The organism is Gilliamella sp. LMG 34360, from assembly GCF_984568995.1.
The window spans coordinates 2,422,204-2,537,546 of the sequence record NZ_OZ474900.1; the positions used below are offsets into that span (position 1 = coordinate 2,422,204).

A 115,343-nucleotide genomic window follows, 5' to 3' on the forward strand; every position below is an offset into this window, starting at 1 on the left:
ACCTTCACGGCCAAACACGGTTACAGATCCCTTAATTTCCGCGCCGCCGTCATCTTTTAAGAACATATATGCTGGAACAGCCATTGTTTTACTCCTTTTTTGTTTTAGTTAAATCCCTTAGTTTTCTTGTGTCAAAAAACAATTTGACATTTGAGGAACTAAGCTTATTTCCACACGTCGATTTTTGGCACGATTCTCTGCAGTATCGTTATCAACCAACGGTTTTTTTGAGCCATACCCTTGTATGGCAAAACAGGTTTCAGGCATATCACTTGTTTTCATGAACCAATTTCTAACTGAAATAGCACGATCTAAAGACAATTGTATATTTTTGTCCTCACTACCTGTGGAATCAGTATGTCCGCCAATTAAGATGAGCCACCCTGTTTCCTGATTACTTTTTATTTGTTTTTGCATTTCAACTAAAGCATTGATCAGTATTTTGGTCGAATCTGGTTTCAAATTTGATTGACCTGTTTCAAATAATGATAAGCTATCTAAACGTATTACCACTGGTATTACCACTTGAGGTGGTTCTATCACTTCTGGTGGTTTCGCAACATATTTACTAATGGCAATATTTAACGGTTCTATGAGTTGTTGCCCATGGTATAACCCTACACCTAAGCGTACAGGTTCACCTTGTGAAAAATACTTATTCAACATTATTCTATCGTTTTTCAAAATTTCTAATGCGTTAAGTTTCTCATCATAATTATCCATAGCAATGGAATTATAAAAATCAATATCGCTTTCAACTTGCTTAGCAAGTTTTATATTATTTTTAAATGATGCTCCTAAACATCCCATAGTAAATAAGGACGTTATAACAAGTAATCCACAGATCATTGAGCTAATAGGTGAAAACGGATATGCAATAGGCATAAACTTTACTAAATCATCTGGAGGACTAACGTTTTCTTGTATTTTTCGAGTATTAGGGAGTCTCATAGTTGTAAGACTTTCCCATTTATTTTGTATTATATTATTAGTAGTAGCCTCTTGATTAACAGGATAAATAGCTGCAGCAGCTGGCATACATTTTGCTATAGGTTGTTTAGGATCCACTAATGTTGATAAAACAACCTGTTCAATCCAATCTTTAGTTTCATTTAAAAAAGCTTGAAGACTTAAACGACGTTCTCTTTCTTTAGGTGAAATTTTAATATCATTCACCCAATTATTTAATGGAGATAAATAACGATCAAGCAAGTTTAATTTTTGATTTTTAAGTTGAAACCATTGAACAGGAATAGATTCAAATTCATCATAAATTAAATCATTAAATCCAATATGTACCGATATGTAAACAGGTAACGAATATTTAGCAATTTTGCTTGTATCAACCCAAGATTGACGAAAAGCTTGCAATTTTGCAATAAAAATCCCTTGTTTATCTTCGATTTCTGGTGTCAAAGCTAAAAAAATACCTACCCTGCCAATCATATCAGGCCATTTAGCTATTAACGAATCATAGACTATTGGCAAGTGTGAATATTCATCAACATAGATCCAAACGGCTTCAGAAGAAACTAAAATATTCGATTGGGCTAAAGATAAATCATCAGGGAAAAAATCTTTTGCACCACTGCCTGTCACTAATAAAATAGGTAGACGATAACGCTGTTTTGCAGGTAGCAAATCAAGTTTCTCAGTTAAAAAAGCAATATTAGTCGTCGATGAAGCAAGTACTTTTCGATAGTGCTTCATACGCCATAATATGCCTGTGGTTATCACTACCACTAAAACTGATCCTATAATTTGCCATCCCATTGTTATTGGCAAAAAGACAAATAACAATAATAGGCTTAAGATAGCTGCATAAATAATCTGAATACGCTTAGGATAATCGCTCATAAGACCTCTTTTTAACCAATAAGCGAGTCAATTAAATTATCAAGTTGATTATTCAAGATAAAGTATAGTGCAATCACGCAAATAAAAGACAATGCTGTTAAAGATAAAAGTAGAGTCTTTCGTCCCCAAAAACGATGATCCTGAGCTTGTTCAATAATAGGATGATTTTGTTCTGGTTCTGATTCACGCAATGCTTCTCGAAGTGCTAATATAAGATGCTCCCTTTCCATTTGAGCTTTTCCTAAATAACATCCTTGAAAACCTAGCCCTAATACTCTATCAAAACAACTTAGAACAATTTCTTCTTTTTTATCATCTTTTAAACGACCGCGAATTTTTTCAAATAAGTCATAACCTGCATTATTGGTATTAAAATAGATGACTTGGAGCGGTTCACCAAGCCACTCATCATAGCCTTGATCGCTAGGATTATCTTTTTGATAAAGCAAAACTGTTTCATCTAATAAGGCACATAATGCATAACTAATATCATCTATAACATCTTGTTTATATTGTGCATTGTATAAAGCATCACGAACATTCTTGATCTGTTCTTTACAATGTTCATATAGTTTATGTCCTGAAGGAATTTTTGCTTTTGCCTTTAGTTCTACAACTACTAATATTGAGTCACGCAATAATTCATCGATAATAATTTTTTTTGGTTCTGTATTCATTACCTTAACCCTATGATCGCAGTACTGCGAAAAGTTCTAATGAAATATCTGGCATTGCCCTTGGAACATAAAATTCACAGCATCTGGCAAGCAACATATTTTTTGCTGCACTATGAGACAAATCCAGAGCAAAATATTGATTCTCTAAACGTAATGGTATTGCTGCTGGTACATGATTTAATGCTTTGATCGGTATACCTGAAAGTGCTGAATGTATAATTTGTCTAACATCATCTGGCGCCCCTGCTTTACACAGTATTGGAAATTGTGAAAGTAATTGATGGCCAGGCATACTAGAACGAACTGAAAGATAAAAATCTGCATCCTCAACAAGTCGTGAATCATTCAAACGACCTGTCCATAAAGTATCTTGATCATGAACCAAATCAATTTTAATAACGCGTGAAGGTAAGCTTTCTTCTAATAAATTACGCACTAACTCAAAAAGCGGAGGGAAAACCTCATTAAGTTTATCATGCTGATAAGCAGGAATATCATTAACACTATTTACTAATGAAAAAGTCAACAAAGAACCTGTAAACGCAGTTAAAGTTTGATAAAGACGTTCAGGATGAATTGTTGGATTATCACGTAAAAATTTAAGCTGAGGTTCAAATGAACTCAATGCATTAAGGAGCCAAAATAGAGAAACATCCGCAGTTGCAAATTCAGCAATTTGTTGATTACGCTCATGGCGCATACCAAGTAAATGCTGGCGTTTTGCTTGTATCTGGATACATAAAAGATCTAGCTCTTTCAGTAATGATCCGCTTTGTGTCAAAAGATTCAATATTGGCGGAATGTATTGAAGATCTAAAATAAATCGACCATTAAGATCACGTTTTAGACGAGCAACTGGACAGGTTATATAATCACTATTATCTTCAAAATCAAATAAAAAGGTCAACGCATATCGTTCAACAGCAATTGTTTCAGAGTTTTGACCAAAAAGATCAGGTACTTCAACCCACTCTTTTCGATAACGAAGTGGTCTTTCTAGACGTTGATTATCTTGTAGACAATTTCCACCATTAGCATTTAATAATGGAATTCCGATTAAAACAGTGACTTCATTGAGTTCAACTGGAATATCATTGTTCAACATTCTTGCTTCTGGTAAATTATCAGCAATATCAGTATCAACAACTACACCATCATTAAACCGAATGCTGATCGATTCTGCTTTAAGGCGATCTATTGAAAGCGATTGTGTATCAATATTTATTTTTTCAACTCCCCACGGATTAGCTACTAACATAGCCATTAAGTTTTGTGATGAGTATTGCCGCCATAATTCTTGTTGTTGGAATTGCTGAGGCGTCAAAAAGACGCCCTCATTCCATAAAGGACGAAAAATTTTCATTTACCCTGAGACTCCAGTTTTTTCCTATAAAATCGATATTAATTTTTAGCTTTTGGCATTTGTGAAACCATTGATAAATTAATATCCATCCCTTCTATCTGGAAGTGAGGAACTAAGAATGTCTTAACACGGAAAAAGCCAGGATTATCTTCAATGTCTTCAACAATTACTTTTGCTTCACGTAATGGGTGTGATGCTTGAACTTCATCACTTGGATCGGTCATTTCTGTAACAAGATTACTAATCCATCTGTTGAGTTCAAGTTCAAGTACTCGGCGATCTTTAGTTGCACCAATATTTTCACGTTGAATAACTTTAAGATAATGAGCTATACGTGATAATAAGAAAATATACGGTAAACGAGAATTAATTCGACTATTTGCAGTTGCTTCTTTAGTATCGTAAAGCGTTGGTTTCTGTGTTGAATTAGCAGAAAAGAAACATGCATAATCTCTATTTTTATAGAAAGATAATGGTATAAAACCTAAATTAGCAAATTCAAACTCACGAGTTTCTGGAATAAGAACTTCAGTTGGAATTTTAACTTGATTACCAGTTCCTAAATCATAAAGATGAATTGGTAGATCTTCAACTAAGCCACCAGCTTGTGGACCGCGAATTTGAACACACCAGCCATTACGGACAAAGCTTTGTGCCATATTTGCAGCAAAAGCATAAGATGCATTAGCCCAAAGGTAACGATCATGATCAAGACCTTTAACATCTTCAACATAGTTAAAACTACGAACAGGAACAGTATCAGGTCCATATGGTAAACGTGCTAATACTCGAGGTAAAGTTAACCCAACATAACGTGAGTCATCCGTTTCACGGAAACTATTCCATTTTGTATATTCTGCACGATCAAAGTAGTTTCCAATATCTTTGATTGCCGCAACTTCTTCCATTGTCTCTTTACCGAAAAATTTTGGTCCAGCAGAGCCAACAAATGGCATATGCGCTGAGGCAGCAACCTTAGAAATATTACGTAATAAAGCGATATCTTGTGAACTACGATCAAATTCATAATTTGAAATGGTCACACCAATTGGTTCACCACCTGGTGTATCATATTCCTGAATATAAGTGTGTCTGTAAAAACCTGATTGGGAAATTTCCGGTGCATCTTCAAAATCTTGACGAAGATCTTCTTTAGATATATCTAGCAATTCAATTTTTACATTTTGACGGAAATCGGTACGATCAACTAAAAATTTTAGACCACGCCACGTTGATTCAATTTCTTGAAAGGTTTTATCATGCATCACAACATCAAGTTGGCGACTTATTTTTTGGTCTATTTGGCTGATATGATAATCAAGTAAATGCTTATCTAACTTTTCGATTTTTTGAGAGGAACCTTGTATTAACTGAAGCAGTATATTAACAGCCATTGTAACACGTTCATCTTGAGAAGTTTCAAACAAAACCTCATTGTCTTCATATTTATCAATATCACTTACTTTTTTAATTGTATTTAAATTTATTTTATCAAATAAAGATTGGTAAACACTTCCTGTTTCTTGTGTAACTGTCTCTACAGTAGCTTTATTCTCTTGCTTTTGTTCCATTGTTGTTCTCTCGTAATACTTATCTTTAAGACACTAAATTGTCATTAATTTTTTGAACTAATTCTTATAAAAAACTATTTCGTACTTTCAGATACAATTGCTTCTAATTCAGCTCGTAGCTCATCAGACAATTGTTCATCCTTAACGATTTTTTCAAGTTCATAACGAAATGTTGCGTTATCGAGCAGATTAGATTTTAAATCTCTTAGTAAATTGCGCATTGCAAGCAAAGAGCGTAACTGAGGGATTTTCTTAGCGACTTGTTCTGGAGAGAAATCATTCATTGATTCAAAAGAGAGATCGACATTGACATCACTACCATCATCAGCAAGCGTATTAGGAACGGTAATTGTTGCTTCAGGTTTAAAGTCTTTTAATACTGCATCAAAATTATTCTTGTTGATAGAAACTTTTTCTTTTTCTGAAAGAGTACGTTTATCTTTACCACGACCATAATCACCAACAGATAAAATTTTTAACGGTAATTCAACTTTCTTTTTAGCCCCACCGGTATGAAGATCTAGTTGAATATTAACACGCGCAGCAGGTACTTCATTTTGATAACTATTAGACATTTTAATTCCTTAATTTCCCTATTTTTTATAAATCTTAGAGGCGAGATCAATTATTGATTCGTTTCTGCCTGGAATTTACACTAATTAAAATCAATTTACAAGCTTCATTAATAATTTTATTTAATTTTTTTTTTAAAAAAAAGTTCTTATATCCATTAAATAAAATTAGAAATTAAGGAACTTACTGTAAATATTAAGTTTTTTTTTAATAAATTCTAAGAAAATTTATTTATAAATAAATAATTTTCACATGAAAAAAATTCAATCAAACATTCAATCAATAATGGCACATCTTAAAAAATGACCATTTTATGTAATAACCTAATAATTTGTATACATTTTTTGATAAATATAAATTTTGCGACAATAAGTATAAAAATTAGAAAAGCTTATTAGTAATATTGCTTTCAATTTTCAAATTTATTTATTTGGACTAATGAGAACATTTTTCAATTTAACTACTACTTTTAACAAAAGTAATTTTATTTTTTCTGAATGGTTAATATTTATCCAATAATTTGTTAAGGTTGGCGATACTGTACTTTTAACTATCTTATATATTATAAATAATAAATGCAGTCATTATTATTTTATTAATAAATGAGGTTGCATGTATTGTCATATAATTAAGTAGTTATTAAATATAAATGTTTTTATATTGGTTAATAGTTAATATTTTCACGTATGCTTTTCTATAATATCTATCATTCATATAGATGGAACAATCTACTTTTAATTCAAATTTTATATACAATAAGTTATCTTTAAAAATTAAATCGTTCAATTTTACAAATTTTAGAAAAAAAGTTTGACTTTTATCTATTAGGTGATAATAATTCTCATTAGCATTTAAATTAATGAAATTTTAATAACAAATTAAACGCCCAAAGAATTATCAGTAAAACGGATTTTACTTTTTTAAATCATCAAAACTCTCACTGATTTTCTATAATTTGCTTCAATTTGATTATATATTAAACAAAAGGAGTCGCTAATGAAGTTTAATTATTTTAAACGGCGCAAAACCCTACTATCAGTAATACTATCATCTTTGCTCGTTCTTACAGGTATGTCCGAGTCATCAGCAGCAGAAAAAAAATTTAAAGTTGTTACCACATTTACCGTTATCCAAGATATTGCCCAAAACGTTGCGGGAGATGCTGCAACTGTTGAATCAATTACTAAAGTAGGAGCCGAAATACACGAATATGATCCGACTCCTCAAGATATTACTAAAGTGCTTTCAGCCGATCTAGTTTTATGGAATGGACTTAATTTGGAACTTTGGTTTAAACGTTTTTTTGAAGATATTAAAGATGTTCCATCAGTTATAGTGACAGAAGGCATCGAACCGATGCCAATCCAAGAAGGTAGTTATAAAGGGAATCCAAATCCTCATGCATGGATGTCACCGACACTTGCTTTAACTTATATTGAGAACATTCGTGCAGCCTTTGTTAAGTATGATCCTAAAAATGCCATTATCTATAATAAAAATGCTCAGGATTATGTTGCTAAAATCAAAGCTCTTGATACCCCACTGCGTGAGCGTTTGGCTAAAATTCCAGAAGCACAACGTTGGTTAGTGACAAGTGAGGGTGCATTCAGCTATCTAGCTCGTGATTATAATTTAAAAGAAGCCTACTTATGGCCAATCAATGCTGAACAACAAGGTACACCAAAGCAGGTTAAAAATCTTATTGATTTAGTCAGAGCGAATAAAATTCCTGTTGTTTTTAGTGAAAGTACAATTTCTGATAAACCTGCAAAGCAAGTTAGCAAAGAAACGGGCGCTAAATACGGTGGTGTGCTTTATGTTGATTCGCTTTCAACAAAAGACGGTCCTGTTCCAACCTATATCGATCTTTTAAAAGTCACGGTTGAAACCATAGCTAAAGGATTTGAGAAATAATGACACAAATATGCTTAAATGTTAATGATATCACGGTAACATACAATAATGGTCATACTGCAATTCATGATGCTAGTTTTCGCCTTAATGGCGGTACGATTTGTGCACTTGTTGGAGTGAATGGTAGTGGAAAATCCACTTTGTTTAAAAGTATTATGGGCATGATTCGTCCAACCCGTGGGCAAGTAACATTTAATGATATTTCAGTTGCTCAAGCATTAAAGCAAAACATCATAGCTTATGTTCCACAAACGGAAGAGGTTGATTGGGATTTTCCTGTTTTAGTATCAGACGTCGTTATGATGGGACGTTATGGTCATATGTCGTTTTTTCGTATCCCAAGTAAAGAAGATAAAAAACAAGTTGATATTGCACTTGAACGCGTAAATATGCTGGATTTTAAGCACCGCCAAATAGGTGAGTTATCGGGAGGGCAAAAAAAGCGTGTTTTTTTAGCTAGAGCTTTAGCGCAGCAAGGTAAAGTATTGTTACTAGATGAACCCTTTACAGGAGTTGATGTAAAAACTGAAAATGCCATTATTGATTTATTAAAAGCTCTGCGAAAAGAAAATCATCTTATTTTAGTTTCTACCCATAATTTAGGTAGTGTGCCAGAATTTTGTGACCAAGTCGTATTAATTAATCAAACAGTCTTAGCTTTTGGGCCTACCGAAACTACCTTTACCCCTCAAAATTTGATGACGACTTTTGGTGGTGCATTGCGCTATCTGAGTTTGTCTGGCGAAAAATTACATCAAGACGAAGATCCCCGTAAAGTATCGATCTTAACTGACGATGAACGTGCGGCTATTTTTTATGGTGAAGGTAAAGATGATTCCCCACACCAAGATTTGTTGGTTGATGCCCAGTCAGATCAACCAAAAGGATGACAATAATGGAATTCTTACTTGAGCCATTTACCTATGATTTTATGCTGAAAGCTATTTGGGTGAGTAGCATTGTTGGCGCTGCTTGTGCTTTTTTATCAGCCTTTCTAATGTTGAAAGGTTGGTCATTAATGGGGGATGCATTGTCACATTCGGTTGTCCCAGGCGTAGCGGGGGCTTATGCGCTTGGTTTACCTTATTCGGTCGGAGCTTTTTTTACGGGATTACTTGCAGCGTTATCTATAACTATCATTCGTGCCATTACACGCTTAAAAGAAGATGCCATTATCGGTTTTATTTTCTCGACTTTTTTTGCAATTGGATTATTAATTATTTCGCTAAATCCCACCTCTGTTAATGCGCAAACTATTATTTTTGGGAATATTTTAGGCATTGATGATAGTGATATGTGGCAGGTACAAATCATTATTTTGATTTCTTTGGTTTTGTTACTCCTTTTTTGGAAAGATCTGTTAGTTGTATTTTTTGATGAAATCCATGCACGATCAATTGGTCTAAAGCCTTTGCATTTAAAAATTCTTTTTTTCACTATTTTGAGTGCTTGTACTGTCGCAGCTCTACAAACAGTTGGTGCTATTTTGGTTATTGCTATGGTTGTCACTCCCGGAGCAACCGCTTATTTGCTAACAAATCGATTTTCAAGGCTGTTAATTATTTCCGTGGTAATTGGCGCATCGTCCAGTGCGATTGGTGCTTGGTTTAGTTACTTTTTGAATGGTGAAACTGGTGGCGTTATTGTTACACTGCAAACATTGATTTTTATTGTGGTCTTTTTGTTTGCACCAAAACAAGGTTTAATCTCAAACCGTTTACGAATAAGACAAAGCCGATTAAATAACGGGGCAAATATATGACAGATTTATTGGAATATCTTTATTATCCTTTTACTCTGCCTCTTATGCAACGTGCCATTATTGCGGCACTAGCCACGGGTATTGTTTGTGCTCTCCTATCATGCTTTTTAGTATTAAAAGGCTGGTCATTAATGGGAGATGCCATATCACATGCAGTATTACCGGGCATTGTACTTGCGTATTTAGCAGGGATTCCGATTATCATAGGTGCATTTGCCTCAGGATTATTGTGCTCGGTTGCCACGGGTTATATTAAAGAAAATAGCCGAATAAAAGAAGATACAGTAATGGGAATTGTGTTTTCGGGAATGTTTGCGTTTGGTTTAGTACTGTTTTCAAAAGTAGATACATCACAACATTTAAATCATATCCTATTTGGTAGCGTGCTAGGCACGAGTTATGCTGAGTTAGAACAGATTATGTTAATTGCAGGGATAGTATCAGCAATAGTAATCGTCAAGCGTCGTGATTTACTGTTATATTGTTTCGATCCGATTCAAGCCAAAGTGGTAGGTTTACCGGTAAAATTATTACATTATGGATTACTTTGTGTTTTAGCTTTAACTATCGTCAGTTCTTTAAAAACAGCTGGCGTGATTTTGGTTATTGCAATGCTGATAGCACCGGGCATTATTGCATTTTCGTTAACTAAACGTTTTGAAAGGATGCTATTGATAGCAGTAATTGTTTCGATATTTTCAACTGTTATTGGAACACTAATTAGCTTCTATTTAGATGCATCGACCAGTGCATGTATTGTAATTTTGCAAGCCATTATCTTTTTAGGCGTGCAGATTTACCAATTTATAGTAAGGCAAAGTGTTAGGAATTAATGAGAAATGTTAGGTATAAGCGTGAGTATAAATTTACCCACGCTTATTGCGGTGATTGGCTATAATTATTCATCATCCATATATTTGCTGGAATCGGCATAATTATCAAATCGAGAAAAGTGGCCTTGGAACTTTAACCGAACTTTACCAATTGGACCGTTTCTCTGTTTACCTAATATAATTTCAGCAATCCCTTTATGTTCAGATGCCTCATTATAAACTTCATCACGATAAATAAACATAATGACGTCAGCATCTTGTTCAATAGAGCCCGATTCACGTAAATCTGAATTCACTGGACGTTTATCCGCTCGTTGTTCTAAACTACGGTTTAGCTGTGATAGAGCTACTACCGGAATTTGTAACTCTTTTGCTAACGCTTTTAATGAACGTGAAATTTCGGCAATTTCGAGAGTTCGGTTTTCAGAAATATTTGGCACACGCATCAACTGTAAGTAATCAACCATGATCATACTTAAACCTTTATGTTCACGATAAATACGTCTAGCCCGTGATCGCAGTTCCATTGGCGTTAAACCTGCAGAATCATCAATATAAATATTTTTCTTTTCAAGTAATAATCCCATCGTACTGGAAATTCTTGCCCAATCATCGTCTTGCAATTGTCCTGTTCGAATGCGTGTTTGATCAACACGCGATAACGAGGCAAGCATACGCATCATAATTTGCTCTGATGGCATCTCTAAACTAAATATTAGTACGGGTTTTTCTTGCGTCATTGCTGCGTTTTCACATAAATTCATTGCAAATGTGGTTTTACCCATTGATGGTCTTGCAGCAATAATAATTAAATCTGAACGTTGTAAACCAGCCGTTTTTTTATCTAAATCAATATAACCCGTTGAAACGCCCGTCACCCCGTCATGTGGACGTTGGAACAGTTCTTCAATTTTAGCAACCGTTGCTTCAAGCACTTCAGTGATACTTTTTGGACCTTCGCCCTGTTTGGTTCGACTTTCAGCAATTTGAAAGATTTTACTTTCTGCTAAATCTAATATTTCGTTACTATCTCGACCTTCTGTGGCATAACAGTTATCAGCGATTTCATTTGAAGCGCTAATTAATTCACGCAAAATTGCCTGCTGTCGAATAATCTCACTATAAGCAACCACATTAATCGCACTTGGCGTGTTTTTAGAAAGCTCAGCTAAGTATGCAAATCCACCCACATCAGTTAATAGATCTTTGCTCTCTAAGCTTTCTGATAAAGTGATTAAATCAATCGGTGTACCTTTGCTAATCAGCGAATGCATTTCTGAAAAAATCAGTTGATGATGGCGCGAATAAAAATCACGATCCATAATCATTTCAGCAACGGTATCCCAACGTTGATTATCAAGCATCAAACTACCAAGTACAGCTTGTTCTGCCTCAATTGAATGCGGAGGCATCTTGATATTATGTAGATTTGATTTTTTCGACTCTTGATTTCTAGAATCTCTGTTTAAGCTTGTTTCATCTGTATTCATTACGTTCATCTTTTTTTAAACTAATTTATCGTTAAGTTTATTCACTTACGCTAAAAATAATGGCCCTAATGCAAGATTAGGTATTTGATACTCATCCGGATAATCCACTTGAACTAAATATAATCCTTCAGGTTTAGCGGTTGCTGCCGCTTGAGTCCTGTCTTTTACTTGTAGAAGTTCATTAATCCATAATGGCGGTTTATTGCCTACGCCAACTTCAAGTAAACTACCTACTATATTGCGAACCATATGGTGAACAAATGCATTAGCTTTAATATCAACGATGATATATTCGCCCTGCCTTGTTACTTCAATATGATGAATATTACGCCAAGGTGTTCGTGATTGACATTGTGCCGCTCTAAATGATGAAAAATCATTTTCACCTAATAGATACTGTGCGGCTTGATGCATCAATGCCTCATTCAAAGGCAAATAATAGTGTGAAACACCTTTGGCCAAAATTGCTGGACGATAACGGTTATTATAAATGACATAACGGTAACGTCGAGCTGTTGCACTAAACCGGGCATGAAAGCTATCATCGACCACTTGCGACCAACGCACGGCAATATTTATCGGTAAATGTGCATTGACCCCCATTGTCCAAGCAGTTTGAGATCGTATAGCTTGGGTTTCAAAATGCACAACTTGTCCTGTTGCGTGCACGCCCGCATCGGTTCGACCTGCACAAAATAGGTTTATTGGCTCATTGGCGACAGTCGATAATGCTGATTCTAATCTTGCTTGGATAGAATCAACTGATTGCTGACGTTGCCAACCAAAATAGCCACTACCATCGTACTCAATACCTAAAGCGATTTTAGAGGTAGTCATTAATTAGGATCTCAAGCGTCTCTATCAACATTAATGCACCTAAATAGCGAACATTGTCAGCTACTGACCAAAATTGAATTTGTTCATAATGCCCATAACTATGCCGTAAATTAGACAATTTTATTGTCAATTGAGATTCTGATTCGGCGCTAACCTCCGTAACTGGTGTTGGTAAGTTACCTTCTAGTACCTCAACACCATATTCACCAAATCGCGCCATATCTAATTCAATAGGTAAACTACTCGATACATTTATTGCTTGTGAAAGCCCATAAAATACTGGCACCACAACAGATTCAATCGAAACAGGTAAATCGTAATTATTAAGAACTTTGCGAATTTGGTTAATCTGTGATTTTTCACCTAAAGACGCATCATCACGTTCATGTGATATTGGTAATAAATTAAAAGCCAATTGTTTATCAAACAGTTCATTATCAACTGGCATACCATTAAGTAGACGTGCACTTTGTCCAGCTAGTTCATCAACACCTGGCTTACCGTAGAGCGATGCAGGAATGAAACTGGTTGCATGTAAATTGGTTAATAGTTCAGTATCTGTTAGCGATGCCACACAACGCAATAACTGACATACCGTCGCACTTGCCACTGCAACAATATTATCATTACGATATTCAGTTAACACATTGTTGTTAACTTTGGGCACAATTAATGGAATATGATCTTGAGTAGCAAAATAACCACTGGCATCAATAACAACGCAACCAGAATCGGTCGCTATTTGCGCATATTTTTCACTCGTTTTTGCACCAGCAACAAAAAAGGCAAAATGGCACTGACTCCAATCCATTTGTGCACTATCAATAACCGTTAAGTTTTTACCCGCAAAGCGCACAATTTCGCCAGCACTATTATCACTTCCAACTAAATAAAGATTTTCAATCTGAAAATTATGTTTTTGCGCACTATCAGTTTGTGCTTCGTCTGTTTGAACACAATGTTCTTGTAACAATTCAACTAGCGCAGAACCTACTTGTCCTGTCGCACCAACAATCGCAATATTCCATGCAGACATATTTAATAACCCAAATAAAAAAAGTTTAGTAGTAATTATATCACTATATCGTAATTATAGCGGAAAAAGATATTTCGCATGCGATTGGCATTTGTTCTTTTTACCATTATTCATATAAAAGGAGTTGATTAGACTAGGTTTTTAAAAAAACTTAACGTCAGTTTTTAATAATTTTTTTATGACTCTAATAAATTTTTTGGAACATTGATCGACAAAAATAATCTTTCTCAGTTACTAATTAAATAAACATCGTAAAATTAAAACGATTATAAAACAAATTTAGAAACATCTATCATGGCAAAAAAAACATTATCAACCATTGCTAAACAAGCCAATTTATCCATTGCTTCCGTGTCGAGAGTTTTAAAAAAACCACATTTAACCTCACCTATGACACAATCTAAAGTTCATCAAGCCATTGAGGAGCTCAACATTGATATTCATAATAATTTTAAACCACATAATGATCATAATGGCAGTAATAAAATACTAGTGTTGGACAATCAATTTATCACAAGAACATTAATTAACTACGGTTTGGAGGAAACGTTAACTCAAACTGGTTTTGCAATTTTTTACTTTCGCTTCCCCTATCAAACAAAAAAAGACATCCATTATTTAATCAAATATATTAGTCAAAATTCCTTTGCTGGTATTTTAGTTATTAATGATGCGCCTTATTTGCAAGAACTTGAGCATTTTAAAAAAGCTTTACCGCCTATTGTGTTAGTTAATCATTTTTCCTTAAACTTTATATGTGTTCATTTTGATCATTTAGTGATTGGACATCAAATAACCCAATATTTGCTGAATAATTCTCACTCAAAAATTGCAGTTCTATTTAATGATAACAATAAAATCAGTTCAACACTTTTTTTACAAGGCTACAAACAAGCTTTACTAAGAGCTAATATTAGCATTAACAAAGACTATCTTATCGAAGATTGCTTTACCTATGAACATGGCAGAGCGGCGATTAAACAATTAATAAATAGTAACAATCCCCCTACCGCTATTATCTGTTGTGATAATGTTAATCTAAATTATTTAGATGAAAGATTACAAAACTATCAATCTTTTTCAACAAATTATAGTGTCATCTTAGGCGCATTACATCAAGCAAAGGAGAGTGAAATTCAGCTGCCTCAACCGATTACGATAACTTATCTTAGCCACTCAACAGATAGGCAATATAATGAATTAGATAAGCTAAGTCGAATTAATAAACCCATGTATAAAATGGGTCAAGAAGCCGCAACTTTGCTTTGCCAATATATAAGAAATGAATTAGCTACAACTAAACGCTACCATATTATTGAAACAGAGACATTTTTTTATTAAAAATAGTAAATTATTCTGTGTTAACTTAACTCAATTTAGCCAATTCATTCACTTAAACATGATTAAATATTATGAAGTTGATATTAATCGTTTTGGCGATAATTTATTAAACAGTTGTATTCCCGCTCCAATAAATTGTTCATCTTGATAGATTCTTACCAATGTTTCAACTGCTTTACTAGTATCAAGTTCAATCGTTCGACCCAATAAAATATCATCACCTTGAGCATGTGTCAGTATTACTTTAGGCCAATCTTGTAATGGACTATCTACGGGCATCAAAAGTTGATCTTTATCGTTCATCTCTTCTAATGTTTCTAACGTGACCATATTTTCAATAGGATAGTTGGATACTTGCAAACGTCTTAAATAAATAACGTGTGCACCACAACCAAGTCGTTCACCCAGATCATCAACAATTGTGCGGATATAAGTTCCTTTAGAACAATGTATCTCTAACGTCAATTCGTTTTTTTCAACATCAAATTGAATAAATTGATTTTTATAAACAGTGATAGGTCTAGCTTCGCGATCAATTACAATACCTTGACGAGCATACTCATAAAGTGGCTTACCTTGATATTTTAACGCTGAAAACATCGTTGGCACTTGTAAAATATCACCACGAAAATGTGTTAAAGCTTCATTGATTTGCGATTCAGTTACCTCAACTGGTTTGGTACTAACTATTTGACCATCAGCATCAGAAGTATCAGTTCGTTCACCAAGTTTAGCAATGACACGATAACACTTATCAGAATCTAACAAATATTGAGAAAATTTGGTCGCTTCACCAAAGCAAATTGGTAACATGCCCGTTGCTAATGGATCAAGCGCTCCGGTATGCCCTGCTTTTTTCGCATTAAACAATCTCTTTACTTTTTGCAACGCATCGTTTGACGTCAAGCCTTGTGGTTTATCTAGCAATAAAACGCCGTGAAGATCACGGCGAGTTTTTTTTATATTCATCATCTTTTATACTGAAACGTATAGTTAACCTGAAACTTTTTTACAAAAAATTAGAAGTTATTTGTAAAGTTAATCTTTATGACGCTCGTTATCTTGCTTAATAACATTCGTTACTAAATTAGACATTTGCATACCTTTTACCAGAGATTCATCGTAAAAGAATTTAATCTCAGGAATAATACGTAAGCTCATGGCTTTACCAATTAAAGTACGAATGTAGCCTTTCGCATCGTTAAGCACTTTTAAACCCTGCTCGATAACTTTTGGATCTTCATCATTTAAAAAAGTTACAAAAACTTTAGCGTATGAAAGATCACGTGAAATATCTACGCCAGAAACCGTTACCATACCTAAACGAGGATCTTTGATTTCTCGTTGCAAGATGATTGCAATTTCTTTTTGTAATTCATGTCCGACTCGAGATGAACGATTAAATGCTTTTGCCATATCTATTTTCCTTTAAATATAAATAAGCAAGGCTTAAACCTTGCTTATAAAAGACAGCGTAATGACTAAATCGTACGTTTGATTTCGATAGTTTCAAACACTTCAATAGTATCGCCAACGCGAACATCATTATAGTTACGTACACCAATACCACATTCCATACCATTACGAACTTCGTTGACGTCATCTTTAAAGCGACGTAATGATTCAAGTTCGCCTTCATAGATAACCACGTTATCACGTAATACACGGATTGGATTATGACGTTTCACTACACCTTCCGTTACCATACAGCCAGCAATCGCACCAAATTTTGGTGATTTAAAGACATCACGTACTTCGGCAAGACCAATGATCTCTTGTTTGTACTCAGGTGCAAGCATACCGCTCATTGCTTGTTTAACTTCATCAATAAGATCATAAATCACTGAATAGTAGCGTAGATCTAAGTTTTCGGTTTCAACAACTTTACGCGCAGATGCATCAGCACGTACGTTAAAGCCTAAAATAATTGCATTAGATGCCGCAGCAAGAGAAGCGTCAGTTTCAGTGATACCACCTACACCTGAACCAATAATTTTAACTTTAACTTCATCGGTTGATAGTTTAAGTAATGAATCGGAAATTGCTTCAACCGAACCTTGAACATCTGCTTTTAACACGATATTGAGTTCAGATACATCACCTTCGGTCATGTTGGTGAACATGTTTTCAAGTTTCGCTTTTTGCTGGCGAGCTAATTTCACATCTCGGAACTTACCTTGTCGATAAAGCGCAACTTCACGAGCTTTCTTCTCATCACGTACAACAGTTGCTTCATCACCCGCTGATGGCACACCAGATAGACCAAGAATCTCAACTGGGATAGATGGACCAGCTTCAGTCACTTCTTTACCTAATTCATTGCGCATTGCACGAATTCGACCATACTCAAATCCACAAAGTACAATATCGCCTTTACGTAATGTACCTGATTGAACCAGTACGGTAGCAACAGAACCACGACCTTTATCAAGGAATGATTCAATAACAACACCACTTGCCATTCCAGTTTCGTAAGCAGTTAATTCAAGTACTTCAGCTTGTAATAAGATCGCTTCAAGTAGTTGGTCGATACCCGTACCTGCTTTAGCTGAAACATGAACAAACTGAGTATCACCGCCCCAATCTTCTGACATAACGCCATATTGAGCCAATTCACCTTTTACACGCTCAGGATCGGCTTCTGGTTTATCAATTTTATTTACAGCAACAACAATTGGCACATTTGCAGCTTTAGCATGCTGAATAGCTTCAATTGTTTGTGGCATCACACCGTCATCAGCAGCAACAACAAGTACCACGATATCGGTCGCTTTCGCACCACGAGCACGCATTGAAGTAAATGCCGCATGGCCTGGAGTATCTAAGAAAGTGATCTCACCATTTGCAGTTTTAACATGATAAGCACCGATATGCTGAGTAATACCACCCGCTTCACCTGATGCTACTTTCGCTTTACGAATATAATCAAGTAACGATGTTTTACCATGGTCAACGTGTCCCATAATGGTTACAACAGGTGCACGTGCAACTTTTTCTGCACCAGTATCACGATCGCTCATAAGTGATTCTTCAAGCTCGTTTTCACGACGAAGTACCACTTTATGTCCCATTTCTTCAGCAACAAGCTGTGCTGTTTCTTGATCGATTACTTGGTTGATGGTTGCCATTGCGCCCATTTTCATCATGGTTTTAATGACTTCTGAGCCTTTAACAGCCATTTTATTGGCTAATTCAGCAACAGTAATTGTTTCACCAATCACAACATCACGGTTAACCGCTTGTACTGGTTTATTAAAGCTTTGTTGCAATGCGCTTTTACCTTTCTTTTTATGACCACTTCGGGTAACAGCTCGCGCTTCTTCACGTTCAGCTTTACCTTCAGAAAGTTTGCTACCTTTTTTCTGCTTAGTTTGTTTACCGTTGCGGCCACGCCCACGAGCGCTTTCTACTTCACGATCGGTATCGTCTTCAGCTGCTCTTGCATATTTAGAAGTAGTAACATGATAATCATCATCATCTGAATTATCAGTCTCATCCGTATCACTGTATTGTTCTGCTAATTTACGTGCTTCTTCAGCCATACGTTTAGCATCTTCTTCAAGTTTACGACGATTTTCTTCTTCTGCTTTTCGTTTAATTTCGTTAGCTTCGGCTTCTAAACGAGCCTTCTCTTCTTGTGCTTTTTTCACTTTAGGATCCACAGGGTGCGCTTGTTCGGTTTTTGCTACTTGCTTAGCTTTTTCTTCTTCAGCCTGAGCTTGTGCTTGAGCCTGAGCCTGAATTTCGGCTTGTTTTTTAGCTTCTTCTTCACGTTTTTTGGCTTCTTCTGCAGCTGCTAATCGCTCTTTTTCTTCCGCTTCTTGGCGGGCTTTCAATTCAGCTTCTTGCTTAATTTTTTCGGCTTCAAGACGAGCTTTCTCTTGTTCTGCTACAAGTTCAGCCGGATCGCGCTTGACAAAAGTTCGTTTTTTACGAACTTCTACTTTAATTTCTTTGCTTTTACCACCAGCACTTGACACATTTAAAGTTGAATGTGTTTTACGTTGCAGCGTTAATTTAGTCGGACCTTGCTGAGGATTTAAATGCGCAAGCAAAGCTTCTTTTTCCTTTTGTGTAACAGTATCAGATGCTGTTTTTTTCATACCTGCATCGGCAAACTGTTGCAAAAGTGTTTGCACTGGAGTATTTATTTCCTGAGCCAGTGTTTCGATTGATACTTTGGTCATGTATAACTTTCCCTCAATTATTCATTTGCAAACCAACAAATATTACGTGCAGCCATAATAAAATCGCCAGCTTGTTTGCTTGTTAAACCTTCAATGTCGGCTAGATCGTCAGTACCTTGTTCAGCTAAATCTTCCAAAGTAGTTACGTCATGTTGTGCTAATTGATAGGCCAATTCTTGTGTCATACCTGCCAAATCTAATAAATCTTGAGCAGGTCTTTTGTCACCACTCGTCGCTAATGCCATTGTGGTTAATGCATCCTTTGCTCGACTTCTTAATGCTTCAACAAGTTCTTCATTAAGTTCTTCAATTTCAAGTAATTCATCAACAGGTACATAAGCAAGTTCTTCCAATGAAGTAAAGCCTTCTTCAACTAATAGTTGTGCAAGATCTTCTTCAATATCTAAATGCTTCATGAAATTACTAATTGAAGCAAAAGATTCTGCATGATGTTTTTCTTGTAAATCTTCGGTACTCATAACATTTAATGTCCAGCCCGTAAGCTGTGATGCTAAACGAATATTTTGCCCATTTCGACCAATTGCCTGTGGCAACGTATCGGCATTAACGGCGACATCCATAGTATGTTTATCTTCATCAACAACGATTGACACCACATCTGCAGGCGCCATAGCGTTAATTACGTATTGTGCTGGGTTATCATCCCATAAAACAATATCGATTCGCTCACCACCAAATTCATTTGATACCGCTTGAACACGTGCACCACGCATACCAACACAAGCACCGACTGGATCAATACGACGGTCATTGCTGCTAACTGCAATTTTGGCACGCGATCCTGGATCACGAGCAACACCTTTAATATCAATCATCTCTTCACCAATTTCTGGCACTTCGATACGGAATAATTCTTCCATCATCTCAGGATTAGAACGACTGATACAAAGTTGTGCTGGTTTGTTATCTTGTTCAACAAGATATAAAATACCACGAACACGGTCACCAATACGAAAGTTTTCACGTGGTAACATGTCATGACGTAACATCATTGCATCGGCATTATTACCTAAATCAAGAATTACACTATCACGGTTAGTTTTCTTGACAATACCCGTTACGATTTCACCAATGCGATTTCTGAACATGTCAATTACCATGGCTCGCTCAGCTTCACGTACTTTTTGTACAATAACTTGTTTCGCTGTTTGGGTAGTAATACGGTCAAATGCTACTGATTCAATCTGTTCTTGAACATAATCACCGAGTTGTACTGATGGATCTTCGTATTGTGCTGCTTCTAATGTTATTTCTTTCGTTGGTTGAGAGACATCACTCACAACATGCCAACGACGGAATGTGTCATAATCGCCTGTTTTATGGTCGATTTTTACAATAACGTCAATATCCACATTCTGTTTCTTTTTAGTGGCTGTTGCTAATGCTGTTTCTAGCGCTTCAAAAATTTTGTCACGCGTTAGTGCTTTTTCATTTGATACTGCTTCAACAACAGCTAAAATTTCTTTATTCATCCTTTACACCCGTACTCTATTTAAGGTTAAAATTAGGTACTATGTTTGCTTTCTGTATATTACTAAAAGCAAACACTTCATCATTATCTTCCACCGTTAATGTAATCATGTCATTATCAATGGATTTTATCCTACCTTTCCACTTGCGACGATTTGCAACAGGAATGCGTAAACTAATAGTGACTTCTTCACCAATAAATCGTTGATAATGTTCAAGCGTAAACAGAGGTCTATCCATACCTGGCGATGAAACTTCAAGGTTATAGGCGTCTTTGATAGGGTCTTCAACATCAAGTACTGCGCTAATTTGTCGGCTAACATCAGCACAATCATCAACAGTTATACCATTTTCATTATCAATATAGACTCTAAGTACAGGATAACGACCACGAATGTATTCAACGCCAACTAACTCAAAACCAAGTGCATTTACTGGTTCTTGAATGATATCAGTTAATTGCTGTTCTATATTAGCCAAACAAACCTCCACTGCAGAAAATAAAAAAGGGCATAAAGCCCAACATTCTTTTTAAACTTACGCTTAAAATCACAACACGAAAAAAAACCTCGACATGCGAGGCTACATTTAAAAAACCAATTATAATGAAGCCACTTGAGTTGAACTTTCATGCAATAAAAAGAGTTGATTGATTTATGAATGAAAATTTAAGTGGTTGCGGGGGCTGGATTTGAACCAACGACCTTCGGGTTATGAGCCCGACGAGCTACCAAGCTGCTCCACCCCGCGATAGATGACTGAGAATTATACTTCTTTTTGGATAAAATGCAACTTAAAATCACGCTCGTTTTATCAATTATGCTTAAAGTTTTTAAAAATAACACACTTTAACTTTGCTTGTGTATTCAGGTAAATTAAGCATAATTGGTTACCTAATATTGGTATAAAAATCCATATTTCAAGTTCATTATACCAATGTTAGTTCTTTAAATAAGATTACTTGCTTGTCGCCTGTTTCATCGCTTTAACAAAGCTCGCTAATTCACTCAGCATTTTATCTGTGTTATCCAGATTATGCTCAATAATTTTAACTGTAGCCGAACCCGCAATAGCCCCAGCAGCACCCGATTTAATGGCTTCACTGACTTGAAACGGTTCAGAAATACCAAATCCTTGAATCGCTGGCGGAGCACCATATTCATGCAATTTATCTAGTAAATGGGTTAAAGGCTTATTAGCGCGATTTTCAGTACCTGTTACGCCTGCACGCGAAACCAAATAAGTATAGCCTTTACCTTGTTTAGCAATATTCTTTATCACTTCATCATCTGCATTAGGCGGACAAATAAATATTGGGTCAATTCCATGTTTTTCAGCAGTATCGGTAAATTCTGGCGCATATTCCACAGGTAAATCAGCAATTAATACTGAATCGACGCCCGCTTTGGCACATTTAGCATAGAAGTTATCAATACCATTTTTGAACACCAAATTAGCATAAATTAGCAAACCTATTGGGATATCAGCATTTTGCTTTCTTATTTTACTTAAAATTTCAAATGATTTTTCAACGCTAATGCCACCTTTAAAAGCACGGATATTGGCATTTTGAATGGTTGGACCATCAGCCATTGGATCTGAAAATGGGATACCTAATTCTAAGGCGTCAGCACCTGCATCAATCAAGGTTTGGATAATTTTTAGCGAAAGGTCAGGTGTTGGATCGCCAACCGGTACAAAAGGAACAAATGCACCACGTTTTTCCGCTGCTAAAGTTGCAAACAGTTTTTGATAACGGCTCATTGTATTTCTCCTTTTGCTTTTAAAACATCATAAACAGTAAATATATCTTTATCACCACGACCAGATAAGTTAACAATTAATAGTTGTTCTTTGTCTGGGTTTTCTTTAATCATTTTCATCGCATAGGCTAATGCATGTGATGATTCAAGTGCGGGGATAATTCCTTCATGACGGGATAACTCTTTAAACGCATCAAGTGCTTCATCGTCAGTAATCGAAACGTATTGCGCTCGGCCAATGCTATCTAAATAAGCATGTTGTGGACCCACTGCTGGAAAATCAAGTCCTGCCGAAATTGAATAAGACTCTTCAATTTGCCCTTCGTCAGTCTGCATCATTGGAGTTTTCATTCCAAAATAGATGCCTAGTTTACCATGTTTTAATGAAGCCCCATGCTCGCCACTTTCAATACCATGTCCGCCGGGTTCAACACCAATTAATTTAACGGATTTATCATCAATAAAGTTAGCAAACATACCAATTGCGTTAGATCCTCCACCAACACAAGCAATGACAGCATCAGGCAGACGGCCTTCACGCTCTAAAATTTGCTGTTTAGCTTCACGGCTGATCATTTGTTGAAATTCACGCACAATAGTTGGGAAAGGATGGGGTCCCGCTGCTGTACCAAGCATATAGTGAGCGTGTTCATAACTACCAGACCAATCGCGTAGCGCTTCATTACAGGCATCTTTCAACGTTGCAGAACCTGTTTCAACCGGGATCACTGTTGCGCCCATAAGCCGCATTCTAAAGACATTAGGTGCTTGACGTTGAACATCTTTAGCGCCCATATAAATTCGGCATTTTAAGCCTAATAGAGCACAAGCTAAAGCGGAAGCAACACCATGCTGCCCTGCTCCAGTTTCGGCAATAATTTCAGTTTTACCCATGCGTTTAGCCAGTAAAGCTTGACCTAATACTTGATTGGTCTTGTGTGCCCCACCATGCACTAAATCTTCTCGTTTTAAATAAAGTTTCGTTTTAGTTCCTGCCGTTAGATTTTTACATAATGTCAGCGCGGTTGGTCGACCAGCATAATTAACTAATAGATCATTAAACTCTTTTTGGAAATCTGGATCATGTATCGCGGATAAAAAAGCTTGCTCAAGTTGTTCTAGTACAGGCATTAATATTTGGGGGACATATTGCCCACCAAATTCACCAAAATAAGGATTTAATTTAGACATAACCATTCCTTTTTATAATTAAAAATTAAATTTGTTCAAATACTGCGTTGATTTTCTGTTTATCTTTGATACCAGGTGCCTGTTCAACCCCTGAATTGAGATCAACCCCGAGTACACTGGTTGCAATAGCTAACTTAATATTTTCTGGATTGATGCCTCCAGCTAAAATCACATTACTTAACTCATGATTATCAAGTAATGACCAATCAAAACTTTTACCCGTTCCCCCCGCACCATTGTCAAATATATAACGTGAAACTAATGGATTATGATGCTCTGGGACTGTGCCATCAATACTTAATGCTTTCCAAATTTGGCAGGTTAAAGGTAACTTTTCGCGTAAAGCTTGTATGTAGTTAGCATCTTCTTTACCATGCAATTGCACTGCATAAAGAGATAACTGCTCAGCAATTTGACATACTTCATCAATGTCTTGGTTTTTAAAAACGCCCACCCAATTAAGAGGTGCTGCCGACATTACGCTACGGGCAATATTTGGTTGAATATAACGCGGTGAACTGCTGACAAAAATCAACCCGCCATATACTGCTCCAGCTTGGTAAACATTGACCGCATCTTCGGCACGAGTTAACCCACAAACTTTATTTTCGCCCAACACGACTTTGCGAATGGCTAAATCTAAATTAGGCTCTGACATCAACGCGCTGCCAATTAAAAAGCCTTTAGCATACTGGCGCAGATCCTTTACTTGACTATGGGTATAAATTCCTGACTCGCTAATCACAATACGATCATCAGGGATCGTTTTCGATAAATCTTTAACTCGGTTTAAATCAACGGTTAGATCGCGCAAATTACGATTATTAATACCTATGACTTTCGCCCCTAATTTAATTGCCCTTTCTACTTCACTTTCAGTACTCGCTTCGGTTAAAACGCCCATATTAAGTCGATGAGCAACCTCACTTAACTGTTGATACTCATCATCTGTCACGACTGATAGCATTAATAAAATGGCATCAGCTTGGTAATAACGAGCCAAATAGATCTGGTATTCATCAATAATAAAATCTTTACAAAGTACCGGTTGTGTCACCTCATTACGTACAATTGTCAAAAATTCAAAGCGACCTTGAAAATATTTTTCATCGGTCAAAACCGAAATAGCCGATGCATAATTTTTATAAATTTTAGCAATATTGGCGGGATCAAAATCCTCACGAATTAATCCTTTAGATGGCGAAGCCTTTTTACACTCTAAAATAAACGCCGTTTTAGCTTGATTTAAAGCTTGATAAAAATCACGATCACTGGGTTTCACCTCCGATTTAAAAATTGCAAGTGGCGTAGCTGCTTGCTGCTGAGATAACCAAATCTGCTTATCATGAATGATCTTTTTTAATACTGTTGCCATTTCAACATTTTTGGCTAATGCTGCAATTACCATATTCTTCTCCATCTATTATCTTGCTGCTAACTTTTGCAATAACTCGTAAGATTTACCGCTATGCATCATATCGATCGCGCGTTTAGCATTCTGTTTAAGGTCAGCTTGACCAAACAAACTCATCAACATCGCCACATTGACAGCAATTGCTGCTTCGTGAGCAGGTTTACCATGACCTTGTAAAATCGCAATTAACATATCACGATTCATCTCTGGTGTACCGCCCTCAATATCTTTTAGTGTATAGGTTGGTAAACCAAAATCTTCTGGCGTTAAAGTAAAATAACGAATTTCGCCGTTTTTAACTTCCCCTACTTGAGTAGCACCATGAATCGCTACCTCGTCCATACCCGCCCCATGTACCACATAAGCATGAGTATAGTTAAGCATTTTTAATGTTTCTGCAATAGGTTGGATTAAATCAGGATGATAAACCCCTAATAAAATACGTTTAGGGCGAGACGGATTAATTAATGGTCCTAATACATTAAAAATAGTACGTGTTTTTAACTGTTGTCGTACTGGTGCTGCATGACGGAACCCAGAATGATACTGCTGGGCAAACAAGAAGCAAACACCTAGTTCATCTAGAGCTTTACGTGATGCTTCGGCTGGCATATTTAATTTAATGCCTAAAGCAGATAACACATCAGAAGATCCCGATTTGCTCGATACACCGCGATTACCATGTTTTGCCACTTTATAACCCAATGCAGCGGCTACAAAGGCACTGGCAGTTGAAATATTAATACTGTTCGTACCATCTCCACCCGTACCGACTATATCGGTAAAATCATAATCTGGTATATCAAAACTATCGGCATTTTCAAGCAAAGCCTGCGCTGCACCTGCAATTTCATCTGGTTTTTCGCCACGCACTTTCATACTGATGATAGCCGTTGCTAATACCGTTGGTTCAATTTTACCTTGAATGATGAGGTTGAAAAGTATTTTGCTTTCTTCCTGCGCAATTGTTTGGCCTAAATACAATTTATTTAATATTGGTTGAATATTGTATTCTTGCTTATCAACAATTGCTTTTTGCTGATTAGGCTCGGCTCTTTTTTGTGGTGAATTAAGTGCCCAAGCTATGGTTTGCTCTAATAGTTTTACACCTTGAATGGTTAAAATCGATTCCGGATGAAACTGAAAACCACAAACTCGATCTTCATCATTGCGTACAGCCATTACAATATTGTTGCAAAGAGCATTGATCGTGAGCGTTTTGGGAATATTCTCACCTTTTAAAGAGTGATAACGAGCGACTGGCAATGGATTAGGCAATCCTGCAAACATCGCTTGCTCATCATGCTCAATAAGCGATGCCTTACCATGTAAAATATCACCCGCTGGCACAATACTGCCACCATAGGATTCAACAATAGCTTGATGCCCAAGGCAAATACCAATGATCGGTAATTTACCTTTTAACCGTTTTAACAGTTCAGGCATAGAGCCCGCTTCGCTCGGTGCGCCAGGACCTGGAGATAACATCAAAATAGGATTTTGCATTTGTGATAATTTTTCGATAATCACATCGGCAGGAATCGTATTACGATAAACAGTCACACAATGTTTGCTATTACGTAATTGATCAACCAAGTTATAAGTAAATGAATCAATATTATCAATAAATAAGATATTAGCCATTAGAATACACCTTCTACATTATGTGCTGCCATAATTGCCCTAACTACTGCGCGAGCTTTATTACGTGACTCGTCTGATTCGGACTGAGGATCCGAATCCAACACCACTCCCCCACCCGCTTGCACCGTGGCTATGCCATCTTCAACATAAGCACTGCGAATCACAATACAGGTATCAAGATCACCATTTGCGGTAAAATAACCTACTGCTCCGCCATAACTACCACGTTTCACTTTTTCGGATTCAGCAATTAATTGCATTGCACGCACTTTTGGTGCGCCAGTTAATGTGCCCATATTCATCGTGGCTTTATAAGCATGTAATGCATCTAAATCCTGCCGTAACTGCCCCACAACTCGCGAAACCAAATGCATCACAAACGAATAACGATCGACTTTCAACAACTCTTTGGTATAACGTGTACCCGGCTCACAAATACGGGCTAAATCATTGCGGGCTAAATCAACCAGCATTAGGTGCTCGGCCAACTCTTTTTTATCGGTTCGCATCTCAAGTTCTAAACGACTGTCTAAATCATGGTCAATATCGCCATTCGCGGTCAGACCACGTGGGCGTGTGCCAGCAATAGGGTAGATTTCAACTTGATTGGTAGCCTTAGTATATTTAAGTGCACTTTCAGGAGAAGCACCAAATAACACAAAATCTTTATCTTGCATATAAAACATATAAGGACTTGGATTATTGGTTTTTAGTACTTGATAAGCTGATAACGGTTTGGGGCAAGGCAATGTAAAACGTCTTGATGGTACTGCCTGAAAAATCTCGCCTTGCTGAATGGCATCTTGCATTTTTTTTACGATGGTATTGAAATCATCATCGCTCTTATTGCAACTTACATCGATTTTGGCAAGCGATTGGCTATCAATTGGCTTCATCGGTTTGCTTAACGTTGTTTGCAGCTCATCTAACCTATGTATTAATCGTTCAATTTCTTTAGTGTTAGACGTAAATGCGGTTGCTTTTAAAATGGATAGATGATCTTTATGATTTATTTCTAATAGTGTTTCAGCTAAATAAAAACAGAAGTCTTGGCAACGCTGTTCAGAAGATAAAATTGGTAGATTTTCAAATCCCGCGACCAGATCATAACAAAATAATCCGCCAATAAAAACCGCATCTGGACTGGAATTTTCTGGCACATTAACGACTGTTAACAAGGTTCTTAATGCATCAAATACCGACAAAGATTTCAAACGTGAATCCTCATCTTGCAGATGATCAATGTCAGGAAAAACTAACGTTAATGTTTGCGCATTAGCGAATGTTTTAACTACTTTATCGTCAACGGCTTGTTGCAACAAAGGTAATAGTTTTTCACCATTGGTTGTTAACGCTTCAATAGTGACTTTGGTATTCAGCGCTGAAATGCGCAAAGCACTATCAACAATCATCACACTTTTAATGCCTTGCTTATTATCAATTTCAGCCGATTCAAGCAGCAATGTCGCAGGTCGACTATCACACAATTGATAAAACACCTGAGTCGGATCTTGATAATAACCGATGGTTTTGGTTATTTGAGTTAATGTTGGCTTATTCATTGTTGACTCTCTATGTTTAAATTTTTATTCAGACTAATTCTTTTAATATCCTGAAACTAAAAAACCCGCACTAAGCGGGTTTTGCGAAAAAGACCATCCATCATCACATTACCCGCAAAATGAACCACACCACCAACCAAAGTAAGTGAATGGACGAGTAATAAGATGTAAAGATTGTATTTTCATAATGTTATTGGTATAAAATAAATTTTGTACTATTAAACTAGTTCAATGATGCAATGTCAAGTGAATATTTCATGTTCGATGAATAAAAATTAATTTTTATAAAATAAAAAAGCGCGTTGATTAATACGCGCTTTTTATTATTAACGTAATGGCATTTCTGATTGAACTACTTTAATCGGTTTGCTTCTGGTTTTAGATTGAGAAGTTCTCACATGGTTTGTGATCCACAATTTATGGTGAGGTTGACATTGAGGACCTAAATAGATCTTTTCAAGATAATCTTCTATTTTGCCATAATTAACAAATAGACTATTTGCATATGCATAATCTTTCGGTGCTTGTATTAACTCATCAGCAATATTGGTAATATAAAACATCCGACATTCATCTTCATCCTCAAAGGCGGCATGCTTGACTAAGCATGAGATAGGCATCAATGCTAAAGCAATCAATTGATCCAAATTAGTTATTTTTTCGATTATCTCTTTTTGCTTAGGTTCTTCAGGATTTTTCAAAGAATGAATAATTTCTTCAATTTGCTGTAATTTTTTTCTAACTGTATTTATTTTTGCTTCTTCATTTAGCGAGTCTAAATAATTATTCCACTTAGCATCAATATTTTCAGCAGAATCACTTTGATGTTCTAAATAAAAGGAGTACTTGTTACGTTTAGCAATACTAATGTAACCATTTTTTGGATCAAAATAGAGACAACGGAATAATGGCAAAGAACCAACAGAAGATGTAATATTTTTTTCAGTAACAATTTCAGAGTTTTTTAGGTCTGAATTTTCGTTTAAATTATTCTCGGTTTTATCGTTCTTATGATTCAAATTATCATTTGAATTATCTAATCCCATAGTTGCCACTACGCTTTTAGCTGAATCATTTATTGGTAAACCTAAAGCAGTATTATTGAACAAATGATTAATACTCTCAGGATTAATACTTCTATTAATATCATCACCAAAAAACTTTTTATTAAAAACCAAACTAACACTTGAACCGACAATATTGTTTTCATTACCATAAAGCCTGAATTGATTTAATGAATTATGATTAAATGAAAAACTAGATAAAAAAGTTTTGATTTCATTATCTTTTTCAGTCTTAACACCTAACGAGTCAGTTAAAACTTTGTTTTCAGTTGGATCATTCATAAAATCCACCACATTTAAACGAAAATCACTTGGTTTATTTTTATTTTTTAAAAGGTTAAATAACACTTCTGGTTTTGTATAATGAGCCACTTGCCGTTCAAATATTAGTCCATCATTATTTTCAGATTCATTTAAATTAAACTCTACAAGTAGTTCTTTTTGTATGTGAAGTGTTAATTCTCTAATATCACAAATTTTAGCAACAAGATTATCCCTTTGTTTTTTTTCAAATATTGATGAATCTTTATTGCTAATCACAGATAACATCATTTGAGCAACAATATAAATTCCAAAAATATCATCATAATAAACCACATTTTGATAATACTCTTCCGCTGATTTTAATTTAACTTTTGTTTTGTTAAAGAAAACATTATCACCTAATATCCATTGTACATAAGAATATATTATTGGATTATTTTGCTTTCCAATATTCAAATAACAGCGTTCGGCCTTCTCAATATTATGTTGATTTTGGTAAATATCACCTAAATAAAATTGTGCAAATTCATATATCCCTGGATTATCCTCCTTTTCAACATTAAAATAAAAATATTCAGCTAGTTCAATATTTTGTTTATTTTGATAAATAACACCTAAATTAAATTGTGCCACAGCATATGCCACTGAATTATCTTGCTTTTCAATACTTGAATAATATTCTTCCGCCCGATTATAATTATTATATTCATATTGGTAAATAATCCCTAAATATAATTGTGCTTGAGCATATGCCTTTGGATTGTCTTTCTTTTTAACATTTATATAATATTGTTCAGCTTTCTCAATATTATTTTTTTCATTCTGGCAAATAATACCTAGATTCAATTGTGCTTGAGCATATGCCTCTGGATTATCTTGCTTTTCAACATTTATATAACATTGTTCAGCCTTCTCAATGTTATTGTTTTCATTCTGGCAAATAATACCTAGATTCAATTGTGCTTGAGCATATGCCTCTGGATTATCATCCTTTTTAACCTTTAAATAATAGTGCTCAGCCTGCTTAATGTTATGTTTTTCTTTTCGGTAAATATCACCTAATTTACATTGTGCTTGAGCATATAACTTAGGATTATCTTGCTTTTTAACATTTAAATAACATTGTTCAGCCATCTCAATGTTATACTTTACTGTTTGGTAGATAACACCTAATTTACATTGTGCTTGAGCATATACCTTAGGATTATCTTCCTTTTTAACATTTAAATAACATTGTTCAGCCATCTCAATGTTAAATTTTGCTTCTAGATAGATAAAACCTAAATTCAATTGTGCATTAGCATATATTTCTGGATTATCCGCCTGTTTAATATTTAAAAGATGTTTTATCGCTTGCTGCCAATCTTTTTTATATTCGTAATAAATTGTACCCAATTCAAATTGAGCTTGTGCATATTCCTCATCACCATCTTGACCATCTTTCCGAGTAATTTTTTTGAGTTGTTCAATTTCCTGTTCAATTTCTGCTTCTGTTTTTTGTTGTTCCATTCCAATTCCTTTTTTTATTATTTTTATAGTCAATTAATAGTATTTAAGGTATTACATTGTTAATAATATTAGGTATACTTTTTAGTCATTTGATTTTATCAACAGTTAAATAAAATACGAAAATATTTTGTTAATGGATTTTATTTTGAACAATTTTGTTATAGATATATTATGTTTATAAGTAGAATCAATACAAGAAGCTATTTTAATTTCATATAGTTATGTAAATTAATAATTTGTCAAAGTACCTTATAGCGATTAAAATGATTTACACTTTTAAATTATCCCCAAAAACCAGAGAATTTAACTTATGCCTATATTTTATCTTCTTATTGCAGTGATTGTTTTACTTGCTGTAGTAACTGTTGTTAAAGCCATTACCATTGTGCCGCAAGGATACCAATATACTATTGAGCGTTTTGGTAAATATACTCACACTCTTGAACCGGGTTTAAATATTATTATTCCTTTTATGGATGGTGTAGGTCGTAAAATCAATATGATGGAACAAGTGCTTGATATTCCATCTCAAGAAGTCATTTCTAAAGATAATGCTAATGTGCAAATTGATGCAGTTTGCTTTATTCAAGTACAAGATGCCGCAAGAGCCGCTTATCAAGTCAATCAACTTGAACGTGCTGTGATTAATCTTATGATGACTAACATTCGTACCGTACTCGGTAGTATGGAACTTGATGAGATGTTATCGCAACGTGACCACATTAACTCAAAATTACTGAGTATTGTTGATGATGCAACCAGTCCTTGGGGCATTAAAATCACCCGTATCGAAATCCGAGATGTGCGCCCACCAGCAGAGTTGATTGCAGCCATGAATGCACAGATGAAAGCTGAGCGTAATAAGCGTGCTGAAATCCTAGAAGCTGAGGGGATCCGCCAAGCTGCTATTTTACGTTCAGAGGGTGAAAAACAGTCAGAAATTTTAAAAGCCGAGGGTGAAAAACAAGCCGCATTTTTACAAGCTGAGGCTCGTGAACGTGCAGCAGAAGCGGAAGCAAAAGCAACACAAATGGTTTCGGATGCGATTGCCGCTGGTAATATTAATGCAATTAACTACTTTGTTGCCCAAAAATATACTGAGGCATTACAACAGATCGGCGCTTCAGATAACAGCAAAGTGGTAATGATGCCGCTTGACGCTTCATCGCTGATGGGAAGCATTGGCGGTATTGCGGAATTAATTAAAAATTCTAAATAATCGGTATTAAATTAAGTTTAAGTAACACAAATTTCCTAGCTGACAACCAATTAGCTAGGAGATAATTGAAAAATATATTTCAATCAATAAATGAAAGGTAAAACCAATGTCTGATTTTTTAATGGTTATTTATGATTCTCCTCACTGGGTTTTTATCGCTTTAGGCGGTCTTTTGCTGATTGCTGAACTATTAGGAACGGGCGGATATGCACTCTGGAGTGGAATTGCAGCCATTGCTGTTGGTTTAATCGCTTGGATTTTACCTTTATCTTGGCCTATTTTATGGATCCTTTTTTCTATTTTCACTCTTACTTCAGCTTATATTTGGTGGGTTGTATTAAAAAAACGAGATCACAATCAATCACGAAAAAATCAGATCAATCAACCTCAACAGGAGTTAATTGGCATTAAAACGGTTGTTACCGATGCGATTATTAATGGTTCAGGGCGAGTTAAAATTAAAGATGGGACTTGGTCAGCAAGATGTGATAAAGATCTCGATGTTGGTCAATCAGTTGAGGTTATTTCAATTAATGGTTTAACTTTGCATGTAAAACCATTAAATCATGAGTGATACTGTATTGGTTGAATTAATCAGAAACAATTTAATTACAATACGCGTCATTGACGCGTTTTTTTATGGTCATAATCGCAAAATACTCAATAATTAAAACGAGTATTTGTTCGGTAAAATTCTCTTAATTCATACATTCGAAACTAAATATTATTATGTTATTTTGATAATTAAATCCCGATGCCCTAGACAAGAATATCCTCATTAATTGCCTAAGATGAAGCCTAGTGTTTTAAATTATTAGACTAAAAATGATATTTTTTATAACGAATAATTTAAAACTGATATATAAATTTATCTTTGGGTTTGGGTCACTAAAAAATTGGTATTGGTATTGGTATTGGTATTTTAAGTAGTCGATTCCGTTAAAAGTTGTTCTAATATTTCATAAACAAGTAATACCCGTTTAGGGGTAATTGTTTGATTTGGCCTGTAAAGATAAAATGACCATATTTCATTTTCGTAATTATCGAACACAACGACCAGCTCTCCTGAGTCAAGATAATGCTGGCAATCTTGGCGAGCAATCGGCGCAAAAATTCGACCTGCTAATGTAGCTTGCAGTAAGCTCTTTAAATCGGTAGTAACGACACAAGGATTGACCAGAGGTATTGGCAAATCACCTATAATCCAATCCCATGCTTTACCAGTACTTGAATTAAAAATATTCCCTACAGGAAATTTTTGTGCCAATTCAAATATATCTTTTGGCAAACCTGTTTGGGTGATAAGTTTAGGTGATACAACAATCGGCTCTTGCATAACATAGATTTTTCTAGCAATCCAATGTTCGTTGGGCGTTTTACTAATGCGAATACCGATATCGATTTGGTCGTCTACAGCTTTAAGAATTTCAAAATCCGTCCGCCATTCGATATTAATCTGTGGATATGGAGCCAGTGCGGTCAATAATTGGTATAGAATTCGGTCGAAATATGGATACGGTGGTAAAGTGATTCGAACTGTACCACGTAATTCATCTTTTGCATTTTTGGGCGAACCAAATAACTGCTCTTCTTCCTGCAAAAAATTCACCGCTTTAGGCATAAACGACTCGCCAAAATCAGTCAACATAATGCTTCGGGTATTTCGCTTAAATAGTGGTTCGCCCAAATCATCTTCCAATTTGGCAATCATTCGGGTGATCACCTGTGGTGAAACAGAAAATTGCGCAGCGGTTTTTTTAAAACTCAATACTTCTGCCGCTACTACAAAATATTTCAACGCATCTAAACGATTCAATTCATGATCTCATTTTTTGGAATTGTGTTTTCTTATTTTAGTCATTTTAAGAGATCATTCTGTAGATTACAATGTAATCGATAGCTTTATAAAAAAGCAACTATCTAATAAAACAACCTCATTTTTAGATAATGGATAAGGATTCAATTATGAACACATTAATTTCTCGACGTAATTTTTTAAAATTGTCTGCCACTGTCGGAGTAGGCATGGTGTCTGCTCGTACTGCTCATACTGCCCCAATTATCCCAACCGCCCAAATGAAATATCACTACACAGGCGGTAATGTAAAAACAAAAGCCTACGCCGCTTTTGATGAATCGGGAGAACTGCGTCCATGGGAGTTTGAACGTCGTCCTGTTGGAGATAATGATATATTAATCGAAATCAAATACGCCAGCATTTGTCATTCAGATATTCATCAAGAAAAAGGCGACTGGGGCAAAATGACCTATCCACAAGTACCGGGTCATGAGATCGTGGGCATTGTTGTTGCCGTAGGGAAAAATGTGACCAAATTTAAAATAGGCGATCGTGCAGGGGTCGGCTGCATGGTTGATTCTTGTTTAGAATGTGAAAGCTGTAAAAATGGTTTAGAACAACATTGTGACAATGACCAAACGCTATTCACCTATGGCAATCCAGACAACCGTGAGCCAACCTCAATCACTCAAGGCGGTTATTCCAGTCACATTGTAGTACGCGATCATTTTGCGGTACATATTCCCGAAAACATTAAACTACAAGAAGCCGCACCATTATTGTGTGCTGGCATAACAACATATTCGCCATTAATGAAATACAAAATTAATAAGGGTGACAAAGTCGGCGTTGTCGGCATTGGAGGTTTAGGACATTTAGCCGTGAAAATTGCTATTGCCAAAGGAGCCAAAGTCTATGCCTTTACTACTACGGCTGAAAAAGAACAAGATATCCGTAATCTTGGTGTAGAAGAAGTGATTTTAGTCGATGACCTTAGTAAATTACAACCTTATAAAGGCAAATTAGATTATATGATTGCTACCGTGCCAGAACAATTTGATGCAGCACAATACGCGGCAACTGTGAAACCATTCGGCTATTTTACCGTGGTCGGAATGGGGAAAAATTTTATGCTTGATATTAGCAATATTGTAATGTCACAGTCGCGGGTGAATTTTAATGCTTCACTGATTGGTGGTATTGCTGAAACTCAAGATCTTTTGGAGTTCTGTTCTCAAACAGGAGTGCGCCCACAAATTCAAATGATCAGCGCTAATCAAATTAATCAAGCATGGAAAGATGTGGTAGCGAAAAAAGCACGCTTCCGTTATGTAATTGATGCCGCCACCATTTAGATTAAATTAGCAAATTAAAGGTAATACGTATCATCAAACATCATTAAACCCAAAAGTCGTATTAAATTAACGGTTTTTGGTTTTAGGATACAAAGAGATGGCTTTCCGATAGTATAAAGCTTCACGAAAAAAGCAGGAAAAGTTCACATCATTGGCAAGATTTTTGATGTTGCTTTTATCCGGATGAGTTAATAATCACTAAACCAAAAATTGAAGAAATCTTTCTAAAAAATAGAGCATTATCCATTACATGCAAGATAGGATTAGGCAACGAGCAAAAGCGTCAACATGGAAATCTTTCCAAGAAAATCATATTAGGGAAAAGTAAATAGCAATCTATTTTTGAATCGGTAAATTTATTTATAAAAAATGCTCATCAATCGATATTGATTGATGAGCATAAAATGAAAATTGATTATTTATCACTGTCATCAGGATGCCTGATTAATAGAACATCCTAATGATGATTAACTAATGTGACATAGACGTTTTTACACCACCTTCAGGAATAGGGACATAAGCGGTTTCTTTATCGGTTCTATGTTTGTTATTACGAACTTTTAAAGCTGTCTTAATACCAAAGAAGATAATGCTATAAACAACAACCAAGAATAGAATGCTTAAGCCTGCATTAGTATAATTGTTGATTACAATATGGTGCATGTTATCAATTTGCTGTTGCGTTAATGAACCGCCCTCAGCGATACGACGTTTATACTCGCTTGCTAAATAGAAGAATCCTTCTAATTGCGGATCATTACTGAATAATTTCAATGCTAATGCCCATGTTGTACAAATTAATAACCATATTGCTGGAATAACTGTTACCCAGACATATTTGGCTCGTTTCATCTTAATTAATACAACGGTTGCAAGCACAAGCGCAACAGCCGCTAACATTTGGTTAGAGATACCAAATAATGGCCATAGGCTCTTAACACCACCTAATGGATCGACAACGCCTTGATAGAGTAAATAACCCCATAAACCAACACAACCTAATGTACCGATAAAGCCTGCTACAAGCGAATCTGTTTTTTTCAAGAATGGTACAAAATTACCTAATAAGTCTTGTAACATGAAGCGACCAGATCGCGTACCTGCATCTAATGCAGTAAGGATAAACAGTGCTTCAAATAAGATCCCAAAATGGTACCAAAAGCCCATATTGGCACCCGGAAGAATTTGATGGAATACATGAGCAATCCCCACTGCTAACGTTGGTGCACCACCAGCACGATTTAACACAGATGGTTCACCAATATCTTTTGCCGTTTGTAGGATTTCTTCAGGTGAAATAACAAATCCCCAAGAACTTACCGTTGCAGCAGCATGTGTTGTGACATCCTTTAATTGTGCCAAAATCACTGGTGCTTCATCAGTCCCAAGTTTATGCAAATCTGGCATGGTGATACCTAACGCCGCTGGCGGAGTATTCATTGCAAAATAGAGGCCCGGTTCAATAATTGATGCTGCAACTAAAGCCATCATTGCCACGAAAGATTCCATTAACATTGCACCATAACCAATAAAACGTGCGTCGTTTTCATTAGCCAATAATTTCGGTGTAGTACCTGATGAAATCAGTGCATGGAATCCCGAAACCGCACCACAAGCTATGGTAATAAATAAGAATGGAAACAACGAACCTTTCCAAACAGGACCCATGCCATCGACATATTGAGTAACATCTGGCATTTTTAAATTAGGATTTAAAATAACAATACCTATTGCTAGACCAACAATTACTCCAATTTTTAAGAAAGTCGCTAAATAATCGCGCGGTGCTAAAATTAACCATACAGGTAACATGGCAGAAACTAAAGCATAACCCACAAGAACAAAGGTGATAGTGGTCGCCTTGAAGGTTAATGCCGGTCCCCAATAAGGATCACTAGCAATAACGCCACCAAACCATATTGATAAGATTAATAACACAATACCAATAACTGAAACTTCTAGAACTCGTCCCGGCCTTAGGAATCGCATATAAATACCCATAAATAAGGCAATTGGTACAGTTGAACAGACGGTAAACACCCCCCAAGGACTTTCAGCTAATGCATTAACAACAATTAATGCTAATACGGCTAGTATAATTAACATAATTAAAAAACAACCAAACAAAGCAATGGTTCCCGGAAAAGGCCCCATCTCTTCTTTAATCATTTCACCCAATGATGAACCATTACGGCGTGAAGATAAGAATAGAACCATAAAGTCTTGCACCGCACCAGCAAAAACGACCCCAGCAAGTAGCCAAAGTGTTCCCGGTAAATAACCTACTTGTGCAGCAAGAACAGGACCGACGAGAGGACCGGCACCTGCAATAGCAGCGAAATGGTGACCAAACAAGACATATTTATTCGTTGGCACAAAGTTTAAACCATCATTATTAATAACTGCCGGAGTTGCGCGAGTCGGATCGAGTTGCATGACTTTTGAGGCGATATACAAACTGTAATAACGATATGCAACAAGGTAAATTGATACCGAAGCGGCAACAATCCAAAGTGCACTAACATGTTCACCACGCCTTAAGGCAACAACAGCAAGGCAACATGCTCCAATAAGGGCCAAGATTAGCCATGGAATATGCTTAAAGACTTTATTATTCATAATAATTCTCTTTATAAGTTTAAAATTAATTAGTTTGATACTTTAGTCCATCAAAACAGATGCTATTTAACGATTGTTACGAATGATTAATAAAAAATTTTTAACATTACTCAAAGATTAAATCCACATAATTTCAATGGATTAATATATCAACTAACGGTCCATTTACGTTCGAGAATATAGTAATTTTTAACTTGTAAAAATAGTAATAATATTTAAGTTTCAGGTTAGATTAAGACTATGAGTGGTCAAAATTAGACACTAAGCGGTAAAACATTTTTGGTAAAACATCTACCCGTGAAGTATGCTTATATCCAATTGTTATAGACCTAACTTTTCTTTAAGGCATTTTAAATAACGGCGACTGACAGGAACAGATATATCGTTGATAAAAATGACATCCACACCGCCCGCATCATTAAAACGGATTTCTTTCAGTTTTTTTAAATTAACTAGGTATTGCCGATGACAACGTATTAAAGGTGTTTTGTCTTCAAGTGTTTTTAAGGTTAACTCAGTAAAATATTCATTATTGGATTGATTAAAAACATAAATTCCGCTGATTTTCGATGAAACATAAAAGACATCTTCTAAATTTAACAAGTAAATTCGATTATGACCAACACATGGAATGTATTTTAAATCCTGATTCACTTCTTTTAATTGATTAGTATTTCCGGATAAACATTGGTGATGTAAACGATATAAAGTTTTATTTAATCTTTCTTGTTCAACCGGTTTAAGTAAATAATCAAAAGCTTGTTCCTCAAATGCCTTGATAGCAAATTCGCCATAAGCCGTTAAAAATACAATCCTAGGCATTGTTTGTGGATCAAGCATAGATAACATTTCAAAACCGTTTATTTTGGGCATTTGAATATCCAAAAAAACAACATCTGGTTGCAGCCGATGAATTTCACGGATTGCTTCCATCGCATTATTACATTCAGCAATAATAGATATTTGAGGATCATTTTCTAATAAGCAACGTAAATTTTCACGTGCAGGTAATTCATCATCGACAATAATAACTTTTAGCATTGAACATTCGTATCCTTTTGCAAAGGCAAGGTTAACATTACTTTAGTATATTCATCTGGTTCACATTCTATCTTGATACCATATTTTTCACCATAACGAATCTTAATTCGTTTATCGACAAGATTAAGTCCTAATCCTTTGTTATCTTTTTTATTTTCACAGTAATTACCAGCATTATCAATCACTTCTAATATTATCGATTGCCTATTGGCATGAGCGCGAATAATTACTTTTCCTTCACCTATCAATTGTGAAGTACCATGTTTTATTGCATTTTCAACAATGGGTTGTAATGAAAACGCGGGCAATTGAACAAATTCGAATTCGGTTGGAATATCGAATTCGATAGTCAACTGATCCATAAATCGCATTTTTTCAATTTGCAAGTAAGCATTAATATGCTCAAGTTCATCTTTTAAAGAGACTATCTCTTCTGTTCTTTTTAAATTTTTTCGAAAAAAAGTAGACAGATTTTGAACTAATTGCGAGGCCTGCGTTTTGTCACGACGTATGACGGCAAGTAAAGTATTTAACGCATTAAATAAAAAGTGAGGATTGACTTGCGCATGCAGTAATTTAATTTCTGTTTTATAAAGCAGTTGTTTGTAGTGTTCATTCTGACCTGCTAAAATTTGTGCAGACAGTAGACTAGCTATACCTTCGCCAAGAGTTCGATTTATTGAACTAAATAAGGTATTTTTTGCTTCATACAATTTAATTGTACCAACAACGGTATTGTTTTCACCTCGAAGCGGTATAACCAAAGTTGAACCTAAACGACAATTTTTACTTATTGAACATTGATAAGGTTGATGAGCCCCATCAAGATATTGTACTTCATTTCTTTCGATCGCCTCTAAAGTGCTATTGGATGTTATTAATGTGCCAGGTTTATGATGATCATCACCAATACCAATAAAAGCTAATATTTTTTCTCGATCGGTGATCGACACCGCGCCTATATCAAGTTGTTGATAAATAATTTCAGCAACTTTGGTACTATTACGTTGATCAAAACCATCACGTAATAAACCTTCTGTACTGACAGCAATTTTTAATGCTTTAGCTGAGAAAGCTGAAGTATATCTTTCAAATATTGCCCGTCTATCTAATAAAATCCGCATAAACATCGCGGCGCCAATACTATTGGCAACAATCATGGGGGCAGCAATACTTCTGATAGCATGCGAAACGACATCAAAAGGTCGAGAGATGACAAGCACTAACACCATTTCAAGTGATTCTACCAATAATCCTAAAATACCCACTAAAAAAGGATTATAAATAAGATCGACCCGCCCTTTTTTCATTAATACATAGTGGAGCAGACCACTTAATAGACCCGTTAAAATTGTTGATAACATACAACTTTCGGCAGTAATGCCCCCCATCAAATAGCGATGGAATCCACCAGTGATGCCCACAAGAAACCCAACTATAGGTCCACCAAGGAGTCCACCTAAAATAGCGCCTATAGCACGGGTATTGGCAATCGTATCTTCAATATGTAAGCCGAAATAGCTTCCCATAATACAAAATAAAGAAAAGATAAAATAGCAAACTAATTTGTGAGGTAAATGCACAGTAACTTGCATAAGAGGAATAACAATGGGTGTTTTACTTAGTAAATAAGCAATCACTAAGTAAACACACATTTGTTGTAGTAGCTGTAATACAAGATCAAATTCAAACATAATATTGCTACCAAATCGAAATCATCAAAAATTTCGATAAAAGATTACTAATTTATTTGTCTAATAAAGTAAACGTCTTTTTATTATGAGTTGTCGAGTCAGAGCCAATGAACACATTAAATTTACCAAGTTCGGCAACATATTGCATTTTATCATGTTATATTTAATTACAAATTTTATTTGTCCTTTTTCATGCGGTTTTAAAGTAATATTTTCAAAACCAACAAGTTGTTTGACTAGACGGCTCACCGACGCCGTTATGTCTTGTAGATACAATTGTACGGTTTGGATTCCTAGTTTATCAACAATGTTTTCAATATTAGCGGTTACAACTATTTCACTGTCCTTTGTCATCTCTGTGCTGGATAGAACAAAATCAATGTTGAAATCGGTGTAACTCAAACCAAAACCAAATGGAAATAATGGTTCGTTAGAGCTGTCAAAGTAGGAAGTTGTATATTTACCCATGTTTTTAGTCCCCCTTGGTCGCCCAGTGTTTGAATGGCTGTAATAAACGGGGATCTGTTCAATATTATAAGGAAAAGACATAGGTAATTGACCTGAAGGATTATAATCACCAAACAATACATCCGTGATAGCATTACCGCCTTCTGCGCTTAAATATCAAGTATCAAGCATAGCATAAGCTTGGTATATTCGTTGAAGAAAATCTTATTCTATACCGAGTTGATTTTCATATTTAAGGCGCTTTAACTATAATTATTTTAATTTTTCATACTAAAACGTAGTGTTAACCTCAAACTTTTTGACAATAATAAATTGAATAGTTTAAAGGTTAACTTTGCCGACTAATGTCGACAAAAATAGATGTTAATTTTGATTAATCCCTAAAATTAGTAAACTGGAATGGTTGCCCAAATTCTCCATTTCGAACTAAAGCCATAGTGGCTTGTAAATCATCTCGAGATTTACCTGTAACACGAACTTGCTCACCTTGTACTTGAGCCTGCACTTTTATTTTACTATCTTTGATAGCCTTTACAATTTTCTTAGCTAACTCTTTATCAATCCCTTGTTTAAGCTTGACAGTAATGCTGTATAATTTTCCACTGTGTTCCATCTCCTCTGGGATTTCTAAAGCACCACCATCAATACCACGCTTGGCTAACTTATCACGTAAAATATCCAGCAACTGTTGCACTTGGAAGTCAGATTGACTCGTTGCCTTGATCGTTTCATTTTTTTCATTTAATTCAAACGATGCTTCAACGTTTTTGAAATCCCAACGGGTTGCCAACTCTCGCGTAGCATTTTCGACACCGTTTTTAACCTCAGGCATTTGAATTTCAGAGACAATATCAAAAGAAGGCATAGACTCTCCTCTTAGAGTGATTATAAATATGATTAAATTTAAGAATGAATAAAATATTTGCCGCCTTTCTAATGAGGCGGCATATAAAGACGATGGCAGCTAAATTAATCGATGGTACGTAGTAGCTCGTTAATACCTACTTTACCTAAAGTTTTTGCATCAACTTTTTTAACAATTACTGCACAATATAGGCTATATTTGCCATCTTTGGTTGGTAAGTTACCGGATACCACCACTGAACCAGCTGGTACGCGACCGTAATGGACTTCGCCTGTTGCACGATCATAGATTTTAGTGCTTTGACCAATAAATACGCCCATTGAAATTACGCTACCTTCTTCAACAATTACACCTTCAACAATTTCACTACGAGCACCGATAAAACAGTTATCTTCAATAATTGTTGGGTTAGCTTGTAATGGTTCTAATACACCACCGATACCTACACCACCAGATAAATGAACATTTTTACCAATTTGCGCACAAGATCCAACGGTTACCCAAGTATCAACCATTGTACCTTCATCAACGTATGCACCAATGTTGACATAAGATGGCATTAACACAGTATTGCGTGCCACATAAGCACCTTTACGCGCAATAGCCGATGGTACAACACGAAAACCTTCCTGTTGGAATCGCGCTTCATCATAATCAGCAAATTTTAATGGTACTTTATCGTAATAATTGGTTGCACCACCATCAATAAGTTGATTTTCATTAATACGGAAAGAGAGCAACACCGCTTTTTTTAACCATTGATGAGTCACCCAATCACCATTAATCTTTTCTGCAACACGCATTTTACCGCTGTCTAATAAAGCGATACATTGATTAATTGCGTCACGTGTTACTGTATCAACATTTGAAGGAGTGATTTCCGCGCGGCGTTCAAAGGCTGCGTCGATAATAGTTTGTAATTGTTGCATCTCGAGTTTCCTTTACTTATAAGTCCGTTAGTAAATATAAAATGGATAAACAGTATAATATAATCTGTCTTGCTTTTTAAGTGGTTTGTCAACAGGAGTAAGTACAGCAAGAAAAAAATAAAATTTATTTGGAATAAATCACACAAAATTTTCCTAACTAAAAAACATTTGATGAGTAAATTGTAGAATCATTTATATCCATTTTAAGCACAAAACTATTATGCATACTCAAGGATTTTCATTACTCGAACTTTTGATAATTATAGGTATTAGCTCTATTGTTGCAACGGTAGGCATTCATCATTGGAAAGCAATTGCACTTCGTAATGAATTAGTTTCAACAACACAACAATTAGCTTACTTTTTAAATGAAGTTCAAGTTAAAGCTTATACTGAAAATCAAAATTATAAACTTTTTGTTTTTTCATCCCCATGGTGTTTAACCATTACCTCAGAAGAACGCCTTGCATCATGTAAACAAGGTGAATTACATTTTATCAAACCGAATAATTCTGTAGAAATTACTGGATTAACTGAGAAAAAACTTATTTACTTTTGGGGAAGACGCAATATGGCACAATCATTTTCCTTAGAACTCTCTAATGAGATTGGTAAAAGTAAGGTTTTTGTATCCTATCGTGGACGCATTCGATTTTGCCAGTTGAACAGTTATTTACCTAGTTTACCACCATGTTAAAAGAGTTAGGATTTTCATTACTTGAAATGCTAATCAGCATTACGTTAACAAGCATGATTATTATTAGTGCAACCTCTTTTTATTATCAATTACAACAAAATACATTGCATTATTATCAAATAACGCGTTTACAACAAGCTGTTGATCAAGCATTAATTGGTTTATCAAAAGACATCAAACGAGCGGGGTTTATCGCCGATGATCCGCATAAAATGAAAAACAACGCCCTAGAGATTGTGAACGCTCAAAATTGTATGATTATCCGATATGACAGTGAAATCCGCCATGATTGGGTCTACGATCCATGGAACTTGAACAATTCTGATATTTTTACCTATCGCTTTAAAAATAATAATGTTGAATACAAAACAGGTGCAGTGAATTGCAAAGAGACTAAGTGGGAAAAATTATTTGACCCTGCTGAAATTAAAGTAACGAAATTCGATATTAAACAAAAAAATAACACTATTGAATTATTGATAGGAGCAGAACTAAAAAAACAGAAACACGTTAAATATCAGGTGACTAAAATAATTAAAAATGAAAACCTATCAAATACTGAATCAAAATAATGAAAACGGATTTAGCGCGATTATAATGGTCGTTATCTTAATGGTCGTTGGATTACTATTATTAACTGGTTTTAATCAACTATTGATTTCCTGGCATAAAACCATTGCTATGGAAACTCGCTATTATAAACGATTCAATCAAGCCAGTTCGGCATTAAATTGGGCGTTAACGCAAGATTGGCAAACACCAACCGATCAGTGGCAATGCTTAAAAGACACAAAATACCAATTAAAAGCTTGTGTAAAAAAATCACAATTAAAAGTGGATAATTATCAACTTTTACGAGGCGAGGCTGACGGTTTCTTTTTATATTCTCTTGCACATTTCAAGGGGACAAAACTGGTTGTAGAAAAAGGTCATTGGTTAGATTACTGTCCTGAAAAAAGGAGTAGTGATTGTGAATAATAAAAATAGTATGGGTTTTAGTTTAATTGAATTAATGATAGCAAGTTTACTATTTTCAATAATTATTCTTGGTTTTACAGGCTTCCAAAAAACACTTATTCATCAGCATCATTATCTTTCTAATCGGTTACAAGCAGAACAAATAGCATTTGAACTCCTTGAAAGTTATCCGGATATTGCTAACCATATCATTCCAAATGGTTGGCAATATACTTTACAAAGTGATCCATACAATAGTAGATGCAAAATGGTTTTAGTTACTGTTACACCGAACAATCTTAAATCAGTAAAACAAAAACGGCTATTTTGTAATTAACTATCGATATTGAATACTGAAAATATTGAAATTATACATCATCAGATGAGCAATTTAACCAATCATGTAGAAGTTGCAAAACTTGTTGTGTTTTTTCAGCATGTACATTATGCCCTGCACCTTCTATCGTAACAATTTTAGCATTAGGAAATTGAGCATAAATTGTATCTTGATATTTGTCGGCTAAATAAACCGAATTCCCTCCACGAATAAATAAAATTGGTTTTAAACAGGGCGAAGCGGATGGTATGGTTTGCCAGTCGCAAATATTAGCATATTGATCATTGATAGTTGGTAAATTAAATAACCAATGTTGGTTTTTGTAAGATTTTAATAAAAATAAACAAGTCGCTTCGCTAAGACCGGCTTCTTGCATAACTGCCATAATTTGCTTTCTATCGGTGATTTGGTTATTAAGGCAATACATTAAAGTTCTTAATATAATGGCATTGGGCGAACTGCTATATTTTACTGGTGCAATATCAATTACAACGATTTTTTGGATGAGCTGCGGTATGACTTGTGATAATTGCATCGCTACTTTGCCCCCCATAGAGTGACCAATTAAAATTATGTCTTTTAATTGAAGTTCATGACAAAGGTCAGCTACATCTTGCGCCATAGCGGGATAATTTATTTGATCAGACCAAGGAGATTGCCCATGATTGCGCAAATCAACTTGAATTGTTTGAAAATCAGATACCAGATCTTTAGCTAACATATTTAAATTATCTAAACTACCAAATACACCATGCAGAAAAACAATTGGCTGCCCTATACCTTGCAATTTATAATTTAATTTCATATTCCAACTTAGTCTTTTATAGTTAAATATTAATATTATATAGTTATTGCTAAAGTCACCAACTATTAATTCAATAACAATAATCTCTATAACTATGATAAAATCTTGAAACAATTTTTTAAAAGTGTTAAATCGTATGTTTCAAAATAATCCGCTACTTGCACAACTAAAGCAAGAACTTCATCAACAAACACCTCGTATTGAAGGTACGGTCCGAGCCCATGAAAAAGGATTTGGTTTTTTAGATGTTGATAATAAAACCAGTTATTTCATTACTGCAAATAAAATGAAAACCGTATGCAATGGCGATAAAGTATCTGGAACAGTAATTGAAAATGGTGATAAAAAGGTTTTTGAACCAGAATCATTAATTGAAAGCCCCCTACAAAGATTTATAGGAAAAATAGGTTTTCAAGAGCGAACAATGGTTATTTATCCTGAAAACATGCCTGCAAATTTAGCCATCCGCTGTAAAATTAACAAACAAATTCAAGAAAAACTTAAAGAAGATGATTGGGTTGTTGCCAAATTGATTTCTCATCCTCTTGAAGAAGGTAAAAATAATTTTGTAGCGGAAATTACGCATTTTATTGCTGAAAATAGTTCAATCTATCTACCTTGGTTAAAAACTCTGGCCCGATATAATTTAGAAGATAATTCACCACAGCCGGATACATTAACAATTGATGAAAATGAACTGATTAATCGTCAAGATTTAACCGATATAAACTTTTTTACCATAGATAGTGAATATACAGAAGATATGGATGATGCCATTACTGTTTCAAAGGACGAGCAAGGTAATTACCAACTGAAAGTCGCTATTGCAGATCCAACTGCGTATATTTTACAAGACAGTCAACTTGATAAAATTGCTAAACAAAGAAATTTCACAACTTATTTACCCGATTTTAATATTCCAATGCTACCTAAAGAGTTAGCAAATGATCTTTGTTCTTTAAAAGAAAACCAAAAACGACCAGCGTTAGTATGCAATATTAATATCGATACAAATGGTATAATAGATGAAAATAGTATCACTTTTATGCCCGCATTTATCGAATCAAAAGCGAAACTTTCTTATAATAATGTTTCAGATTTTTTAGAAAATAATGATGAATTGCTATCTAATAACGCAACCTTACCCGAACAACTCAATTTATTGTCTTCCTTAGCAAAAACCAGAACCATTTGGCGACAAAACAATGCGTTAGTGTTTAAAGATAGCAATGATTATCGTTTTGTGCTTGATGAAAACCGTCATGTAAAATCCATCAATAAAGAATCTCGTCGAATTGCACGTCAAATTGTTGAAGAGGTCATGATCATCGCGAATCAAGCCTTAACTTTGCTATTAAATAATAAAATTGGATTTGGTATATTCAATATTCATTCAGGTTTTGATATTAAATTTATTGATCAAATTTTAAAAGTTTTAACCAATCATGGTATTGAAGGATTTGATAAAGAATCTTTATTATCTTTTGATGGGTATATCAAATTACGACGAATTATCGATAATGATGCGTTTTTAACGGCTCGGCTCCGCAAATGTCAAAGTCCTGCCGATTTTTCTATTCAACCACAACCTCATTTTGGCTTAGGATTAACTGCTTACGCAACTTGGACTTCACCAATACGTAAATATGGGGATATGATTAATCATCGTTTAATTAAAAATTATTTACGTTCACAAATCTTGAATGAACCCGATAAAGAGCAGTTGAAAATCATGAATGAAAGGCGCAAATTATTACGTTATGCTGAACGTGATATCGCTGAAAATCTTTATGTTCAATATTTATCGGATAAAATTGGTGATAATTTTGTAGCTGAAATTGTCGATATCAACCGCGGCGGTGCACGTCTGCGTTTAACTGATATTGGTGCATTTGTATTTTTACCACTTTCAATGATTCACCCTAATCGAGAAGAAGTCGTTTCAAGTCCTGAAGAGGGTGTCATTAAAATTAATAATAATATTTGTTATAAACTTTCAGATACTCTTACTGTGAAGATGCATCAAGTTAAGAAAGAAAATCAATCGATAATAGTAAAATTAGCTACAGATAACTAGTTGAATTAACAATTGTTTTATTTTTTCAACAACCCCTAGTATTACATAGGGGTTTCCTAACTAATAATTAATGATATTTTAACGCTTAAACACTTTTTTTTCTTAACAATATCTGATATCTTTCTTCATCCATTAAAATATTTGTATCAACTAAAAAATAAGATTCAGAGGGTGCTATGTTATCAATTCATGGACATGAAGTCTTACAAATGATGGCTGGTAATAACTATACAGAATCATCTCTACTTGAAGCCATTGAAAAAAGGTTTGGCAAAAATGCTAAATTTCACACTTGCTCTGAAGCTAATATGAATGCTGAACAACTCATCTGCTTTTTAAAGTTAAAAGGTAAATTCAAACCTGATAATAATTCTGGATTTACAGTCAACGAAACAAAAATCTGTCGTCATTAACTCTATAAGATATTAGTGAATGTTCAGTATGCTTTTTTACACTTTTAAACTAATCGTATAGTGTATTTAATAGAATATGAGTATATAATTTCGCGCAGATCTAGCCTGCCCAAAAATTACAACTCAAAAAATATATTCATGGAATTTATATATGAAATTAAGTAATATTTTTATATGCACAATGGTTCCTATTTTTATTGCCAGTTGTGCGCATAAATCGGCTACACCAATTAAAATTGAAGAGCCACCACAGATTGAAATGGATCCATTATCTGTGCTAATGCAACAAACAGAATCGAATAACCCTTATGTGGTTAATGCAAAAGATCAATTACAAAAACTACTCCAATCACAAAATTTTAATGAATACATTTCTAATGAAGGTATTCTAAAGTGTGTCAACGACCCAAACCAATCAGCTTGTGTTTTAAATTTTTACCTTAATGAATACTATAATTTAAAATATAATATTCAAATTAAAAAAATCATTGAAGATAAACAAATTGAACACAAAATTGAATTAAGTAAAATCAATGCTACCCAAGCGAATATTGAAAAATATTGCGATCTTTCAGCAGATTTTACAGCAGCCATCTATACCAACAATAATAGTAAAATTTCTACTTTTCAAACTTTATTCAAAATGAATAAAGGAGACTTATCAATCTTGCATACTAAAATTCTTAAGGATAACTATTCTCACTTTTTGATTGACGAAAATCCAAGTATTCTTCAAGAGATGAAGACAGAATTTATGGAAAAGTGTGTGAATGATCCTAAAAATAACATTATCAATTATTTAAATATTTTCCGATAATCTTAATGCGAGTTTTTATGTATAATTTATTACCCATCAGTCAGTTCAGTAAAACAGCAACGTGCAAAATGCTTTGCATAGTTTCAGCTCTTTGTATTAGTTTTTCTTCATACGCTTTTTCATTTAATGATGTTGTGACTAAAGCAGAAAAGCTAGCAAAGAAAAGTTATGTACAACCCTCTAAAAATATCCCCAATGAATTAGCCTCGCTACAATTTACTGATTATCAGAAAATTCAATTTAATCATGAAAAAGCTTATTGGAATGACAAAAAAACTCGTTTTAAATTAGAGTTCTATCATGAAGGGATGTATTTTGATACACCTGTCCAAATCAATGAAATTGTCAATAATCAGGTTAATGAAATTAAATTTGATCCGAGTTATTTTGATTTAAGTAAAGTCGGATTAGCTCATCTAAACACGAAAAAACTTGGATTTGCCGGATTTAAAGTTCATTATCCAATAAACAACCCAACTAAAACCGATGATGAAATTTTTACAGCTCTTGGTGGTAGCTATTTCCGAGCAGTTGGAAAAGATCAACGATATGGTTTGTCCGCTCGAGGGTTAGCGATTGATACTGGTGAGATGACGGGTGAAGAGTTCCCTCGTTTTAAAGAATTTTGGATCGAAAGACCATCTCCTAAACAAAAACATTTAGTAATTTATGCTCTACTTGATTCACCTCGCGTAACGGGTGCTTATAAACTTATTTTAGTACCAAGTGTGGATACAACAATAACTGTACAAGCTAAAATATTTTTCCGCGATTCGGTGAAAAAACTTGGTATTGCACCGTTAACTAGCATGTATTTATTTGGCCCAAATCAGCCATCACCTTTATTAAATTATCGACCAGCAATGCATGACTCTAATGGGTTATCCATTTTATCAAACAGTGGTGAATGGATATGGCGACCATTAAACAATCCAAAACGGTTATCTTTTTCTTCATATAGTTTTGAAGATCCTAAAGGTTTTGGATTGATTCAACGAGATAACGGATTTGAAGATTACCAAGATCTTGATGATCATTATGAATTGCGTCCTAGCGTTTGGACAGAAATCTTAGGCAATTGGCAAAAAGGTCGGGTTGAACTGGTTGAAATCCCTACAGCAGATGAAACAAACGATAATATCGTTTCATTCTGGGTACCTGCAAAACAATATAAAGCTGGTGACAGTCTTGATGTTAGGTACCGATTACACTATTCATTAAATGAAAAGCAACGTTATCCCGATAATGTAGCTAGAGCAATTAGCACTCGATTATCATTAGGTGATATAAAACAAGCAAATTTAATTCGTAAACTTGATGGTTCGAACGCTTATATTATTGACTTTGCTGGTCCTAATTTATCAGAACAAGAGCCTGTTAAAGCAATATCAAGCATCAATAACGGATCTATTGTGAGCTGTGAAGTACAATATAATTCTGTAACAAAAGGTTGGCGAGTTCTTATTCGATTTAATGTTCAAGACAATAAAAAACCAACGGATATTCGCGTTCAATTAGCTTCAGAAAAAACGAATCAGATTTTATCTGAAACTTGGAGTGGTCAATATCCAGGGCAATAACGATAATAAGATAACATAATGAAAAAAGATTACTTTGCTACTCTTTCTGGCGCAGATAACTGGCGCCAGAAATCAAAAAACAATGGAATTGAGCCAAATAATACTGAATTTCTGAAATATCGCCTAAATCAAATTGGCGATACATCAAACTACATTGATGAAAGAAATCAGCAACCCAGTTATCCAAAAGTTGAACGCGTTTCGATTCAACCACAAAAATGGAACAAACGCTATAAAGCCAATTTCAAAGCTAAAGTTAATCTCATCGCGGTTATTCGTCGCTTAATAATGTTTGCACTAATTGTAATACAAACATATTTCGGGACTACCTATCTATCGACACTGTTACCTTATCAAAGCTGGGAAAAAATTAATTTCATGGCTAATTGGGCTAATAACCCTGAATTAGCCATATACAGTATTATTCCTTATATTATACAAGGTTTTATTATTTTCCTATTTGCTATTTTGTTTGCTTGGATTTCAATTGGTTTTTGGACAAGCGTTATGGGACTAATTTTAGCTGTAATAAGAAAAGACCGCTATACTATTGAAATCCCTAAAGATGCAGCAAAACACATTGATGTTAATCATCGTACTGCATTAGTTATGCCAATTTGTAATGAAGATGTAGCACGCGTTTTTGCTGGATTACAAGCGACCTATCAATCTTTGGTTGAAACTGGTCACGCGGATTGCTGTGATTTTTATATTTTAAGCGATACGAATGATCCCGATCTTTATGTAAATGAATTAAAAGCATGGGCAGATTTTAATGCTCAGAAAGATGATAATGGATGCAATATTTTTTACCGACATCGTAAACGTCGAGTAAAACGTAAAAGTGGTAACATTGATGATTTTTGTCGACGCTGGGGACATTTATATGAATATATGTTAATACTTGACGCCGACAGCATTATGACTGGTGATTGTATATTAAATATGATTGCCATGATGGAAATGACACCTAAAGCGGGCATATTACAGTCACCGCCAAAATCAGTTAGAATGAAGACGCTTTATGGTCGAATCCAACAATTTGCCAATCAGATTTACAGTGATATTTTTTGTGCAGGCACCCATTTTTGGCAACTTAGTGAAGCACAGTATTGGGGACACAATGCGATGATTCGCTTAAAACCTTTTATTGAACACTGTATTTTATCCCCACTACAAAAACGTAAAGGGCCGATTCATATTTTGTCACACGATCTTGTTGAAGCGACTTTAATGAGACGTGCAGGATATGGAGTTTGGATCGCCTATAATATGAATGGCAGTTACGAAGAGCTACCAGGCAATATGATTGAAGATCTAAAACGAGATAACCGTTGGTGTATGGGGAACTTAATTAATTTAAGATTGATTTTTAAAAGTGGTATAACTTTAACACACAGAGTTATGTTTTTAACGAGTGGAATGGCTTATATTTCATCTTTATTATGGTTAACATTTTTATTTTTCTCAACGCTGCTTTTATTAGTTTTTAATTTATCTGATCAACAATATTTTTTCCAACCTAACCAATTTTATCCGACATGGCCAAGATGGGATGAAAATTTGGCATTACAATTGTTATCTACGACGATGGTATTATTGTTTGCGCCTAAATTCTTTAGTTATGGCATTATCATTGCTAAAACAGGTGCCAAAGATGTGGGGGGGATTTTCAAGCTGACTCTATCAATATTCATCGAAATGTTCTGGTCGATGATACTCGCCCCAATACGCATGATATTCCATAGTAAGTTTGTGATAAAAGCATGGCTAGGCAGTAAAATTCAATGGAAATCCCCGTCAAGAAACGACGATGCTTTAACATGGGGTGAATCTTTCTATTTTTGTTGGCCTCTCTCTTTATTAGGCATTATTTGGCTTGGCGTGATTATTTGGTTAAATCCTCAGTTTACTTACTGGTATATTGCTATTCTAATTCCACTGACTATTTCGCCATTAGTGATTAGAATTTCAGGATTATCAAGCATTGGCATGAGCGCGAAAAAACTAGGTCTATTTTTAACTCCAGAGGAAACTCATCCAGCTAAAGCTGTGACCATGACGGGAGAATATCTAGTTAAAACGGAAGCTAACATCGTTGAACATGGTTTTATCATGGCATTGGTTGATCCTATTTACAATGCGTTAGCTTGCGCATTGTCCACTTCTCGCCATTTACCTAATATAAAAATTGAGCAAAGGCGTCTTGAGCTAATTGAGCAATTTAAACAAGCTGATTTAGAAAAAATCAATAAAGAACAACAGTTAGCAATTTTAGAAGATCCAATCATTCTTTCTGAGCTACATCAGCATGTTTGGCAGTTGCAAGAAAAATACGACAATTTATTCACTTTATGGCAAAATGAACGTCAATAATAAAAAATAGGGCTTAAGCCCTATTTTTCTTCTTTTAGTAATTGATCAAAATCCATGGATATTTTTTATGACTTGGCAACCTTCCGCATCTATCAATAACCTACTTAAGCGCGCGAAAATTATTTCACAAGTACGACAATTTTTTACTGATCGCTGTATATTAGAAGTCGAAACGCCGACCTTGAGCCAATATGCCGTTACTGATGTGCATTTGAGTTCTTTCTCTACTACCTTTTTTAGACCGGGGGAATTCGACGAACAACTTGGGCGAAAGATGTCATTAATTACCAGTCCAGAATACCACATGAAGCGTTTATTAGCAGCGGGAAGTGGTCCAATCTATCAGATCTGTAAATGTTTTCGCAATCATGAGGAAATCAGCGATTTTCATAATCCTGAATTTACTATGCTTGAATGGTATCGTATTCAATTTGATATGATGCAAATGATTAATGAAGTTGATGATCTATTACAAACAATTTTAGATTGTGAACCAGCGGAACGTGTTTCTTATCAAAAAGCATTTCAACGTCACCTTAATATTGATCCATTAGAAGCAGATCAAGCAACGTTAGTTAACGCAGTTAATCAGCTCAATATCGGGATCAAAACAGAAGAGTTTGATAAAGATGGTTTATTGCAATGTTTATTTACTTTTGGCGTTGAACCCCATATTGGTCATGATAAACCAATTGCCGTATATAACTTCCCTGCTTCACAAGCAGCATTAGCTGCAATTAGCAGTGAAGATCATCGCGTTGCTGGGCGCTTTGAATTCTATTACAAAGGTGTTGAACTTGCTAATGGTTTTAAAGAATTAACAAACCCACAAGAACAAAGACTACGTTTTGAACAAAACAATCAAGATAGACTCAATTTGAATCTTCCTCAACAAGAAATCGATATTGAGCTATTAGCAGCAATGGAAAATGGTCTACCTGACTGCGCTGGAGTTGCAGTAGGTTTAGATCGCTTAATCATGTTAGCGCTTGATTCAAAGAAACTAGATGATGTCATTTCATTTACCTTTGAAAGGGCTTAGTGATGATAAGTAATTTTGGTCTTACTGAGTGGGTCGCGATTATTCTTGGAATAGTGTCATTGATTTTATTAATTTTATTAGTTAAATCACACCTAGTTATTAATAATTCAAACCAATTATTTAATTTACAACTTTCTCAGATAAGACAAGAGAATCAAACATTAACTAATGAATTAAATCAGCTTGAAAGTGAGTTAAACCAGTATCGACAACAAAATATCGCGCAATTTGCGACTATTAGTGAACTAAAAACACGCTTAGAAGAAACGCGTAATGCAGCCCATGAACGCCAGACAATACTTGAGCAAAGTGAACAACGACTTACAACTCAGTTTGAAAACTTAGCCAATCGTATATTTGAGCACAGTGGTAAAAAAATTGAACAACAAAATAAGCAAAGCCTTAATTTTTTATTATCACCATTAAAAGAACAATTGGAGAGCTTTAAAAAGCAAGTGCAAGATAGTTTTGGCGAGGAAGCAAAAGAACGCCATACGCTTACTTATGAGATTCGCAATTTACAGCAACTGAATCAACAAATGACTAAAGAGGCAACCAATCTCACTAATGCTTTAAAAGGTAACAATAAAATTCAAGGAAATTGGGGAGAGTTTATACTTAGCCAAATACTTGATAATTCGGGTTTAAGATTAGGTTATGAATATGATACACAGGTCAACTTAACCAATGAAAATAACCAACGTTTACAACCTGACGTCATTGTACATCTACCTCAAGGAGGTGATGTGGTTATTGATTCAAAAGTGACACTAGTAGCATATGAACGTTATTTCAATAATGATGAAGAAATTGTAAAAACCAAAGCATTATCCGATCATTTAACTTCAGTACGTAACCATTTAAAGCAGCTTAGTCAAAAAGATTATCATAAGTTAATTGGCATTAATTCATTAGATTATATATTAATGTTTATCCCTGTAGAGCCAGCATTTTTATGTGCTATTGATAGTGATCCATCTTTGATTAATGATGCGCTCAAAAATAACATTATGATTGTCAGCCCAACCACTCTTTTGGTTGCCTTACGTACGATTCATAATTTATGGCGTTATGAACACCAAAATCGTAATGCAGAGCTAATTGCAGATAAAGCAAGTAAATTGTATGATAAAGTCCGCGGTTTTGTTGAAGACATGGAAAACCTTGGTAGCACGCTTGATAAAGCTCAACAAACTTATCAAAACTCTCTTAATAAGCTCTCCAAAGGTCGCGGTAATATTATTGGTCAAATTGAGCGATTTCGTGAATTAGGCGTAGAAGTTAAAAAACCAATTAATCCAGACATTGCATTATTATCTGTAGATGAACTTAACCGAAATAAAGATTAAATATCTTACTGTGATGGCTAATCAATTAAATTAACGTTGTTGAATTTACGTTTTTTAAAGTACATTGTCGAAATTACATTATTAAATTTTGTCAAAAAGTTTCAGGTAATGCATACGTTTGAGTATAAAACATCTTAATTCACCATTACTGAAAATACGTGTATACTCATTTTGTACAACAAGGAATACAATATGGCTAAAAAACAAGTAACTGAACTTAGTTTTGAAGAAACACTTAAACAACTTGAAACCATTGTTTCACAATTAGAAAATGGTGATTTACCATTAGACGAAGCATTGAATGAGTTTGAAAAAGGTGTCAAATTAGCTAAATCAGGTCAAAAGCAATTACAACAAGCGGAACAACGCATTCAGATATTATTATCTGAAAATAGTGATGCAGAACTATCTGAATTTTTAACCGATAATAATGAATAATTTAAAACCATTACAAGAGCGAATCAATACGTTCTTAACGACATATATTGCTCAGTTCCCTTCTTCTAAATTGCAACAAGCTATGAACTATAGCTTGCTAGCTGGCGGTAAGCGAATCCGTCCAATACTGGTCTATTTAACTGGGCAAATGTTTGATTGTCCGTTATCAAAACTTGATGAAGCAGCGGCTGCAATTGAAATGATTCATACTTATTCATTAATTCATGATGATTTACCGGCTATGGATAATGATAACTTACGACGTGGAAAACCGACATGTCATATCCAATATGGACACGCTGAAGCGATACTTGCTGGTGATGCATTACAATCATTAGCGTTTAGCATATTATCTGAAAGCCAACATCTGGATAATCAAGTTAAAATTAATATGATTGCAGAACTTGCCAATGCTAGCGGATTAGCGGGTATGTGCTTAGGACAGTCACTTGATTTGCAAGCAGAGCACCAATCTATCACCCTTGAACATTTACAAAAAATCCACAACTATAAGACAGGAACATTAATTAATGCGGCGGTCCGATTAGGTGCATTTGCCAGTGGCGATATAAGTAAGCCTTATTATTCCTTGCTCGATAGCTATGCTCAAGCAATTGGACTCGCTTTTCAAATTCAGGATGACATTTTAGATGTCATTGGTGAACAAGCTATTATGGGCAAACCTAAAGGCTCCGATATTATACATGAGAAATCTACCTATCCTGCTTTATTAGGCTTACAAACAGCTATAGACATGACAAAACAGTTATATGATCAAGCTATCGATAGTCTCAACCAAATACCTTATAATAGCCAACCACTGCAAGATCTCGCTGGTTTTATTATAAATCGAAATAGTTAACACGATGACTTAATGATAAAAATGAATTTGGATAATTATCCCTTATTAAAAAAAATTAACTTTCCAGAGGATCTACGATGTTATCCTCAATCTCAGCTGCCTGAAATTTGTCGTGAGTTAAGACAATTTTTATTAAATTGTGTAAGTCAATCTAGCGGACATTTAGCATCAGGACTGGGTGTGGTTGAATTAACAGTAGCACTGCATTATGTTTATCATACCCCTTTTGATAAAATTATTTGGGATGTTGGTCATCAAGCTTATCCACATAAAATTTTAACTGGCCGACGTGATCAAATGCTCACAATCCGGCAAAAAGGTGGACTTCATCCATTCCCACATCGCAATGAAAGCGAATATGATGTTTTAACTACAGGCCACTCTTCGACTTCTATCAGTGCCGCTTTAGGTATTGCTATTAGTGAGCAAAAAAAACAATCTGGACAAAAGGTGGCGGCAATTATTGGGGATGGCGCACTTACCGCTGGTATGGCATTTGAAGCAATGAATCATGCCGGGCATATTAAACCCGACATGTTAGTGATTGTTAACGACAATGACATGTCAATTTCAGAAAATACGGGTGCACTTAACCAACATTTAGCCCAGATTCTTTCAAGTAAAACATACACTTCTTTCCGTGAAAGTGGCAAACGAGTGCTTGCTAATATTCCACCTTTAAAAGAATTATTTAAAAAAACCGAAGAACATTTAAAAGGTTTAGTGACACCAGCGATCTTATTTGAAGAACTTGGTTTTAATTATATTGGTCCTATTGATGGGCACGATGTTGAAAGTTTAGTAACCACTTTACAAAAAGTTCGGCAACTAAAAGGCCCTCAATTGCTTCATGTTATTACGCAGAAAGGCAAAGGTTACGCACCAGCAGAACAAAATCCAACTTTATGGCATGGTGTACCAAAATTTAATCCCAAAGAAGGAATATTGCCAGAGACAAATAAAGTTATACCAACCTATTCTCAAGTTTTTGGTGATTGGTTGTGTGAAATGGCGCAAAATGATAAACAACTAATGGCTATCACTCCTGCAATGAGTGAAGGATCGGGTATGACCAAGTTTGCCAATCTTTATCCAGAGCAATTTTTTGATGTCGCCATCGCTGAACAACACGCAGTTACACTTGCTGCGGGTTTTGCTATTAGTGGTTTAAAACCAATCGTAGCAATTTATTCAACTTTTTTACAACGTGCTTATGACCAAGTTATTCATGATGTTGCCATTCAAAACTTACCTGTCTTATTTGCTATAGATAGAGCAGGTATTGTTGGTGCCGACGGTGAAACGCATCAGGGCTCATTTGATTTAAGTTTTATGCGTTGCATACCTAATTTTGTCATAATGACGCCTAGTGATGAAAATGAGTGTCGACAAATGCTCTATACAGGTTATTTACATAATGGTCCTGTAGCAGTGCGATATCCGCGTGGTGAAGGTGTTGGAGTGCAATTAGAACCATTAGCGCCCATACCAATAGGTGAATCAAAATTATGCATTGAAGGAGAAAACATAGCTTTACTCAATTTTGGCACATTACTACCTGAAGTTTTACAGGCGGGTAAAAAAATTAATGCTACAGTCATAGATATGCGTTTTGTTAAGCCATTAGATGAAAAAGTCCTTTTGCACATTAGCCAAACTCATAATATACTTGTCACTGTAGAAGAAAATAGTATTAAAGGCGGTGCTGGTAGTGGCGTCTGTGAATTTTTATTATCTAAAAAAATAAAATGTGATATTTTAAATATTGGATTACCAGATAAGTTTATTCCTCAAGGATCTCAAAATGAGATGAGAGATGAGATGGGATTAAACTGTGAACATATTATAGAAAAAATTAATGAATTTATAAATAAATAGGTTAAATATGGAAACTCAAGCTGTCACTATTCAAATTTTTGGACGTACATTAAAATTCAATTGTCCGGTTGATGAAGTTGACGCACTAACCAATGCCGCAAAAGATTTGGATGAGCGCTTATCTAATTTGCGTGAAAAATCTCCACAAATAGGTAGTGAGCAACTTATCATGACCGCAGCACTCAATATTTCTTACGAGTTAACAAAGGAAAAAGAAAAAAGTAACGAATTTAGCCATAGGCTAAAAATGCTACAACAATTGCTTGATTCTGCTTTGAATACCAACAATTAACGTTTTTATTTGTAAATTTGATAAAAACTTCCTTGTATCATTTGTTAAATTCTGTAATATTATATGCATCTCTGGGATGTTCGCGATGTGGGTTAGTCCCCTGAGCCGATACTCTTTATATTAGAATGATGTGACTTTTGATTGGTGTGTAAGCCTTACTTGTAAGGAAACCTAAAAATCGAAACATGTTGTTCACCTTGAACCTTGGGTTCAAGGGTAACGACCCTAAACGACATCTTGGAGTGCTTTTATCTTGTTTTATTTCTACAGTGATAACTGATGAATATTAGACAGAATATACGTCAAAAAAGACGTCAACTCCCCTTAACCGAACGCATTAATGCGCAAAATACTATTTATCAACAAATCACCCAACATCAAAGTATAAAATTAGCAAAAAATATAGCAATATTTCTATCATTTGATGGTGAAGTGGAAACGAAACCGATTATAGAATATCTATGGCAACAAAATAAATCTGTCTATTTGCCTGTTATACACCCATTTGCATCTTCGCATTTACTCTTTTTAAAATACACCCCACAAACATCTTTAATTAAAAACAAATATAATATACTGCAACCAGCTTTAAATGTACTAAATGTATTACCATTCCAAAAATTAGATATTATTTTTACTCCACTGGTTGCTTTTGATGAAAGAGGTTATCGTATGGGTATGGGTGGAGGATATTATGATCGTATGTTAGCTAATTACCAAAGCCAGCAAATTCTGCCTATCGGTCTGGCGTTTGCCTGCCAAAAAGTACCTCATATTGATAATCAACCATGGGATGTCAAACTACCAGAAATCATCTACGCTTAATATTATCAATAATGGCAATAACCCAGTATGGTTAAGCATTATTGTGCAAACTTTTTTAATTCTTATCATTGATTTGCTGTTGAAATGATAAAAAGTAAGTAAGCAAACAAAATAACTATGCCGACAAAACCAAGTAGGAAAAGGTAAGTCGGCATTTTTACCTAAAAAGAGTTGTTATTTAACAATTTGTTTGAGTTCATCTAATAAACTTGAATAATTGACCTTCGCATATTGGGTTACATCTACTTCAATCACTTGACCTAAAGCAAACTGATCATACTTTCTGGTTTGACAGATTTGATAAAATTGTTCTTTCGTCACTAAATCGTCGGCTAAATTGCGATCTTCAAGTTTATCGCCATAGTGATAATGTTGCATAATATGACTCAAATGACGTTCTGGCGAGCGGTCGCGCAGGTAGCGACGTTGCCATAATATATCAAAGTCAGCAACTAAGCGAATTGTAATCACTTGATAATAATAGTGATCAGCAAATTTACTGAGTTGCTTTTTTTGCTTATCACTGAAAGGATATTCAGAAATAATAATCTTTTTACCTGCATCCATATACAGTTGCAACACACCATAATAAAAATGCCAGACTTTGTGTTCTAATGCCTCTTTTTCAGCTTTAGAATTAAAACCGATCGATTCGGCATACAAAACTTTAGCTTCATCGGGTGTTAATACAAAGCTGTCTTTAAATTGCTGTTGCAATTGTTTAACTAGATACGTTTTGCCTGTACATGGACAACCTGCCAGTAAAATTAAATATTTCTGCATATCAATGCACCTCAGTTAACACGACCATTCACATTAAGAAATAGACTCATTTTATGCTTCACAATTTCCTTTACCGCCTGATTAGCAGGAATAATATTGTGGCGTAATGATTTATTTACTTCAGTTTGTACGAACTTATCTTTGGCCACTTGTGTCCAGTTAACTAATAATTCTGTACCTACATTAAATTTGCGAATACCATTATTAATCAATTCAGGATAATCTTCTTCTTTAACACCGGTCCCACCATGAATAACCAACGGAATATTGACAAGGGAATAAATTTCTTTCAATAACGGAATATTCACTTCTGTTTTTGATTTAAATTGTCCATGATTAGTGCCAATCGCAACGGCTAGAGCATCAATACCCGTTGCTTTAACAAATTCTAACGCATCTTTAGGGTTAGTATAGACTTTGTCATTATCATCAACCTTAATCCCCTCTTCTGTACCACCTATGGTGCCCAGCTCCCCTTCAACTGATACTCCACGCGCATGGGCATATTCAACAACCGCGCGCGTTTTTAATATGTTTTCTTTAAAAGGCAGTGAAGAACCATCAAACATGACTGAGGTAAAACCGCTGTCGATAGCTTGTTTAATATCATCAAAATTTTTGGCATGATCTAAGTGCAATACAGCATCGACTATCTCTTCATCTGCGATGGCTTTTACTGCATTTACCAAAACTTTATAGCCAATATAACGTGCCGTATCGACACTTGTTTGGATAATAATGGGAGCACCTACTTCTTTGGCTGCTCGAAGCATATCGGGTAACATTTCTAAATTATGTGTATTAAATGCACCTACGGTAAAATTAAGCTTTTGCGCTAATGAAGTGACAGCTTTTAAATTGGTATACATAATAATTTTCCTTTAATCTCGTAGAATCGTAACTTGTTTGGCGATATTACGCATGGAATCCATTTTATTCAGCCAAAAATCGATATCAGCCATTGACCCATTTGTTGCAGCCTCGGCGCGTTTTAAGTTATATAAACTCATTAAAATTTTATAACCCTCTCCAATTGATTTTTTATGTTGTAAACTGATTTCTAAATACTCAATCGCTAAATCAATACGTTCTAATTGGTAATACAGCATTCCTGTTTTTTCATATAAAACAGCCAAAAGTTTTGCATCATCACTGTTCGCAATTTGTTGTTGCAATTGCTGAATCGATTGCTCAATTTGAACGATTTGTTCTGATGTTAAACTGGCTTTTATTTCGGTCTTGGGTTCTTCGACTTTTAGTTTGTTTTTTCTGAAGAAGCTAAACATAGCAATTATCCTTGTTAAAAGTGTTTCAAGATTGGACCTAACACCCACGCATAAAGTAATGCGACCGTTACTGTGTCCACATCCGTTGCTGTAGCATTAACAAAACCCATTTGCGTAAAAATAGTAACGAGTAGTGCAGGCAATAAGGTAATAAAAAAGCCATGTGCTATCCCGCCAATTAAAGCACCACGACGCCCACCAATCGCATTACCAAATATGCCTGCGGTTCCCCCTGCAAAAAAGTTAGTTAACATGCCAGGTAAGATCATCGCTAAACCAAAGAACGGCAGTGTTAACATCGCAATCACTGTACCAATTGAAGTAGTAATAAAACCTAAAATTACTGCATTTGGGCTATATGGAAAAAACACCGGACAATCAAGCGCTGGAATGGCATTTGGTACCACTTTCATGGCAATGCCTCTAAACGCTGGCACGATTTCACCCAGCAATAAGCGCACGCCTGCTAACAATACATAGATCCCTACCACAAAGATAATCGATTGTGTAAACGCGTAGATCACATAGTTTTGTGAGCCTGATAAAGTTGAGGCATATTGTTCACCCGCAAACAGTACAGTAATGACATAAAGTGGTACCATAACCACCATTACAGATAGATAAGTATCTTGTAGGAATTCGAATGACTTGGGCAATTTCATATCTTCAATTGAGCGTTTGTTCTCACCTTTTTCACCCACTACATAAGCAATACCCGCTTCAAATAGATAACCGATTGTACAAAAATGACCAAGAGCAATATCATTTGAACCAGTAACTTTATAAATAATTGGCTGCGCAATGGCTGGCATCATTACTGCAAAAATAGCACCAATCAAACCTCCCACTAAAATTAAAGCTATTCCAGAAAGACCTGCTACACTACCAAATACGGTCGTCATGGTCGCCATCCACAAAATCGCCTGTCCAGTTAAAAAGATATACTTCCAACGAGTCAAACGAGCAATAAGAATATTGAAAATAAAGATCATCAAAAAGGTCAGTGCAATATCGCGCCCTAAACCTAGTTGATTCATGGCTTGTCCATTTATGGCTTCAATGGATGGAATAATTCCCTGCATATCAAAACCGGCGGTAAAGATTTGACCAAAATAAGTCAAACTACCAACAATAATGCTTGAACCTGCATTTAACACCTGAAAGCCTAATAAGGTTTTTAGTGTTCCTGAAATAATTTGTCCGACTGATTTTTTTTGTAAAATAAGCCCAAGCATGGCGATTAAACTAATGGTTATTGAAGCCTGCGTTAAAATATTGTCGATAATAAAGTTAATCACATTCATAATATTCTCCTGTTATCGCGACTAAATCAGTCCTTTTTGCTGTAAAACGGGGCAAAGCTTTTCCTCAATTTCAACTTTGGAAACAATATTTCTAAGAAACACGATGGTGGTTTTATCGTTGATATTGAATTTGGCAAACTGTGGGCGAAAGTTTTCAGCCGTGATAATGATATCGGCATTCATCGCCGCAGCGGATGAAATATCAGTATGATCTAAATTAGCTTCAATACCTTTAGCTTTTAGCACGTCTTCGGTAGCCATTTGTGCAGCAAAACTACTGCCTAATCCTGCGCCACAAACAAATAAAATAGTTAAATTACTCATTTTCAATCCTCCTACGACTGAGTTGTTTAAGCCGATTTTGTTTCATTAAATAAAATTGTTTTAAATTCCTGTACCGATTGGCACGTGGTGAGTTGCTTAAGTTTTTGTTCATCATTAATCAACTCAATTAAGCTACGCATAATATTGAGATGAGAAAAAGAATCGATGGCTGCCAAACAAAATATAATTTTTACTGGCCCCATATCTGAGTTACCAAAATCCACAGGTTCACGCATCGTTACCACACTCACCCCTAATTGATTCACGCCATCTTCTGGTCGAGCATGTGCTAATGCTAAATCCTTTCCTATCACAATATACGGACCATATTGTTCAACCGAGCTAATCATGGCTTGGATATAGGATGGTAAGATGAAACTTTTTTTTAGTAGTGGTTCAGCAGCAGTAGTGATAGCTTGTCGCCAATCACGGCAATCTTGCTGTAATATGATGTCATCATCAGTCAAAATATCTTTCAACATAGGCTGAATTTTCCTTTTATTGATTTTAAGATTATTAATCGCTAAACACTTCTCAAGCCGGTTATAGATTGGTGCAGACACAACGCCACCACTTTCTTGAATTAAATTGACAAGAGAGTAAAAAAGATCAGTGGCATCATCTAAATGTTTGACAATGCGTTGGTTAGATCGGTGTTTAGCTAGAAAATCGGTGATAATGGGATGATTTTTTTCTTTCAAAATTGGTTCTAACACCAATACGGGATGAGCCGAATGCTGTAACGGAAATGTAGAAAAAATTAAGTCATAATCAAGCTGATCTAATAGATCAAAATTATTTCGACCTAGAATGGCCAAAATATCAATATTAAAAAACTCTTTGAGTGTTTCAGCTAATAAATTAGAAGTCGCAATGCCATGATCACAAACAACCACTGCTTTAAAAAAATAGCTACGATCTTGGTTAATTGCACTAGCAAAAGCAGAAAAATGAATTGTTAAAAAGGCGATTTCATCGTCAGAAACTTTATGATTTAAATTTGCTTCAGGGCTTTGTATAAAGCGTTTAATTACGGTGTAAATTTCATCGTAATTTTGTTTAATATTATCAAGTAATGGATTAATAATGTGGATATTATTACTTACTCTGGCAATCAATCCTGCTAAGTGTTTACAAAGGTTTTCATAAAGTTGTTCTTGTTTGGTTGAAAATGGAATTTGTGTTTTTTCTTCAACATAATTCACCAATTTAATTGCCAATAACTGTGCATTTAACCACTCGACATAGTTATTAATATCCTTAGTGTTGAATGCTTCAAGCATATAGATAATATATTGTTGTTCTTGTCGATTGATTTGCAACTTTTCATGTTGGCAAACTAAATGAATAAATTTGGTGATTTGCCCCGATTCATGGTGTTTAAAATCGGCTCTAACCATAGTTAAATGATGTTGATGTTGATTGCGAATTACCCAAATGGCAGTAAAGATTACAATTTGTTGAACATAGATTTCATCATGAATTTGACTAATGGTTTTATGGGCAAGTTTTAATAGGTTTATAATCAGATTTTGAGGTACATACTTAAAGAGTAATTGCTGTATTAAATTCAGTTCATGTAAGGGTTTATTCAATTCTAGATTACCATAGAATTGGTTAATTGCTTCATACATCATTAAACGAATAGAGCGCTCTAATCCTATGAGCTGCATTCCTTGTTTGGGCAAGCTGGTTAATTCAATATCATATTTTTTTAATCGCGTTTTAAGTTTACGAATATCTTCATCTAATACACTTTTCGAAACAAAATAGATATTTTCTTTATGACATAAAATAGTTGGGCAACTAGAAAAAGCAATGGATAACAACAAATCAAATTGGCGTTCATCCTTACTTAAAATGGGTGAAATAGATATCCCTAATAACGCATTATGGACTTGCTGTTTTTGTTCTTGTGTGGCATCAATGATAAAGCCTTTATTACGTACCGTTGAAATTTCGGGTAAACATCTTTTTTGCAAAAAAGCATTAATTTCATTAATTTCATTGCGTAGCGTTCGTGCACTAATTTGGAAATCTTCCGATAGCATTTCGACAGTTAAAGGATAGTCGATGGAAATAAATTTCTTAAATAATTCAATGGTTCTTGTTCGCATAAACTTATTCACCTATTTACTTCTTAAATGCAGTATAAGTGAGATAAATTTGCTTACCTAGTTGGTATTTTTGCAAATATAAATTGCAAAATTTATAGATTGGAAATAATCAAAGAAAGGAAATTAAAGAAAGATAAAAAAATGAATCCTGCTTTAAGGATTCATTTAATTATTTTTTAGAAAATAACATTAACCATGTTTTTTTCGTTTTTCAATTGCGGTTATCAATGGGCGGTGACATTTATAGATCATATCTGACGGAATCATGATCAGTTCAGCAATAGGTACTGTCCAATCAGGAATTTCAGTGTTGTCAGGATTTTTTTCATCAATGGGTACATCCACTGCAAAACGTTCAGTATTAGCAAATAATTGCTGTTTCTTCGCAATATCTTTATCGTCTGCATCACTAAGCATACGACAATTATCCAACACGGTTTGGGCAAAAACTTCCGGCCAGTTTTCGGGTACATTTTTTAACGTAACGAGTTCAGAAAGGTACCGAAGCATGTCACGAAATAATAACAAATAGACCATTTGTAAATTACGACCTGATAAATTAGCCAGTTGTTCATCGTTCAATTTATCATTTATAACACTCGGTCCCCATTTAAAAAACAGGGTATCCTTATATTGGTTGATAATCGGTTTGATGGCTTTGTATTGCGTTTTTACCACATTATCAATTTCACGTGAAATTTGCATAGTCGGATAACCAACATTATTACGACCATGAAGATCTCGCCCTGAAAGCGCTGGCATTTCTTTTTTGGTTGGTAATAGTTTTTTAAGCAATCCTAGCATATTACCCTCCCTTACTATTTATTTTTTTGGCGCACAATTTCAAATAAACAAACACCTGTTGCAACTGATACATTAAGGGAAGAGACAATGCCTGACATTGGAATACTGACTAATTCGTCACAATGTTCTTTCGTTAAACGACGCATGCCCTCACCTTCTGCGCCCATCACCAAAGCCAGTGTCGTTGGGGTCGATGATTTATAAAATTCAGTTTGATAAAGCGTTCTATCGGCTTCACCAGCAGTACCGACAATCCAAACTTGGTATTCATCTTGTAGCATTCGCATGGTACGGGCTAAATTAGTTACTCTCACAACAGGAACACTTTCTGCCGCACCGCACGCTACTTTTTGTGCGGTAGAATTAAGTGGTGCTGAGCGATCTTTTGGCACGATAATAAAACTTACACCAGCTGCATCAGCTGTACGAATACATGCCCCTAAATTATGTGGATCAGTCACACCATCTAAAATTAAGATGACAGGATTGGGTTGCTGTTCCATCAGTAGTGGAATATCGTTTTCATGATAACCACGGCTTGGTTTAACCATAGCTAGAATACCTTGATGAACACCATTTTTGGTTTTTTCATCCAACCACTGACGATTAGCTACTTTAACAGGCAATCCCAGTTGTTCCAATTGATGAATAAGGGCAATTAGACGTTTATCTTCACGCCCTTTAATAATAAATACCTCAATAATTCTTTCTGGTGAACGCGCTAATAATGCTTCAATAGCATGCATACCATAAACTGTTTCACTCATCTATTTGCTACTCTTTGTTTTAACTCGTTGTTTTTTAGTTGTCGATTTCGATTTACTGTTTTTCTTAGTGTTATTTTTTGATTTAGTTTTAGTTTTTACAATCGCTTTCGCTTTTGTTTTGGTCTTAGTTTTACTTTGGGTTTTGCTTTGGGTTTTATTTTCAGCTTTAGTGCTAGCATTAGTACTTCTTTTCTTGCTGGATGATTTTTTCGCTTTTCGTCTAATTGGTAAATCAGCACTTAAATCGATTTTATCCTGTTTGGATCTATCTTTGGCTGTTTTACCTTGACGTTTCGGCTTATTATTACTTCCCACTAATGAAAAATCAATTTTACGTTCTTCTGGATTCACATTATCGACTTTAACTTGTACTTTATCGCCCAAACGATATACGAAACGAGTATTTTCGCCGATAAGACGGTTGCGTGAGCCATCAAAATTATAATAATCATTTTCAAGTGAAGAGACATGAACTAAACCGTCAATAAACAAATCATCTAAACGAACAAAGAATCCAAAATTAACGACACTTGAAATAGTTCCATTAAAGACTTCACCAACATGATCTTGCATGTAATCACATTTAAGCCAATCCACAACATCGCGAACAGCTTCATCAGCTCGACGTTCTGTCATTGAGCAGTGTTCACCAAAGTAAAGCATTTCACTGGTACTATAACGATAACCACCCGTTTTGCTTGTTTTGTGATTTTGATCAGCTAAAATCCATTTAATGGCTCGATGTAAGAGTAAATCTGGATAACGACGAATAGGCGAAGTAAAGTGTGCGTACTCTTCAAGTGCTAAGCCAAAATGTCCACGATTTTCTGGATCATAAATGGCTTGTTTCATTGACCGTAAAATAACAGTTTGTAGCATATCATGATCTGGTCGCTCTTCAACCGCAACCATTAACTCAGCAATATCTTTTGGTTTAGGATTCGAACCACCTCCAAGAGATAACCCAAGTTCACTTAAGATACTGCGCAGATTATTCATACGCTCTTCATCAGGTTTATCATGTACACGGAATAAAGATGGTACATCAGCTTTAATCACGAATTTTGCAGCAGCTACATTCGCTAAGATCATACATTCTTCAATGATTTTATGAGCAACATTACGCTGAGTCAATTCGATACTTTCAATACGTTTATCGGCATTAAAAATAAATTTTGGTTCTTCGGACTCAAAACCTATCGCACCACGCGCAATACGAGCTTTATCAAGTACATTATAAAGACCTTGCAAGTTTTCAAGATGTGGGATTAAATCACGATAATGCTCACGCAATTCTTTATCACCATCTAAAATCTTAGCAACTTTGGTATAAGTCAATCTTGCATGGGAATTCATCACGGCTTCGTAGAATTCATAACCTGTTAGACGACCTTTATTTGATACAGTCATTTCACACACTAAACATAAGCGATCAACTTGTGGGTTTAACGAACAAAGCCCGTTAGATAACACTTCTGGTAACATAGGGATCACGCGAGATGGGAAATAGACTGATGTACCGCGTAAGCAAGCTTCTTTATCTAATGCTTTACCTGGACGGACGTAATAACTTACATCTGCAATTGCGACCCATAAGCGATAACCTCCTCCACGATTTTTTTGGCAATAGACAGCATCATCAAAATCACGAGCATCTTCGCCATCAATTGTAACCAAAGGTAATTCACGCAAATCCTTGCGTCCTTTTTTGGCATTTTCTGGAACTTGTTCGGTAAATTTGCTGGTCTCTTTTATAACCGCTTTCGGTAATTCATAAGGGATCTCGTGGTTACGAAGCGCAATATCAATGGCCAGATTAGTTCCCATAATTTCGCCAAGCACTTCTTTAATTATCCCTACCGCTTTTTGACGACGCTCTGGTCGTTGCTGTAATTCAACTACCACAACAGAGCCCATACGTACTGTACGATCAGGTTTGCCCACAATCAAAATATCAAAATTTAAACGACTGTCATCTGGCACTACAAAGCCGACACCTTGTTCGATAAAATATCGTCCGACAATAAAATTACTACGTGGCTCTAAAATTCGCACGACCCGTGCTTCGACTTTACCACGATATTGGGTTCCCAATGGTTGAGCTAAAATCACATCGCCTTGTAACACTTTTTTCATTTGTTCAGGTGATAAAAAATAATCCTCTGGATTACCTTCTACTCGCAAAAAACCAAAGCCATCACGGTGTGCAATTACACTTCCTTTAACCATATCAAATTTTTCAGGTAAGGCATAACATTTGCGGCGAGTAAACACGACTTGTCCATCACGTTCCATCGCACGCAAACGACGATGCAAAGCTACTTTTTGCTCTTCACTTTTAATCGCAACAGCTTGGGCAATTTTCTCTAAATTGGCTGGTTTTGCTTCTTTTTTAAGGTAATCTAAAATAAGTTCACGACTGGCAATTGGGGAATCATACTTTTCTGATTCTCTATCAAAGAAAGGATCTTTTATCATAAGTAACATCCTGTGATCTAATATTAATGCTAGCATAACACAGAGTGATATAACTTAAAATGAACATTCAATTTATCAAGAACAATCAGAGGATTCTTAATTCATTTTTAATTTTTATTAATAAATTATTAATATTGATAAACACAAAAGACAGATATCAAGCTTTATTAAATTATACATCAACAGCAATTTATTATTCAGACGATAATTTAGATCATAAAAAATTAGACGGTAAAAATGATTGGGCTAAAAAATTATCGAATGTATCTTCATAAAATAAAGCATTAGTTAGTTTCAATTAAATGTTATTTTCACTAAACTATTTTTATGTTAGCTATAATAATAACGATCCACATATTATATATAAATAGTCATTTTATTTACTAAAATAATATAAGCTATTTCAGTCTAGTGATAACTCTATTAACTCTTATAAAATCATTATTACCTATTTGCTTACTCTTTATTTTATTGCATCCAATTAATACCCAATTAATTGATATGTTTTCTTTTAGAATTTGAATTACATTAATTTCTGAATTTAAAAAATTTATTAACGAAATAGTTTTTGTTTTTTTAACCTTTCCAACACATACAGTTATATTAATTAAACAATTTTTTATATTCAATTTTCATGTGTATTATTGTGTTATCTTATTGATTTACAACATACTATGCATCAATATGATATTGATATAAAATTTAGTTATAACTTAGATAATAATTTCGAACATAAGGAAATACTGAAAAACATGAAAAAAACGATTGTTTTTATTTTAGAAAAAATTCTTTGGGCTTGTATAATATTACCAGGTTTGTTCGTTGCAGGCCTTGTAGACTATTCAGTAGAAAGTTGGCATGGCATATTTACTTCTAAGAACGTAAAATTGGCATCTTCTTCCTTTATGTTATCAATTATTACTGTATTTATAATATTTATTTGGGATAAACAATGTGAAAATTGGTTAAAATACTTATTTATCGCTATCTTTGTATGTATTATAGCGTCGTATTTACCTATTTTTTCACCTTCCTTCGCCTATTTTATTCGAGCCTATGGTATTTATAATATCGTTGTTATAGGAACGGTTTTAGCCCTTTTTGTGTTTTTTAGTCCTTGAGAAGTTTCCCATTACTTTAAAAGTTTAGAGTTTTGATTAACGTTTTTGTTAATGAAAAGGCGTCCTAGGACGCCTTGAGTTATTAAATTTAGCTAATATTACTGTTTATAACTATGTTTTTCACGCTCAATGGCTCGATAACCTATATCATGGCGATAAAAACAGCCATGCCAACGAATATTATTAACTTGCTGATAAGCACGTTGTTGAGCCTCTAGGACTGTGTTACCTAAAGCTGTGACACAAAGAACGCGCCCACCTTTAGTAAACACTTGCCCTTTTTCAAAGCTAGTACCTGCATGGAATACTTTGCAATCTGAAGATGATTCGGTTGGTAATCCAATGATTTCATCTTGCGTATTATATTCGCCAGGATAACCTCCTGCAGCCATTACAACACCTAATGCTGGTCTAGGATCCCATTTTGATTTTACGGTATCTAAGTTACCATCGACTGCCGCTAAACATAATTTGACTAAATCTGACTGCAAACGCATCATGATAGGTTGAGTTTCAGGATCACCAAAGCGACAGTTAAATTCAATAACTTTGGGATTTCCCTCTTTATCAATCATTAAACCTGCATATAAAAAGCCAACATATACATTGCCCTCTTGCGCCATGCCATTGACTGTTGGGTAGATCACTTGATCCATGATTTTAGCAAAAACTTCATCGGTCACAACTGGTGCTGGCGAATACGCTCCCATTCCCCCCGTATTAAGACCAGTATCACCATCACCAACGCGTTTATGATCTTGACTGGTTGCCATTGGTTCAACATTTTTGCCATCCACCATAACAATAAAGCTGGCTTCTTCACCCTCTAAGAACTCTTCAATAACCACACGGTGTCCAGCATCACCAAAAGTATTGCCTGCCAACATATCGTTTACAGCAGCTTCGGCTTCTTCAAGTGTCATGGCAACAATAACACCTTTGCCTGCAGCTAAACCATCAGCTTTAATCACAATTGGTGCGCCTTTCTCACGAATATAAGCTAGCGCTGGTTCAAGTTCAGTAAAATTCTGATATTCGGCGGTTGGGATGTTATGCCGTGCTAAAAAATCTTTGGTAAAGGCTTTCGAACCTTCAAGTTGTGATGCTGATTTTGTTGGACCAAAGATTTTTAATCCAGCCTTTTGAAAGCTATCAACAACACCAATGACTAATGGAGCTTCAGGACCAACAATAGTAAGATCAATTTGCTCTTGCTGAGCAAAATTCAATAATCCGCTAACATCCGTCGCTTTAATGTTAATATTTTCCAGACCTGATTCAAGTGCAGTCCCTGCATTTCCTGGAGCGACAAAGACTTTTGATACTAATGGTGACTGTGCTATTTTCCAAGCCAACGCATGTTCGCGTCCACCATTCCCAATCACTAATACTTTCATAAAAGATCCTTTATATGCTTCTTCCTTAAGAAGATAACCAATGTAATTTTAATAAATATAAAACAAACTAGAAAAACGCATTAATGCCTAAAATGGCGCATGTTGGTAAAAATCATCGCAATATTATGTTCATTTGCAGCTTGGATGACTTCTTCATCACGAATCGATCCACCTGGTTGGATTACACAAGTTACCCCAGCTACCGCTGCCGCATCAACACCATCACGAAATGGGAAAAATGCATCAGAAGCAACAACAGAACCGGCAACTTCTAGATTTTCGTCTTGTGCTTTAATACCAGCAATTTTAGCTGAGTACACACGACTCATTTGGCCAGCCCCAATACCGATGGTCATTTTATTTTTTGCATAAACAATCGCGTTCGATTTTACAAATTTAGCCACTTTCCAACAAAATAGAGCATCTGAAAGCTCTTGCTCAGTTGGTTGGCGCTTGGTGACGACAGTTAACTGCTCGGGTGTAATCATACCCAAATCACGCTCTTGCACTAATAAACCACCATTAACTCGCTTAAAGTCTAAACTCGCTAACGATGACGTTGACCACTCACCACATTCAAGCACTCGTACATTCTTTTTAGTTTGTGTGATAGCTAATGCATCAGCACTAATTGACGGTGCAATAATCACTTCGACAAATTGTTTATCAATGATTGTTTGGGCTGTTTTAGCATCTAACTGTCGGTTAAAAGCAATAATTCCACCAAACGCGGAAGTTGGATCGGTTTTAAAAGCATTAAGATAGGCATTTAAAATGTTATCACTTACAGCAACACCACATGGGTTAGCATGTTTAACAATTACGCAAGCAGGTTCATCAAAGGATTTCACACATTCTAGCGCTGCATCTGTATCGGCAATATTATTATAGGATAATTCTTTACCTTGTAGCTGTTTAGCGGTAGCAATCGAAGCTTGCTCAAGATTTTCTTCAATATAAAAAGCCGCCTGTTGATGAGCATTCTCACCATATCGCATATCTTGTTTTTTAATGAATTGAAGATTTAAAGTTCGCGGGAACTCTCCCGCTGGTTTTTCCGTTTCACCATAATATGGCGGAACAAGTTTGCCAAAATAGTTAGCAATCATACCGTCATATTTAGCGGTATGTTCAAATGCTTTTATGGCTAAACTAAATCGATATTTGAAAGATAGGCAATTTTGCTGTTTATCCAGCATATCAATGATTGCGCTATAGTCTTGACAATCAACTACGATGGCAACATCTTTATTATTTTTTGCAGCGGATCGCACCATGGTTGGTCCACCGATATCAATGTTTTCTATCGCATCTTCTAAAGTACAATTGGCATTAGCAACCGTTTTAGCAAAAGGATATAAATTAACAACCACCATATCTATAGGATCGATCTGATGTTGCTGCATGACTTCGTCATCTATACCTCGACGTCCTAAAATGCCACCGTGTATTTTAGGATGTAGGGTTTTGACTCGTCCATCCATCATTTCAGGAAACCCCGTATAATTGGATACTTCGGTGACTGGAATATGGTTATCGATTAATAATTTGGCGGTACCACCAGTAGAAAGGAGTTCAATATTTCTTTCTGATAAGGCTTTGGCGAATTCAATAATTCCTGTTTTATCAGAAACACTAAGTAAAGCACGACGAATAGGACGAAACTGCTGCATGAAAAACTCCGAAATTTATATTCTAAATCCAAGTCTGTAAGTGGCTATTATATATAAAACGAGGAACGATGTTTAGTATTGACTTCTTAAAAAAAATCAAAACATTTGAATTATTTTATTTTGCAAGCGAATAATTAAATACACAACCTTTGTTAATTCCTGATAATTAGAGGTATCTTGATTTAAGATTTTTTACAACTATTGGGGTTGATATCATTTTTTTCATCCAAACACTACTTATGAATACTCAACTAAAATTAATCTACTTCCTTGATATTTTAATAGCTACAAAAAGTGACTTTCGATTATCTTAATATAGTTAAGTTTAGTAATTTTGATAACTATTAGAATTTAATTGCTTTTATGTTAGCTAAATTCAGCCTTATAAAAAATCTATAAGGACATTTACTTTAATACAATACGAAAAAAGACAACGTTCCGCTCTCTGGTTACCGCATAAATAATTTTTGGTTTATTAAAATTTAAAGCCTTATAGAAATGTCGCTACTTAGCTAAAATTTTTTAGCAATTCAGCTATTTTATTTATCATATAGATAAAGCGAATTGACACGTTGGATTTTTCGTTCATTTTGCTCTTGAGTACTATGACGATATTTTTGAGGGCTTAGTCCAATTCTTTTTTTGAAAATTCTCGAAAAATAGAGCTGATCATCAAATCCAATTGTTCGACTAATATCGGCAATATTCAGGTTAGTGGTTTGCAATAATAGTTTAGCACGATTTACGCGCTGCTCTTGTCGCCATTCACCAATTGACATACCAATCTGATCTTTAAAAATATGAGCAATTCGAGATGTCGACAAACAAACTTTTTGGGCAACAATATCAAGCTTAAAGTTGTTTTCATCCAGTGTATCAATTAAATAGTTGCAAACTTGCAGTACTCGTGTATCAATTTTAGGATGGTTAGTGCTTGATGTTTCTTGTGCACGACGTATTAAAAATTGCTCTAACATGCTCATTGCTAAATTTTCAGAATAAATTGTACTTGATTGCCCTACCTCGACGATTTTAATGAATAATTTTTCGAACTCATCTTTGACTTGAGTATTAGGGCGATAAAAGCCAGTCTTTTTTATTCGATTCTCCCAAGTTAATAAATACTTCCAGGTTGATTTTGGTCTGAAATAGATCCAAAAATGAAACCAATTGTTTTCATCTTCTTTTCGCCCATATAAATGAGGTTCTTTTGGTGGAAAAAGGACAAAATCTCCCGGATAACAGTTAAATGATTCATCGTTACGATAAATCGTTCCTTGCCCTGCATAAGTAAGATTAATAATGTAGCCACTTAGTCCATTTGGGCGGTCAATAAAGAAATCAAATTTTCCTTCTTTTTCAATCGGTGTTAGTCCAGAAACCAGATGGACATTAAATGAATAACCCGGTAATAAAGGGTCATTTTGTTGTTGATTTGTCATATGTCATCTCCTACTTTTCGAGATTTTTTTATTTTCACATAAAAAATTTTTTTGAGTAGTGACAATTGTGAGATCTTCATCACAAAACAAATTAGGTGTGCAAAATCGTCTATATTTATAGCAATAACACACCTACTTGTTCTATCCGAAATTAATTATTCTCCTAAAAACTCCATTTGATTTTTCTTAGAGGTGTTAGCGGATGAATAAAAAAATAACCATTGGATTAGATTTTGGTAGCGATTCTGTCAGAGCATTAGCTGTCGATTGTCAGAATGGAAAAGAATTAGCTACAGAAGTCGTTTATTACCCACGTTGGGCTAAAGGTCAGTTTTGTGATCCTAAAAAAAATCAATTTAGACATCATCCCCTTGATTATATTGAGTCAATGACTCAATCAATACAATCGGTTGTAAAACAACTTAAATCAGATGCACAAAATGTGGTTGCAATTGGTGTTGATTCAACTGGCTCTACGCCTGCCCCAATTGATGAAAATGGGGATGTTTTAGCTTTAAAACCAGAGTTTATGGATAATCCTAACGCGATGTTTATTTTATGGAAAGATCATACTTCAGTAAATGAAGCGGAAGAGATTAATAACCTTTGCAAAAATGAACCTTATGCAAAATATTTAGAATATTGCGGTGGAGTATATTCTTCGGAATGGTTCTGGGCAAAAATTTTGCATATTTTTCGTCAAGATAGTGCCGTAAAAAATGCCTCTGCATCTTGGATTGAACTTTGTGATTGGATCCCTGCTTTATTATCAGGAACAACCGCACCGAATGACATAAAGCGTGGTAGATGTGCTGCTGGTCATAAGTGTTTTTGGAGCGAAGAATGGAATGGCCTTCCTCCTTATGAATTTTTTGAAAAAATCGATCCACTTTTAGTCACTGCTTTACCTTATCCTTTATTTGAAAAAACTTATACTGCTGACAATAAAGTTGGAATTCTTACCCAAGAATGGGCTGAAAAATTAGGGTTACCACCAACAGTCGTTATTGCGGGTGGTGCATTCGATTGTCATATGGGTGCCGTTGGTGCGGGTGCAAAACCTTATACGTTAGTAAAAGTAATTGGTACTTCTACCTGCGATATTTTATTAGCTGAGCAAACTGTTATTGCTAATCGTTCAATTAAGGGTATTTGTGGCCAAGTTGATGGTAGTGTAATGCCCAATTTTATTGGTCTTGAAGCTGGTCAATCCGCTTTTGGTGATATATATGCATGGTTTCAAAAACTCGTGTGTTGGCCATTAGAAAAATTAATTTCAACTTCCCCAGAATTGCAATCGACTGTACAAACTTTAAAACATAATCTTTTAAGCGATATTGCACAAGCTTGGGACGATAATCCAAATTTAGATACTATCCCAATCACCCTTGATTGGTTCAATGGCCGAAGAACCCCTTACGCTAATCAACGAATTAAAGGTGTTATTACCAATTTAACTATTTCAACTGATGCTGCCACCTTATTTGGTAGTTTGATTTTATCAACTGCTTTCGGTGCAAGAGCTATTATGGAATGTTTTATTAATCAACATGTGCCAGTTAATGACATTGTAGCATTAGGGGGAATAGCTAAAAAGTCACCCATCATTATGCAAACTTGTGCTGATGTAATGAATAGACCACTAACTGTGGTGAGTTCAGAACAATGTTGTGCATTAGGCGCTGCAATATTTGCCGCCGTATCAGCCAATGTTTATACAGATATCCCAAGTGCTCAAAATAGGATGTCCAGTCAGCTCGAAACCACATTTACCCCTAATGAGAATAGGGTAGAAAAATATCAGGAATTATATGAAAAGTATTTAGTTTGGTCAGCTTCTAGTGAACCAAACTATAACGCTTAGTTTTACCAACAATGTGAATAAATTCTAAAGGAGTCCATTATGTTTGTTTATGAAGAAGCTGAAATTTGGTTTGTTGCTGGTAGTCAACACCTTTATGGATCAGAAGCACTTGAACAAATAAAAAAGAATATCCAAGAGGTAACGGATTATTTTAATAAAGAAGCAAATTTACCAGTAAAGATTATTCTTAAACCACTTGCGACAAAACCTGACGATATATACAACCTTTGTCAGGACGTAAACTATTCTTCAAAATGTGTTGGATTAATAACGTGGTTACATACGTTTTCACCCGCTAAAATGTGGATTAATGGATTAAATCATTTACAAAAACCTCTTTTACAGCTTCATACTCAATTTAATGAAGTCGTTCCTTGGGATTCAATGGATATGGATTTTATGAATCTCAATCAAACTGCGCACGGTGGACGCGAATTTGGTTTTATTGGTTCTCGTATGCGCCAACCTCATTCTCTGGTAACGGGTTATTGGAAAGATAAAGATGTGCATGATCAAATTGCACGATGGATGAGAGTTTGCGTTGCAATTAATGCAGAAAAAACCATGAAAATTGTTAGATTTGGCGACAATATGCGGGAAGTTGCGGTAACAGAAGGTAATAAAGTTTCTGCACAAATTAAATTTGGTTATTCGGTCAATACCCATGCAGTTGGCGATTTAGTGTCAGTCATTAATTCAATTAATGACAGCCAAATCAATCAATTAATTGATGAATACGAAACACTTTATCAACTTACTCCTGTTGCACAAATTAATGGTGAAAAAAGACAAAATCTAATTGATGCAGCGAGAATTGAATTAGGAATTGAGCAATTCTTAAAACAAGGCAACTATTCTGGATTTACTACAACGTTTGAAGACTTATATGGTATGAAGCAATTACCCGGACTTGCCGTTCAGCGATTAATGGCTAAAGGTTATGGCTTTGCTGGTGAAGGGGATTGGAAAACCGCAGCCTTACTTAGCACTATGAAATTAATGGCTAAAGGTCTTACTGGTGGTACTGCATTTATGGAAGATTATACCTATGATTTTACAAAAGGTAATGAATTAGTTGTCGGTTCACATATGTTAGAAGTTTGCCCATCAATTATAGATGATGGTGTAAAACCTTTGTTAGATATCCAACATTTAGGTATTGGCAATAAAGCTGATCCTGCACGGCTTATTTTTCCATCAAAGCCAGGTTTAGCCATAAATGCAAGTTTGATCGATATCGGTAATCGTTTCAGATTAATTGCAAATGAAATCGAAACAATCAAACAGCCTTATACACTACCCAAATTACCTGTAGCTTGTGCAGTTTGGAAACCAAAACCATCACTTAATGTATCTGCTGAAGCATGGATTTTAGCGGGTGCTGCACATCATTCAGTTTATACCCAAGCACTTTCAATGGACTACTTTAGACTTTATGCACAACTGCACAATATTGAATTATTAGTTATTGATGGTGACACGCGAATTAATGATTTTAGAAATGAATTACGTTGGAATGAGATTGCGTATTGTAATCCTTATGCTTGATAACTTCATTTTAATTTAATAATTGGAAATATTTTTTTCCAATTATTTCCAAAATTACAGAATAAAAGGGTAAAAAACATGAGTATAAATACGCTTTTAGCGACGAATGAAATAGCAAAAGATTCTGCCAAAAAGATGACTTTCTTAATTGGCTTTTCTGCTGCAATGGCGGGATTATTGTTTGGTTTGGATATTGGTGTTATTGCAGGAGCTTTACCATTCATCACAATTCAATTTGAATTAACGACTCAACTACAAGAATGGGTAGTAAGTTCTATGATGTTGGGTGCCGCTTTAGGAGCATTGTCTAATGGGTGGTTATCTTTTTATTTAGGAAGAAAGTATAGTTTATTAGCGGGAGCCTTGTTTTTTATTGTAAGTTGCTTTGGATCTGCTTTAGCGCCTAATGTAGAAGTCCTGCTGGTTTGGCGAGTTATTTTAGGTTTTGCCGTTGGCATTGCATCATACACCGCACCACTTTATCTTTCTGAAATGGCTCCAGAAAATATTCGAGGAAAAATGATTGCCGCTTATCAGCTTCTGGTTACAGTTGGTATTTTAGTAGCTTTTTTATCTGATACTTATTTTAGTTACACGGGTAATTGGCGAATGATGCTGGGTATTATTTCTGTACCAGCAATTATTTTATTTATTGTTGTTATTTTTCTGCCTAATAGTCCTAGATGGTTGGCATCAAAAGGACGATTAAATGAAACTGAGCAGGTTTTAAAGTCGATCCGTAGCAACCCTGAAAAAATTAAGCAAGAGTTTAATGATATTAAAGACAGTTTAAAAGAAAAACAGGAAGGATGGACACTGTTTAAGGTAAACAAAAATGTTCGCCGAACAGTTTATCTTGGTATGGCTTTACAAGCGATGCAACAGTTTACCGGAATGAATATCATTATGTATTACGCACCTAAAATTTTTAGCCTTGCAGGCTTTGAAAGCACACAACAACAAATGATTGCAACAATAATTGTCGGGTTGACCTTTGTATTAGCAACATTTATTGCGATTTTTACGGTTGATAAACTGGGCCGAAAACCAATTCTAAAAGTTGGATTTGGTATTATGGCTTTAGGTACTTTGATATTGGGTATTTGTTTGCAACTTATTGAAAATGGTAATGCATCATCACTCACATCCTATGCAGCAGTGGGTATGGCGATTATGTGTATTGGTGGTTATGCAATGAGTGCGGCACCTGTTGTGTGGATTTTGTGTTCTGAAATACAACCCCTTAAAAGTCGTGATTTTGGTGTAACTTGTTCTACAGCCACAAACTGGATCTCAAATATGATTATTGGCGCAACGTTCCTTACATTATTAAATAATATTGGTGTCGCACAAACATTTTGGTTATATACCGGCATGAATGTTTTATTCATTTTCATTGTTATTTTCTTCGTGCCTGAGACAAAAAATATTTCCCTTGAGCGTATCGAAAAAAATCTGATGTTAGGTAAGAAATTGTGTCATATCGGTGATGAACAATAATTAATCCATTAAGGACAATGCTGATTGGTATTGTCCTATATGAACAATCGTTTTTTCTATTCATTATTAAACAGGATGCTTGGTATGTTTACTCAATTAAAAGAACGCGTTTTAGCCGCAAATTTATTATTACCTTATTATCAACTTGTAACCTTTACATGGGGAAATGTATCAGAAATTGATAGAAATAATGGTGTCATTGCCATTAAGCCATCTGGCGTTCCTTATGATGAACTGACAACCGAAGATATTGTGATAATTGATCTTGATGGAAATAAAATTGAAGGTAAACTAAATCCTTCAAGCGATACCCAAACGCATATTGAACTTTATAAAACATTTGAACAAATTGGCGGAGTTATTCACACTCATTCCCGTAATGCAACAATTTGGTCACAAGCTGGTTTAGATATTCCTGCTTTAGGAACTACTCATGCAGATTATTTTTATGGTGATATTCCTTGTACTCGCTTATTAACACCAACTGAAATAACTAATAATTATGAACTCAATACGGGGAAAGTCATAATTGAGGAGTTTAATAAACGCAATATTGATGTTATGGCAATACCTAGTGTGCTTGTGTCTGGGCATGGTCCTTTTGGATGGGGGAAAAATGCTGATGATGCCGTACATAATGCGGTTGTTTTAGAAGAAATTGCTGCTATGGCATTAGCAACTCGCAATCTGAATATCGGTATTAAAATCCAACAAGAATTATTGGATAAACACTATTATCGTAAGCATGGTAAAAATGCCTATTATGGGCAATCATAAAACTATTAAAAATTAGGTTTAGTAAAAGTTATACTATTTAAAAATATCAGCCATCCGCCAAACATCTTTGTTTGGCATTCTTACCTTAAACAGTCGTTAAGATTAAGTGTTAAAATATCCAGTATAATTTTATCAATATAGTCCCCATTAAATTCCGTTTCATTTGGATCATCACTTATAATTACAATGAACTCATCAAATAACGTAATCAAACTTACCTTATTGTTTATGTTAGCAAACTAAAAACATTATACTTTCACGTGGTATTAAATTTTTAGATTAGTCTATAATCCATTTAATTTATAACTTTTTGGAGCCTTTATAAAAGTAAAACTTATTTATTTGAGAATATCCTTAAATTACTTAAGACATTAGGATTAACTAACTAAATAAATAATATTAGAGTTAATTTAAAAGAGATAAATTCACTGACAATTTTGAAAATACAATATCATAAAATAACGATTACTAAATTTAGTTAGTAATATATTGAAATATTCCTTTTTATTTTAGGTTCAATCGTTAGCGTTAATTGAATTTATAAATAATTTATTCTCTAAACTAATTATTTATCCATATTAAATATTAAACCCAAATAATTATTTAAATATTTGGGTTTAAGAATTTGATATCAATTATTAAAGTATATAAATATTAGATTTCCTCACTTCTAAATTTACCATTAGATAAATCCCGTTCAACTTCACTATAGATTGATTCAAGTTTATAAAAACACAAAATAGCGATATTAATTAACGCGAGAATAAAAGGAAAGTATATAAATAAAAACTCAATCACAGATAGAACTTCATTTGTTTGCTGTACATCACCGCCACTGATGAATCCGAAAGCGCCGAGTATCCAACCAATACTAGCGGTACCCATGCCCATACCTAATGTCTGACCTAATGTTCCTGCACTAAATAAAATCCCTTGGATTCTTAATTTAGTGATCCATTCACCATAATCGATAGTATCGGCTAAAAAGGCAAACATAGTTGCACCAACTCCACAAAAACCAATACTTCGAACAACTGTAGATATAATAATATATAGCGCATTTTGTTTATCAATTAATGGAATTAAACAAGCAATGCAACAAACAATAAGCCCAAATAATGCAAGGTTTCTTTTACCAAAATGACGAAGAAGATATGGAATGATAAGTAAAGTCAATAAACTAGGAATATATTGAGCCATACTTATGTAAGACATATAGTAAACATCTTCTAAAATATATTTTGAATAGTAAACACTTACAGTTGAAAGTGCAGTTAAACTGGTAAAAGTTATAAACAAATAGAAAAATATCATAATCCAATATTTGTTTTTTAGCATAGCTTTTAACACTTGATCCAATTTTATATTGCTATCATTATCTTCTTTGATTGGCTTAATTCTTTCTCTAACATTTAATCCAGTAATAATTAAACAAACTGCAGTAAAGAACCCAAAGATAGCAAATAAAATTATCCAAGAAACTTTAGTATTGCCAAAATATCCAACAATTGGGAGAGTAAAAACCCCAACAGTTAGAGATCCTAACGTAGAAAGTCCATTTCTAAATACACTTAACACACCTCTTTCATAAATACTTCTTGTAATAAGAGCAAGTAATGAGCCATAAGCAATATTGTTTGCAGTAAATAAAATATTAGCTAATAAATAAGTTATGCATACATACCATATTTTTACATTATCACTCGCTTCTGGAATTGTTGACATTAAAAATGCAGATAATCCAAAAGGAATAGCTGTAAATAGAACCCATGGCCTTGCCTTGCCATATTTAGTATTTGTTTTATCAATTTTTATACCAACAAAAACACATAAAATACCATCTATAACACGAGCAAAAAACATCAAAGAGCCGACTAGAATGGCAGAAACACCGACAACCTCAGTATAAAAATATGCCAAAAAGGTTACCATTAAAGTATAAGTTAAATTTGTACCATAATCGCCTAGACCAAAAGAAAATCTTTCCTTGAACTTAATTTTTTCTGAATCGATATCAGAATTATTTATAAAACTATTCATGATTAGTTCCCAACAAAATAATAGCTAAATCCCAATCTTTTAATACAAATTTGTCGTTATATTTTAAAATTGAACCGGTTAATAAATTAAGTCCGCTTTTTTCAGTAAAACAAACATTTATAGGGTTAGAAGAATAATTAAAGTAAAATCTAATTTTTTCTTTTTTATAATTGATACCATTTTTAATAATTAGTGGAAAGCTATCCTGGCATTTAAGATCTGCCAATTTTTCCTCATTAAAAATATATTCATAAATTTTTTGTAATACGGAAGTATTTATATTACAACCTATATAAGTGGCAGAACCGCGCCCATACCGATTACTAGTAACTGCTGCATATTTTCCCCAATATGGATGTTGATACTTGGCTAAAATTTTTGTATTAACATCTGGCTCAATCAGCTCCATCCAATCATTTATCTGGCAATCACAAATGGTCAGATCGATCTCGTCAGATATCAAACTTACATTATTAGGTTCAACGAATAGTTGATATGAAATCCCGCAAGCTTCTGAAATAATGCCAGGTTGAACAACAGTTCGCACTTTCATATTTTCATTTGCAAAACCAGATTTAAATGAATAAATTACATTTCCGCCATTTTGAACATAATTATTTAATTGTTCTAATTTAAGGTCACTAGCACTATAAAGAAGTGGGATTATCAGAAGATCGTAATTAAATATAGAGTCATCATCAATCGAAACAATATCTACCTCTATGTTCATTTTATATAAGGTATCGTAATAAGAACGAAAAACATCGTTATATTGATGTAATGAATCCCTGCTAAATTGATGACCATGCCAAGGATGCCAATCAATAGCTGTTAAACACTCATTACTTACAACAATTGCCACTCGATTATATTTTTTTATTTCACGTAAATGCTTTGATAAAAGCTTTAACTCATTACCTACAATAGAAGCTTCTTCATAGATTGGATTTGGCTGTAAATCATGACTTAAAATTCCTTTCCAATATGTTTCAAATGAGTTATGAATTGAATGCCAGTGCCAATAACCAATTAAGCTTGCGCCACTAGCAATATGGCTATACGCTTGTAAACGTAACTGACCGGGATAAGGAGTCCAGTTTTTGAATGCTTGAGCTTGTGTTTCTAATACAAGGTAATTTTTTTTCTTGGTGCTACGAGCTACATCTCCTGAAAATGCAATTTCAATACCAGTTAACTGATCTTGACTTGGATGGTAAACATCAACACCAGTTATATCTAAAATTTCAGATGCATCAAAATGATTTACTTCAGATTGAATTCCATATGACCATGTTCTCCATTCAAAATCAAAATTATGAGTCAAAAATTGTTTTTCTGATTTATATTCATTAATAATATTAGCTTGCCATTGTAAAAAATTTTTTACTAATTTACGCTGAAATTTCTGAAACTCAGCACCTAAACTAGCATTTATTGTTCCAACTGTTGATGGAAAATCTTCCCATGCATCGACTCTATTGCTCCAATAATCTAAACCAAATTCATGATTTAATTTTAATAAATCACCAGAAAACTTTTCTTTCAAATATTTAACGAAATCTATTTGTATATTATTTCCACAAACATCATAATATTTAGTTTCATTATCAATCTGGAATCCAATAACGGCAGGATGATTAGCTACGGCTTGCATTAGTTTTCTTATAAGACGTTCGGCATAAAATAGATAAGCTGGATGCGTAATATCCATTTTTTGACGATGACCATATTTATTACGACCATTTGGCGTTATAGCCATAACTTCTGGATATTTCTTTTCAAGCCAAGCTGGAATAGCATAAGTAGGAGTTCCAATAATTACATCAATGTTATTTTGATACATCTTATCAAGTACTATAAGAATAGAACTAAAATCAAAAACGCCTTCTTGTTTTTCAAAAGTACTCCAAGTACTTTCTGCGATACGCACATAGTTTATTCCTGCATCTAACATTAATTTAATGTCTTTATCTAATCTTTCTTCTGGTAAATATTCTCGATAATAAGCAACCCCATAATAAATTTTATCCATAGTTTATATCTCTCTTTTTTGTTAAATTAGCTATTATTTTTTATGATAATTAAGCATTCTATTTAAACATATGAATAATCATGCTATTAATATGGAATTATTTGCTTGCTAATATAAAATGAGGGATACATCACACTATTAAATCATAACCCTTCCTTTTCATTTGTTTATTACAATATTCAAAACAACTTATATTTAGGATTGATTATTTGCTATAAATTTGGATGTATTATTGATGCTTCATGAAGTTAGTTTATTAGTTGATTAATAAATTTTGATAATTTGGAGATTATTATATTTTTTAGGTTTTTTGAAGTTATTTATCCGTTATATGGATTTGAATGGATTGAATTTTTTAATATTTAAAGATATTTCAATTCAGTTTTAAATAGATGAATTTATCAAAAATCAGGTATCTTATGATACCTGACTTTCAAATTTTAAGATTAAATGCAGTAATTAATCATCACTATAACCTAAGCTACGCAATGCGCGCTCATCATCGGCCCAACCCGCTTTAACTTTAACCCAAAGCTCTAAATGTACTTTGTTGTCAAAAAATGATTGCATATCTTTGCGGGCTTCTATACCAATTTTTTTGATTTTTTCACCTTTGTTGCCAATGACCATTTTCTTTTGACCATCTCTTTCAACTAATATTAAGCCATTGATACGATACATTCCATTACGTTCATCAACTTTGAATTGCTCAATTTCGACAGTGACTGAGTATGGCAACTCATCACCTAAAAAACGCATTAACTTTTCACGAATAATTTCGGAAGCCATAAATCGTTGAGATCGATCGGTAATATAATCTTCAGGAAAATGATGTTCGCCTTCTGGCAAATGTTTTTTGACAATTTTCCTTATAATATCAACGCCATCACCTTTTTCAGCGCTAATTGGCACTACATCAAGAAAATTAACTTTTTGGCTAATTTCTTGAATATGTGGTAATAGTTGAGTTTTGTCGATAACGTTGTCAATTTTATTAATTACCAATAATACTGGGCATTTGCAATCTTTAAGCTTGTTGGCAACCATTTCATCGTCATCATTCCAATGTGTACCTTCAACGACAAAGATTACTAATTCGACATCACCAATTGAGCTACTTGCAGCACGATTCATTAAACGATTAATCGCTCTTTTTTCTTCGATGTGTAAGCCGGGAGTATCAATATAAATAACCTGATCATTATCTTGAGTATCAATACCAACAATACGGTGACGTGTTGTTTGCGCTTTACGCGATGTTATAGAAACTTTTTGGCCTAGTAGTTGATTTAATAATGTTGATTTACCTACATTTGGTCGACCTACTATGGCGACAAATCCACAATGTTGTGTTGTTTTTGTCATTTTATACCTAATTGATTAAGTGCTTCTTGAGCAGCTGCTTGCTCGGCTTTGCGACGGCTTAGACCTCGCCCTAAATATTCACGGCTATCATTTTCAAGTTTGCATTGAATTAAGAATTCTTGCTCATGATTATCACCTGTTACTTCAAGAATTAAATAACATGGGCGCTCACAATGGATGCCTTGCAGATATTCTTGTAAGCGTGTTTTGGCATCTTTCTGTTTAATACCGGGTTGAATTTGGTTCAATCGAGTTTGATACCACGTCAAAATTAAGCGTCGTACCGTTTCGATATTGCTATCTAAATAAATAGCACCAATAATAGCTTCAACGGCATCAGAAATAATCGAGTCACGACGAAACCCGCCACTTTTTAATTCGCCTTGACCAAGAATAAGGTAATCACCTAATTTAAATTCTTTACCCATTTCAGCCAGTGTTTGCCCACAAACAAGTGTTGCACGCATTTGACTCAAATCACCCTCATCTTGTTTGACAAAACGTTCATACAGTTCATTAGCAATCACAAAGCTTAAAATTGAATCACCTAAAAACTCTAAACGTTCATTATGCAATTTGTTAGCACTTCGATGAGTCAGTGCCAATTCTAATAAAGATAAATTATTAAATTGGTAACCAATTGATTGTTGTATTTGATTAAACTTTTTCATTATCATTGCAATTAATGTATACCACCAATACGGCTAAATCGGATGCCTGTAGGCCATTCATCTGGTTGTTTCTCAAAACTGATCCAAATTGCTGTTGCGCGACCAACAAAATTCTGTTCAGGTACAAAGCCAAAATAACGACTGTCACCACTATTATCTCGATTATCACCCATCATAAAATAGTGATCTTTAGGTACTATCCATGTAGCAATTGGTTGTCCATTTTGGCGATAAAAATAATTAGGATCCTCATGTGAACCTTGAGTGGTTAAAATTTCATGAGGTCTATCGCCTAACGTCTCTTGCTGTATATTCATATTAAGTAAGAAAACAGATTGAGAATTGACAATACCTTTATCTGCACATTGCTCTAATGTATAAAAATTCGGACTTGTTTTAAACTCTTGATGCACTTCTTTCCAATTGCTTGGTTGAGGTTGCGTATAATGTAAGTCTAATGGTTCAGATTTCTGCCCACCCACACAATTTGCATCATTAGTTTGACAAGCAGGATAAATCAGTACTTTCTTCTCTTTAACGAGATATACTATTTTATCGCCTGGCATTCCAACCACCCTTTTAATCAAATCCATTTGAGGATTATTTGGATGTTTAAATACAGCAACATCACCTCGTTTAGGGTGGCCTGTAGAAATTAATACTGTATTAGTAATAGGATCTCTTAATCCATAAGAATACTTTTGAACTGCAATAAAGTCACCAATAAGTAAAGTTTGCATCATTGAACCCGATGGTATTTGAAACGGTTCAAATAAAAATGAACGAATCACAAATACAACAAATAAAACAGGGAAGAACGATGATATACTTTCAACCCAAGCTTTTGGTTTACCTACTTCTGCGAGTATTTTTCCATCTATTTCGCCATTATGTTGCTTGCGAATCTCTTCTACTTTTCGTTGTCTTGCTGGTTTCCACCTAAATTTTTCTAAAAACCAGAAGATTGCAGTAATCAATGTCGCTACTGTTAATATGATGGCAAATGTTCCAGCCATTTTTTACCTCTTTAACTGATTAATCTTTTCCCACATGTAAAATGGCTAAAAACGCTTCTTGTGGTAACTCAACATTACCAACTTGTTTCATACGTTTTTTACCTTCTTTTTGCTTCTGTAAAAGTTTCTTTTTACGGCTAACATCACCGCCATAGCATTTGGCTAAGACGTTTTTACGTAATTGTTTAACCGTTGAACGAGCAATAATATGATTACCAATAGCGGCTTGAATAGCGATATCAAATTGTTGACGAGGAATGAGGTCTTTCATTTTTTCCACTAATTCTCGTCCACGATAAGGTGCATTATCTCTGTGAGTAATTAAGGCTAATGCATCAACACGTTCACCATTAATTAATACATCTAATCGCACCATATCAGCAATTTGGAATCGTTTAAAACTATAATCCAATGAAGCGTAACCGCGAGAAGTAGATTTTAATTTATCAAAAAAGTCTAAAACTACTTCTGTCATTGGAATTTCGTAAGTCAATGCAACTTGATTACCGTGATAAACCATATTAGTTTGCACACCACGTTTCTCAACACATAACGTGATTACATTACCTAAATAGTTTTGTGGAACCAATATATTACATTCGGCAATTGGTTCTCGTAGTTCTTGAATATTGTTTACCGCTGGAAGTTTAGAAGGACTATCAACGTAAATAATTTCATTTGAAGTTGTTAAAACTTCATAAACTACTGTTGGCGCTGTGGTAATAAGATCAAGATTATATTCGCGCTCCAAACGCTCTTGTATGATCTCCATATGTAATAACCCAAGGAAACCACATCGAAAACCAAATCCTAAAGCGCCAGAATTTTCTGGTTCATAAAATAGTGATGCGTCATTTAAACTTAATTTGCCCAATGCATCACGGAAAGCTTCATAATCATCAGAACTTGTTGGAAATAAACCAGCATAAACTTGCGGTTTAACCTTTTTAAAACCAGGTAATGGTTTATCTGCTGGACTTTTAGCTAAAGTTAAAGTATCCCCTACTGGCGCACCTAAAATATCTTTAATGGCACAAACCACCCAGCCAACTTCACCACAATTTAAAGTATCTTTATCAACTTGTTTAGGCGTAAAAATACCAAGGCGGTCAACATTATAAGTCATACCGGTACTCATAACTTTAATTTTATCGCCTTTGTGTAATTCGCCATTTTTGATACGAATTAAAGATACGACCCCTAAATAGTTATCAAACCATGAGTCAATAATAAGTGCTTGTAGTGGTGCATTTGAATCCCCCTCTGGTGGTGGAATATCTTTTACTAATTGCTCCAATACATCCGCCACGCCTACCCCTGTTTTGGCAGAACAACGAACCGCATTACTTGCATCAATACCGACAATATCTTCAATTTCTTCAGCTACACGCTCAGGTTCTGCCGCAGGTAAATCAATTTTATTAAGTACGGGAACAACTTCTAAATTCATATCTAAAGCCGTATAGCAATTTGCAAGGGTTTGAGCTTCAACGCCTTGTCCTGCATCAACAACTAATAGTGCGCCTTCACATGCTGCAAGTGAGCGAGAAACTTCATAAGAAAAGTCTACATGTCCAGGTGTATCGATAAAATTAAGCTGATATGTTTGACCATCATTTGCATGGTAATCTAATGTAACACTTTGCGCTTTAATTGTAATACCACGTTCACGTTCAAGATCCATTGAATCAAGAACTTGCGCTTCCATTTCACGATCAGAAAGTCCTCCACAAATTTGGATAATACGATCTGAAAGCGTTGATTTACCATGGTCAATATGAGCAATGATTGAAAAATTGCGGATATTTTTATTCATATCAATAAATTATATTTTATGTTTTAGTTATATACTGTTAATTACCCGGAATGTTATTACCAAAAATAACAGTTTAGATAATCACGAAAAATAGAAAAGGCACATTCTACACATTAATAACCGCGAAGCATAGTGTTATCGAAAGTTTTGCGATTATTTCTCAACAATATTTTGGGCAATACGCTCAATAGTAACTTTAGGCAGATTACCAATAATAATGATATTTTTATTATTAATATTTGTCGAAAAAATAGTCCTATCACCTTGCGTAATAAGCTGATTTAGCTGGCTTGATTGTTCCGAAGATACATTAACAGTAAATGAAAAAACACCATCAGAAAACAATTTAGTGGCAATATCAGAATTATAAAAATTAACATTGTAGGCCGCAATTTCTTTAAATCCTCTAGGTAACCATGCTAAGCGCCAAACTTCTAATATGTCATTTTGTTTTTCAATTGATAATAAGATAGGATAATTGCGACTGTCTATATATTCTTTAATCTCTTTTGGATCGAATTTTTCGTCTAAATTAACCACTTTTTGTTGACTTATGATTTCACCATTTTGATCAAGCAAGTCAATTCGAAGAGGCAAAAAATTTTCATCATCAATCCAAATAATATAACTATAACGATCTTTGTCTTTAGCAATCATTTTTACTAATTGCGCACTACGATTAGCTGTTCTGGTTTTACCTAATAAAATAAAATCATAAACATCAACCAATTGGTTGAAATCATTATAAATCACATCGGGAAAAGCTTCAGTAATACGTGGACTAGTAATAGAAAAAGAGGCACTATCTGGTTGAAAATAACTCGTTACACCATTGTTCAAAATAATTTCTTTTGCGGGGCCTTCAAGATAAAGCAATTGAGCTTTGATATCATTTTGCTTTTCTGATCCTAAATGAGAATATTCATAAGTGGTAACGTATTGATCTCTATCTTGAGAAAGCAAATGAATTTGGTAAGTACTCGTTTTAACAGCTTTGTGCATACTATTCATCAATAGTAGCGCTTTATCGTTGTTTTCCGGATAGGCAGATAAAGTAAATAGCATCAAAAACAGAGTAACGATAAATTTTATACTCTGTTTGAGTTTAGATGTATTTAAATAAAATAAACAATTCATAAAAAATTAATGAGCATTTAGTCTTTTTTGTAACTCATAATCCTGTACAAGCAATCTAATTTTATCATATTGTCTTTTTTCGAGTAATTGTTGGTCGTTATGTTGTTGGATACCACCAACAGGGGCAACATTGACTCCAACCGGTAAAGTATTCAGTGTTGGAGCGCCATTTATATTATTTGATTGCCCTTGCTGATATTGAACACCAGCAATAATTGCTAACGTAACACAAGCCGCCAATCCAACTTGACTGACTTTTGCCACTGCATCTTTTATTCGATCCCAAAATAGATTTTCAGCTTTTGGTATAGTGACTTCATGTGGGGTTGGCTGATCTGCCATTTCAAAATATAAGTTTTCATCAGCAATAGCCTGAGCAACTTGTTTTGAAATATCTAAAGTTAACGTACTACTGTGCAGCTCACCACGCATAGCGGATCTTACAACATGGTAGCGATGCCAACATGACTGTAAATCTTCATCTTTTGATACAGCATCAATGAAATAATCATCTTTAAGCTCACCATCCATAAGGGATGAAAGTTGCTGTTTCTGTTCTGTTTGCATAGTAGATACCTTAATTTTATAGCTACTTTAAATTAAATGATTTAATCAGTTATTAATGGTTTAATCTTTTCATCAATAATATCACGAGCTCTAAAAATACGTGATCTTACTGTACCAACAGGTGTACTCATAATTTCGGCAATTTCTTCATAACTTAAACCATCAATTTCGCGCAATGTAATGGCAGTTTTTAAATCATCGGGTAATGCTTCAATTGCTTCAAATACCACTTTTCCAACTTCTTTTGAAAGTGCTAAATTTTCTGGATTATCAATATCTCTTAAAGATTCTGCACCGTCATAACTTTCAGCTTCACTTGCATCAATGTCTGATGATGGAGGCCGACGTCCCTGAGAAATTAGATAATTTTTTGCTGTATTAACCGCTATTCTGTACAACCATGTATAAAATATACTTTCACCTTTAAATAGGCTTAAAGATCGGTAAGCCTTAATAAAAGTCTCTTGCACAACATCTGGAACTTCAGAAGCTGAAACGTAGCGAGAAACCAAATGAGCGAGTTTATTTTGATAACGAACAACAAGCAAATTGAACGCATTTTTATCCCCATTTAATACGCGATCAACTAATACTTGGTCTGTTATTTGCTCCCCCATTAAAGGCCAACCCTCACTATGTTAATAACTGCTTGTGGCCCAAAAATGTGCTTACTAACAGTTAGATTGTTAAATTCGTAAAAAGTTCCCATTTATTTTAATAGAAATATAAGTTTTTTTCATATCAAAATACCTTTAAAACATTTTTTACAACAAAGAATATTAATTTTATTGAACTTTTTATAAAATGACTTAACTTTACAGATCAGTTTTAATTCAATAAGTAGATCTCTCGTTCACCAGCATTATTATAAGTAATTTGATAAAATTGCGGTAGATTGAAATTGACAGAACTACTCGTAGTAAAAGTAAATCTATCATCAGATAAAACATAAAAATCATTAATTGCTTTGACCATATTTTCTCTATTGCCGTTACAATTTCGATATATTTCTATTTGATTATGTTCATTTAAAATATAGAGATCAAACCCAATGTCAGTATCTTCGAAAAAGAACTGAATTACACCTTGGTAGGCTACACTGTCTATTTCTTTAGGCAGTTCATTTGTTTCATCTAATATATTTAATGGTCTTCCTTGAGCCTTATTATTAGACACTGCACCGTAAAAATCAATGGTATTTTCAAATTGATGAAGTGAGACACCAAGTCGTTCAAAAAATAGATACCAAGATGCGCCATCAATTCTTAAAGGTTTAACTTGCGTTAAATTATTTATCGTAGAACTTAATCGCAGTTCAATGCAATCATCCATCAACTTTTTTATTTGTTGTCTAATTTGGCTATTTAAACATTGACTGTAACAAAATATTTCCATTGAATTTGGTAAATCAGCATCTTTATGCATTCGGTTAAGTAACGCTTTAATAGCTTCAAGAACACATAATTTACCATTAAAATGTAAAACACGAATTTCATTCCAAGAATTACGGTATAGTAAGTCTATTGATCCAACTAAGCTTAATTCATTTTCACCATAATTTAATACATTCGAATTAAATTCATCTTCTAAATTTAAATTAGACGTAGGATCGTTTTCGAGATTTAAAATGATGGCTAAGTGACGTATCTCACAGGGTCCATAAAGTTGTTCTTCCGTTGCGGTTGGTACATTAATAGGAAAATATGCTTTTAGATCTTGAATAAATTTGGTTATTTTAGTCTTATCCCGATCTTCACCATTATGATAATAAAACTCTGTTGAGTCATAAATCATATTATTAAAATAACACCAACTAACTAATTTAACCAAATATTTACTATATTCTATATATTGGTGACCAATAATGTCATTTAAAACTGGCTTTTGTTTATACACATACCAACCCGAGCGATTTATTCTATCTTCTTTAACATAAATAAAAGTAAGTGTATCTTCTTGTAAATTATTAGAAATATTGAGTTTTAATGTGGTGATTTTACCAGGCAATACTTCAAAAGAAGCATAAAGTTTACGTGTTAATATCGCTAAGTCTTGTGGGCTAATTAGTGAATCTAAATTATTACGACGACCAAAATTTAGTAAATTGCGATAACCTGTCATCATAGTCTGTAATAATATTTCGTGTATTTCACGAACTTGTTCTATCTTCCAAGTATTACTGGCATCTAATTTAGCAATGAACTCTTTACTCCATCCCCATTGTTTCACTAAATCATCAAGAACTTTTCGACGCCACGATGGCAAGCTAGTTGGAACAGATAATTGTTCATTAACTTTTAGATAAAAACACGTTCTAATCAGTTCTAATCGTGCAAAATCTTCAATTTCAACTAAGTAATGAGTTAACCTTTGCAAAAGCATATAGTACGAATCTAAATAGCAACCTTGATAAATTTCTGCCTTTTGAATGTAACTTCGCATCTCATAAGCGATTGGTTTATTTTCAGGGTAAATCCATGAATAAGCTTCGAGTAATAAAGTTTTCAATACGGCTTTAAATGGCGAATCAATACTTTTATAAAGTTGCCATAAGCTAGCACCAAAATATTCTTCTGCAGATAATCCAGTTAATGAACCAAAATCGATCCATTCATCACGTATGATAATATTCTGTTCAATTAAAGCTTGAACACACTTTTCATAAGTCGGATATTTGGTGTTATTGATAATTAAATCGCTAGGCACTGCAAACCACAATAATAATTTACCTGCCAATAAGTTAGCCGAACGATAAAACTCCTCTAACAATAATATATGTTGTGCCGAACCACAATTTTCACCGATTAAACATTCATGATGTTTATTGATAAAGCGATCTACATCTACAACAAATAAGGTTAATTTAATCCCTAATTCTTTTGCCCATTGCTCAATTAAACGACATTTTTTTTGTAAAGATGACTTTCGATCTGCTGATAAATTATTTTCAATACAAATCCAAATATCCAAATCTGATGCAACTGATTGTCCAATTGAACATGTACTTCCCATTGAATACAGGGCGGAAATGTCAGATTTGACAGTTGTTAATGGAGCAATGAAATTAAAATCATTTTGTAATTGAGTAGAAACAGTTTCAGAAATTTCATAACAAGCAATACCCATAGGCGTATCTTCATTTAGATAGCCTGGAAGTTTAGGATCATGAAAGTGAAAAAGAGCCGGCAGAAACGAAAAAACACGTTGAAATTCTTCTGACATAGCATTCAGAGCACGTTCATGTTTCAATAAAGCAAGATCTTTAAGTTGTTTTTTTATGTTGTTAATATAATATTGCATGGCATTATTCAAGTAAAACACGTGTACTACTAACAAACAATTTCAATCTAACATTTTCTTATTATAACGTAAATAGAACGTTAAATTAAAAACAAAATAAATATTATGATCACATTAGAAAAAATAACGGATATTTTGAGAACAACTAAGCAGCTAAACAAATCAATAATAAAGCCGCAGTGTTAATTCCAATTGTAAAAGTAGATAATCAATTACACTTGTTATTCCAAATTAGATCCCATAAACTCAAATGGCAACCTGGTGATATCTGTTTTCCTGGTGGTAAAGTTGAAATTGAAGATATAAATCCAGAACAAACCGCGAAAAGAGAAACATGTGAAGAACTAGGACTTTCAATTAATGAAATTACTATTTTAGGTCAGTTGCCAAAATTTATTGCCACATTAGGGATGATAATTTATCCATTTGTAGGTAAAATTGATTCTATCGATGATTTAAAGCTAAACTTTGACGAAGTTGAAAGTATTTTTACTGTTCCGCTTGAATGGTTTAAAAACAATCAGCCTTTACATGCTACAATGCAAGTTGGGCATAAACCAGATAATGATTTTCCTTATAACTTATTACCCAATCGTTCAAAAGATTGGCAAAAAAGATCTGAACATTTAGTTTACTTTTATCAATATAATAATTATATTATCTGGGGTCTAACCGCTCAAATAATAAAACAATTCATTAATATTATTCAATATAAGTAATATAATATTAAAAAATTAGCTAACGAATTTAAAAAGTATTTTTACTTAAATCAACGTTCTTCAGTAAGCGTTTATTTTTAACGCAATGTTTCTATAAGTTTCATTTATTACTATATATTTCTTTAATGAGTATCATTAAATCCAAATAGTTTAAAACAAACAGTTCTTTTATTTCTTAGATAAAAATTTATGGCCAAACGTAATTAATAATAGGTAGATATAGACATAAAAATCTTAAAGATTGATGGTGTATAAATATCTTTAAATTATGTTTTATATTTGCAAATTAAAAAAAGCGTTAAATATTAACTTTAGTTTTAATAATTTAAAAATGAAGGAAATGATCATGAAACGTTTAAACAAATTATCTATTACTCTTGCTCTTTTATTATCATTACCTGTTGCTAGTGTTTATGCAGCAGATGCTTTAACCTCTCAAGAAGCAAAAAACTTAATTCCACTTAAAGAAATTTCTGTAACGGGTAGATATTTACAAGCTGAAAATGCAGCAGATGATATTTCTCGAGCAGCTGATGAAGCTGGCGCTAAGTATTATCATATTAAAGCAATTGAGAATGCAATGACTAATAACTCAGCCGATAGCGCTGTTGTTTACGCTGATATTTATCAATCTAACCAACCTGTTGCAGTGGAAAAAAAAGAAGTGACACAAAATGGTGTTGTTCTTTATCCACGAGCTAAAGCGCTTTATTATCTTCCATTTGAAGTTATCAAATTTAAAGGTAATTACAATAATACTGCCGAAATAACGAATGATGCGAGTAAATTAGCCGCAGAAAAGAATGCATATGCTTTTTATGTTTTCTCTATTGCGCCTTCTGATATCAAAAATCAGGCACAAGAAGTCGATGTTGCATTATATAAAAAAGATGCAGTAGTAAGAGATTTCATTGTTTCTAAAGCAATAGAAGGTGAGGATGCTTACGAAATCACGAGTGATGCGTTTAAAACAATGACACCTTATGAAACGATTAGTTTTCATGGTTCATTCAACAATACAGCCGAAATCAGCGCCGAGGCTCAAAAATATGCAATTGCTAATGATGCACACTTTTATTATGTGAAAGAAATAACAACAAATCCAGCCAGTACAATACAAACCGTTTATGTAAATTTATATAGATAATAAGTTAATTTTTTATATAACTTTCTACGTGAAATAGCCATTTACCCACGTGGAAAGTTATCTTATTCACTCCTCATTAAAAGTATATCAATTGAATTTAAAATGATATTTTTTGCTAGATATTTTGTGGTCTATTTGTTGACTACTATTTTAATTATTATATAGTTTTTTTATGCTAAAAGCTTCCATATTATACCTCTTTGGTTTTGCCCGAACCATAATTATTAAATGCATACCATTCAAATCTTTTGCTTAATATGTCAAATACAATGATCCACTAAAATTTGTTTAAGTAAATACTATCTGATTTACGATTATCAGGAGTTATAACATTTGGAAATGCATTAATTAGTTTTCATCATCATAATGTTTATACCTCAACTTCTTTAACAAAAGATATAACAACATTAAAGAAAATAAATCGTTCTTTTGAATATGTTTAATTAAATTTTAATAATTATATTAAAAAGAGTTTTTATAATTTCTATTTTAAATCAATGGTAAATTGTTAAAATTAAGTTGATGATATATAATTTTTTGCGTTACCTAATAAATTTATTACAAATATTTTAAAGGATTAAAAAATGTCTAATCAAGTTGTTCCTTATGTCGATAGAGCAGTACAGGTATTAAATAAAATCGGCATTATACTTAAACCTCAAACCGATGCCCCAATTTTAAAATTACTGGATAATGTTACTGAGATTGATAAAAACCGAGTTATGTCGATAGCTCGTACGTTGCAACAACAAGGTGCATTTAATGAAGTAGTCCGTGATCAAATTGATGGTGTTGAAGTATCACAGCGCTATACCAAAATAGTTAATCATTTTGATAGTATTCGTACTGATATGGAAAAAATGATAGGTTGGCTTGATGATGGTCGATTAGACTTTTTGGAAAGAATCAAAATTGGTTGGATGAAACTTAAACGCGGATCAATTCCAGATCGTTTCAATCTTATCAAATCTACTTACTTAGAAGTATCAAAAGAAACAGGTAATCAGGTCGAACGTGAACGTATTATTTTAAATGCTTATCAGGATTTTAGATTTGGATTAAAACAAGCACAAATTACCGCCGAAGAATTAGTCAATATGGCTACAGCCCGACTCGAAGATTGTAAAAATAAATTATCACTAGCCATTGCCGATGTAGATAATTTCAATTCTGATGATCATGTAGCTCGAGCACGTTTAGAACTAATTAGAGATGAAGCATTACGTAATGTTCAACAAGAAGATAGCCGTTATCAAATTATTTTGGATTTAGCGAATAATTTAACCGTATCTTATAATTCAGCCGAAGCAGTATTTGCACGTTTACAACAAACAACTTCTGTGAAAGAACGAGTATATCAACAAAGTGTTAACTTTTTTTCAACGAATGAAATTGTGTTTACTGCTTTAAGTGCTTCAATAACTTCTTTAACTGGTTTAAGTGAAAGTACTAAAACCTTAGAAGCCTTGAAAGATGGTATGAATAAAGGCATAGAAAGTATAGCATCTGTTGGTAATAAACAATTAGATGAAGCTTTACGAGCTGGATATGGTTCTACTATTAAAGCCGATTCGTTACGTTCTTTAGTTGAAGCGATCGTTAATTATCAAGAATCAAGCCAACAGCTAATTAGCGAATTACGAAATGAATCAATTGAAAATGCAAAAGAAATAGATCGTATTGTCGAAGATGGAAAACAACGCTTTAACAATATTATTCTAAAGGTTAATAGTTAATGTCGGAAATTAAGCTTAGTGAACAATTAGGAGCGATGGCAATAATTGATGAGCTTTATCAAAAACAGCAATTATTACTTGAGCACCTTGATCGCAATGTTTTGCGGGATAAATTGAAAGAAAACATAAAAAATTACTATCAAACCAAAGGACAATTTATTGATGATAGTCTTATAGAAAAAGGAATTAATCTTTGGTTTGATAAACGTTTGCGGTTTAATGTACCTAAACGTAATTGGTTTATGCATTTTCTTGCTTTATGTTATATTAAAAGAAACATTTTATTTACTATTATATATATTATTTTATTCGTTTTAACGTTAATTAACTTTGCAGAAGTAACGATTACAAAAAAAATAAAAAGTAATATTGATAGTACTTATAACCATATCTTATCCGCAAAAAGTAGTTTAAATGATTTAAATAGAAAATTTCTTGAAATTGATAAGCATTCTGTCAATTTTGCCCAAGTCCCAATAAAAAAATTAAAAAACTCAATCATTGATCTGCTTAACCAAGATAATATTTCTTCTATAATAAAACCTGGGGCAGATCTATCTTCAATAGCGCAAAAAGATAAAGATATACTTAAATATTTAAAAGAAACTGACTACTCAATCAAAACTAAATTATCCGAAGTCACTTCGCAAATAACACAATTGCAAGAATTAATTGAAACGGATAAGAAATTAACTAAATTAATCCAAAATCAAGAATTTACTGATGCTAGTAAAAAATACCCTATTTTACAAAATATTGTCGATTCTATTATTGATAGCCTTAATCAAGGTCAAACAAATATCGATACTAATCGGATTGAAACACTTTATTCTTCAATTGAACGTGCAGAATTTCTTGAAAAGAAAATTGAGTCTGATACGAAACAGTTACTAGAATTAAACGTACCTAAATCAGATATGGATCCCATTATTGCGCTTCAAACTTCATTACTTGCTGATTTAAAAGATTTAAATTTTGAAAATGTTGAAAATTATCAAACAATGATGGCTTACTACCTTAAACTAGCACAAACTAATTTAACGTTGACCATCGTTGACCATCCAGATCATAAATCTGGGGTTGAACGCACACATGAGAATACTAATGGTAAATCTTGGTATTTAATTGTCCAAGCATTAACATCAACCGGTAAGCCAACATCAATATGGGTAAAAAGCATCGAAACCGGTGAAACCAAATTAGTAGAGATGTTTGGTCAACAAGTTACCTTAAAAGCATTTAATGCCGTTAAAGAAGATAAAATAAATGATGGGCATATTGATAATAATAAACTTTGTGCTAAACCAAAAGGACGTTTAACGTTTAACTGTCCAAATTCAGTTAAATCAGGCAGGATTTTAGAGTGGTAAACCATGCAGACAAGAACAATTGAAAGCACCATTAATCAAAAAGCTCGTACAACTAAGGCTTCTTTGGACTCAGCCAATCAAGAATTACATGATACACATGAAAAATTACTTGATTTAAAGACTCAACAAGCAAATATTTATAATAAAATTGCGACTATCTATTTATTAGAATCACCTGAAAATAACGATATTAAAATACAAAAAATTATTGACCAGTTACAAAATGTTTTAAAGCAATTAAAAAGCAAATCTTACAGTTTAGACAAAAAAATTGATAAGCAGCAGATAAAATTAACAGAAATTTTGATAAGATTAGATGAACTTACAACCGAAAAAATGCTACAACTTGAGAAAGATCCCGATTATCTATCGCTATTTGATCGCTTTACTATCGAAAAAGAACGCTTTGATAAAGAAACTGAAAACTTTGAAGCTTCTCAAAGCGAGTTTTCAGAAAAACTTGTTCAATATAACGAAAATAGGTATTTTAATTATTTAATTAAGCGAAACTATGGTGAAAATAATTACAAAGCTTTTTGGATCTTAAAAAACCTAGATGCATGGTTAGCAAGATTTGTTAATTTTTCTCAAAATTACAAAAATTACAAATTAATCAATTCATTACTAAATGAATCAAAATTACGTTACGAAAATCAAACAAGATCTTATGAATTAGCATTAAAACAAAAAGAACAGAAAGAACATAGTGTTGAAACTGTTTTGAAAATACCAGCGATAAGAGTTGAATTAGCAGAAATTGAGCAAGATTTAGCGAATTTAGAGCAAGAAAAGCAAGAAAATTATAATGTTTTAAATGAAACACAAACAGGAAAAAGCCTCGAGTTTAAAAGACTCTCTTTGCAACTTGCTGAGTTTTTAAAACACAAGTCTTTTGATAGACTTCAGCAGCTAACCTTACAAACAAAAACTAAAGGAGATGATATATTACTTAAAAAGCTCTATGAAATAGAAAAACAGATAAAGCAATCTGAGAATCATATTGTTCATCTTCGTAATACAACTTCAGATTTAATGAAAACCTATGAGCGTTTTAATGAAACACTTCATCTTTTTAAGGAATACAATATTTCCAGTTTTTTATATGAATATAGGATATCTTCGTATAATCTGAATGAACTATTAAATAAATTATTAAACAATGATGTTTTTCCGATTACCATTGTTGAGACACTACTTAGCTATAGAGTACGAATAAAAATCGAAAGCAGAACTTCGGTACATCAAAGCAGTATCGGATCATTATTTAGCAATTCATCAAATTCATCTTCTTGGGGGTCTTCATACCGTAGTAGTTCTTCATCCAGTAGTGGTTCATCATCAAGTCGCGGTAGTTACTCATCAAGTTCATCGTCAGGTGGTGGAGGATATAAAACCACAGACAGTTTTTAAATCTAGTTATGAGCTTTTTTATAATATATTCATTATTCACGTTCTATCGTGGATAATGATTAATTTTAAAAATCTCTGTTTTATTGGCAATTTATATACTATCTACATATAAATTACTTATTAGAAACACATAAATCAATATGAAAATAATGCTGATTACTTAATGCTTATCTATATTCGATTTGTGTCATATTATTTGATTACTTATACTATATTTTGGTTTTATACGCTCCTAACATTTTTCCACTAGGTTACTAATTTATTCTGACTTGATAATTAATATAGTACTTCTGTTAAATAATTATAGAAAAATTGCGATATAAAAGTTCTATAATAACGACAAATAGATTTTATCTAATCAATCATAAATTCTATAGGAATTTGAACTAATTTTTTACTTGTGTCGGAACAAAGACTTTTAATTATTCTTTTCTAACGCTTAGATTTCACACTAATTGAACCTAAATTTATTTTGAGATTACCATTTTTCGATCTTTAATTTTTTCATTATTGAGTATCTGATAGCATTCTACATCCTATTGATATTTTATTTCACCATAAATGAAAGACATCACTTTATGGTCTAAAAATTCAACATTACCAAGAAAATTATGTTTTATCGACTACTGGAATTAAACTAACAATGTTCAAGGTGTTTTTAATTTCAAAGTAGATAAACATAGACTTTATACAACTATTTTTAGTTTAGTTATCTTAACCCAACACTGTAACGATTAAGTTAATACAAGCTTTTTGACTAAATGGAATTAGGTAATCATAATTTATATTATTAACCATACATTAGTAATAAATGTTCATAAATATAAATTGCATTTAAAAGGAGAAGAACAAGGATAATCAATATCAAATCAATGTATCTGTTAGAGCAACTAAATAGTTACAAAAAAATATGAATTAATGCTATTTATGGACTCAAATAATATTGTGAAAGAGTTGACCAAATATAAGAAAGGAATGCATATTTATGGCTGGGGTACAAGGATTCGAACCTTGGAATGGCGGAATCAGAATCCGCTGCCTTACCGCTTGGCTATACCCCATTATAAAAAAATATATGGTACGGGTAGTGAGATTTGAACTCGCACACCTTTCGGAACTAGAATCTGAATCTAGCGCGTCTACCAATTCCGCCATACCCGTATTGAACTATTGATAAAATAGTATATATCAGATTTAAAAATTTTAATATATTATACAGGATAAAATGGCTGGGGTACCAGGATTCGAACCTGGGCATGGCGGGATCAAAACCCGCTGCCTTACCGCTTGGCTATACCCCAATAAAAGATAATTATTAAGATTAAATGGTACGGATGAAGAGGCTTGAACTCACAACCTTGCGGCGCCAGAACTTAAATCTGGGCATCTACCAATTTCGCCACACCCGTATAAATAATCAATAAAGAGGTATAAACCTAAAAAATTAAACGGACTAAAGCATCTTAAAAAATTACGCAGAATGGAATGGCTGGGGTACCAGGATTCGAACCTGGGCATGGCGGGATCAAAACCCGCTGCCTTACCGCTTGGCTATACCCCAATAAAGGATTAATATTAAGATTAAATGGTGCGGGTGGAGAGACTTGAACTCACACACCTTGCGGCGCCAGAACCTAAATCTGGTGCGTCTACCAATTTCGCCACACCCGCACTGAATACTTCCGGTAAAAGTACTACCTAATCTTAATGGTGGCTACGACGGGATTCGAACCTGTGACCCCATCATTATGAGTGATGTGCTCTAACCAGCTGAGCTACGTAGCCATCTCATTCGCAACGTCATAACCAACACTGCGAGGCGCATTATGCTTAAGTTCCGGCAAATCGTCAACACTTTTTTTTAGATATTTTGAAAAAAAGTTACGATCGATTAAGATGCAATCAAATCCGGTTTAATAACAATTCAATTCGCCTTTTTTGTAGTTCAATTTGAATTTCTTTTCCAGTAAACCCATCAGAAATAATTTTTTGCACATTAACACTATTAGCTAGTTTATAAGCATTTTCTAAATATTGTGCTTGTGGAAAGGATGCTGTTTTAGCTAAAGCCTCGCTTGCCATAATCAATTGAGAAAGATGTTGAGGATTACGCCATACATCAATTTTATTTAGTAAACAGATAATTTGTTCAGCTGTGAGTGTTTGCACAGACTGGACATCTTTATAGTATTGCTTAACCATTATGGCAAGCTTAGTATAATTATTGGGTGATTTGACTTTACTACATAAATCTTCAACTGCATGCCTAGTTGATAATTGCGAACAAAGAACACTAAAACGGATGGTTAAATCGTTAGTTAATGAAACAGAGTGTTTTAAAGCATCAATAACCGTATCGGATAAGACTAATGATGGAAACAATATAGCAAGTGCCCCACATTGTTCCAAAACTTGAAAATAGATTTGAGGATCTAAAGTAGATAAGGCTTTTTCAGTCTCTTTCCAGACACGTTCTGGGGTTAGATAACTAATTTCTCCAGCTAAAACCATATCTTTCATAAGATTCATTGTTTCTGTTGCAACAACAAAACCTAATTGATGATAACGTGCCGCAAAACGCGCAACTCGCAAAACTCGTAAAGGGTCTTCACGGAAAGCTGGCGAGACATGACGTAACAGCTTACGTTTGATATCTTCAACGCCATGGTAAGGATCAATAATATTATTTTCTTCATCCATAGCAATAGCATTTATGGTAAGATCTCGTCGGATAAGATCTTGTTCTAAAGTAATGTCTTTACTGAAATCACAAATAAATCCAGTATAGCCATTACCTGCTTTGCGTTCTGTCCTCGCTAATGCATATTCTTCTTTTGTAACTGGATGTAAAAATACAGGGAAATCTTTACCAACCTGTTGATAGCCTAAAGACAATAATTCCTCAGGCGTTGCTCCAACAACAACCCAATCACGGTCCGCGCTCAGTAATCCTAACAATCTATCCCGAACACACCCTCCAACTAGATAGATTTGAGACATTAACGCATCCAACGATCTTTTTTACGACGAGGCATTATCATTGGTAAAATTAGACCTAATACTAGACCTCCACCAGCAACAAGACCGCCATAAGTAAACCATGTAAGAATAAGATCGAGTCGTTTATCATCAACTTGATTTAACATCGAATCTATTTGAGTTCTCTGCTGTTTGACTTGTTTATCAAGATCGGCATTTTTATTTTGAAGAGTTTCAATTAATTCTTCTGCAGATTGCAATTTTTGCTCATATTCATTTACGATTTTTCGTTGATTTTCATCAACATTATTCACTTTATCTTGATATTCGGCTAATTTTGCTTCTAACTCGGGAAGGCGTTCTCGATAACTTGGCTCATCATTAAGTTTATTGGTCTCAATCCACCCTATCTTACCATTACTAATTTGGATTCTTGTGTATTTACCATCGTCACTTTTTTCAAGAGAAGTCACTTTTTGACCAGTTTTAACCGCGCCAGAGAAACCATAATTAGCACTAGGACCACGACGTAAGTAGATATCTATATCATCTGTCACATATTTATCTGCAGCATTAGCATTAAACACAAAACCAAGAAAAGAAATTATAATAATATTATGTTTTTTCATCATATTTAACTCAATCGATCCATTTTTTAACCATAATAACATAAAAAAATAACTTTTCGCACATTCATTTCACAATATATGTTTCTACAAAATAACTAACAACACAAAAAAATGAAATCGATTACATTTTGTGAGATCTTAATCACAAATTAAAAAAATAATCATTTTATTTTTATAGAAATGTAATTATTTTATACAGATAAAGAACCACAATCTTGGAGTCATTATGAACTATCGTCTTAACAATAACAATATAGATGTCCTATTTCGTACAACACCTTATGCTGAACTTAGCTATTTCGGTAAACGATTACAAAATATTCAACTCGAAAAACTGGAAATGTTAACTCCCGCTGTTCCTAACGCTCGTATTGATGTTGACGTACCGTTTACTTTATGCCCTGAAGAAGGTTTAGGTAATTTTAGTACACCAGGACTTGAAGGTCATCGCAATGGTAAAGATTGGTCTCCTGTTTTTATCACCAAAGAAGTTATTCAAACAGAAAATGAAATCACCATTATTAGTGAAGATAATATTGCTAACCTACGTTTCACCAGCCATTTTATATTAGATAACAGCGGTGTATTACAATGCCAAAATAGTTTAATTAATTTAGGCAATGAACCTTATCTGGTCAATCGCTTATCAATCACTCTTCCCATTCCAGAAAGAGCACAAGAATTAATGGCCTTTAGTGGACGTTGGATTAAGGAGTTCTTTCCTCATCGTACCAAAATCGAACATTGTGGTTATTTGCAAGAAAATCGTCGTGGACGTACTTCACATGAGTATTTTCCGGGTATGGTAGTTGGTACCGATGGCTTTAAAGAACAATCCGGTGAAGTATGGGGTGTTCATTTAGGTTGGAGTGGAAATCATCGAATTCAGGTAGCGGTAAAAAGTAATGGTAAACGTTTTATTCAGGCCGAAGCCTTATATATGGCAGGTGAAATTACATTAGGTAAAGACGAGTCAATTTCAACTCCTTGGTTATATGCAACTTATAGTGAGCAAGGCTTGAATGAGATGAGTCAGCACTTCCATGATTTTTTACGTGGCAACATTATTAAATTTAGTCAAAATAAACCACGCCCAGTCCATCTCAATACTTGGGAAGGTATCTTTTTTGATCATAATCCTGACTATATTATACAAATGGCAACTAAGGCTGCACATATGGGGGTTGAACGATTTATTATTGATGATGGCTGGTTTGGTAAACGTGACGATGATTATCAAGGGTTGGGAGATTGGTATTTAGATAAACGAAAATATCCAAACGGCTTAGAACCCGTGATTAAGCATATTAAAGATTTGGGCATGGAATTTGGTATTTGGGTCGAGCCAGAGATGATTAATAAAAATTCCGATCTTTATCGCGCTCACCCAGATTGGTTACTAGAACTGCATGGTTATAATCAACCTGAAGGTCGCCATCAATATTTACTCGATTTACAAAATCCAGCGGTTTTTGAGTATTTGCTTGAAAGATTAACATGGTTGCTTGGAAGCTATGACATTGACTATATCAAATGGGATATGAATCGTGAAATTGTGCAAGCTGGCCACAATGGTAATCCAGCCATTGTTGGACAAACTGAAGCTTTATATCGTTTAATTGATATTTTACAAGAAAAATTCCCTCATGTTGAAATTGAATCTTGCTCTTCCGGTGGAGGACGTATTGATTATGAAATATTAAAACGTACTCAACGTTTCTGGACTTCAGACTCTAACGATGCATTAGATCGGCAGATCATTCAGCGTGGTATGAGTTACTTCTTCCCTCCGGAGGTAATGGGTGCTCACATTGGTGGTGCCTTATGTCATACTACATTCCGCGAATTACATATGAATTTACGTGGTTTGACTGCACTGTTTGGTCATATGGGTGTTGAACTTGATCCTGTTAAAGAATCTGAAAAAGAACAAAAAGCCTTTTCTCATTATATTAATTTACACAAACAATTGCGTTCACTATTACATAGTGGTAATAGTGTTCGTTTGGATGTCGATGATCCTCGCGCGATGCAAAGTTATGGGGTTGTAAGCAAAGATCAAAAAGAAGCTGCGTTTATTATTGCCCAATTAGCATTACCAACTTATGCGTTGAGCGGTAATTTACGTTTAACAGGATTGTTAACGGATAAGCAATATCAAATAGAAATTCTTGATATGCCGGACAATATTGATCCTAAAATCAGTGGTCATGCAATGAAAATATTACCACTATGGATGAAAACTCAAACAACACTTTCTGGCGATTGGTTAATGAATATAGGATTACCATTACCTGTGCTTGATCCTGCAACAGCCATGCTTATCAAGATCACATCCAAATAAATCAAAAAAACACAAAAATCATAAAATTTTTTAACAATAAGGGGAATGAAAGCATTCATTCTCCTTTATAACATATTGAATTTGAAACGATTCAGCTAATAATACAATGATTGGCAAATAAAAATTTTTCCATTATTATAAGGTGTTATCTCATATATTCAGGGTCTAACCGACTGAATTAGCTAAAAGATATAAACAAAAATATTTCAAGTATAGGTTCCCTTCCCTCTTTGCGAACCATTTTTGCTTTAATCGTTGGTAAACTACAATATTTTAAATGGATAAACTTTAAGTAATATAGATATAAATTATTAGTAATAATATCAAATTAAAAAGGAGTTTTATGGCGACAATAAAAGATGTTGCACAATTAGCCAATGTTTCAGTTGCAACAGTATCTCGTGTTATCAATAATGCAAACAATGTTAGCAACAATAAGCGTGAGATTGTAAAAAATGCTATGGAAAAATTAAATTATTATCCAGATGCAAACGCTCGTGCTTTATCTCAGCAAAATTCAAAAACCATTGGTATTGTTGTCGCAGACGTTTCAGATCCTTTTTTTGGTGCAATGGTCAGTGCAGTTGAAAAAGTAGCTTACCGAACCGGACATTTTTTATTGATCGGCAATGGTTATCACGATGAAAATAAAGAATATAATGCTATAACTCAATTAATTGAGCATCGTTGCTCTTCGTTGGTTGTCCATGCCAAAATGCTTTCCGACAGTACTTTAATAAGATTGATGGAGCAAGTTCCTGGAATGGTATTAATTAATCGTGTAATAAAAGGTTTTGAGAAACGCTGCATTGCACTTGATGACCGTTATGGTTCTTACTTAGCTGTTAAACATTTAATACAACATGGTCATACCAACATTGGTTATTTGTGTTCAAACCATGATATATCAGATTCATCCGACCGCTTACAAGGGTATAAAGATGCGCTATTAGAACATGATATTGACATAAACGATAATTTGATTGCTATTTCTTCACCAAATGAAATAGGTGGTGAACAAGCTATGATGTCTCTTTTAGAGCGTAATCAACAAATTACTGCTATTGCTTGCTACAATGACTCTATGGCAGCGGGCGCTATTTCTGTATTATATGATAATGATATAAAAATTCCGTCAGATATTTCGATTATTGGTTTTGATGATTTATTACTTGCTCGGTATTTACATCCGAAACTGACAACCATTCGCTATCCATTGCAAACTATGGCAGAGCAAGCGGCGGAACTCGCATTGCGATTAGCAAAAGAAGAAGTTTTACCTGCCAATTTAATTAATGTTTTTACTCCAACTTTAACTAAGCGATATTCTGTTACCCAAATTAAATGATCGGTATTGGTTTAAAAACTAAATTAAAAAAATGTCGAAAACCCTAAAAATTATGTGTTTCCGACATTTAGCTATTTTTTCAGATAAGATTATTTAAAACCAAACTTCAGTTTGCACGCCAAAGCTAATTTGATTATCCTTACCATTAAAGTCAAATTTACTGATCTCATTTTGCAAAGATTCTATATATGAGACATAGAAACGTATATCAGGTCTTGATGTCAAAATGCTTTCACCAACTTTAAATGAGTGGAAAATAGTTGTTTTAAAACCTTCTTCATTATAGCTTTTGCCTTTAACTTTATTTTTTTGTCTAAAATAACCTAATTCGATGCCACTTTGGTTGTAGTTGTCCCATATATAAGCAGGTCTTATGGCTGATTTGAAACTCGAAAAATCAGTATGGGCCAAATTGAGGTCATAGGAATAAACATCTGTTCCCGTTGTAAGCGCGAGTGCATGGGCGATAATCACTTTATCGGCTAAATAAGCCTCACCTTCAGATACCAATCGGTAAGCTTTTCCTCCTGTATGTGTACCGATGTAATCATTATCAGAATTGGCTGCAAATTCAGGGTTATTAGTATTAATATTAGCTAACTGTGACGCAACAGAATTGGTCGCAGTTTGTAAAGTCCATTGATTAAATCCACCAAAAAAATTATTTTGTCTTAAAACAAAACTTCCTAACCAAGCATTTTTTACACTAACACTGTCCTGAATTTTGGATTTATTGGGGGCAGAATAACGACCATTAATTGCAAGAGTGGCATCTTGCCATAAAGGAATATCTCGATAGCGAAACTCGATTTCATTTAAGTCGACTTCTTCCCGTTTAGTTGCGGTTTGTATCTCAGTATTACCATTATTTGTAACTTCAATTTTTTTAACTTGTTTGACATTAACATCCGCTCGTACCAAAGCTAAATCAAGTTTACCCACGCCAATTCCAAGATCTTCAATACCAATACCACCACCTGCAGGTGTTTTTTGAGTTTTCCAGTCTAACATTTGGATTTCATTATAAGGAAGTGAATGTTTACCTACCCATAAATTTGCATCAGGAAATCCTGGCACAAATCCTTTGGTAGATAAGTAAATATCAGAAAACTGCATAATATTGTCATCTTGAGTATTGAATAAACCAGCTGCTTTATTGGTAGCTACATTACCATCAATCATAACAATGGCATCCACTCTATGACCATCTTCATCATACACTTTTTGTTTAAAGACAAGATCGTACCAACCACCATACTCATTACCAAACCGCCCTAATGCCCCTTCAGCATAATTTTTAGGTTTGCCATTTTGGGAGGTTGACCAGCCACCACGAAAATAACCATTAAATGAAAAACCGATTTCGTCTTTGATGTAATCTTTAAACTCTGACAGAGTAAAAGAGTTTTTAAGTGATTTGGTTTGCGATGTTGGGGCTGCATTATCACTTTGCTTAGTATCGTTAACTATGACAATTTGATTGTCTACTGCCGGTTGTTGTTGAATAACAGACTTGGAATTAATATTGGTTTGAGTGTGATTTTGGGTTTGTTTAGATGCTGGTGTTTGGGTTGAAGTTTTAGCTAAAGCAACACTCTGATTTTTCAGCACCTTTTGTTGATTATTTATTACAATCTGTTGTTGTTGAATATTCTTATTTAATTCTGCTAGCTGTTTATTAGACTCGATCACTTGCTTTTTTAAATCTATAGATTCTTCAGAAAGTACCAATAATTTTTGTTCTAACATCGATATTCTTGCCTCTAACTCTTCTTGAGTAGCAGCAAAAGAGTTTTGTATAGAACACAAGCCAAGTAAAGTAATTAAAACAATTCGTTTAGGTTTGACGTTTAATGCTGCCTTAGTTAAATATTTCATTTTTTCTACTCATTATTTTATATATATTTAAGAATCTCAAAAATTTGAGACAAAAAAAAACCTAAAAAATAGTGATAACTATTCTTTAGGTTTTGCCCATAATCTTACGGTAGCAATCCAATGCTTAATAAATAAGCTTATTTAATATAACTAATAAAATTGATCGTTAACAATATAAATATACATATATGTGACATGTATCACATTAATATTTAATTAATATTAAATTTCCCATTTTTGAAGAAAAACACAAAAATACAAGTGTAATCGATTACATAAAGTGTTAAATTGATCACTTAAATAAAAAAATAAATTATTTATAATAAATTAAAAAATGCTACTTCAAACTAAATAAAAGGAGAAAATAATGAATCCTTGTTTCAGTGAAATCATCAACCGGTCGGATTGGAATAACTTATCTATATTAAGCATTAATCGACTTAATACACATCCCAAATTTAATAGCTGGCGAGATAAACAACAAGCAAAAAATAATGGTGATTCAGACGCAATTTTATCGCTCAATGGTGATTGGTTTTTTAGTTATTTTAATAACCCAAAACAAGTACCAGAATCGTGGTTGGATAAAGAACTCGATAATACCACTATTCCTGTTCCATCAAATTGGCAATTTCATGGCTACGATGCGCCGGTTTATACAAATATTCGTTACCCTTTTCCTTATAATCCTCCTTTTGTTCCTGAAGATAACCCAACGGGTTGTTATTCGAGGTACTTTAATATTGATAAAAAATGGTTAAATAAAGGTGATACTAGAATTATATTTGATGGGGTCAGTGCCGCATTTCATCTTTGGTGCAATGGTAAATGGGTTGGCTATTCACAAGATAGCCGTATTGCAGCTGAATTTGACTTAACTCCTTTTTTAAAGAAAGGTGAAAACCGAATAGCAGTGCTAGTTTTAAAATGGTGCGATGGCAGTTATCTTGAAGATCAAGATATGTGGCGATTAAGCGGCATTTTCCGTGGTGTCTCACTACTTAATAAACCTAAATCACATTTACAAGATATTCAAGTTAAAACAATGCTTGATGCTTGCTATCAAAATGCTACCTTATCCTTGCAAATTGATGTTAAGCATCAAGACGATATTGAGATGCTCAATGTAGACATTGAATTATGGCAAAAAGATAAACTAGTTCTTGAACAATCGCAATCAATTGGAACTTCTGATATTGATGAAAAAGGTGGTTACAATGACCGAGTAGTTTGCCATATTCCAGTGACCAAACCACAATTATGGAGTGCTGAAACGCCAAATCTTTATCGGCTTGTTATCAGCTTGAATCATACTAATACAGGCTTAGTTGAATCTGAAGCTTATAACATTGGTTTCCGAACTGTAGAAATCAAACATGGGCAACTTTGTTTGAATAATAAACCACTAATCATTAAGGGAACGAATCGTCATGAATTTTATCCTGATATGGGATACGCGGTTACCGAACAAGCTATGCTTCATGATATAAAATTAATCAAACAACACAATTTTAATGCTGTGCGTTGTAGCCATTATCCTAATGATCCACGTTGGTATGAGCTTTGTGATGAATATGGCCTTTATGTAGTAGATGAGGCAAATATTGAGTCACATGGGATGTTCCCAATGTCACGTTTGTCTGATGACCCTAACTGGTTGGCTTCATATAGTGAACGAGTAACTCGTATGGTTCAACGCGATCGCAATCACCCATCTATAATCATTTGGTCACTTGGTAATGAATCAGGACATGGTGCAAATCACGATGCGCTTTATAGTTGGATCAAAAGTAATGATCCAACCCGCCCAGTCCAATATGAAGGAGGAGGCGCCAATACAGCTGCAACTGATATTATTTGTCCTATGTATGCACGAGTAGATCAAGATCAACCCCATCCAAATGTTCCTAAATGGTCTATAAAAAAATGGATTTCTATGCCCGATGAAAAACGCCCGCTTATTTTATGTGAATATGCCCACGCTATGGGTAACAGTTTAGGTACTTTTTATAAATATTGGCAGGCTTTTCGGCAATATCCTAGATTACAAGGTGGTTTTATTTGGGAATGGGCAGATCATGGTATTCGTTGCCATAATCAATCAGGTGAAAGTTATTGGGCTTATGGCGGTGATTTTGGTGAAGCCTATCACGATAGACAATTTTGTTTAGATGGTTTAGTTTTTCCTGACCGCAAACCACATCCAAGTATAATTGAAGCCAAAAAAGTGCAACAGCCATTTCAATTCAAACTTGTCAGCCAAAAACCGATTATTATTGAAGTAACTAGTGAGTATTTATTCCGTACTACAGACAATGAAATACTATATTGGGAACTGCTGCTTGATGGTAAAAATCAACAAAATGGTAAACTTAAACTTAATATTAAGCCTAACGATACAATTGAACTAAAAATTACTGACGACATAGGTAATAATATTAATGGAGAAAACTTACACCTATCGCTTAAAGTCATTCAAAACAGAGCCACCACATGGTCTCCAGCAAAGCATATTGTGGCTTGGGAACAATTCAAATTAATTAATAGTTTTATTCCGCAATTGGCATTAAGCAAAAATAAAAAATTACTAAAATTAACTGAAAATGACAATGAATTTATTGTCAATTGGAAAAATCAAAGTTGGCAAATTAATAAAAAATCAGGACAGCTGAGCCAATGGGTTAAAAATAAGAAACCATTGTTAGCCAGCGCACTGACTGATCAGTTTATTCGAGCACCAATTGATAACGATATTGGTATCAGTAGTGGTTTTGATTGCAATCCTTTTGCATGGGTTGAACGGTGGAAAGCTGCTGGCTATTTCGATTTGAGCCATCAGTGTTTAGGAATTAAAGCATCACAAACAGATGATTATATAATTATTGAAGCGCTTCATGCTTATAGTGTGAAAAAACGCAAAGTCATTCAAAGTAAATGGTTACATCAATTTGATCAGGATGGAAACTTGACGATAACAGTAGAAGTCGATATTGCGAATGATATGCCTGCACCGGCCCGTATTGGTTTGACGTATCAATTGAAAGAGATACCAAAACAGATAAACTGGCTTGGATTAGGACCACATGAAAACTATCCTGATCGAAAAACCTCTGCAATTTTTGGTGATTGGTCATTACCATTTGCCGAACTTTATACGCCTTATATTTATCCTTGTGAAAATGGCTTACGTTGTGATGTCAAACAATTAATTCTTAATGATATGATAATTACAGGTCATCAATTTAAATTTAATATTAATCAATATGGTACTAAACAGTTGATGGAAAAAACACATCGTCATTTATTAGTGCCTCAAACATGCGCCTACGTCAGTATAGATGCTTATCATATGGGCATTGGTGGTGATGATTCTTGGACACCAAATGTACATCCAGAATTTTTATTAACGGATAAACATTATCACTATCAATTGATTTTTAAATGCTAACAAACAGAAATTATTTGACTAAAATAAGGCACGATTTAATCGTGCCTGAATGTTAGTTAATTAAAGAGTTAATGCCTAATGGCCTTCAAATAATTGATCGAGTTTTTCTATAAATTCTTGCTGAGGTCGATGATAAAAAATACCCTGTTCAGGCATACCCCGTAAAAAGAGATAATATACCCCACCAAAATGGGTCTGATATTGATAATTGGATATCCTGCTTCTCAAAAATCGATGTAATGCCAAACTATAAAGTTGATATTGTAGATCATAACGATGTTCTATCATCACTTTTTTCAGTGCATTTTGCCCATAATGATCAATATTATCACCTAACCAATTTGACTTATAATCGACCACATAATATTTACCTTCAAATTCAAAGACTAAATCAATAAATCCTTTCAACATACCTTGCACAGAATCAAAGGATAATTCAGAACGTGATTGAGATAAATCATCATATTTCTTGCACAAAGAATCTAATTGCTGACAAGTTACAGATTGGCGTATAGGTAAATAAAATTGTAACTCGTTAATACATCTACCCATTAATATGTTTGATAATATTAATCCTGACTGACCCAATTCAGTCGCCAATACTTGTCTCATCCAATTGGCAACAATACTATTCCAATTAGAATCAAGATTGAGTTTTTTCACCATCTCAGTACATAATTCATCAATGTTATCGGATGAAATATGTTCCATAATACTGTGCATTAAAGTACCAACATATGCCCCTTTAGGGAAATGGTGAATGTCATATTGCAATTCAACAAGTTCTTCACTAGTGGATTTAAATTGCGGCTCATCCCAATCATTAATGATATCAAGATTATAGTTCAATAAGGCATTTTGATGTTGCTGTAATTCAGTATAACTGGTTACTCGCCAACAGTTTGAGAGCTTGCGTGTAAAAACATTAGCTGATAGTGTTGGAACCGATAACATAGGAGTAACATAGCGTTCACCATAAATTGGCAATTCGACATCAATTAAGTTTGCCATATTACCAATAGCCCTTAAGTCATTTTTCAAAAGATGATTAATAGCTGACTGACTTTTTTTCAAAGAAGCAAGACCGATGCTACAATGATATACCGAGCGCGTCATAGCGACATACAATA

The 115,343-nt window shown here is 34.3% G+C and carries 91 protein-coding genes, 8 tRNA genes and 1 other RNA gene (2 of these 100 only partly in view); 38 read left to right on the plus strand and 62 right to left on the minus strand.

The window, feature by feature from the left end; all coding sequences use genetic code 11:
- From AC5LW9_RS10875 to tssB, 6 genes are all read right to left on the minus strand, one after another.
- A protein-coding gene (locus AC5LW9_RS10875) for an Hcp family type VI secretion system effector (RefSeq protein WP_065738788.1) crosses the window boundary here: on the minus strand, positions 1-84 show its 5' portion. The gene continues 405 nt to the left of window position 1, outside the view; 84 of the gene's 489 nt are visible here — the first part of the coding sequence; it begins with the start codon at positions 82-84; its stop codon lies off the left edge, out of view.
- Positions 85-117: 33 nt separating this feature from the next.
- Positions 118-1,857, minus strand: coding sequence for an OmpA family protein (locus AC5LW9_RS10880; RefSeq protein WP_198228570.1), 1,740 nt, complete (start codon positions 1,855-1,857; stop codon positions 118-120).
- Positions 1,858-1,868: 11 nt separating this feature from the next.
- Positions 1,869-2,534 (minus strand): type VI secretion system protein TssL, short form, encoded by a 666-nt coding sequence (gene tssL / locus AC5LW9_RS10885; RefSeq protein ID WP_198228572.1) that lies wholly within the window; start codon positions 2,532-2,534, stop codon positions 1,869-1,871.
- 10 nt (positions 2,535-2,544) lie between these two features.
- The gene (gene tssK, locus AC5LW9_RS10890) at positions 2,545-3,897 is read right to left on the minus strand and encodes a type VI secretion system baseplate subunit TssK (RefSeq protein WP_198228573.1); all 1,353 of its coding nucleotides are present in this window, start codon (positions 3,895-3,897) and stop codon (positions 2,545-2,547) included.
- A gap of 38 nt (positions 3,898-3,935) precedes the next feature.
- Positions 3,936-5,468, minus strand: a complete 1,533-nt coding sequence (gene tssC / locus AC5LW9_RS10895) for a type VI secretion system contractile sheath large subunit (RefSeq protein WP_198228575.1) — start codon at positions 5,466-5,468, stop codon at positions 3,936-3,938.
- 74 nt (positions 5,469-5,542) lie between these two features.
- A complete protein-coding gene (gene tssB / locus AC5LW9_RS10900) occupies positions 5,543-6,043 on the minus strand; it encodes a type VI secretion system contractile sheath small subunit (RefSeq protein WP_198228577.1) in 501 nt (166 codons plus the stop codon).
- Between the two features lie 1,069 nt (positions 6,044-7,112).
- On the opposite strand from tssB, the gene AC5LW9_RS10905 reads away from it, so the two are divergent.
- From AC5LW9_RS10905 to AC5LW9_RS10920, 4 genes are read left to right on the plus strand one after another with little or no spacing between them, the layout of a single operon-like run.
- Entirely contained in the window at positions 7,113-7,955 is an 843-nt protein-coding gene (locus tag AC5LW9_RS10905) for a metal ABC transporter substrate-binding protein (protein ID WP_493456619.1), read from the plus strand.
- Positions 7,955-8,845, plus strand: coding sequence for a manganese/iron ABC transporter ATP-binding protein (locus tag AC5LW9_RS10910; protein ID WP_493454381.1), 891 nt, complete (start codon positions 7,955-7,957; stop codon positions 8,843-8,845). The genes AC5LW9_RS10905 and AC5LW9_RS10910 overlap by 1 nt, the downstream gene beginning before the upstream one ends.
- 2 nt (positions 8,846-8,847) lie before the next feature.
- Positions 8,848-9,717, plus strand: a complete 870-nt coding sequence (locus AC5LW9_RS10915; RefSeq protein ID WP_370528591.1) for a metal ABC transporter permease — start codon at positions 8,848-8,850, stop codon at positions 9,715-9,717.
- Entirely contained in the window at positions 9,714-10,550 is an 837-nt protein-coding gene (locus AC5LW9_RS10920; protein WP_198228583.1) for a metal ABC transporter permease, read from the plus strand. Before AC5LW9_RS10915 ends, AC5LW9_RS10920 begins: the two co-directional genes overlap by 4 nt.
- A gap of 65 nt (positions 10,551-10,615) precedes the next feature.
- Here AC5LW9_RS10920 and dnaB read toward each other — a convergent pair whose 3' ends face one another.
- Genes dnaB through AC5LW9_RS10935 form a run of 3 tightly spaced genes read right to left on the minus strand, consistent with a single transcriptional unit; the run spans position 10,616 to position 13,913 of the window.
- Complete coding sequence (gene dnaB, locus AC5LW9_RS10925) at positions 10,616-12,040, minus strand: replicative DNA helicase (protein ID WP_065738779.1); 1,425 nt, start codon at positions 12,038-12,040, stop codon at positions 10,616-10,618.
- Between the two features lie 45 nt (positions 12,041-12,085).
- Positions 12,086-12,877: a tRNA pseudouridine(38-40) synthase TruA gene (gene truA / locus AC5LW9_RS10930; RefSeq protein WP_493455885.1), complete on the minus strand. Its 792-nt coding sequence runs from the start codon at positions 12,875-12,877 to the stop codon at positions 12,086-12,088.
- A complete protein-coding gene (locus tag AC5LW9_RS10935; RefSeq protein ID WP_493455886.1) occupies positions 12,864-13,913 on the minus strand; it encodes an aspartate-semialdehyde dehydrogenase in 1,050 nt (349 codons plus the stop codon). The genes truA and AC5LW9_RS10935 overlap by 14 nt, the downstream gene beginning before the upstream one ends.
- 294 nt (positions 13,914-14,207) lie before the next feature.
- Here AC5LW9_RS10935 and AC5LW9_RS10940 point away from each other — a divergent pair, with 294 nt between their 5' ends.
- The gene (locus tag AC5LW9_RS10940; RefSeq protein ID WP_493455887.1) at positions 14,208-15,254 is read left to right on the plus strand and encodes a LacI family DNA-binding transcriptional regulator; all 1,047 of its coding nucleotides are present in this window, start codon (positions 14,208-14,210) and stop codon (positions 15,252-15,254) included.
- A gap of 69 nt (positions 15,255-15,323) precedes the next feature.
- Here AC5LW9_RS10940 and truB read toward each other — a convergent pair whose 3' ends face one another.
- From truB to AC5LW9_RS11000, 12 genes are all read right to left on the minus strand, one after another.
- Positions 15,324-16,226: a tRNA pseudouridine(55) synthase TruB gene (gene truB, locus AC5LW9_RS10945; RefSeq protein ID WP_493455888.1), complete on the minus strand. Its 903-nt coding sequence runs from the start codon at positions 16,224-16,226 to the stop codon at positions 15,324-15,326.
- Between the two features lie 66 nt (positions 16,227-16,292).
- Positions 16,293-16,670 (minus strand): 30S ribosome-binding factor RbfA, encoded by a 378-nt coding sequence (gene rbfA / locus AC5LW9_RS10950; RefSeq protein ID WP_334320693.1) that lies wholly within the window; start codon positions 16,668-16,670, stop codon positions 16,293-16,295.
- A gap of 65 nt (positions 16,671-16,735) precedes the next feature.
- Positions 16,736-19,441 (minus strand): translation initiation factor IF-2, encoded by a 2,706-nt coding sequence (gene infB, locus AC5LW9_RS10955; protein ID WP_039127605.1) that lies wholly within the window; start codon positions 19,439-19,441, stop codon positions 16,736-16,738.
- A gap of 17 nt (positions 19,442-19,458) precedes the next feature.
- The gene (gene nusA, locus AC5LW9_RS10960; protein ID WP_039127608.1) at positions 19,459-20,934 is read right to left on the minus strand and encodes a transcription termination factor NusA; all 1,476 of its coding nucleotides are present in this window, start codon (positions 20,932-20,934) and stop codon (positions 19,459-19,461) included.
- A gap of 16 nt (positions 20,935-20,950) precedes the next feature.
- On the minus strand, positions 20,951-21,412 hold the full coding sequence (gene rimP, locus AC5LW9_RS10965; protein WP_025316054.1) for a ribosome maturation factor RimP: 462 nt from the start codon (positions 21,410-21,412) through the stop codon (positions 20,951-20,953).
- A gap of 193 nt (positions 21,413-21,605) precedes the next feature.
- Positions 21,606-21,682: transfer RNA gene (locus tag AC5LW9_RS10970), tRNA-Met, on the minus strand.
- Positions 21,683-21,889: 207 nt separating this feature from the next.
- On the minus strand, positions 21,890-22,696 hold the full coding sequence (gene trpA / locus AC5LW9_RS10975) for a tryptophan synthase subunit alpha (protein WP_493455889.1): 807 nt from the start codon (positions 22,694-22,696) through the stop codon (positions 21,890-21,892).
- On the minus strand, positions 22,693-23,886 hold the full coding sequence (trpB, locus tag AC5LW9_RS10980) for a tryptophan synthase subunit beta (protein ID WP_039127618.1): 1,194 nt from the start codon (positions 23,884-23,886) through the stop codon (positions 22,693-22,695). Before trpB ends, trpA begins: the two co-directional genes overlap by 4 nt.
- A gap of 25 nt (positions 23,887-23,911) precedes the next feature.
- Entirely contained in the window at positions 23,912-25,294 is a 1,383-nt protein-coding gene (gene trpCF / locus AC5LW9_RS10985; protein WP_232352534.1) for a bifunctional indole-3-glycerol-phosphate synthase TrpC/phosphoribosylanthranilate isomerase TrpF, read from the minus strand.
- Between the two features lie 15 nt (positions 25,295-25,309).
- Positions 25,310-26,944, minus strand: a complete 1,635-nt coding sequence (trpD, locus tag AC5LW9_RS10990) for a bifunctional anthranilate synthase glutamate amidotransferase component TrpG/anthranilate phosphoribosyltransferase TrpD (RefSeq protein ID WP_198228594.1) — start codon at positions 26,942-26,944, stop codon at positions 25,310-25,312.
- Positions 26,944-28,506, minus strand: coding sequence for an anthranilate synthase component 1 (locus tag AC5LW9_RS10995; protein ID WP_493455890.1), 1,563 nt, complete (start codon positions 28,504-28,506; stop codon positions 26,944-26,946). The genes trpD and AC5LW9_RS10995 overlap by 1 nt, the downstream gene beginning before the upstream one ends.
- A gap of 326 nt (positions 28,507-28,832) precedes the next feature.
- Positions 28,833-31,343 carry a tetratricopeptide repeat protein gene (locus tag AC5LW9_RS11000; RefSeq protein ID WP_493455891.1) on the minus strand — a complete coding sequence of 837 codons (2,511 nt, stop codon included), beginning with the start codon at positions 31,341-31,343 and terminating at the stop codon, positions 28,833-28,835.
- A 310-nt stretch (positions 31,344-31,653) separates the two neighbouring features.
- On the opposite strand from AC5LW9_RS11000, the gene AC5LW9_RS11005 reads away from it, so the two are divergent.
- Together AC5LW9_RS11005 and AC5LW9_RS11010 are read left to right on the plus strand one after the other, a co-directional pair.
- Entirely contained in the window at positions 31,654-32,562 is a 909-nt protein-coding gene (locus AC5LW9_RS11005; RefSeq protein ID WP_493455892.1) for an SPFH domain-containing protein, read from the plus strand.
- A gap of 106 nt (positions 32,563-32,668) precedes the next feature.
- Entirely contained in the window at positions 32,669-33,136 is a 468-nt protein-coding gene (locus tag AC5LW9_RS11010; RefSeq protein ID WP_198227118.1) for an NfeD family protein, read from the plus strand.
- Between the two features lie 348 nt (positions 33,137-33,484).
- Here the strand turns inward: AC5LW9_RS11010 and AC5LW9_RS11015 are convergent, their stop codons facing one another.
- The gene (locus tag AC5LW9_RS11015; RefSeq protein WP_493455893.1) at positions 33,485-34,378 is read right to left on the minus strand and encodes a LysR family transcriptional regulator; all 894 of its coding nucleotides are present in this window, start codon (positions 34,376-34,378) and stop codon (positions 33,485-33,487) included.
- A gap of 149 nt (positions 34,379-34,527) precedes the next feature.
- Between AC5LW9_RS11015 and AC5LW9_RS11020 the strand changes: the two genes are divergently transcribed.
- Positions 34,528-35,715, plus strand: coding sequence for an NAD(P)-dependent alcohol dehydrogenase (locus tag AC5LW9_RS11020; protein WP_493455894.1), 1,188 nt, complete (start codon positions 34,528-34,530; stop codon positions 35,713-35,715).
- A 471-nt stretch (positions 35,716-36,186) separates the two neighbouring features.
- Here the strand turns inward: AC5LW9_RS11020 and AC5LW9_RS11025 are convergent, their stop codons facing one another.
- The 6 genes from AC5LW9_RS11025 to dapD form a co-directional block, all read right to left on the minus strand.
- Positions 36,187-38,334 (minus strand): carbon starvation CstA family protein, encoded by a 2,148-nt coding sequence (locus AC5LW9_RS11025; protein ID WP_493454394.1) that lies wholly within the window; start codon positions 38,332-38,334, stop codon positions 36,187-36,189.
- Positions 38,335-38,655: 321 nt separating this feature from the next.
- A complete protein-coding gene (gene btsR / locus AC5LW9_RS11030; protein ID WP_198235766.1) occupies positions 38,656-39,375 on the minus strand; it encodes a two-component system response regulator BtsR in 720 nt (239 codons plus the stop codon).
- Entirely contained in the window at positions 39,369-41,069 is a 1,701-nt protein-coding gene (locus tag AC5LW9_RS11035) for a LytS/YhcK type 5TM receptor domain-containing protein (RefSeq protein ID WP_493455895.1), read from the minus strand. Before AC5LW9_RS11035 ends, btsR begins: the two co-directional genes overlap by 7 nt.
- A gap of 60 nt (positions 41,070-41,129) precedes the next feature.
- Complete coding sequence (locus tag AC5LW9_RS11040) at positions 41,130-41,654, minus strand: fibronectin type III-like domain-contianing protein (RefSeq protein ID WP_493455896.1); 525 nt, start codon at positions 41,652-41,654, stop codon at positions 41,130-41,132.
- A 256-nt stretch (positions 41,655-41,910) separates the two neighbouring features.
- On the minus strand, positions 41,911-42,402 hold the full coding sequence (locus AC5LW9_RS11045; protein WP_025316067.1) for a YajQ family cyclic di-GMP-binding protein: 492 nt from the start codon (positions 42,400-42,402) through the stop codon (positions 41,911-41,913).
- Positions 42,403-42,506: 104 nt separating this feature from the next.
- On the minus strand, positions 42,507-43,331 hold the full coding sequence (gene dapD / locus AC5LW9_RS11050) for a 2,3,4,5-tetrahydropyridine-2,6-dicarboxylate N-succinyltransferase (RefSeq protein WP_065738760.1): 825 nt from the start codon (positions 43,329-43,331) through the stop codon (positions 42,507-42,509).
- A 220-nt stretch (positions 43,332-43,551) separates the two neighbouring features.
- Between dapD and AC5LW9_RS11055 the strand changes: the two genes are divergently transcribed.
- From AC5LW9_RS11055 to AC5LW9_RS11070, 4 genes are read left to right on the plus strand one after another with little or no spacing between them, the layout of a single operon-like run.
- Positions 43,552-44,028 (plus strand): prepilin-type N-terminal cleavage/methylation domain-containing protein, encoded by a 477-nt coding sequence (locus tag AC5LW9_RS11055; protein WP_086326310.1) that lies wholly within the window; start codon positions 43,552-43,554, stop codon positions 44,026-44,028.
- Positions 44,022-44,600, plus strand: coding sequence for a prepilin peptidase-dependent protein (locus AC5LW9_RS11060; RefSeq protein WP_493455897.1), 579 nt, complete (start codon positions 44,022-44,024; stop codon positions 44,598-44,600). The genes AC5LW9_RS11055 and AC5LW9_RS11060 overlap by 7 nt, the downstream gene beginning before the upstream one ends.
- Positions 44,569-45,006, plus strand: a complete 438-nt coding sequence (locus AC5LW9_RS11065) for a DUF2509 family protein (protein WP_144091584.1) — start codon at positions 44,569-44,571, stop codon at positions 45,004-45,006. The genes AC5LW9_RS11060 and AC5LW9_RS11065 overlap by 32 nt, the downstream gene beginning before the upstream one ends.
- A complete protein-coding gene (locus tag AC5LW9_RS11070) occupies positions 44,999-45,322 on the plus strand; it encodes a type IV pilus modification PilV family protein (protein ID WP_086326307.1) in 324 nt (107 codons plus the stop codon). The genes AC5LW9_RS11065 and AC5LW9_RS11070 overlap by 8 nt, the downstream gene beginning before the upstream one ends.
- A 31-nt stretch (positions 45,323-45,353) precedes the next feature.
- Here AC5LW9_RS11070 and AC5LW9_RS11075 read toward each other — a convergent pair whose 3' ends face one another.
- Positions 45,354-46,127 (minus strand): alpha/beta fold hydrolase, encoded by a 774-nt coding sequence (locus tag AC5LW9_RS11075; protein ID WP_493455898.1) that lies wholly within the window; start codon positions 46,125-46,127, stop codon positions 45,354-45,356.
- 136 nt (positions 46,128-46,263) lie between these two features.
- Here AC5LW9_RS11075 and AC5LW9_RS11080 point away from each other — a divergent pair, with 136 nt between their 5' ends.
- From AC5LW9_RS11080 to AC5LW9_RS11140, 13 genes are all read left to right on the plus strand, one after another.
- A complete protein-coding gene (locus AC5LW9_RS11080; protein WP_493455899.1) occupies positions 46,264-48,204 on the plus strand; it encodes an exoribonuclease II in 1,941 nt (646 codons plus the stop codon).
- Positions 48,205-48,380: 176 nt separating this feature from the next.
- Positions 48,381-48,617 (plus strand): YecH family metal-binding protein, encoded by a 237-nt coding sequence (locus AC5LW9_RS11085; protein WP_086327761.1) that lies wholly within the window; start codon positions 48,381-48,383, stop codon positions 48,615-48,617.
- A 151-nt stretch (positions 48,618-48,768) separates the two neighbouring features.
- Positions 48,769-49,434 (plus strand): hypothetical protein, encoded by a 666-nt coding sequence (locus AC5LW9_RS11090; protein WP_198227095.1) that lies wholly within the window; start codon positions 48,769-48,771, stop codon positions 49,432-49,434.
- A gap of 17 nt (positions 49,435-49,451) precedes the next feature.
- Complete coding sequence (locus AC5LW9_RS11095; protein ID WP_493455900.1) at positions 49,452-51,014, plus strand: glucan biosynthesis protein G; 1,563 nt, start codon at positions 49,452-49,454, stop codon at positions 51,012-51,014.
- A gap of 18 nt (positions 51,015-51,032) precedes the next feature.
- A complete protein-coding gene (gene mdoH, locus AC5LW9_RS11100) occupies positions 51,033-53,390 on the plus strand; it encodes a glucans biosynthesis glucosyltransferase MdoH (RefSeq protein ID WP_493455901.1) in 2,358 nt (785 codons plus the stop codon).
- A gap of 67 nt (positions 53,391-53,457) precedes the next feature.
- Positions 53,458-54,432, plus strand: a complete 975-nt coding sequence (gene epmA, locus AC5LW9_RS11105) for an elongation factor P--(R)-beta-lysine ligase (RefSeq protein WP_216354605.1) — start codon at positions 53,458-53,460, stop codon at positions 54,430-54,432.
- A 2-nt stretch (positions 54,433-54,434) separates the two neighbouring features.
- A complete protein-coding gene (gene rmuC / locus AC5LW9_RS11110; RefSeq protein WP_493455902.1) occupies positions 54,435-55,781 on the plus strand; it encodes a DNA recombination protein RmuC in 1,347 nt (448 codons plus the stop codon).
- A 192-nt stretch (positions 55,782-55,973) separates the two neighbouring features.
- Positions 55,974-56,219, plus strand: coding sequence for an exodeoxyribonuclease VII small subunit (gene xseB / locus AC5LW9_RS11115; protein ID WP_493455903.1), 246 nt, complete (start codon positions 55,974-55,976; stop codon positions 56,217-56,219).
- Positions 56,212-57,081, plus strand: a complete 870-nt coding sequence (ispA, locus tag AC5LW9_RS11120) for a (2E,6E)-farnesyl diphosphate synthase (RefSeq protein WP_198227086.1) — start codon at positions 56,212-56,214, stop codon at positions 57,079-57,081. The genes xseB and ispA overlap by 8 nt, the downstream gene beginning before the upstream one ends.
- Positions 57,082-57,096: 15 nt before the next feature.
- Positions 57,097-58,959: a 1-deoxy-D-xylulose-5-phosphate synthase gene (dxs, locus tag AC5LW9_RS11125; protein WP_493456620.1), complete on the plus strand. Its 1,863-nt coding sequence runs from the start codon at positions 57,097-57,099 to the stop codon at positions 58,957-58,959.
- 7 nt (positions 58,960-58,966) lie between these two features.
- On the plus strand, positions 58,967-59,251 hold the full coding sequence (gene zapA / locus AC5LW9_RS11130; RefSeq protein ID WP_065738746.1) for a cell division protein ZapA: 285 nt from the start codon (positions 58,967-58,969) through the stop codon (positions 59,249-59,251).
- A 65-nt stretch (positions 59,252-59,316) separates the two neighbouring features.
- Positions 59,317-59,498, plus strand: a non-coding RNA gene (gene ssrS / locus AC5LW9_RS11135) — 6S RNA.
- A 32-nt stretch (positions 59,499-59,530) separates the two neighbouring features.
- Entirely contained in the window at positions 59,531-60,076 is a 546-nt protein-coding gene (locus AC5LW9_RS11140; RefSeq protein WP_493455904.1) for a 5-formyltetrahydrofolate cyclo-ligase, read from the plus strand.
- Positions 60,077-60,250: 174 nt separating this feature from the next.
- Here the strand turns inward: AC5LW9_RS11140 and AC5LW9_RS11145 are convergent, their stop codons facing one another.
- From AC5LW9_RS11145 to rnr, 9 genes are all read right to left on the minus strand, one after another.
- The gene (locus AC5LW9_RS11145; RefSeq protein WP_198235755.1) at positions 60,251-60,859 is read right to left on the minus strand and encodes an AAA family ATPase; all 609 of its coding nucleotides are present in this window, start codon (positions 60,857-60,859) and stop codon (positions 60,251-60,253) included.
- A gap of 11 nt (positions 60,860-60,870) precedes the next feature.
- Positions 60,871-61,728, minus strand: coding sequence for a class II fructose-bisphosphate aldolase (locus tag AC5LW9_RS11150; RefSeq protein ID WP_493455905.1), 858 nt, complete (start codon positions 61,726-61,728; stop codon positions 60,871-60,873).
- 12 nt (positions 61,729-61,740) lie between these two features.
- Entirely contained in the window at positions 61,741-62,145 is a 405-nt protein-coding gene (locus tag AC5LW9_RS11155; RefSeq protein WP_493455906.1) for a tetratricopeptide repeat protein, read from the minus strand.
- 14 nt (positions 62,146-62,159) lie between these two features.
- Positions 62,160-63,449 (minus strand): PTS sugar transporter subunit IIC, encoded by a 1,290-nt coding sequence (locus AC5LW9_RS11160; RefSeq protein ID WP_493455907.1) that lies wholly within the window; start codon positions 63,447-63,449, stop codon positions 62,160-62,162.
- A gap of 21 nt (positions 63,450-63,470) precedes the next feature.
- On the minus strand, positions 63,471-63,773 hold the full coding sequence (locus tag AC5LW9_RS11165) for a PTS sugar transporter subunit IIB (RefSeq protein ID WP_065738740.1): 303 nt from the start codon (positions 63,771-63,773) through the stop codon (positions 63,471-63,473).
- Between the two features lie 26 nt (positions 63,774-63,799).
- The gene (locus tag AC5LW9_RS11170) at positions 63,800-65,890 is read right to left on the minus strand and encodes a BglG family transcription antiterminator (RefSeq protein WP_493455908.1); all 2,091 of its coding nucleotides are present in this window, start codon (positions 65,888-65,890) and stop codon (positions 63,800-63,802) included.
- A 189-nt stretch (positions 65,891-66,079) separates the two neighbouring features.
- Entirely contained in the window at positions 66,080-66,694 is a 615-nt protein-coding gene (locus AC5LW9_RS11175) for a hypothetical protein (protein WP_198235753.1), read from the minus strand.
- Between the two features lie 14 nt (positions 66,695-66,708).
- On the minus strand, positions 66,709-67,461 hold the full coding sequence (gene rlmB / locus AC5LW9_RS11180; RefSeq protein WP_493455909.1) for a 23S rRNA (guanosine(2251)-2'-O)-methyltransferase RlmB: 753 nt from the start codon (positions 67,459-67,461) through the stop codon (positions 66,709-66,711).
- On the minus strand, positions 67,462-69,939 hold the full coding sequence (gene rnr, locus AC5LW9_RS11185; protein WP_198235752.1) for a ribonuclease R: 2,478 nt from the start codon (positions 69,937-69,939) through the stop codon (positions 67,462-67,464).
- 752 nt (positions 69,940-70,691) lie between these two features.
- On the opposite strand from rnr, the gene AC5LW9_RS11190 reads away from it, so the two are divergent.
- On the plus strand, positions 70,692-71,060 hold the full coding sequence (locus tag AC5LW9_RS11190; RefSeq protein ID WP_198235751.1) for a hypothetical protein: 369 nt from the start codon (positions 70,692-70,694) through the stop codon (positions 71,058-71,060).
- Between the two features lie 98 nt (positions 71,061-71,158).
- Here AC5LW9_RS11190 and purD read toward each other — a convergent pair whose 3' ends face one another.
- From purD to araC, 3 genes are all read right to left on the minus strand, one after another.
- Positions 71,159-72,457: a phosphoribosylamine--glycine ligase gene (gene purD / locus AC5LW9_RS11195; RefSeq protein WP_493455910.1), complete on the minus strand. Its 1,299-nt coding sequence runs from the start codon at positions 72,455-72,457 to the stop codon at positions 71,159-71,161.
- 80 nt (positions 72,458-72,537) lie between these two features.
- Positions 72,538-74,130: a bifunctional phosphoribosylaminoimidazolecarboxamide formyltransferase/IMP cyclohydrolase gene (gene purH / locus AC5LW9_RS11200; protein WP_198235749.1), complete on the minus strand. Its 1,593-nt coding sequence runs from the start codon at positions 74,128-74,130 to the stop codon at positions 72,538-72,540.
- Between the two features lie 539 nt (positions 74,131-74,669).
- Positions 74,670-75,572 carry an arabinose operon transcriptional regulator AraC gene (araC, locus tag AC5LW9_RS11205; RefSeq protein ID WP_086326222.1) on the minus strand — a complete coding sequence of 301 codons (903 nt, stop codon included), beginning with the start codon at positions 75,570-75,572 and terminating at the stop codon, positions 74,670-74,672.
- Positions 75,573-75,774: 202 nt separating this feature from the next.
- Between araC and AC5LW9_RS11210 the strand changes: the two genes are divergently transcribed.
- The 4 genes from AC5LW9_RS11210 (at position 75,775) to AC5LW9_RS11225 (ending at position 81,261) form a co-directional block, all read left to right on the plus strand.
- Complete coding sequence (locus AC5LW9_RS11210; protein ID WP_493455911.1) at positions 75,775-77,436, plus strand: ribulokinase; 1,662 nt, start codon at positions 75,775-75,777, stop codon at positions 77,434-77,436.
- Positions 77,437-77,475: 39 nt separating this feature from the next.
- A complete protein-coding gene (gene araA, locus AC5LW9_RS11215; protein ID WP_493455912.1) occupies positions 77,476-78,984 on the plus strand; it encodes an L-arabinose isomerase in 1,509 nt (502 codons plus the stop codon).
- Positions 78,985-79,119: 135 nt separating this feature from the next.
- Positions 79,120-80,484: a sugar porter family MFS transporter gene (locus AC5LW9_RS11220; protein WP_493456621.1), complete on the plus strand. Its 1,365-nt coding sequence runs from the start codon at positions 79,120-79,122 to the stop codon at positions 80,482-80,484.
- An 84-nt stretch (positions 80,485-80,568) separates the two neighbouring features.
- Positions 80,569-81,261, plus strand: coding sequence for an L-ribulose-5-phosphate 4-epimerase (locus AC5LW9_RS11225; RefSeq protein WP_198227076.1), 693 nt, complete (start codon positions 80,569-80,571; stop codon positions 81,259-81,261).
- 654 nt (positions 81,262-81,915) lie between these two features.
- Here the strand turns inward: AC5LW9_RS11225 and AC5LW9_RS11230 are convergent.
- From AC5LW9_RS11230 to AC5LW9_RS11275, 10 genes are all read right to left on the minus strand, one after another.
- On the minus strand, positions 81,916-83,301 hold the full coding sequence (locus AC5LW9_RS11230; protein ID WP_198235745.1) for an MFS transporter: 1,386 nt from the start codon (positions 83,299-83,301) through the stop codon (positions 81,916-81,918).
- Positions 83,294-85,333: a beta-galactosidase gene (locus AC5LW9_RS11235; RefSeq protein ID WP_493455913.1), complete on the minus strand. Its 2,040-nt coding sequence runs from the start codon at positions 85,331-85,333 to the stop codon at positions 83,294-83,296. Before AC5LW9_RS11235 ends, AC5LW9_RS11230 begins: the two co-directional genes overlap by 8 nt.
- Before the next feature lie 459 nt (positions 85,334-85,792).
- On the minus strand, positions 85,793-86,698 hold the full coding sequence (gene era, locus AC5LW9_RS11240) for a GTPase Era (RefSeq protein WP_065738727.1): 906 nt from the start codon (positions 86,696-86,698) through the stop codon (positions 85,793-85,795).
- Positions 86,695-87,372 (minus strand): ribonuclease III, encoded by a 678-nt coding sequence (rnc, locus tag AC5LW9_RS11245; RefSeq protein WP_370528571.1) that lies wholly within the window; start codon positions 87,370-87,372, stop codon positions 86,695-86,697. The genes era and rnc overlap by 4 nt, the downstream gene beginning before the upstream one ends.
- Before the next feature lie 8 nt (positions 87,373-87,380).
- On the minus strand, positions 87,381-88,385 hold the full coding sequence (lepB, locus tag AC5LW9_RS11250; RefSeq protein WP_334323091.1) for a signal peptidase I: 1,005 nt from the start codon (positions 88,383-88,385) through the stop codon (positions 87,381-87,383).
- A 19-nt stretch (positions 88,386-88,404) separates the two neighbouring features.
- Positions 88,405-90,201 (minus strand): translation elongation factor 4, encoded by a 1,797-nt coding sequence (gene lepA, locus AC5LW9_RS11255; RefSeq protein ID WP_065738724.1) that lies wholly within the window; start codon positions 90,199-90,201, stop codon positions 88,405-88,407.
- A 153-nt stretch (positions 90,202-90,354) separates the two neighbouring features.
- Positions 90,355-91,203: a MucB/RseB C-terminal domain-containing protein gene (locus AC5LW9_RS11260; RefSeq protein WP_493455914.1), complete on the minus strand. Its 849-nt coding sequence runs from the start codon at positions 91,201-91,203 to the stop codon at positions 90,355-90,357.
- A gap of 141 nt (positions 91,204-91,344) precedes the next feature.
- The gene (locus AC5LW9_RS11265; RefSeq protein WP_334323092.1) at positions 91,345-91,905 is read right to left on the minus strand and encodes an RseA family anti-sigma factor; all 561 of its coding nucleotides are present in this window, start codon (positions 91,903-91,905) and stop codon (positions 91,345-91,347) included.
- 41 nt (positions 91,906-91,946) lie between these two features.
- A complete protein-coding gene (gene rpoE / locus AC5LW9_RS11270) occupies positions 91,947-92,522 on the minus strand; it encodes an RNA polymerase sigma factor RpoE (protein WP_493455915.1) in 576 nt (191 codons plus the stop codon).
- 211 nt (positions 92,523-92,733) lie between these two features.
- A complete protein-coding gene (locus tag AC5LW9_RS11275) occupies positions 92,734-95,226 on the minus strand; it encodes a class I adenylate cyclase (RefSeq protein WP_198248889.1) in 2,493 nt (830 codons plus the stop codon).
- A gap of 158 nt (positions 95,227-95,384) precedes the next feature.
- On the opposite strand from AC5LW9_RS11275, the gene AC5LW9_RS11280 reads away from it, so the two are divergent.
- From AC5LW9_RS11280 to AC5LW9_RS11300, 5 genes are all read left to right on the plus strand, one after another.
- Entirely contained in the window at positions 95,385-95,924 is a 540-nt protein-coding gene (locus tag AC5LW9_RS11280) for an NUDIX hydrolase (RefSeq protein WP_493455916.1), read from the plus strand.
- Positions 95,925-96,270: 346 nt separating this feature from the next.
- On the plus strand, positions 96,271-97,071 hold the full coding sequence (locus AC5LW9_RS11285) for a YdgH/BhsA/McbA-like domain containing protein (RefSeq protein ID WP_172398387.1): 801 nt from the start codon (positions 96,271-96,273) through the stop codon (positions 97,069-97,071).
- A 584-nt stretch (positions 97,072-97,655) separates the two neighbouring features.
- Positions 97,656-98,807, plus strand: coding sequence for a hypothetical protein (locus AC5LW9_RS11290; RefSeq protein WP_198235739.1), 1,152 nt, complete (start codon positions 97,656-97,658; stop codon positions 98,805-98,807).
- Entirely contained in the window at positions 98,807-100,177 is a 1,371-nt protein-coding gene (locus tag AC5LW9_RS11295; RefSeq protein ID WP_334324303.1) for a DUF6384 family protein, read from the plus strand. The genes AC5LW9_RS11290 and AC5LW9_RS11295 overlap by 1 nt, the downstream gene beginning before the upstream one ends.
- A 3-nt stretch (positions 100,178-100,180) precedes the next feature.
- Positions 100,181-101,587, plus strand: a complete 1,407-nt coding sequence (locus AC5LW9_RS11300; RefSeq protein ID WP_493455917.1) for a hypothetical protein — start codon at positions 100,181-100,183, stop codon at positions 101,585-101,587.
- Between the two features lie 986 nt (positions 101,588-102,573).
- Here AC5LW9_RS11300 and AC5LW9_RS11305 read toward each other — a convergent pair.
- From AC5LW9_RS11305 to AC5LW9_RS11345, 9 genes are all read right to left on the minus strand, one after another.
- Positions 102,574-102,648 (minus strand) — tRNA-Gln (locus tag AC5LW9_RS11305).
- 15 nt (positions 102,649-102,663) lie between these two features.
- Positions 102,664-102,748, minus strand: a tRNA-Leu gene (locus AC5LW9_RS11310).
- Positions 102,749-102,813: 65 nt separating this feature from the next.
- Positions 102,814-102,888: transfer RNA gene (locus AC5LW9_RS11315), tRNA-Gln, on the minus strand.
- Between the two features lie 25 nt (positions 102,889-102,913).
- Positions 102,914-102,996: transfer RNA gene (locus tag AC5LW9_RS11320), tRNA-Leu, on the minus strand.
- 77 nt (positions 102,997-103,073) lie between these two features.
- Positions 103,074-103,148 (minus strand) — tRNA-Gln (locus AC5LW9_RS11325).
- 25 nt (positions 103,149-103,173) lie between these two features.
- Positions 103,174-103,258 (minus strand) — tRNA-Leu (locus AC5LW9_RS11330).
- Between the two features lie 37 nt (positions 103,259-103,295).
- Positions 103,296-103,372 (minus strand) — tRNA-Met (locus tag AC5LW9_RS11335).
- A gap of 117 nt (positions 103,373-103,489) precedes the next feature.
- Positions 103,490-104,587: a multifunctional CCA addition/repair protein gene (locus AC5LW9_RS11340; protein ID WP_493455918.1), complete on the minus strand. Its 1,098-nt coding sequence runs from the start codon at positions 104,585-104,587 to the stop codon at positions 103,490-103,492.
- Positions 104,587-105,198, minus strand: coding sequence for a TIGR04211 family SH3 domain-containing protein (locus AC5LW9_RS11345; protein WP_086318750.1), 612 nt, complete (start codon positions 105,196-105,198; stop codon positions 104,587-104,589). Before AC5LW9_RS11345 ends, AC5LW9_RS11340 begins: the two co-directional genes overlap by 1 nt.
- 223 nt (positions 105,199-105,421) lie before the next feature.
- On the opposite strand from AC5LW9_RS11345, the gene AC5LW9_RS11350 reads away from it, so the two are divergent.
- Together AC5LW9_RS11350 and AC5LW9_RS11355 are read left to right on the plus strand one after the other, a co-directional pair.
- A complete protein-coding gene (locus AC5LW9_RS11350; protein WP_493455919.1) occupies positions 105,422-107,539 on the plus strand; it encodes an alpha-galactosidase in 2,118 nt (705 codons plus the stop codon).
- Positions 107,540-107,882: 343 nt separating this feature from the next.
- On the plus strand, positions 107,883-108,887 hold the full coding sequence (locus tag AC5LW9_RS11355) for a substrate-binding domain-containing protein (RefSeq protein WP_198235734.1): 1,005 nt from the start codon (positions 107,883-107,885) through the stop codon (positions 108,885-108,887).
- Between the two features lie 93 nt (positions 108,888-108,980).
- Here AC5LW9_RS11355 and AC5LW9_RS11360 read toward each other — a convergent pair whose 3' ends face one another.
- Entirely contained in the window at positions 108,981-110,765 is a 1,785-nt protein-coding gene (locus tag AC5LW9_RS11360; RefSeq protein ID WP_493455920.1) for a carbohydrate porin, read from the minus strand.
- A gap of 367 nt (positions 110,766-111,132) precedes the next feature.
- Between AC5LW9_RS11360 and AC5LW9_RS11365 the strand changes: the two genes are divergently transcribed.
- Positions 111,133-114,213, plus strand: coding sequence for a beta-galactosidase (locus AC5LW9_RS11365; RefSeq protein ID WP_198235732.1), 3,081 nt, complete (start codon positions 111,133-111,135; stop codon positions 114,211-114,213).
- Positions 114,214-114,288: 75 nt separating this feature from the next.
- Here the strand turns inward: AC5LW9_RS11365 and recB are convergent, their stop codons facing one another.
- Positions 114,289-115,343, minus strand: partial view of an exodeoxyribonuclease V subunit beta gene (gene recB, locus AC5LW9_RS11370; protein WP_493455921.1) — the 3' end only. 2,407 nt of this gene lie beyond the right edge of the window; only the last 1,055 of its 3,462 coding nucleotides appear in the window; its start codon lies off the right edge, out of view — the gene reads right to left on this strand; it ends in the stop codon at positions 114,289-114,291.

What these genes read in the sequence shown, in the direction of transcription:
- AC5LW9_RS10880 (WP_198228570.1), bottom strand. Translation starts at nt 1,857, where the DNA reads ATGAGCGATTATCCTAAGCGTATTCAGATTATTTATGCAGCTATCTTA.
- tssL (WP_198228572.1), bottom strand. Translation starts at nt 2,534, where the DNA reads ATGAATACAGAACCAAAAAAAATTATTATCGATGAATTATTGCGTGAC.
- tssK (WP_198228573.1), bottom strand. Translation starts at nt 3,897, where the DNA reads ATGAAAATTTTTCGTCCTTTATGGAATGAGGGCGTCTTTTTGACGCCT.
- tssC (WP_198228575.1), bottom strand. Translation starts at nt 5,468, where the DNA reads ATGGAACAAAAGCAAGAGAATAAAGCTACTGTAGAGACAGTTACACAA.
- tssB (WP_198228577.1), bottom strand. Translation starts at nt 6,043, where the DNA reads ATGTCTAATAGTTATCAAAATGAAGTACCTGCTGCGCGTGTTAATATT.
- AC5LW9_RS10905 (WP_493456619.1), top strand. Translation starts at nt 7,113, where the DNA reads ATGTCCGAGTCATCAGCAGCAGAAAAAAAATTTAAAGTTGTTACCACA.
- AC5LW9_RS10910 (WP_493454381.1), top strand. Translation starts at nt 7,955, where the DNA reads ATGACACAAATATGCTTAAATGTTAATGATATCACGGTAACATACAAT.
- AC5LW9_RS10920 (WP_198228583.1), top strand. Translation starts at nt 9,714, where the DNA reads ATGACAGATTTATTGGAATATCTTTATTATCCTTTTACTCTGCCTCTT.
- dnaB (WP_065738779.1), bottom strand. Translation starts at nt 12,040, where the DNA reads ATGAATACAGATGAAACAAGCTTAAACAGAGATTCTAGAAATCAAGAG.
- truA (WP_493455885.1), bottom strand. Translation starts at nt 12,877, where the DNA reads ATGACTACCTCTAAAATCGCTTTAGGTATTGAGTACGATGGTAGTGGC.
- AC5LW9_RS10935 (WP_493455886.1), bottom strand. Translation starts at nt 13,913, where the DNA reads ATGTCTGCATGGAATATTGCGATTGTTGGTGCGACAGGACAAGTAGGT.
- AC5LW9_RS10940 (WP_493455887.1), top strand. Translation starts at nt 14,208, where the DNA reads ATGGCAAAAAAAACATTATCAACCATTGCTAAACAAGCCAATTTATCC.
- truB (WP_493455888.1), bottom strand. Translation starts at nt 16,226, where the DNA reads ATGATGAATATAAAAAAAACTCGCCGTGATCTTCACGGCGTTTTATTG.
- rbfA (WP_334320693.1), bottom strand. Translation starts at nt 16,670, where the DNA reads ATGGCAAAAGCATTTAATCGTTCATCTCGAGTCGGACATGAATTACAA.
- infB (WP_039127605.1), bottom strand. Translation starts at nt 19,441, where the DNA reads ATGACCAAAGTATCAATCGAAACACTGGCTCAGGAAATAAATACTCCA.
- nusA (WP_039127608.1), bottom strand. Translation starts at nt 20,934, where the DNA reads ATGAATAAAGAAATTTTAGCTGTTGTTGAAGCAGTATCAAATGAAAAA.
- trpA (WP_493455889.1), bottom strand. Translation starts at nt 22,696, where the DNA reads ATGAGCCGTTATCAAAAACTGTTTGCAACTTTAGCAGCGGAAAAACGT.
- trpB (WP_039127618.1), bottom strand. Translation starts at nt 23,886, where the DNA reads ATGTCTAAATTAAATCCTTATTTTGGTGAATTTGGTGGGCAATATGTC.
- trpCF (WP_232352534.1), bottom strand. Translation starts at nt 25,294, where the DNA reads ATGGTAATTGCAGCATTAGCCAAAAATGTTGAAATGGCAACAGTATTA.
- trpD (WP_198228594.1), bottom strand. Translation starts at nt 26,944, where the DNA reads ATGGCTAATATCTTATTTATTGATAATATTGATTCATTTACTTATAAC.
- AC5LW9_RS10995 (WP_493455890.1), bottom strand. Translation starts at nt 28,506, where the DNA reads ATGAATAAGCCAACATTAACTCAAATAACCAAAACCATCGGTTATTAT.
- AC5LW9_RS11000 (WP_493455891.1), bottom strand. Translation starts at nt 31,343, where the DNA reads ATGGAACAACAAAAAACAGAAGCAGAAATTGAACAGGAAATTGAACAA.
- AC5LW9_RS11005 (WP_493455892.1), top strand. Translation starts at nt 31,654, where the DNA reads ATGCCTATATTTTATCTTCTTATTGCAGTGATTGTTTTACTTGCTGTA.
- AC5LW9_RS11010 (WP_198227118.1), top strand. Translation starts at nt 32,669, where the DNA reads ATGTCTGATTTTTTAATGGTTATTTATGATTCTCCTCACTGGGTTTTT.
- AC5LW9_RS11020 (WP_493455894.1), top strand. Translation starts at nt 34,528, where the DNA reads ATGAACACATTAATTTCTCGACGTAATTTTTTAAAATTGTCTGCCACT.
- AC5LW9_RS11025 (WP_493454394.1), bottom strand. Translation starts at nt 38,334, where the DNA reads ATGAATAATAAAGTCTTTAAGCATATTCCATGGCTAATCTTGGCCCTT.
- btsR (WP_198235766.1), bottom strand. Translation starts at nt 39,375, where the DNA reads ATGCTAAAAGTTATTATTGTCGATGATGAATTACCTGCACGTGAAAAT.
- AC5LW9_RS11035 (WP_493455895.1), bottom strand. Translation starts at nt 41,069, where the DNA reads ATGTTTGAATTTGATCTTGTATTACAGCTACTACAACAAATGTGTGTT.
- AC5LW9_RS11045 (WP_025316067.1), bottom strand. Translation starts at nt 42,402, where the DNA reads ATGCCTTCTTTTGATATTGTCTCTGAAATTCAAATGCCTGAGGTTAAA.
- dapD (WP_065738760.1), bottom strand. Translation starts at nt 43,331, where the DNA reads ATGCAACAATTACAAACTATTATCGACGCAGCCTTTGAACGCCGCGCG.
- AC5LW9_RS11055 (WP_086326310.1), top strand. Translation starts at nt 43,552, where the DNA reads ATGCATACTCAAGGATTTTCATTACTCGAACTTTTGATAATTATAGGT.
- AC5LW9_RS11060 (WP_493455897.1), top strand. Translation starts at nt 44,022, where the DNA reads ATGTTAAAAGAGTTAGGATTTTCATTACTTGAAATGCTAATCAGCATT.
- AC5LW9_RS11065 (WP_144091584.1), top strand. Translation starts at nt 44,569, where the DNA reads ATGAAAACCTATCAAATACTGAATCAAAATAATGAAAACGGATTTAGC.
- AC5LW9_RS11075 (WP_493455898.1), bottom strand. Translation starts at nt 46,127, where the DNA reads ATGAAATTAAATTATAAATTGCAAGGTATAGGGCAGCCAATTGTTTTT.
- AC5LW9_RS11080 (WP_493455899.1), top strand. Translation starts at nt 46,264, where the DNA reads ATGTTTCAAAATAATCCGCTACTTGCACAACTAAAGCAAGAACTTCAT.
- AC5LW9_RS11085 (WP_086327761.1), top strand. Translation starts at nt 48,381, where the DNA reads ATGTTATCAATTCATGGACATGAAGTCTTACAAATGATGGCTGGTAAT.
- AC5LW9_RS11090 (WP_198227095.1), top strand. Translation starts at nt 48,769, where the DNA reads ATGAAATTAAGTAATATTTTTATATGCACAATGGTTCCTATTTTTATT.
- AC5LW9_RS11095 (WP_493455900.1), top strand. Translation starts at nt 49,452, where the DNA reads ATGTATAATTTATTACCCATCAGTCAGTTCAGTAAAACAGCAACGTGC.
- mdoH (WP_493455901.1), top strand. Translation starts at nt 51,033, where the DNA reads ATGAAAAAAGATTACTTTGCTACTCTTTCTGGCGCAGATAACTGGCGC.
- epmA (WP_216354605.1), top strand. Translation starts at nt 53,458, where the DNA reads ATGACTTGGCAACCTTCCGCATCTATCAATAACCTACTTAAGCGCGCG.
- rmuC (WP_493455902.1), top strand. Translation starts at nt 54,435, where the DNA reads ATGATAAGTAATTTTGGTCTTACTGAGTGGGTCGCGATTATTCTTGGA.
- xseB (WP_493455903.1), top strand. Translation starts at nt 55,974, where the DNA reads ATGGCTAAAAAACAAGTAACTGAACTTAGTTTTGAAGAAACACTTAAA.
- ispA (WP_198227086.1), top strand. Translation starts at nt 56,212, where the DNA reads ATGAATAATTTAAAACCATTACAAGAGCGAATCAATACGTTCTTAACG.
- zapA (WP_065738746.1), top strand. Translation starts at nt 58,967, where the DNA reads ATGGAAACTCAAGCTGTCACTATTCAAATTTTTGGACGTACATTAAAA.
- AC5LW9_RS11140 (WP_493455904.1), top strand. Translation starts at nt 59,531, where the DNA reads ATGAATATTAGACAGAATATACGTCAAAAAAGACGTCAACTCCCCTTA.
- AC5LW9_RS11145 (WP_198235755.1), bottom strand. Translation starts at nt 60,859, where the DNA reads ATGCAGAAATATTTAATTTTACTGGCAGGTTGTCCATGTACAGGCAAA.
- AC5LW9_RS11150 (WP_493455905.1), bottom strand. Translation starts at nt 61,728, where the DNA reads ATGTATACCAATTTAAAAGCTGTCACTTCATTAGCGCAAAAGCTTAAT.
- AC5LW9_RS11155 (WP_493455906.1), bottom strand. Translation starts at nt 62,145, where the DNA reads ATGTTTAGCTTCTTCAGAAAAAACAAACTAAAAGTCGAAGAACCCAAG.
- AC5LW9_RS11160 (WP_493455907.1), bottom strand. Translation starts at nt 63,449, where the DNA reads ATGAATGTGATTAACTTTATTATCGACAATATTTTAACGCAGGCTTCA.
- AC5LW9_RS11165 (WP_065738740.1), bottom strand. Translation starts at nt 63,773, where the DNA reads ATGAGTAATTTAACTATTTTATTTGTTTGTGGCGCAGGATTAGGCAGT.
- AC5LW9_RS11170 (WP_493455908.1), bottom strand. Translation starts at nt 65,890, where the DNA reads ATGCGAACAAGAACCATTGAATTATTTAAGAAATTTATTTCCATCGAC.
- AC5LW9_RS11175 (WP_198235753.1), bottom strand. Translation starts at nt 66,694, where the DNA reads ATGCTAGGATTGCTTAAAAAACTATTACCAACCAAAAAAGAAATGCCA.
- rlmB (WP_493455909.1), bottom strand. Translation starts at nt 67,461, where the DNA reads ATGAGTGAAACAGTTTATGGTATGCATGCTATTGAAGCATTATTAGCG.
- rnr (WP_198235752.1), bottom strand. Translation starts at nt 69,939, where the DNA reads ATGATAAAAGATCCTTTCTTTGATAGAGAATCAGAAAAGTATGATTCC.
- AC5LW9_RS11190 (WP_198235751.1), top strand. Translation starts at nt 70,692, where the DNA reads ATGAAAAAAACGATTGTTTTTATTTTAGAAAAAATTCTTTGGGCTTGT.
- purD (WP_493455910.1), bottom strand. Translation starts at nt 72,457, where the DNA reads ATGAAAGTATTAGTGATTGGGAATGGTGGACGCGAACATGCGTTGGCT.
- purH (WP_198235749.1), bottom strand. Translation starts at nt 74,130, where the DNA reads ATGCAGCAGTTTCGTCCTATTCGTCGTGCTTTACTTAGTGTTTCTGAT.
- araC (WP_086326222.1), bottom strand. Translation starts at nt 75,572, where the DNA reads ATGACAAATCAACAACAAAATGACCCTTTATTACCGGGTTATTCATTT.
- AC5LW9_RS11210 (WP_493455911.1), top strand. Translation starts at nt 75,775, where the DNA reads ATGAATAAAAAAATAACCATTGGATTAGATTTTGGTAGCGATTCTGTC.
- araA (WP_493455912.1), top strand. Translation starts at nt 77,476, where the DNA reads ATGTTTGTTTATGAAGAAGCTGAAATTTGGTTTGTTGCTGGTAGTCAA.
- AC5LW9_RS11220 (WP_493456621.1), top strand. Translation starts at nt 79,120, where the DNA reads ATGACTTTCTTAATTGGCTTTTCTGCTGCAATGGCGGGATTATTGTTT.
- AC5LW9_RS11225 (WP_198227076.1), top strand. Translation starts at nt 80,569, where the DNA reads ATGTTTACTCAATTAAAAGAACGCGTTTTAGCCGCAAATTTATTATTA.
- AC5LW9_RS11230 (WP_198235745.1), bottom strand. Translation starts at nt 83,301, where the DNA reads ATGAATAGTTTTATAAATAATTCTGATATCGATTCAGAAAAAATTAAG.
- AC5LW9_RS11235 (WP_493455913.1), bottom strand. Translation starts at nt 85,333, where the DNA reads ATGGATAAAATTTATTATGGGGTTGCTTATTATCGAGAATATTTACCA.
- era (WP_065738727.1), bottom strand. Translation starts at nt 86,698, where the DNA reads ATGACAAAAACAACACAACATTGTGGATTTGTCGCCATAGTAGGTCGA.
- lepB (WP_334323091.1), bottom strand. Translation starts at nt 88,385, where the DNA reads ATGGCTGGAACATTTGCCATCATATTAACAGTAGCGACATTGATTACT.
- lepA (WP_065738724.1), bottom strand. Translation starts at nt 90,201, where the DNA reads ATGAATAAAAATATCCGCAATTTTTCAATCATTGCTCATATTGACCAT.
- AC5LW9_RS11260 (WP_493455914.1), bottom strand. Translation starts at nt 91,203, where the DNA reads ATGCACAAAGCTGTTAAAACGAGTACTTACCAAATTCATTTGCTTTCT.
- AC5LW9_RS11265 (WP_334323092.1), bottom strand. Translation starts at nt 91,905, where the DNA reads ATGCAAACAGAACAGAAACAGCAACTTTCATCCCTTATGGATGGTGAG.
- rpoE (WP_493455915.1), bottom strand. Translation starts at nt 92,522, where the DNA reads ATGGGGGAGCAAATAACAGACCAAGTATTAGTTGATCGCGTATTAAAT.
- AC5LW9_RS11285 (WP_172398387.1), top strand. Translation starts at nt 96,271, where the DNA reads ATGAAACGTTTAAACAAATTATCTATTACTCTTGCTCTTTTATTATCA.
- AC5LW9_RS11290 (WP_198235739.1), top strand. Translation starts at nt 97,656, where the DNA reads ATGTCTAATCAAGTTGTTCCTTATGTCGATAGAGCAGTACAGGTATTA.
- AC5LW9_RS11295 (WP_334324303.1), top strand. Translation starts at nt 98,807, where the DNA reads ATGTCGGAAATTAAGCTTAGTGAACAATTAGGAGCGATGGCAATAATT.
- AC5LW9_RS11300 (WP_493455917.1), top strand. Translation starts at nt 100,181, where the DNA reads ATGCAGACAAGAACAATTGAAAGCACCATTAATCAAAAAGCTCGTACA.
- AC5LW9_RS11340 (WP_493455918.1), bottom strand. Translation starts at nt 104,587, where the DNA reads ATGTCTCAAATCTATCTAGTTGGAGGGTGTGTTCGGGATAGATTGTTA.
- AC5LW9_RS11345 (WP_086318750.1), bottom strand. Translation starts at nt 105,198, where the DNA reads ATGATGAAAAAACATAATATTATTATAATTTCTTTTCTTGGTTTTGTG.
- AC5LW9_RS11350 (WP_493455919.1), top strand. Translation starts at nt 105,422, where the DNA reads ATGAACTATCGTCTTAACAATAACAATATAGATGTCCTATTTCGTACA.
- AC5LW9_RS11355 (WP_198235734.1), top strand. Translation starts at nt 107,883, where the DNA reads ATGGCGACAATAAAAGATGTTGCACAATTAGCCAATGTTTCAGTTGCA.
- AC5LW9_RS11360 (WP_493455920.1), bottom strand. Translation starts at nt 110,765, where the DNA reads ATGAAATATTTAACTAAGGCAGCATTAAACGTCAAACCTAAACGAATT.
- AC5LW9_RS11365 (WP_198235732.1), top strand. Translation starts at nt 111,133, where the DNA reads ATGAATCCTTGTTTCAGTGAAATCATCAACCGGTCGGATTGGAATAAC.